The 83,086-nt window shown below is 65.7% G+C and carries 30 protein-coding genes and 2 pseudogenes (1 of these 32 cut by a window edge); 16 read left to right on the top strand and 16 right to left on the bottom strand.

Annotation, left to right across the window (positions count from 1 at the left end; all coding sequences use genetic code 11):
* Positions 1-164: 164 nt before the first annotated feature.
* Entirely contained in the window at positions 165-611 is a 447-nt protein-coding gene (locus AU185_RS21985; protein ID WP_059098192.1) for a hypothetical protein, read from the bottom strand.
* Positions 612-690: 79 nt separating this feature from the next.
* Between AU185_RS21985 and AU185_RS21980 the strand changes: the two genes are divergently transcribed.
* From AU185_RS21980 to AU185_RS21970, 3 genes are all read left to right on the top strand, one after another.
* Positions 691-1,824, top strand: a complete 1,134-nt coding sequence (locus AU185_RS21980) for an epoxide hydrolase family protein (RefSeq protein ID WP_059098193.1) — start codon at positions 691-693, stop codon at positions 1,822-1,824.
* Entirely contained in the window at positions 1,825-3,201 is a 1,377-nt protein-coding gene (locus AU185_RS21975) for an NAD(P)-binding protein (protein WP_059098194.1), read from the top strand.
* A 307-nt stretch (positions 3,202-3,508) separates the two neighbouring features.
* On the top strand, positions 3,509-3,847 hold the full coding sequence (locus tag AU185_RS21970) for a hemophore-related protein (RefSeq protein ID WP_172800258.1): 339 nt from the start codon (positions 3,509-3,511) through the stop codon (positions 3,845-3,847).
* 122 nt (positions 3,848-3,969) lie between these two features.
* On the opposite strand, the gene AU185_RS21965 is transcribed toward AU185_RS21970, so the two are convergent.
* The 6 genes from AU185_RS21965 to htpG all read right to left on the bottom strand — a co-directional run bounded on the left by AU185_RS21965 (position 3,970) and on the right by htpG (position 14,904).
* Complete coding sequence (locus AU185_RS21965) at positions 3,970-5,814, bottom strand: ABC transporter ATP-binding protein (RefSeq protein ID WP_059098195.1); 1,845 nt, start codon at positions 5,812-5,814, stop codon at positions 3,970-3,972.
* On the bottom strand, positions 5,811-7,787 hold the full coding sequence (locus AU185_RS21960; protein WP_059098196.1) for an ABC transporter ATP-binding protein: 1,977 nt from the start codon (positions 7,785-7,787) through the stop codon (positions 5,811-5,813). Before AU185_RS21960 ends, AU185_RS21965 begins: the two co-directional genes overlap by 4 nt.
* 103 nt (positions 7,788-7,890) lie before the next feature.
* On the bottom strand, positions 7,891-9,804 hold the full coding sequence (locus AU185_RS21955; protein ID WP_059098197.1) for an ABC transporter ATP-binding protein: 1,914 nt from the start codon (positions 9,802-9,804) through the stop codon (positions 7,891-7,893).
* A gap of 67 nt (positions 9,805-9,871) precedes the next feature.
* Positions 9,872-11,611 carry an AMP-binding protein gene (locus AU185_RS21950; RefSeq protein ID WP_059098198.1) on the bottom strand — a complete coding sequence of 580 codons (1,740 nt, stop codon included), beginning with the start codon at positions 11,609-11,611 and terminating at the stop codon, positions 9,872-9,874.
* A 6-nt stretch (positions 11,612-11,617) separates the two neighbouring features.
* On the bottom strand, positions 11,618-12,514 hold the full coding sequence (locus tag AU185_RS21945; RefSeq protein WP_231740234.1) for an SAM-dependent methyltransferase: 897 nt from the start codon (positions 12,512-12,514) through the stop codon (positions 11,618-11,620).
* 434 nt (positions 12,515-12,948) lie between these two features.
* Positions 12,949-14,904, bottom strand: a complete 1,956-nt coding sequence (htpG, locus tag AU185_RS21940; protein ID WP_059098199.1) for a molecular chaperone HtpG — start codon at positions 14,902-14,904, stop codon at positions 12,949-12,951.
* Positions 14,905-15,273: 369 nt separating this feature from the next.
* On the opposite strand from htpG, the gene pks2 reads away from it, so the two are divergent.
* Together pks2 and AU185_RS21930 are read left to right on the top strand one after the other, a co-directional pair.
* The gene (gene pks2, locus AU185_RS21935) at positions 15,274-21,603 is read left to right on the top strand and encodes a sulfolipid-1 biosynthesis phthioceranic/hydroxyphthioceranic acid synthase (RefSeq protein ID WP_059098200.1); all 6,330 of its coding nucleotides are present in this window, start codon (positions 15,274-15,276) and stop codon (positions 21,601-21,603) included.
* Between the two features lie 106 nt (positions 21,604-21,709).
* Positions 21,710-22,363 carry a methyltransferase family protein gene (locus AU185_RS21930; RefSeq protein WP_156425635.1) on the top strand — a complete coding sequence of 218 codons (654 nt, stop codon included), beginning with the start codon at positions 21,710-21,712 and terminating at the stop codon, positions 22,361-22,363.
* Positions 22,364-22,429: 66 nt separating this feature from the next.
* Here the strand turns inward: AU185_RS21930 and AU185_RS21925 are convergent.
* From AU185_RS21925 to AU185_RS21910, 4 genes and pseudogenes are all read right to left on the bottom strand, one after another.
* Positions 22,430-54,856, bottom strand: a pseudogene (locus tag AU185_RS21925) (non-ribosomal peptide synthase/polyketide synthase); the annotation flags it as partial.
* Positions 54,857-55,316: 460 nt separating this feature from the next.
* Entirely contained in the window at positions 55,317-56,585 is a 1,269-nt protein-coding gene (locus tag AU185_RS21920; protein ID WP_059098203.1) for a glycosyltransferase, read from the bottom strand.
* A gap of 68 nt (positions 56,586-56,653) precedes the next feature.
* Positions 56,654-57,922 (bottom strand): glycosyltransferase, encoded by a 1,269-nt coding sequence (locus AU185_RS21915; RefSeq protein WP_059098204.1) that lies wholly within the window; start codon positions 57,920-57,922, stop codon positions 56,654-56,656.
* A gap of 94 nt (positions 57,923-58,016) precedes the next feature.
* Positions 58,017-59,354: a wax ester/triacylglycerol synthase domain-containing protein gene (locus tag AU185_RS21910; protein WP_059098205.1), complete on the bottom strand. Its 1,338-nt coding sequence runs from the start codon at positions 59,352-59,354 to the stop codon at positions 58,017-58,019.
* A gap of 206 nt (positions 59,355-59,560) precedes the next feature.
* Here AU185_RS21910 and AU185_RS21905 point away from each other — a divergent pair, with 206 nt between their 5' ends.
* The 6 genes from AU185_RS21905 (at position 59,561) to AU185_RS21880 (ending at position 65,140) form a co-directional block, all read left to right on the top strand.
* Positions 59,561-60,283 (top strand): O-methyltransferase, encoded by a 723-nt coding sequence (locus AU185_RS21905; RefSeq protein WP_156425629.1) that lies wholly within the window; start codon positions 59,561-59,563, stop codon positions 60,281-60,283.
* A gap of 379 nt (positions 60,284-60,662) precedes the next feature.
* Entirely contained in the window at positions 60,663-61,526 is an 864-nt protein-coding gene (locus AU185_RS21900) for a hypothetical protein (RefSeq protein WP_156425628.1), read from the top strand.
* Positions 61,523-62,296, top strand: a complete 774-nt coding sequence (rfbF, locus tag AU185_RS21895; RefSeq protein ID WP_059098208.1) for a glucose-1-phosphate cytidylyltransferase — start codon at positions 61,523-61,525, stop codon at positions 62,294-62,296. Before AU185_RS21900 ends, rfbF begins: the two co-directional genes overlap by 4 nt.
* Positions 62,284-63,372 (top strand): CDP-glucose 4,6-dehydratase, encoded by a 1,089-nt coding sequence (rfbG, locus tag AU185_RS21890; RefSeq protein WP_231740235.1) that lies wholly within the window; start codon positions 62,284-62,286, stop codon positions 63,370-63,372. Before rfbF ends, rfbG begins: the two co-directional genes overlap by 13 nt.
* Positions 63,369-63,920 (top strand): dTDP-4-dehydrorhamnose 3,5-epimerase family protein, encoded by a 552-nt coding sequence (locus AU185_RS21885; protein ID WP_059098209.1) that lies wholly within the window; start codon positions 63,369-63,371, stop codon positions 63,918-63,920. Before rfbG ends, AU185_RS21885 begins: the two co-directional genes overlap by 4 nt.
* Complete coding sequence (locus tag AU185_RS21880) at positions 63,917-65,140, top strand: class I SAM-dependent methyltransferase (protein ID WP_172800173.1); 1,224 nt, start codon at positions 63,917-63,919, stop codon at positions 65,138-65,140. Before AU185_RS21885 ends, AU185_RS21880 begins: the two co-directional genes overlap by 4 nt.
* A 6-nt stretch (positions 65,141-65,146) precedes the next feature.
* On the opposite strand, the gene AU185_RS21875 is transcribed toward AU185_RS21880, so the two are convergent.
* Both AU185_RS21875 and AU185_RS21870 read right to left on the bottom strand, forming a co-directional pair.
* A complete protein-coding gene (locus AU185_RS21875; protein ID WP_059098211.1) occupies positions 65,147-65,917 on the bottom strand; it encodes a cephalosporin hydroxylase family protein in 771 nt (256 codons plus the stop codon).
* Between the two features lie 33 nt (positions 65,918-65,950).
* Positions 65,951-66,811: an NAD-dependent epimerase/dehydratase family protein gene (locus AU185_RS21870; RefSeq protein WP_059098449.1), complete on the bottom strand. Its 861-nt coding sequence runs from the start codon at positions 66,809-66,811 to the stop codon at positions 65,951-65,953.
* Positions 66,812-67,759: 948 nt separating this feature from the next.
* Between AU185_RS21870 and AU185_RS25915 the strand changes: the two are divergent.
* From AU185_RS25915 to AU185_RS21855, 4 genes and pseudogenes are all read left to right on the top strand, one after another.
* A pseudogene (locus AU185_RS25915) lies at positions 67,760-68,080 on the top strand (ATP-binding cassette domain-containing protein); the annotation flags it as partial.
* A 60-nt stretch (positions 68,081-68,140) separates the two neighbouring features.
* Positions 68,141-69,028, top strand: coding sequence for an ABC transporter ATP-binding protein (locus AU185_RS25910; protein ID WP_502687741.1), 888 nt, complete (start codon positions 68,141-68,143; stop codon positions 69,026-69,028).
* Positions 69,025-69,885 carry a CbiQ family ECF transporter T component gene (locus tag AU185_RS21860; RefSeq protein ID WP_059098212.1) on the top strand — a complete coding sequence of 287 codons (861 nt, stop codon included), beginning with the start codon at positions 69,025-69,027 and terminating at the stop codon, positions 69,883-69,885. Before AU185_RS25910 ends, AU185_RS21860 begins: the two co-directional genes overlap by 4 nt.
* 82 nt (positions 69,886-69,967) lie before the next feature.
* Positions 69,968-70,738, top strand: a complete 771-nt coding sequence (locus tag AU185_RS21855; protein WP_059098213.1) for a GAP family protein — start codon at positions 69,968-69,970, stop codon at positions 70,736-70,738.
* Between the two features lie 35 nt (positions 70,739-70,773).
* Here AU185_RS21855 and AU185_RS21850 read toward each other — a convergent pair whose 3' ends face one another.
* Both AU185_RS21850 and AU185_RS21845 read right to left on the bottom strand, forming a co-directional pair.
* Positions 70,774-71,682: a sulfotransferase family protein gene (locus tag AU185_RS21850; protein WP_059098214.1), complete on the bottom strand. Its 909-nt coding sequence runs from the start codon at positions 71,680-71,682 to the stop codon at positions 70,774-70,776.
* 331 nt (positions 71,683-72,013) lie between these two features.
* Positions 72,014-72,919, bottom strand: coding sequence for a class I SAM-dependent methyltransferase (locus AU185_RS21845; protein WP_059098215.1), 906 nt, complete (start codon positions 72,917-72,919; stop codon positions 72,014-72,016).
* Positions 72,920-73,411: 492 nt separating this feature from the next.
* Between AU185_RS21845 and AU185_RS21840 the strand changes: the two genes are divergently transcribed.
* Positions 73,412-74,770, top strand: coding sequence for a hypothetical protein (locus tag AU185_RS21840; RefSeq protein WP_156425626.1), 1,359 nt, complete (start codon positions 73,412-73,414; stop codon positions 74,768-74,770).
* Between the two features lie 33 nt (positions 74,771-74,803).
* Here AU185_RS21840 and AU185_RS21835 read toward each other — a convergent pair whose 3' ends face one another.
* Positions 74,804-83,086, bottom strand: partial view of a non-ribosomal peptide synthetase gene (locus tag AU185_RS21835; protein WP_082684022.1) — the 3' end only. It continues 8,745 nt past the right edge of the window; 8,283 of the gene's 17,028 nt are visible here — the last part of the coding sequence; its start codon lies beyond the right edge, outside the window — the gene reads right to left on this strand; its stop codon occupies positions 74,804-74,806.

The following is an 83,086-nucleotide window of genomic DNA, read 5'->3' as shown; positions in this document are numbered from 1 at the left end:
CCGACGCGAGCCGGCCGGCCCCGATCACCTCCACGCGGCCCTCGATGACGACGAGGACGGCGTCCTTCTCTTCGGACCGCAGCAATGCGCGCACATCCTCGGCCGAGATCATGTCTGGTTCCGTCGCTCACTCATTTCCTAGCTATGCCCGCTGACCGACCGATCTATGCGACCGCCAGCGCGGCGAGCATCGCCACGCACGTGACGAGGTCGAGCGGCAACCGCACGAGGCTGCGCCGCGTCCAACGCACCGCCGCCGTCTCGTCGACTTCCGCCGGATCGGTCCGTTCGAAGGCCATCGCCTTGGGCACGAAGTCGAGCAGCGACCACACCCGCATCACCGCGTGGCTGACCAGCGCAACCAGCAGCGCGGCTCGCACATCGGACGCGCTCCACGCCGCGACGAGCGCGACGATGAGCAGCACCTCGAACACCGTGTGCGCGGGAATCCAGAACCGGCGCCGCGAGATCCCGCCGTTGCGGGACTGGATGATCCCCGGCCGCTTGGGCCAGACCGGGTCGATGACGACGGTTTCGTAGAGTCCTCCTCCGAGCAGCACGGCGGCCATCAGCGTGGCGGCGGCGATCAGGACGAGCGTCGGGGTCCACATCACCGCCGATTATTACGGGGCGTCCAGAAGTGCGGCACCTTCTCGACGGCGCGAAGGATGGCGATGACACGATCGGCACATGGCTGTGATCGCTCCGTTCCGCATCGCCGTGCCGGACGAAGACCTCGAGGACCTGCAAACGCGGCTGCGACGCATCCGATGGCCGGACGCCGAATGCGTCGACGACTGGAGCCAGGGCATCCCGCTGGACTACACCCGCGAACTCGCGACGTACTGGGCCGACGGGTACGACTGGCGCGCCCGCGAGCGGGCGTTGAACCGGTTCGACCAGTACACCACCGAGATCGACGGCCTCGAGATTCATTTCATCCACCAGCGCTCACCGCACGCCGACGCGTTCCCGCTACTGATCACCCACGGCTGGCCGGGGTCGGTGGTCGAATTCCACAAGATCATCGAGCCGCTGACCGAACGCGGGTTCGACGTGGTGTGCCCGTCGCTGCCCGGTTACGGGTTCTCCGGTAAACCAACCCGTACCGGGTGGGGCGTCGAGCGGATCGCGACGGCGTGGGAGACGCTGATGGGCCGACTGGGATACGAGCGCTACGGCGCCCAGGGCGGCGACTGGGGGTCGGCGGTCACCACGCAGATCGGCCGCAACGCGGGCGACCGGAGCCGCGCCGGCGGCGACATCAGCAGATGCGTGGCCATTCACACGAACATGCCGATCGCCCGGCCGCCGAAGGATCTGACCGACCCCACCGACGAGGAGAAGGCCGCGCTGGCCGCGGGCGCCCACTACGGCAAGTGGGAATCGGGCTACATGAGGCAGCAGGCGACCCGGCCGCAGACGCTGGGGTACGGCTTGGTGGACTCCCCGGTCGGGCAGTTGGCGTGGATCGTTGAGAAGTTCTGGGCCTGGGCGGACTGCGACGGCCATCCCGAGAACGTGCTGAGCCGCGACGAGATGCTCGACAACGTCATGTTCTACTGGCTGACCGCGTCGGGCGCCTCCTCGGCGCGGCTGTACTGGGAGAGCTTCGCCAACTTCGGCGGCGGCCGCTACGTCGCGCTGCCCACCGGCGTCGCCTCGTTCCCGAAGGAGATCGGCCGCCCGCCGCGCAGCTGGTGCGAGCAGAACTACAACATCACGCACTGGACGACGATGCCGCGCGGCGGACACTTTGCGGCCTTCGAGCAACCGGAGCTCTTCGTCGACGACGTCGCCGCGTTCTTCGCTAGCGTGCGGTAGATGCGCACACTGGAAGCCGACTATCTGGTGATCGGCGCCGGCGCGATGGGGCTCGCGTTCACCGACACGCTGGTCGGCGAGTCCGATGCCACGGTCGTGATGGTGGATCGCAACGACCAGCCCGGCGGACACTGGACGACGGCGTACCCGTTCGTGCGGCTGCACCAGCCATCGGCCTACTACGGCGTGAACTCCCGCGGGCTGGGCAGCGACTCCATCGACCAATTCGGGCTCAACGCAGGCTATTACGAGTTGGCCAGCGGCGCTGAGGTGTGCGCGTATTTCGACGCGGTGATGCGCCAGCACCTGCTGCCGACCGGGCGGGTGACGTACCTGCCGATGAGCGAGTATCTGGGCGACGGGCGGGTGCGCACTCTCGGCGGTGAGGACGTCGAAGTCGTCGCGCGGCGGGTGGTGACCACCCATGTGGAGATCATCGTGCCGTCGATGCGACGCCCCTCGTATGCCGTTGCGCCAGGGGTGGATGTGGTGCCGCCCAACGAGTTGCCGCGGATCCGCGAGGCGCGCGACCGCTATGTCATCGTCGGCGCCGGCAAGACGGCGATGGACTCATGCCTGTGGCTGCTGCGGCACGGCGTCGCGCCCGAGCGCGTCACGTGGATCAAGCCCCGCGAGTCCTGGGTGCTGGATCGAGCGGCGATCCAACCCGGCAGGGAGTTCGCGCAGGTGGTTTTGCGCGATTTCGGCAACCAGCTCGCCGCCGTGCAGGAGGCCGACTCGCTTCCTGATCTGTTCGACCGCCTGGAGGACAAGGGTTGCCTGCAGCGCATCGACGGGTCCGTCGAGCCGACGATGTACCGGTGCGCGATCCTGTCGCAGGCGGAGCTCACCGAGTTGCGCCGCATCGGGGACGTCGTGCGGATGGGCCATGTTCGAGCGGTCGAGCCGGGTCGCATCACGCTCGACGACGGGGTCCGCGACGTCGAGCCCTCTGTGCTGTACATCGATTGCAGCGCAGACGGTTTGGGTAAGGAACCGGTGACGACGGTGTTCAGCGGCGACCGCATCGCCCTGCAGACGGTGCGCACCTGCCAGCCGGCCTTCAGCGCATCGGTGATCGCGCATGTCGAGGCGGCGTATCCGGACGATGACACGCGCAACTCGTTCTGCCGGCCGGTTCCGTATCCGCACATACCGGCCGACTGGCTTCGAATGATGCTGATTTTCAACGAGAATCAACTGAAGTGGTTCTCCGACCCGGACATGATGGCGTGGGTCGACGCGGCCCGCCTCAACGCCCTGCACCATGTGACCGCCAATGTCAGCGTGCGGGCGCGGGAGCGGATCATCTCGATGCTCACCTCGCAGCTGCCGGCGATCAACGAGAAGCTGGAAGAGCTGCTGGCGCAGGCCTGATTCGTCGAAACTGCACACAGATCGTGAAATCGCTCAAAATCTCGATCTCTGCGCAGTTTCGATGGTGGTGCGCCCCTAGGCCAGCGACTGCACGGGGCGGCATCCCCCACGAAGATCACCACCGTTCCAGTGAGGGGACTACTGTGTGAAAGCTGGCACCCGCCGACGTCGCTCGAGGTCACGAGCGCAATGTTGTCAATGACATCGGGTTGGGTACCCCGCAATGTAACGCCCGGCTTGAGCCGGGCGATTAAGCTCGATGTATCTGCGTTTCAGTAGCAATCTGTGCGAGGGAGAGAGTCCACACATGATCAAACTGTCGTTGAGCAAGATGGCTGTCGGGTTCGGGGGTTTGGCGTTGGCGTTGACCGCCGGGGCCGGGGTCGCGTCGGCGCAGCCCAATCTGGATTCAGCCGTGAACACAACCTGTAGCTACCAGCAGCTGGAGGCAGCGGCAAACGCGGCGGATCCATCGATGGCGTCGAAACTCAGCAGCGACCCGATGTTGCAGGCCGGCGTCCGTCAGTTCCTCGCGGCACCGCCCGCTCAGCGCCAGATGATGGCCCAGCAGATCGCGAGCATGCCGGCAAATCAGCCCTACCTCGGCTTGTATCAGCAGATTTTCGATACCTGCCAGAATTTCTGAGCCCACGTAGCGGTCGTCCGTAGCGGGTAACCAGCTGGCGGCCGGGAATGGCAGCACCGAGCGCTCAGCGGCGTCGCCGCTGAGCGCCGTGCTGCGTGGCCTGCGCAGCTACGGCGTCGGGCTTACGCCAGCGACTGCACCCACGCCCGGTGCAGCGCGGCGTAGCGGCCGTCGCTGCGGGCGATGAGATCGGCGGGCGTACCGTCCTCGACGACCCGGCCGTGCTCGAGCACCAGCACCCGGTCGGCGATCTGCACCGTCGAGAGTCGGTGCGCGATGACGAGCGCCGTGCGGTCGGCGAGCACCGTCTCCAGCGCCCGCTGAACCATGCGTTCGCTGGGAATGTCCAGCGACGACGTCGCCTCGTCGAGGATCAGCACCGCGGGGTCGGCGAGAAACGCCCGCGCGAACGCGACGAGTTGGCGCTGCCCCGCCGACAGCCGGCCACCCCGTTTGGCGACGTCGGTGGCGTATCCGTCGGGTAGCGCGGCGATGAACCGATCGGCTCCGACGGCTTCGGCGGCCGCAGCGACCTGCGCATCGGTGGCGTCGGGCCGGCCGAACCGGATGTTGTCGGCGATGGTCCCGTCGAACATGAAGTTCTCCTGGGTGACCATCACGACGTGGCGACGCAGTTCGATCTGCGACAGCTCGCGCAGGTCGACGCCGTCCAAGGTGACCGAACCCGACGTCGGATCGTAGAAGCGGGCGATCAGCTTGGCGATCGTCGTCTTACCCGCACCGGTGGTGCCGACCAGCGCGACGGTCTGTCCCGCGGGCACCTCGAGCGTCAACCCCGGCAGCACCGGACGGTCCGGAACGTACGCGAACCGCACGTCGCGGAACGCGATCTCGCCGCGCACGTCGGTCAGCGCGACGGCACGGGCGGGGTCCTTGATGCCCGGCCGCTCGGCGAGCACGCCGGCCAGTTTCTCCAGCGCCGACGACGCCGACTGGAACATGTTGAAGAACTGCGAGATCTCCTGCATGGGCTCGAAGAACATCCGCAGGTACAGCAGGAACGCGGTCAGCGTGCCGATCGTCATGTCGCCGTTGAGCACGCGATAGCCGCCGTAGAGCAGCACCACGCCGGTGGTGAGGTTGCCGACGAGCTTGACCCCCGGCATGAAGATCGCGAGCAGGCGGAAGGTGCGCTCGTTGTCGGCCTTGTAGCGGTCGGCGATGTCTTCGAAGATCTGCTGATTACGCGGTTCGCGCCGGTAGGCCTGCACGGCCTTGATGCCGGTCATGGTTTCGACGAACTGCACGATCACCAAAGCGGCGCTCTCCCGAACCCGGCGATACGTCCTGGCCGACTCGTTGCGGAACCACCACACCAGCACGATCAGCACCGGGAACGCGCCCAGGCACATCAACCCGAGCCGCCAGTCGAGTGTGACCAGCAGGATCGCAGTGCCGAAGAGTGTGAGCACCGCGGTGACCAGGCTGTCGAAGCCGGTTTCCAGCATGTCCTGGATGGCCTCGACGTCGTTGGTGGACCGGCTGACCACCCGACCCGAGGTGTATCGCTCGTGAAACGCGATGTCGAGCCGCTGGAAATGCCGAAACACCCGGCGGCGCAACTCCCGAAGCACCTTCTGCCCGATACGGCCCGAGCGCCGCAGGAAGAACATCCGGCTGGTGGCCTGAACCACCACCACGACGGCGAGAACACCGATGATCATCAGCAGCGTGTGAGCCGCACCGCCCTCGATGATCGGGGGAATCCCGTGGTCGATACCGCGCTGGACGAGAATCGGAACCGACAGGCGCGCAGCGTTCTCCACCACCACGACGAGCGCGAGCAGCGCGACCGTGAAGCGGTACGGGCGCAGCAGCGAGCCCAGCAGCGCTCGCGCTTCGCGGCGTCGGTCGATGCTCTCGTCGATCGGCAGGTCGTCCTGCTCCTCATCGAACTTGCCGCGCCACTCGGTGGTCGCGGTATCCGGGGTGTCGGTGGCAGTCATCGGCGCTCCGACTCCGAGGTGACGTTGGGCCCACGCGCAAGCAGGGGACGACGCGGTGGCTCCTCCTCGACCAGGTGATCGAGGCGTGTGCGGTCCTCCTCGTCCTCCCATGTGGGGATGCGTTCACAGCCGTCGTCGAGCTCGTCGTCCGCGGCCAGCAGGTAGCGGTACTGCGGCACCCCCGCCAGCAGCTCGGCATGGGTGCCGACGTGGGTGATGGTCCCGTTCTCCAGCAACGCGACCTTGTCGGCGAGCAGAACCGTCGACGCCCGATGGGCGACAACGATGCCGGTGACGGAGTGCAGCACGCGCCGCAGCGCCTCCTCGACGACCGCCTCGGTGTGCACGTCGAGCGCCGACAGCGTGTCGTCGAGCACGAGGATTTTCGGCGCCGCCAGGATCGCGCGCGCGAGCGACAGCCGTTGGCGCTGGCCGCCGGACAGGCTCATGCCCTGCTCACCGATGCGGGTGTCCAAGCCGAACGGCAGGTCGTAGACGAATTGCGCGGCGGCGACCTCGACGGCCTGACGCAACTCGGCGTCGGTGGCCGGGTTTTCCCGGGGGCGGCCCAGCGCCAGGTTCTCGGCCACCGACATGGAGAACAGTGTCGGGTCCTCGAACGCGGTGGCCACCGTCTGACGCAGCGCGGGCAGGCTCAGCTCGCGGATGTCGCGGCCGTCGATGCAGATCGCTCCCTCGGTGACGTCGTAGAGCCGCGACAGCAGCGCGGCCAGCACCGACTTGCCCGCGCCCGTCGACCCGACCAGCGCCAGCGTCTCCCCCGGCTCGACCGTGACGGTGACGTGGCGCAATGCCCAATTGTCCGGCTCGCCGGACGGCGCCACTTCGTCGGGGGCGGCGTCGGGAAATCGGAAGCCCACATCGATGAGCTCGAGGCGCCCGCCGCGTGGCGGCTGGTCGACGGTGCCGTCGACGATTTCACGTGGCGCGTCGAAGATCTCGGCGATCCGGTTGGCGGCGGTGAACGACTCCTGCGTCATCGACAACAAGAAGCCCAGCGACGCGATCGGCCACACCAGCGACAGCATCATCGTGATGAACGCGACCAGCGTGCCCATGGTGACGTGGCCGTGGCCGGCGGCGTAGGCGCCGAAGCCGAGCACGACGATCAACGTCAGGTTCGGGATGACCTCGAGCAGCGTCCAGAACTTCGCCGACACCGACACCCGATCCAGCTGCGTGTCATACAGATTCGTGAGCTGTTCGTCGAACCGGTCGTAGACGTAGTCCTCGCGGCCGAAGGACTTGACCACCCGCAGACCCAGCGCGGACTCCTCGACGTGGGTGGCGACGTGGCCGGCCTGGTCCTGAGCCAATCGCGACAGCCGGGTGTACTCCTGCTGAAAGTGCAGGATCGTCAACGTGATCGGCACGATCGACACCACCACGACCACGCCCAGCGGCCAGTACATCGCCAGCAGGATCACGGTCACCACGGTGATCTGCAGGCCGTTGAGCAGGAGAAAGAGCAGGCCGAAGGACATGAAGCGGCGAATCGTGCTGAGGTCGTTCATGATTCGCGACAGCAGCTGACCGGACTGCCAGCGGCCGTGGAAACTCATCGGCAAGATCTGCAGCCGGGCGTAGAGGTCCTTGCGGATGTCGGCCTCGACCCCCATGGTGGCGCGCGCCGCCAGCCAACGGCGGATGAACCACAGCACCGCCTCGCAGATGCCGACACCCATGGCGGCGGCGCCCAGCAGCCAGAGGCCCTGTGGGTTCTGATGCCGGACCGGACCGTCGATGACGGCCTTGGTCATCAGCGGGATCGCCACGGTGGCGGCCAGGCTGGCGATCGCGACGGTGACCATCGCGATCCAGCGCGCGCGGTACGGCATCAGGTACGGCAGCATCCGCCACAGGTCCGAGCTCGCGCGTCGGCGTTGCGGTGGCGGGGCGATGGCCGGCGCTGAGCGCAGGGCATGAACTACGGGGTCAACCACTGAGTCCATGTTCCCATGCGGGGCAACTTGATAACCGCCTCGCCGAAACCGACGAATTGGCGGAAATCGTCGTCGCGAATCGACCAAAACGTCGGTCTCGACGTGATGGTGGTCATGCCGCGACGCCTTCCTCCTGATCGCCGAACTGGGTTTCGTACAGGTCGGCGTAACGGCCCCGAGTCGCGAGCAGTTCGAAGTGGGTGCCCCGTTCAACGATGCGGCCGTCCTCGACGACGAGGATGAGGTCGGCCGCACGCACGGTCGACAGCCGGTGGGCGATGACGATCGAGGTGCGGCCCGCCAGCGCCTCGGTCAGCGCCTGTTGCACGGCGGCCTCGGATTCGGAGTCCAGCGACGCGGTGGCCTCGTCGAGCACGACCACGCGTGACCGGCCCAGCAGCAACCGCGCGATGGTCAGCCGCTGCCGCTGCCCGCCCGACAAGCGGTAGCCGCGCTCGCCGACGACGGTGTCGAGTCCGTCGGGCATGTCGGCGACCACGTCGGCGAGCCGGGCGCGGTCGAGCGCGTCCCACAGTTCCTCGTCCGTCGCTTCGGGCGCCGCGAGCGTGAGGTTGGCGCGGATCGACTCGTGGAACAGGTGGCCGTCCTGGGTGACCACTCCGATGGTGTTCTTCAGCGAATCGAACGTCAGGTCGCGGACGTCGACGCCGTTGAGCTTTATGGAACCGGAGCCTCCGTCTGATGTCGCCGCGTCCGCGGCTCCGATGTCGTAGAGACGGGCGATCAGCGACGCGATCGTCGACTTGCCCGCGCCCGACGAGCCGACCAGCGCGACCATCTGCCCCGGTCGCGCGGTGAACGAAATGCCGTGCAGCACTTCCTCACCGCCCCGATGGTCGAGGACCGCGACCTCTTCCAGCGAGGCCAGCGACACCTTGTCCGCCGCCGGGTAGGAGAATCGCACATCGTCGAACTTCACTTCGACGGGTCCGTCCGGGACCGCGACGGCGTTCGGCCTCTCCCGGATCAGCGGCTGCAGGTCGAGCACCTCGAAGACCCGCTCGAAAGACACCAGCGCGGTGGCGATCTCGACGTGGGCGTTGGCCAGCGCGGTCAGCGGCGCGTACAACCGGGTCAACAGCAGGGCCAGCGACACGATCGCCCCCGCCTGCAGGTGGCCACCGATGGCCAGCACGCCGCCGAGCCCGTACACCAATGCCAGCGCCAACGCCGACATCAGCGTCAGCGAGTTCATGAAGACCGACTGCAGCATCGCGGTCTTCACGCCGATGTCGCGTACGCGTCCCGCGCGCACCCCGAACTCCCGCGATTCGGTCGCCGGATTGCCGAACAGCTTCACCAGCGTGGCGCCCGGCGCCGAGAACCGTTCGGTCATCTGTGTGTTCATCGTCGCGTTGTGGGCGGCGGCCTCGCGGGACAGCCGCGCCATGGTGGCGCCGATCCGTCGGGCGGGCACGATGAACAGCGGCACCAGCACCAGCGACAGCAGCGTGATCTGCCACGAGATCGACAGCATCACCACCAACGTCAGCGTGAGCGTCACAAGGTTCGACACGACACCGGACAGCGTGTCGGAGAACGCCCGCTGCGCGCCCATCACGTCGTTGCCGAGCCGGCTGACCAGCGCGCCGGTGCGAGTGCGGGTGAAGAATGCGACCGGCATCCGCTGCACGTGGTCGAACACCGCAGTGCGCAGATCGAGGATGAGGCCCTCGCCGATGGTCGCCGACAGCCAGCGGGTCACCAGCGAGGCGGCCGTCTCGGCGAGCGCCACCGCCGCGATGACCGCCGCCAGCAACAGGACCGTGCGGAGCGAGTCCCCGGTGATCGCGTCGACGACCTTGCCCGCCAGTACCGGCGTGGCGACGCCCAGAAGCGCGCCGACGACGCTGACCGCGACGAACGCACGCAGCCGCGGGTGATGCCGACCGGCGAAACTCCAGATGCGGCGCAGCAGCGCGGGGTTGAGAAGCGACCGCAAATCGCCGCCCCGGGCGTGTGACTGCCGGTACAGCGTCTGGCGGGCGACCGTTTCGATGCTCATCGATTCACCGTAGAACCTCAACAATGGATGAGGTCAACGGCTTCCCGCACCGCCAGCGAATGGCGGCCTACGCGTCGATGCGGGCGAACTGACTGTGCCGGTACTGCTCGACACATGTCGCCCGCCGGACCTTGCCGCTCGTGGTGATGGGTATCGAACCGGGCGGTACCAGAACAAGATCGGCGACGTTGAGGCCGTGCGAGTTGGAGATCGCCGAGGTGACCTCGCGCTTGACCTCGGCGAGCTTCTCTGAGGCCTCCTGCTCGGAGTCGCCCCGCTTCTTGGCCTCGATGATGACGACGAGTTTCTCGGTCTGACGATCGGGAACCGCGATCGCCGCGCACCGGCCGCGCGTGATCTCCTGGACCGTCGCCTCGATGTCGTCGGGTGAGTGGTTGCGCCCGTACACGATCAACAGATCCTTGATGCGGCCGATGACGAAGACCTCGTCGTCGAAAACGAAACCCTGATCCCCGGTGCGCAGCCACGGCCCCTCGGGTGTGCCATCGGATGGCGCGACGATCTTCGCGCCGAACGTGGCCGCGGTTTCCTCGGGCTTCTGCCAATAGCCCAGCGCGACGTTCTCGCCGTGCACCCAGATCTCGCCCGTCACCCCCGCCGGGCATTCGGTCATCGTGTCGGGATCAACGATCCGAACGGTCGGCGACTGCGGCACACCGTAGCTGACCAACGGTGTACCACCGCCGTTCTCGCACCGCTCCGCCTTACCGGCGGTCAGCTTGTCGGAGTCGAACCGGACGACTTTCGGTGCCTGATTCGGCCGTCCGGTCACCACGTACACCGTCGCCTCCGCCAGGCCATACCCGGGCCGCAGCACCGTATCGCGAAGGTTGAAGCGGGCGAACCGCTCAGTGAAGCGCTTTATGGTGGCGGGGTTTATCCGCTCGCTACCGCTACCGATGCCACGCACTTCCCCGAGATCGAGCCCGGCCATGTCTTCGTCGGACGTCTTCTTCGCGGCTATCTCGAAAGCGAAATTCGGCGCCGACGAAAACGCGTATCTGTTGCTGGCCAGCAACTGCATCCACCGGGCCGGCCGCTGCAGGAAGGCCATCGGGCTCATGAGCACAGCGTGAAGTCCCGCCAGGACCGGCACAAAGATTCCGACCATCAGACCCATGTCGTGATAGAACGGCAGCCACGACACGACGGTGGTGTCCGGCGGGGGCACATTGCCGTCGTCGGCGAACAAGTCGGCCATCAGCTGCCCGAAATTGATCAGAAGATTCCTGTTCGACACCATGACACCCGCCGGCGCACGCGTCGACCCGGACGTGTACTGCAGATACGCGATGCCTGGGCCGCCCGCGCTCTCTACGTCGGATATCGGCGGCGCGTCCAGGTCCAGCAAGTCGACGGCGACCACTGCTGGAACGGATTGGCCGCTCTGCGACTGTACGGACGCCGTGACGCTGTCGACGACGGCCGACGTCGTGAGAACGACGGTCGGCGACGAATCGCGCAGCACCGAGTCGACGCGCTCATCGGTGACGCCACCCATCGGCACCGAAAGCGGAACCGCGATGAGTCCGGCCTGCAGCGCGCCGTAGAACGCGACGATGTAGTCAAGCCCCTGCGGTGCCGAAATCACCGCCCGGTCACCGGGCGACGCGGCACCTTTGAGCGCAATGGCGACGTTCGTCGTCCGCCGGTACAGCTGCGACCACGTCAGGCTTTCGGGTACACCGTTCCAGTCCTGGTCGTAGTCGATGAACGTGAACGCTGTGTCATCGGGCTGAAAACCGGCGCGCTCGCGGAGAATAGCAGCAGGGGAAGACTCGTTCACAGCGGTTCACACCTTCCGTAGGGAGATTCGATAGAGGTTCGTGTGCTCGAGCCGAAACTGCCTCACCGACGCTTCGAGGTACCTTTCGTAGACCGACACCTTCTCCGGGCCCACGATCGCTTCCGCCTCAACCCGATTGCTGCGTAGCCTTTCGAGCCACGCAGAACATGTGAGTGCGTAGTGTTCGCGATGGTTGAGCACCGACCTGATCTCGAAGAGCTTCTCGGCAGCATGCGCGATTTCGGCGAGCCTCGGGGGATCCGATTCCGGAAATATGTGCTCCGCTATGAACAGACAATCGCGCAGCCCTTGCTCGTCCATGACGACGTTCCCCTTGCCGATCGTCTGCAACGCCAGACCCGCGCCGGGATTGAGCCACTCGTAACACTTTTCGAAGAATCGTCGATACGCCGCGACTCTGTCCGACCGTTTCCAGCCGAACTTGACGAAGTGCTCCATGGCCCCGATCGAGATGGCAGCGTCATACCGTTCATCTGGCTGGAAATCCGCCCAGTCCCGGACAAGCACTTCCAATCGAGGATCGCCCAGGCCCTCCACGTGATGAGCCTGGGCTTCACTCAAAGTCAGACCCGTGGCATGTTGCACGCCGTGTTCGGCAACCAGCCGTTGCATGACCGAGCCCCACCCACACCCGATGTCCAACACACGTGCGCACCCCTTCGCGCCTGCCTCGGACACGAGATAATCGATCTTGCGTAGCTGAGCCGCCGCGAGATCATCGGCTTGCCCATCCCACAAGGCACACGAATACGTCATCGACTCGTCGAGCCAGAGTGAGTAGAACTTGTTGCTTATATCGTAGTGGTGCTGAATGGATTCGGGCGATGCGCCGCGCTGGCTTATCGTTGTCATTTCCTCCCCTTCAATCGAATTGTCCCCCACCTATGCGTCGATACGGGCGAATTGGCCGTGCCGGTACTGCTCGACACATGCCGCCCTGGGGTGCCAGTCGATCCGTGCGGTTCGAGCTCCGCGTCGAGTTCGACGTCCGCCGGTACGAGAGGTGACCACGTCATGCTCTCGGGGGCGCCGTTGCGGTCCCGCTCACTGGCGTGCTCGCACAGCACGTCCACAAGGGAGGTCTCGATCACCCGAATCACGTTACTGCGGCCGTCGCGGCCCCACTGCCGAACGCGAAACTTAGGTAGCCGACAAATTCCCCGTCCGGACCTCCGCGATTCCGACCAGCACCACGACCTGCGGTTTTATCTTCTCGACTCTCCCGCGCATCGTCGGGACTGGCCGTGGATGCGTTTGCCGACGGTGCTCTACATCGGACCGCCGAATCCGCATGTGACCCGCGGCGGGCGGGTCCTCTATACGGTGCGAGCCAGTCGCTCGGCGAGCAGCCCGGCGAACTTGGCTGGATCGTCGGGAATGTCGCCTTCGGCGAGAAGCGCTGTGCCGTACAGCAGTTCGGCGGTATCGACCAGCCGACTCAGTTGAGCGTCGTCGCTCTTGCCGTGCGCCTTTTGCAGCCCAGTGACGAGCGGGTGGTTCGGATTCAGCTCGAGAATCCGCTTCGAGACCGGAACCGATTGCCCGGAGGCGCGGTACATCCGCGCCAGCGCCGGCGTGATGCCGAACGTGGGGGTGATCAGGCACGCCGGCGACTCGGTGAGGCGCATCGACAGCCGCACATCGGAGACATGATCACTCAACGTCTCCTTCAGCCAGCCGAGCAGCCCCGCGAATTCCTTCTCCTGCTCCTCGCGCTCGGCCTCGCTTCTCTCCTCCTCCGAGTCGAGATCGACCTCGCCTCTTGCCACCGACTGCAGCGGCTTGCCGTCGAACTCGGGCACCGATCCCACCCAGATCTCGTCGACCGGGTCGGTGAGCAGCAGCACCTCGTAGCCCTTCGCCCGGAACGCCTCCAGGTGAGGGGATTTCAGCAGTTGTTCACGGGACTGTCCGGTGGCGAAGAAGATCTGCTCCTGACCCTCTTTCATGCGCTCGGCGTACTCGGCGAGTGTGGTGGGCTCCTCGTCGCTGTGCGTCGACGCGAACGACGAAATCCGCAGCAGCGTGTCGCGGTTGTCGAAGTCCGACATCAAGCCCTCTTTGAGGACCGGCCCGAATTGGGTCCAGAACGTGCGGTAGTCCTCGGGACGCTCGGACTGCAGATCCTGGATCGTCGACAGGACCTTCTTGGTCAGCCGGCGGCGGATCGCGGTGACCTGCCGGTCCTGCTGGAGGATTTCGCGGGAAACGTTGAGCGACATGTCCTGTGCGTCGACGACCCCCTTGACGAAACGCAGGTACCTGGGCATCAGCTCTTCGCAGTCGCCCATGATGAAGACGCGCTTGACGTACAGCTGCACCCCGATCTTGGCGTCGCGGGTGAACAGGTCGAACGGTGCTTGTGACGGGATGAAGAGCAGGGCCTGGTACTCGAAGGTGCCCTCGGCCTTCATCGCGATCACCTCGAGCGGGTCGTCCCAGGCGTGCGCGATGTGCTTGTAGAACTCCTTGTACTCCTCCTCGGAGACCTCGTCTTTCGACTTGGCCCACAGTGCCTTCATCGAGTTGAGGGTCTGCGTTTCGACGGTGGCGGTTTCCTGCCCGGTTTCGGGGCCGCCCTCCTCCGTCGGCGGGGTGCGCCGCTCGACCTGCATCCGGATCGGCCAGGAGATGAAATCCGAATACTTCTTGACCAGCTCGCGAATCTTCCACTCCGCGGTGTAGTCGTGCAGCTGGTCGTCGGCGTCTTCGGGTTTGAGGTGCAGCGTGACCGACGTGCCCTGCGGGGCCCCTGCATCCGAGGCGTCGACGGATTCGATGGTGTAGGTCGCCTCACCGCTCGACACCCACCGGGTGGCTTCGCTCTCGCCGGCCTTACGGGTGAGCAGCTCGACCTTGTCGGCCACCATGAACGTCGAATAGAAACCGATACCGAACTGACCGATCAGTTCCTCGGAGGCCGCCGCGTCCTTGGCTTCACGCAATTGCTGACGCAGCTGTCCTGTGCCCGACTTGGCCAGCGTGCCGATCAAGTCCACGACTTCGTCGTGTGTCATACCGATACCGTTGTCGCGAACGGTCAGCGTGCGCGCCTCAGTGTCCACCTCGATCTCGATGTGCAGATCCGAGGCGTCGACGTCGAGGTCCTTATTACGCAGGCTCTCCAGCCGCAATTTGTCCAATGCGTCGGAGGCGTTCGAGATCAACTCCCGCAGAAAGGAGTCCTTGTTCGAGTACACCGAGTGGATCAGCAAATCCAGCAGTTGGCGCGCCTCCGCCTGAAATTCCAACTGTTCGACGTGTGCAGTCATGTGCTTCCTCTGGTGACACAGGCTTTGGTTGCAGGTATCCGGAAGGATAATAGCGACTGCGTCGTCGTCGCGCGTTTGCAGCAACCTGGCGAACACAGGCGGATACACTCCATGAAGGGGCGGGGGACAAGGGGGACCCATCATCGTTGCTGATCCGGCAGCCCGGGATGGATTGTTCGGATTTCGAGACAATTCACCAGGCGCGAAATTACCGTCATTGCTTGTGAATGCCTGTCGACGCAAACCGATGCCGCCGCTGAGAAACACGCGCCGGGGCGCCGATATTCGCGCCGTGGCCACCGCACCCGCACACGGTGCTTACACGTATGTCGGCCCGGGCCACAGCAACCGTTGCTACGCGGAGGAGAAATGACGTTGCCCGAGACGGGGCAAGATTCGCAGTCGGGCTCAAGATCCGCGATCAACTCACCGGAAGTGGGCACCGAAACTGTCACCCCTATTGCGGTGATCGGCATGGCGTGCCGGCTGCCCGGCGGGATCGACTCCCCCGTGCAGCTGTGGGAGGCGCTGCTGCGCGGGGATGACCTGGTCACCGAGATCCCGCCCGACCGCTGGGACGCCGACGACTACTACGACCCCGAGCCGGGCGTGCCCGGGCGGTCGGTGTCGAAATGGGGCGCCTTCCTCGACGACGTCGACTGCTTCGACTCCGAGTTCTTCGGCATCAACGATCGCGAGGCCACCGCGACCGATCCGCAGCACCGACTGCTGTTGGAAACCTCCTGGGAGGCGATGGAGCATGCGGGTCTGAGCCGGGAGGCGCTGGCCGGTTCGCGGACCGGGGTGTTCGTGGGCTTGACACACGGGGACTATCAACTGCTGGCCGCCGATGCCAACGCGGTGGAGCAGCCGTACGGCTTCACCGGCAACAGTTACAGCATGGCGTCGGGGCGCATCGCCTACGCGCTCGGCGTTCACGGTCCCGCGCTCACGGTGGACACCGCTTGCTCGTCCGGCCTGACCGCGATCCATCTGGCCTGTCGCAACCTGCACGAGGGCGAAAGCGACCTCGTGCTGGCCGGCGGCGTGACGCTCGCGCTGGATCCGCGCAAGTGGTCGGCGGGTTCGGCCGAGGGCATGCTGTCCCCCACCGGTCGCTGCCACGCCTTCGACGTCGCCGCCGACGGGTTCGTGCCCGGTGAAGGCTGTGTGGTGTTGTTGCTCAAGCGGTTACCGGATGCGCAGCGCGATGGTGACCGGATTCTGGCGGTGATACGTGGCACGGCCGCGAACCAAGACGGCCGCACGGTGAACATCGCGACGCCGTCGCGAGCCGCGCAACTCGCGGCCTACCGGCAGGCGCTGGCCGCGGCCGGCGTCGATGCCGAAAGTGTGGCCATGGTCGAGGCACACGGGACCGGCACGCCCACCGGCGACCCGATCGAATACGCCAGCCTGGCAGAGATATACGGCGTCGACGGCCCCTGCGCGCTGGTGTCCTCGAAGACCAATTTCGGGCACATGCAGGCGGCCTCCGGGCCGTTGGGACTGCTGAAATCCGTTCTCGCCCTGCAGCACGGTGTCGTCCCGCAGCACCTGCACTTCAATCGGCTGCCGGACGAGATGGCGGCGATAGAGACAAATCTCTTCGTGCCGCAGGAGAATGCGCCGTGGCCGAGTAACGGTGACCGTCCGCGGCGGGCGGCGGTGTCGGCATATGGGATATCGGGAACCAATGTGCACGTGATCCTGGAGCAAGCTCCGGCGATACCCATCAACGAGCCGCGAGTCGAATCTCCCACGGCCTCACCGCTGGTGTTCCCGTTGTCGTCGACGTCGGCCGACGAACTGCGCCGCACCGCCGGCCGGCTGTGCGACTGGGTGCAGGCACACGACGACGTGGCGCTGGCGGACCTCGGCTATACCTTGGCGCGCCGGCGGGCGCACCGCCCGGTGCGCACCGCCGTCATCGCGAGTCGCCGCTCGGAGCTCACCGACGCGCTGCGTGAGGTTGCCGACGGCGACACTCCGTACCCCGCGGCGGTCGGCCGCGACGACCGCGGTCCGGTCTGGGTGTTCTCGGGCCAGGGTTCGCAGTGGGCGGGCATGGGCGCCGAACTGCTGGCGACCGAACCCGTGTTCGCCGCCACCGTCGCGCAAGCCGAGCCGCTGATCGCCCAAGAGTCCGGATTCTCGGTCACGCATGCGATCTCGGCGCCCGAGGTCGTCGCCGGCCAGGACCGCATCCAACCGACTCTTTTCACCATGCAGGTCGCCCTCGCCGCCACCCTGAAGGCCTACGGAGTCCGCCCGGCCGCGGTGATCGGGCACTCCCTCGGTGAGGCTGCTGCGGCGGTGGCCGCGGGTGCGTTGTCACTCGAGGACGGCGCGCGGGTGATCTGCCGGCGGTCGCGGTTGATGCGCCGCATCGCCGGCGCCGGCGCCACGGCAGCGGTGGAATTGCCTGCCAAGCAGGTGCTTTCGGAATTGACGGCGCGCGGCGTCAACGACGTCGTGTTGGCGGTGGTGGCGTCGCCGCAGTCCACCGTGGTTGCCGGCGCGGCGCAGACGGTTCGCGATCTCATCGCCACGTGGGAACAGCGTGACGTGATGGCCCGCGAAGTGCCCACCGACGTCGCCTTCCACTCACCACAGGTCGATCCGATCCTCGGCGAGCTGACCGACGCGCTGGCGGAACTGGACCCGATGACACCGGAAGTCCCGTTCTACTCCGCGACCCTGTTCAATCCGCGCGAGCCGGCGAAGTTCGACGCCAGGTACTGGGCGGACAACGTACGACGCATGGTTCGTTTCGCCGCGGCGGTGCAGGCGGCCCTGGAGGATGGTCACCGGGTCTTCGCCGAGCTGGCACCGCATCCTCTGCTCACCCGCGCGCTCGAACAGACCGCGGCCAGTCTCGACGTGCCGATGGCCACCGTGGCCGGTATGCGGCGCGGACAAGCGCTCCCATTCGGGCTGCGCGGGTTCGTCGCCGACCTTCACAACGCCGGCGCCGCAGTCGATTTCTCGGTGCTCTACCCGCACGGCCGGCTGGTGGACGCACCGCTACCGACGTGGACGCGCCACCGGCACTGGTTGAGCGGCGACGGTCAGGATTCTCCGATCCGCGGCGCCTGCACCATTTCCGTGCATCCGTTGCTGGGTGCGCATGTGCGACTGCAAGAGGAACCCGAACGCCATGTCTGGCAAGGGAACCTCGGCACGGCCGCACAGCCCTGGTTGGAAGATCACCAGATCCGCAATGTCGCTGTACTCCCGGGGGCAGCGTATTGCGAGATGGCGCTGGCCGCCGCCCGCACCGTGCTGGGCGAGGCTTCCGAGGTCCGCGACATCCGTTTCGAGCAGGCGCTGCTGCTCGATGAGCAGACGACAGTCGGCGCCTCGGCGTTGTCGTTGTCACCGGGCGTCGTCGACTTCACCGTGGAGACCAATCAGGAGGGCCAATCAGCCCGGCAGGCGTCGGCGGTCCTCCATACCGCCGACGATGTGCCGGCGCCGTCGCACGACATGTCCGCCTTGCTGGCCGCACATCCGGGCCAGGAGGACGGCGACGAGGTGCGCATGCGCATGGATCAGCGTGGCATGCAGTACGGCCCGGCTTTCAGCGGGCTTGGTGTGGTGCACACCGGGGAAGCCGGCACCGTGCTGGCCGAGGTCGCACTACCCCGCCAGATCCGCTCGCAACAAGATGCCTACGGAGTGCACCCCGCGCTGCTGGACGCCTGCTTCCAATCCGTGGAGGCCCATCCTGACGTTCGGGCGTTGGGAGAAGGCATGCTCGGGTTGCCGTTGGGGGTACGCCGACTCCGCGCCTACGCCGATGCCCGCAACGCGCATTACTGCCTCACGACGGTCACGAAGGCCGATGCGTCCGGCGTCGAGGCCGACATTGACGTACTCGATGAGAACGGCACCGTCATGCTCTCCGTGCAGGGCCTGCGATTGGGCGCCGGAGATTCCGAACAGGGCCGCCGGGACCGAGTGCTGGCCGAGCGACTGCTGACCATCGAATGGCAGCCCAAGGAGCTGCCCGAAACCGAGCACGTCGACGCCGGAGCGTGGCTGCTGATCAGCATCGCCAACGCCGACCAGATGGCCACGGAACTGGCCGACACCCTGAAATCACTTGGTGCGCAATGCAGCAGCATGTGCTGGCCGCAAAACGCCGACCACTCCTCGAACGCGGCCCAACTCGGCAATCATCTGCGCACCGGCGGATTCACCGGTGTGGTGATCCTGACGGCCCCCAGGAACGGCGCGGGCGAGGACCAGTCACCGATCCTCGGTCGGGAGTATGTGCGGCATCTGGTGCGCATCGCCCGCGAATTGCCGGAGATCGCCGGCGAGCCTCCGCGCCTCTACGTCGTCACCCACAACGCGCAGACCGTGGTGGCCGACGACTCGCCCAACCTCGAACAGGCGGGCCTGCGAGGTCTGATCCGGGTGATCGGCACCGAGCATCCGCATCTGCGCGCAACGCAGATCGATCTGGACAACGAAAGCGATACCGAGCAACTGGCACGGCAACTTCTGGGCGAGTCCAATGAGGACGAGACCGCCTGGCGCGGCGGCCAGTGGTACACCGCACGGTTGTACCCGACTCCGCTGCGGCCCGAAGAGCGCAAAACCACCGTCACCGACCACTCCTGCGACGGGATGCGTCTGCAGATCCGTACGCCCGGGGATCTGGAGTCGATGGAACTCGTTGCGTGCGACCGTGTTCCGCCGGGCCCGGGACAGATCGAGGTCGCGGTCACGGCATCCAGTGTCAACTTCGCGGACGTGCTGGTCGCGTTCGGCCGCTACCCCGCGTTCGACGGAAAGCTGCCAGAGCTCGGCATCGACTTCGCCGGCGTGGTGACCGCCGTCGGCCCCGACGTGACCGACCACAAGGTCGGCGACCGCGTGGGCGGTCTGTCCGCCAACGGCTGCTGGGCCAGGTTCATCACCTGCGATGCCAATTTGGCCGTCACGCTGCCGGAGGGTCTGACCGATGCGCATGCGGCGGCCCTGACCATCGCGACGGCCACCGCCTGGTGCGGCCTCAACGATCTGGCCCGCATCAAGGCCGGTGACAAGGTGCTCATCCACTCCGCAACCGGCGGTGTGGGTAAGGCGGCGGTGGCAATCGCGCGCGCTGCCGGCGCTGAGATTTTCGCCACCGCCGGCAGCGAGCAACGTCGACAGCTATTGCGCGACATGGGTATCGAGCACGTCTACGACTCGAGAGGCTTGGATTTCGCCGATGAGATCCGTGAGGATACGGACGGCGGCGGTGTTGATATCGTGCTGAACTCGGTCACCGGCGCCGCGCAGCGCGCCGGTCTCGAATTGCTCGCCTTCGGCGGGCGGTTCGTCGAGATCGGCAAGCGCGACATCTACGGCGACACCCGGTTGGGGCTCTTCCCATTCCGGCGCAACCTCTCGTTCTTCGCCGTCGACCTGGCGTTGATGTCGGTCAGCCACCCCGAGCAGGTTCGGAAACTGCTGGAAACGGTGTACCGCCTCACCGCCGAGGGTGCGCTGCCCATGCCGGAGTGCACCCATTACCCGCTTGCCGACGCCGCCACCCCGATTCGGATGATGAGCGGGGCGCGGCACACCGGAAAACTGATTCTCGATATGCCGCAGGCGGGGAACAGCAATGTGGTGGTGCCCCCCGAGCAGGTTCGGAGCTTCGCTCCCGACGGCGCGTACATCATCAGCGGTGGCCTGGGCGGGCTGGGGCTGTTCTTCGCAGAGAAGATGGCCGGCGCCGGTGCCGGACGCCTCGTGTTGTCTTCGCGCTCGCAGCCCACGCTCGAAGCACTGGAAACGATTCAGCTGATCCGGGCGCTCGGCGCCGACGTGGTGGTGGAGTGCGGAGATGTCGCCGAACCCGAGACGGCTCAACGGTTGGTGGCCGCGGCGACCGCCACCGGTCTGCCTGTGCGCGGTGTGCTGCACGCGGCCGGGGTGATCGACGATGCCACATTGACCAACATCACCGATGAGCTGATCGAACGCGACTGGGCGCCAAAGGTCCACGGCGCCTGGAACTTGCACGCTGCCAGTGCAGGCCAGCCGTTGGACTGGTTCTGCTCGTTCTCCTCCGCTGCCGCGTTGGTGGGTTCGCCCGGCCAGGGTGCGTATGCCGCGGCCAACAGTTGGCTGGACGCGTTCACCTTGTGGCGGCGGGCCCAGGGCCTTCCGGCGACCGCGATCGCATGGGGGGCGTGGGCCCAGATCGGGCGCGGCACAGCCCTGGCCGAGAGCGCCGGGGTCGCCATCACGCCCGAGGAGGGTGCGTACGCCCTCGAAGCGCTGCTCCGCCATGACCGCGCCTACACCGGCTATGCGCCGATCACCGGCACGCCGTGGCTGACCGCCTTCGCCGAGCAGATCCCGTTCGCCGAGGCGTTCCGTTCCAGCGTGCAGAACGCCGCGGGCACAAGCAGGCTGCGGGCCGAGCTCGACGAGCTGCCACCGGAGGAATGGCCCATCCGGCTGCGGCGCCTGCTCTCCGATCAGGTCAGCCTGATCCTGCGGCGCAGCGTTGACCCGGACCGTCCGCTCGCCGAGTACGGCCTGGATTCGCTGGGCGCACTGGAACTGCGTACCCGGATCGAAACCGAGACAGGGATCCGGGTCAATCCCGCCGACCTCTCCTCCATCGGCACGGTTCGCGGACTGGCGGACCTGCTCTGCGAGAAGTTGGCGCCCGCGCAAGCCACCTGACCGGGCTGCGCGAGAGTTCGCGGCGGTTTCGAGCCCACCCGGGCGCGCTGGTAGCGTGCGTCGGGCGGACTGGTAAGGAGAATGCGTGAAAGCCCTGCTGAGAACGATGATCGTCGGGCTTATCGAGCCTGTCCTGTTCGGCTTGATCCTGTTCGTGGTGGCAGGCACGTTCGACTACTGGCAGGCGTGGGTTTTCCTGGCGGTGTTCGCTCTGTCGTCGTGGATCCCCGGCGTGTATCTGCTGCGAACCAATCCCGATGCGCTCAAGCGCCGGATGCGCGCGGGGCCGACAGCCGAGACACGAACCAAGCAAAAGGCTTTGATCGCCGGCTGGTACCTATCGCTGGCCTCGGTGTTCGTTATCAGCGCGCTTGACCACCGCTTCGGCTGGTCGCAGGTACCCACCGCGATCTGCTTGGTCGGCGACGTCCTGGTCGCCATCGCACTCGGCGTGGTGATGATGGTGGTGATCCAGAACAGTTATGCGGCCGCGGTCGTACGGGTCGAGGCGGGCCAGAAGCTGGTCCGAACCGGGTTGTATGGACTGGTGCGGCATCCCATGTACACCGGCAATGTGATTTTGGTGGTTGGCATTTCCCTTGCCCTGGGCAGCTATTGGGGGTTGGTCGTCGTCGTACCGGCCGTGATCGTGCTCGGCCTGCGGATCCGGGACGAAGAGAAGCTGCTCCAGGAAGAGTTGGACGGCTACCGCGAGTACACGCAGGAGGTGCGCCACCGCCTGGTGCCCGGCGTGTGGTGAGACGCCGGATCGCTCACCAACTCATGGCGTGAACTTGTTTCCCTGAGCCGATTCGCTGCACACGTGCTCGCTCAAGCTTCTGACGGACGGCGCGTCGACCAGGATTGACACCCCGAGGTCGGCATCAAGGGCGGTGTTGATCGCCGTGATCGCCCGCATCGCCGAAATCGAATCCCCGCCCAGGTCGAAGAACGACTCGTCGACACCTACGCGATCTAACCCCAGCACCTGGGCGTAGATGCCCGCCAGGATCTGCTCCACCAGGGTCGTCGGGGCGAGATAGTCACCAGCGGTGTCGTCGCCTTCGGGCGCCGGGGGCGCCGCACTCCCCGGCTGGTTTGACACTGCCCGCTTGCCTATCTCATCCAACCGGGCGTGGTCGGTCCCATCGAGCACATCGATCGATGACAACGGCCGCGTCGGATGGGCGGTCATCTCCACCAACACCTGCTGGTACCGCTCGATCAGCGCTCGGACGCTGGCCACGTCGAAAACATCGGTGCGGTATTGGACGCGAAGTTCCAGTTCGCGGCCCGGTCCGGCTTGCACCGTCAGCGGATAGTGGTAGAAGTCGCGGCTGGTGAACCCGGTGATGGCCAACCCGTTCGCGCCCGGCGGCGTGCCGGTGTCGGTCGGGTAGTTCTCGTACACGAAGACGGTGTCGAACAGTCTTTCCTGACCGGTGATGCGATGGATCTCGCTGAGCGCCAGGTGCTGGTGGTCGAGGGTGTCGTTGTGGGTGCTTTGCAGCTGATCGAGCAGATCTGCGGTGGTCGTTGCCGGCGTGATGTGCGCCCGCACCGGCACCGTGTTGATCAACAACCCCACCATCGATTCCGCGCCGTCGACCTCAGCCGGCCGACCCGAGACCACGGTGCCGAAGGCCACGTCCCGCTCGCCGGTCAGCGAGGACAGAAGTAGCGCCCAGGCACCCTGCAGCACGGTGTTGACGGTGGTGTGGTGCGAGCGCGCCAGCTTGGTGAGGGCCCGCGTGGTCTTCGCAGGCACCCGGAACAATTCGACGCTTCGCCGCCCGAACCCGAGCTCCTGCGGCGGGCCGACGAGAATGGGGGTGTCGAAATCGGTGAACACCTCGCGCCACGCCGCTCGGGCGGCTGCGTGATCCCGTTCCGCGAGCCAGGTCATGAAGCTGCGATACGGCGAGGCCGCGGGCAGCCGGTGCCCGTGGTAGCCGGCGAAGATCTCCTGCAGCAGGATCGGCATCGACCAGCCGTCGAGCACGATGTGGTGGTTCGTCAGCACAAATCGGTACCGGTCGTCCGAGATGCGGATGAGAGCTGCTCGGAAGGCGGCCTGGTCGACGAGATCACAGACCGCGGCGCGTTCGGCGGCACAGAGCCGCTCGATTTGCTCATCGACGTCGAAACCGGCGCCGCCGGAGTCTAATTCGACATACCGCCAGGGCGCGACGGGGTCAGCGGGAATGATCTGTACCGGTTGCTCGAATTGTGGACAGAATCGGGCGGCCAGGTGTGGATGCCGGTCGACCACGGTCTGCACGGCATCGCGTAGCCGATGCGCGTCTACCGGGCCGCTCAACGCGATGTCCAGCTGCACCGCGTACGCATCGTCGCCGGAGCCTTTCGCGATGTCGGCGTGATAAAGCAGGCCCTGCTGCAAGGGGGTCAGCGGCAGCACGTCGACGATCGGGAACTGGGCGTGCAGCTCGTCGATCTGCTGCTGGCTCAGCCGCGCCGGGGCGATATCCGACGGGGTCAACCCGCCCCCGCCGCGCCTGACATGCGCGCAGATGCCGGCCAGGGCGTCGAACCACAACCGGCTGATGCGGGTGACCGCCATGCGATCCATCGCCGAGGGCGCCCACGACCAGGTGGCGCTCAGGTGCGGGCCGGAGTCGGTGTCGAGGGTGACCGCGTTGAGCTCGACGGTGTGCGTCAGGGCAATGGGCATGTCACTGGGCATCGCCTCGACGGCACCGGTCAACGACAAGCCCTCTTGGCTGAACCGCCACACATCACCGGACGCATAGGCCGCCGGCGAGCCCAACCTCCCGAAATAGTTGAAGCCGATCGCCGGGTCGCGCCCGGCCAACTCCACATCGGGATTCAGGTAGCGCAGTAGGCCGTAGGTCAGGCCGTCCGGCAGCGAACGCAGCTGCTCTTTGGCGTCTTTGAGCACTGCGCCCAGCGCCGCATCGCCGGTCACCACCTGGGTCCAGCTCAACCCACCCACAGCTAACGACACCGGGTACTTGGCGGTGAACCACCCCACCGTGCGCGACAGGTCCACATCGGCGCCCAGCTCCGCCAAGTCCTCCTGGCGACCGTGGCCCTCCACATCGATGGTGATCGGAGCGCCGCCGGTGCCCAGGAACTGCGCCCACGCCAACCCGAACGCGATCAACAAGATCTCGTGCACCCCGGCGTGGAACGCAGCCGGTACCTCACCGAGGAGCAGGTGGGTGGTCTCGGCGTCCAGCAGCTCCGTCAGGTATCCGGCCGTGGCAAGCGTGTCCACCGCGGGTTGCGGCGCCGGCAACGCGGCGGGGATCGCGGCCACCTGCCGCCACACATCCGCCTGGCCGACCACGTCCGGATGGCGCGCGTACTCATCCAGCAGCTCCGCCCACCGGGCAAACGACGTCCCCGTCGGCGGCAACAGCACGGGCTGTCCGCCGCGATGCTGGGTCAAAGCAATGTTGATGTCCTCCAACACAATCCGCCACGACACCCCGTCAACGGCCAGGTGATGAACGATCAACGCCAACTGGCCGGTGGAGGAAGCCCACACGGCGCTGAGCATCGCCCCGTTGGACGGTTTCAACCGCGACCGCGCCGCCACCAGCGTCTCATTCGTCAACACGTCCACCGTTTGCAGGCACCCGCGGGCGTCCACCAACCCCGGGTCGGGCACGGTCAAAGACCACCTCCCAGCGCCGTCGTCCGCGGCACGCAGCCGCAACATGGCATGGCGATCCAGCAGGGCCTGCAGCAGCACCACCACATCAGCCTCGGTCATCCCCGCAGGAGCCTGCAGCAGAACCGTCTGGTTGAACTCGTCGATCGGGCCGCCGGCACTTTCCACGCCTTTCAACCAGTGCATGATCGGGGTCGCGATCACCGGGCCGGTGCCCTCGTCGGTCTCGGCGCCGGGACCGTCGGCCAGCCTGACCACTCGGGCCAGGCGCGCCACGGTCTGCTGGACGAAGATGTCGCGCGGGCGACCGACCAGGCCCGCGGCGTTGGCCCGCATGATCACCTGGATGGCGGAAATGCTGTCGCCGCCGAGGTCGAAGAACGAGTCGTCGACCCCGACCCGCTCCAGCCCGAGAACCTCGGCGTAGATGCAGGCAAGGATCTCCTCGACGGCGTCGGCCGGGGCGCGGTAGTGATCGACGTCGGAGTACTCCGGCGCCGGCAACGCGCGAACGTCGAGCTTGCCGTTTACCGTCAGCGGAAGCGCGTCCAGCGTCACGATCGCGGCCGGCACCATGTACGCGGGCAGCCGCTCGGCCAGCTCGGCACGTAGCCCGGCCGAATCGTCGATGCCGGTGACATACCCCACCAGCCGCTTGTCGCCGGGCCGGTCCTCGCGGGCGATCACCACCGCTTGCTCCACTCCGGCCAAACCGGCCAGGGCAGCTTGGATTTCGCCGAGCTCGATGCGGTACCCGCGGATCTTGACCTGCTCGTCGGCGCGACCCAGGTACCTCAGCTCGCCGTCGGCACCCCAACACACCAGATCCCCGGTGCGATACATGCGGGTGCCGGGGCCACCGAAGGGACACGCCACGAACCGTGCCGCGCTCAGCCCGGACCGGCCCACATAGCCGGCGCCCACCCCGGCGCCGGCCACATACAGCTCCCCCACGACACCGACCGGCACCGGTCGCAACCAGGCGTCGAGCACGAAGAAGCCCAGGTGCGCCAGCGGCATCCCGATCGGGCTGACGGCGTTGTCGATGTCGTCGAGCAGGATCTCGCGGAACGAGGCGTGCACCGTCGTCTCGGTGATCCCGTACATGTTGATCAGTCGCGGTGCTTCCGGATGCTGCTTCAGCCAGCCCTTGAGCCGCGGCGGCTCCAGCGCCTCGCCGCCGAACACCACCACGTCAAGTGCCAACTCGGACGCCGAGTCGGGGGTCAGCTCATCGATGGATTGCAGCGCGTAGAACGCCGACGGCGTCTGGCTCAACACGTTGACCTGCTCATCGATCAGCAAGTCGTGGAACTCCTCCGGCGACCGAGCCACCGAATCCGAGACGATCACCAGCCGCCCACCATGCAAAAGCGCGCCGAAGATCTCCCAGACGGAGAAGTCGAAAGCCAACGAATGGCTCTGTGTCCACACCTGTTTCGGCGGCAGTTCCAGCCGGGTGTCGATAGCCTGCAGCAGCCGGGTGACGTTGTGGTGAGGGATCGCCACTCCCTTGGGCACACCGGTCGTGCCCGAGGTGTAGATGAGATAAGCGATGTCGTCTGGGCGCGGCCCCGGCGGGGCGCTGATGAGTTGGTTGTCGAGCGCGGAGTCATCGACGTCGATGACCGTCAGCCCGCGTCCGGCCAGCCGTTCGGCGAGCGCCGCCGTGGTGAGCGCGGCCACCGGCGCCGCATCACCGAGCACGAACTCCAACCGCGCGTCGGGCACTGACGGATCGATCGGCACATACGCCGCACCGGTCTTGAGCACCGCAAAAATCGCGACGACCGCTTCGACGGAGCGTCCGAACAGCAACGCCACCCGCTGCCCAGGCTCCACACCGCGGTCAATCAACATGTGCGCCAACCGGTTTGCAGCCTCGTCCAGGTCGCGGTATGTGATGGTGCGGCCGTCGAAGCTGACGGCCGGCGCGTCGGGAGCGTGGACGACCTGCGCCTCGAACAACGCCACAATCGAGTCCGTGGCGACCGGCTGGTTCAGCGCCGCCCGATTGCCGATCGCATCGACGCGGGCATGTTCGCCGGCATCGAGGACATCGATCACCGACAACGGCCGGGTGGAGTCGGCGGTCATTGCCTCGAGCACCCGTTGCAACCGCTCGATCAGGGCTTCGATGCTGGCTGTGTCGAACACATCGGTCCGGAACTCCACCGTGCCCGAAATGCCATCAGCCTCACCAGTTTCGGTCCAGCGTTCGGCCAGCGAGAACGACAGATCCATGCGCGCGGTGTGGGTGTCGAGCGGCAACGGGGTGGCCTCCAGATCACCCAACGTCAAGCCGGCCGCGGACTCACCGGCGAAGTTCTGCCACGCCAAGATGACCTGCACCAGCGGATGATGGGTCAAAGACCGCGCCGGATTGAGCCGTTCGACGAGCACTTCGAAGGGCACGTCTTGATGCTCGTACGCGGCCAGACTGCGTGCGCGCACCTGAGCCAGCACGTCGGCAACACTGGGATCTCCGGCCAGATCGACCCGCAGCACCAACGTGTTGACGAAGAACCCGACCAACTCGTCGAGTGCGGGATCGCGCCGCCCGGCGATCGGGAACCCCACCGCCACATCAGAACTCGCGCTGAGCTTCGAAAGCAACACCGACAACGCGGCCTGCATCACCATGAAACTGGTCGCGCCGTGCTCGCGAGCCACTGCCCGCACCCGCTCGTGCAATTCCGAAGGCCAATCCACCGCCACCGTGGCACCGCGCTGATCAGCCACCAACGGATAGGGCCGGTCGGTCGGCAGCATCAAGCGCTCGGGCATCCCGCTCAGCACGCCCTCCCAGAATGCGAGTTGCCTGGCGATACGGCTGTCGCTGTCCTCGAGATCACCAAGCTGCGCGCGCTGCCACAGCGTGTAGTCGGCGTACTGCACCGCCAACGGCGCCCACCCTGGGGCTTGCCCCGCACACCGACTGGCATAGGCCACTCCCAAATCGGCCACCAACGGCCTGATCGACCAGCCGTCAGCAGCGATGTGGTGCACCACCGCCACCAGCACGTGTTCGTCGTCGGCGAGGCGGAAAAGGCGTGCCCGAAGCGGAATCTCCTCGGCGAGAGTGAAACTGTGCCGCGCCGTTTCTTCGACGGCCTCCTCCAACCGGCGTAGCTGCCAGCCGGTCGCATCCACCGTCTCCCAACCGAATTCGGCCTGCTCTGTGGGCACGACCAGCTGCTGAGGTATCCCGTCGGCCGCCGGGAACACCGTGCGCAGGCTTTCATGGCGATCGAGTACATCGGCGAACGCCGCGCCCAGCGCGTCGACATCAATGCGCCCTTGAAGCCGCAGTCCCACCGCCAGGTTGTAAACCGGTGAGGGCCCCTGCAATTCGTCGATGAACCACAACCGGCTTTGAGCAAACGACAGCGGCATCACCGCCGGCCGCTCGCCGGCCACCAACGGCTCCAGCCGGCCCTCATCTGTTCCCATGCGCAGCGCCAACTGGGCGACCGCGGGAGCATCGAACACGGTCCTGACCGCAAGGCCGATATCCAATGACTTGTTGATCGCCGCGACCAGGCGCATCGCGGACAGGGAATCGCCGCCAAGCTCGAAGAACGAGTCGTCGACGCCGACGCGATCCAGTCCGAGGACTTGGGCGTAGATGCCGGTCAGGATCTCTTCGGTTGCGTTCGCCGGGGCGCGATACCGCTCGGCGTCTTGGTATTCCGGTGCCGGTAATGCCCGTTTGTCGAGCTTGCCGTTGACGGTCAACGGCACCGCGTCGATCGCCACCACCGCGGCCGGCACCATGTAAGCGGGCAGCTTCTCGATCAGCGCGGCACGCGCCACTGCGGGATCAGCGGTGCCGGTGATGTAGCCGACCAGCCGCTTGTCGCCGGGGCGGTCCTCGCGGGCGATGACCACCGACTGCTCGACCCCGTCCAAACCGGCCAGAACGGCCTGGATCTCGCCGAGCTCGATGCGGTACCCGCGGACCTTGACCTGCTCGTCGGCGCGGCCCACATAATCCAGTTGCCCATCGGCGCGCCAACACACCAGGTCCCCGCTGCGGTACATCTGTGTTCCTGGCTGTCCCGCACTACCGAACGGACATGCCACAAACCGCGTGGCGCTCAGGCCCGCCCGGCCCACATAGCCGTACCCGAGCCCGGCGCCGGCCACATACAACTCGCCCACCACACCCGGCGCCACGGGCCGCAGCCAGTCGTCGAGCACAAAGAAGGCAAGAGAGGGCAGCGGCACCCCGATCGGGCTGGCCGGGCTATCGACGTCGGTATCGACGATCTCGCGGAACGAGGCGTGCACCGTCGTCTCGGTGATGCCGTACATGTTGATCAACCGCGGTGATCCCGCATGATTGTCCAGCCACGGGCGAAGACGGGTGGGTTCCAGCGCCTCACCAGCGAACAACACCGCCTCGAGCTGCAACCCTTCACGCAATCCGCACTGTTGGGCATCGATGGATTGCAGCGCATAGAACGCCGACGGGGTCTGACTCAACACACTGACGCGCTGGCCGACCAGCAGGGCGTAAAAGTCCTCGGGCGACCGCACCACCGACTCGGGCACCACCTCCAGTCGCCCACCGCGCAGCAGCGCCCCCCACAGCTCGCACACCGAGACGTCGAAGGCCAGCGAGTGGCACTGCGTCCACACCTGATCGGGCGACAAGGGCAGGTGCGCATCGATGGCGTCGAGTAGCCGCGTGACATTCCGATGCGGAATAGCCACGCCCTTGGGCATTCCCGTCGTGCCCGAGGTGTAGATCAGATAAGCCACATCGTCAGGACTCGGCCCCGGCAGCGCAGTACTGGGTTGGCCCTCCACCGCCGGATCTTCGACGTCGATGACCACCAACCCGTGCCCGTCCAACTGATCGGCCAGATCGGCGGTGGTGATCGCCGCGACCGGCGCGGCATCCTCGAGCACAAACGCTATCCGCGCATCGGGCACCGCTGGATCGATCGGCACGTATGCCGCCCCGGTCTTGAGCACGGCCAGAATCGCCACAACAGCCTCGACAGACCGGTGCGACAGCAACGCCACCCGCTCGCCGGCACCGACGCTGCGGCCAATAAGCAAGTGCGCCAAGCGATTCGACGCTTCGTCCAGCTCCCGATACGTCATGCGACGGCCGTCGAAACTGACCGCCACCGCCTCGGGAGAACGAGCGACCTGCTCGGCGAACAATGCCGGGATCGCCAGCGGCGCCGCCGCGGGCCGCGTCAGCGCCGCCCGGTTGCCCCACTCATCCAGATTTGCGCGCTCATCGTCGTCGAGCAGATCCTTCGGCAGGAGCCGCTGGGTGGCGCTGACGACTGCTCGCTCGAACCGCGCGATGATCTTGCGAACGCGGTTGTCGTCGAACACGTCGGTGTCGAATTCGACACGGAGAACCAGTTCGGCGCCGGGCATGGCTTGCAGGGTCAGCGGATAGTGGTTGAACTCGCGATCGTTGAACTCGGTGATGGCCAACCCGTTGGCCATGGCCATCGCCGCGGTCTCCACCGGATAGTTCTGGTAGACGAACAGGGTGTCGAAGAGTTGATCGTGGCCCGCGGCGCGGTGGATCTCGTTGAGCGCAAGGTGTTGGTGGTCGAGCGTGTCGCTGTGTCGGCGTTGCAGGTCACCGAGCAGGTCGGCGACGGTGGTGGCCGGGGTGATGGTGGCCCGGACCGGCACGGTGTTGATCAGCAAGCCGACCATCGATTCCGCGCCTGCCACCTCAGCTGAGCGTCCCGAGACCGCGACGCCGAAAGCGACGTCGTGGTGGCCGGTCAGCCACATGAGTACTTGCGCCCAGGCGGCTTGCAGCACGGTGTTGGCGGTGGTGTGACAGCTGCGGGCCAGCTCGTTGACGGCCTGCGTGGTCTCGGCGGTCAACCGGAACGATTCGGTGCCTCGACGTCCCGGTCCGGACCGGGTCTTCGGAGCGACCAGCGTGGGGGTGTCGAAACCGGCCAGGACTTCGCGCCAGGCGGCGTGGGCGGCGTCGACGTCTTGATCGGCCAGCCACGTGACGAAGCTGCGGTAGGACCCGGCGGCCGGGAGACGCTGCCCGAAGTAGCTGGCGAAGATCTCCTGCAGCAGGATTGGCAGGGACCAGCCATCGAGCACGATGTGGTGATAGGTCATCACGAATCGGTGCTCGTTGTCGGCGGTGCGGATCAGCGTCGCGCGGAAAGCCGGCTCGTGGACCACGTCGCAGACCGCGGCGCGCTCGGCGGCGCACAACTGCTGAATCCGGTCCGCGACATCGGAATCGTCCGTGACCATCTCGAGGTATTGCCAGGGAACGCTGGGGTCGGCCGGGATGATCTGCACCGGTTCGTCGAATCGTTGGCTGAACCGGGCCACCAGGTGGGGGTGGCGGTTGACCACAGCGTGCACGGCCTCGCGCAGCCGGTCGGGATCCAATGGACCGGTGACGGTGACGTCGAGCTGCATCGCATAGAGGTCGTCGTGGTCGTCACCGATGGTGGCGTTGGCGTGGAACAGCAGGCCCTGCTGAAGGGGTGTCAAGGGCAGGACGTCCGCGATCCGGTGTTGCCGGCTCAGCTCATCGAGCTCTCGCTGGGTGAGTTGGGCGGGCGCGATGTCGGAGGGTGTGAGGCCGCCACCGCCGGCGGCGACGTGCGCGCAGATGCCGGTCAGGGCGTCGAACCACAGCTGGTTGAGTCGGCTTATCCGGGCGTCGTCGAGCGCTGAGGGAGCCCACGTCCATGCGGCGTGCAGCCGCGGGCCGGTGTCGCTGTCGACGGTGCTGGCGTTGAGTTCGACGGTGTGCCCCAGTGGCATCGGTATCGCCCCCGCGGCAGCGGTGTGCGACATGCCGTCCTGGCTGACCTGCCACATGTCGGCGAAGTCCGCGGCGTTGGCGGTCTCGACCAACCTGCCGAGGTAGTTGAACCCGGCGGTGGGGTCGGACCCGGACAGGTCGACGTTCGGGTTGAGGTAGCGCAACAGTCCGTAGGTCAGGCCGTCGGGGAGGGCGCGGAGTTCTTCCTTTGCGCTCTTGATCACGGAACCCAGCGCCGGCTCGCCCGCCACCACCTGGGACCAGCGCAGTCCGCCGACGTTCAGGGCGACCGGGTACTTGGTGGTGAACCAGCCGACGGTGCGGGACAGGTCAATTGGTGCGGAGAGGTCGCCCAGGTCCTCGATGCGGCCGTGGCCTTCGACATCGATCCCGACCGGAGTGGCGCCGGTATCGAGGAACTGCGTCAAGGCCATTCCAAAGGCGATCAGCAGGATGTCCTGGATGCCGGCGCGGAACGCCGCCGGAACGTCACCGAGCAGCGCCCGGGTCGTCTCGACGTCCAGTGATGCCGTCAGATGCCCAGCGGTTTCGTAGGTGTCCACTTCGGGTTGTACCGCGGGCAGCGCGGCCGGGGTCGCCAGGACTCGTCGCCAGCTGTCGGCCTCGTCAACCACTGCCGGGCTGAGAGCTTGTTCGCTGAGCAGCGACGCCCACCGGGCGAATGAGGTTCCGGTTGCGGGCAACGCGACGGGTTGGCCATGGCGGTGTTGGGACCAGGCGATGTTGAGATCTTCGAGCAGGATCCGCCAGGACACCGCGTCGACGGCCAAGTGATGAATGATCAACACCAACTGGCCGGTCGAGGGGACCCACAACGGGCTGACCATCGCTCCGGTGGCCGGGTCCAGCCGGGACCGGGCCGCCGCCAACGCCTCATCGGACAACACGTCCACCGACTCCAGGCGCGGATGCACCGACCCCTTCTCCGGTACCAGGAGTGACCATCCCCCGGCGCCATCGTCGGTGGCACGCAGCCGCAACATGGCATGCCGATCGAGCAGTGCCTGCAAGACGATTTCGACGTCGGCCTCGGTGACCCCCGCCGGGGCTTGGACCACCACCGTCTGGTTGAACTGGTCGACCGGGCCGCCTGTGCTCTGGACGTCATGCAACCAGCGAATGATCGGGGTCGCCGTGACGGATCCGGTGCCCTCGTCAGTCGAGTCGACGTCATCGCCGGCCACCCCGACCACTCGAGCCAGCCGGGCGACGGTCTGCTCGACGAAAATGTCGCGGGGCCGACACAGCACACCCGATGCCCGGGCCCGGGACACCACCTGCATGGACAGAATGCTGTCGCCACCCAGGTCGAAGAAGGAGTCGTCGACCCCGACGCGGTCCAGGCCAAGGACCTGGGCGTAGATACCGGCCAGGATTTCTTCGACCGCATCGGCCGGAGCGCGGTAGCGGTCCACCACACGGTAATCCGGGGCCGGCAGCGCACGCGTGTCGAGTTTGCCGTTGACCGTGACCGGCAACGCATCCAAGGCCACCACCGCCGCGGGCACCATATAACCAGGCAGCCGATCAGCCAACGCCGCACGCGCCTTACCCGCATCCACCGCACCGGTCACATAACCGACCAACCGCTTCACACCGGGCTGATCCTCACGCGCGATCACCACCGCGGACTCAACACCATCGAGCGCCGCCAACGCCGAACGGATCTCACCCAACTCAATGCGATACCCACGGATCTTGACCTGCTCATCCGCGCGACCCAAATAATCCAACTGCCCATCACCACGCCACCGCACCAAATCCCCAGTGCGATACATCCGCGCCCCCGCCACCCCAAACGGACACGCCATAAACCGCGACGCCGTCAACCCCGACCGGCCCAGATATCCGCATGCCACACCGGCGCCGGCGACGTAGAGCTCACCGATGACCCCGGCGGGCACCGGGCGCAACCATTCGTCGAGGACGAACAGCGCCGCGGTCGATACCGGCGCACCGATCGGCGCTGGCCCTGATCCCGGAGTCAGCGGCGCGCTCATCGAGGCGTACACCGTGATCTCGGTGGGGCCGTAGGCGTTGATCATCACCCGGCCGGGGGCCCACCGGTCCACCACATCAGCGGGGCAGGCTTCACCGCCGAGCAGCAACGCCACCGACTCCAACCCCTGCGGGGACAACGCCGCCACCGCCGAGGGAGTCTGGGTCAACACGTTGACCCGTTCGCGTACCAGCAGGGCATGCAAATCCTGCGGCGAGGTGGTCACCGACTCGGGCACCACCACCAGCCGTCCCCCACCCAACAGCGCGGCCCAGATCTCCCACACCGAGAAATCGAAGGCATACGAATGGCATTGGGTCCACACCTGTTTGGCCGGCAAGTGCGGCGGTGTCGACTGCGCCAAGTGCCCCAGATTGCGGTGAGTGACCGCCACCCCCTTGGGCACCCCGGTGGTGCCCGAGGTGTAGATGAGATAGGCGATATCGTCTGGCGCCGGGCCCGGCAACGCGGTGCCCGGCTGGGCGGCGATCGCGGGATCGTCGATATCGATGACCGGCAGGCGATAGCCCTCGAGCCGGTCGGCCAGAGCGGTCGTGGCGACCGCGACGACCGGCGCGGCATCGGCGAGCATGAACTCCACCCGCGCCGCCGGCACCGCCGGATCGATCGCCAGATACGCCGCCCCGGTCTTGAGCACCGCCAACATCGCCACGATCGCCTCGGCCGAACGCTCCAACAACAGCGCCACGCACTGTCCTGGACCTGCCCCGTGTCCGGCCAACACGTGCGCCAACCGGTTGGCGGCCTCATCGAGTTCGCGATAGGTCAGCGCCACCGCGGCTGCGCTGACCGCCACCGCATCCGGAGTGCGCGCGACCTGCGCGGCCAACAACTCCGGAACCGACACCGAAGCAGCGCTGGGCACAGATTCGTTCAATACCGCCCGATTACCCATCTCATCGAGGCGGGCACGCTCACCGGCACCCAGCACGTCGATCGAGGACAGCCGCCGACCCGGATCGGCGGTCATCGCCACCACCACCGTCTGCAACCGCTCGATCAACACCTCGATGCTGGCGGCATCAAACACATCGGTGCGGAACTCCACCGCCCCACCGATCCCGGCGAAATCCCCGGCCTCGCTGAACCGTTCAGCCAGCGAGAAACTCACATCCATGCGGGCGGTGTGGGTATCCACCGGCACCGCGCTGACCTCGACATCACCCAACGCCAACCCCGCCGCAGGATCACCGGCGAAGTTCTGCCACGCCAACGCCACCTGCACCAACGGATGATGCGCCAAACTACGAGCCGGGTTGAGCCGCTCCACCAACACCTCGAACGGCACATCCTGATGCTCATAAGCGGCCAGGCTGCGCGCCCGCACCTGAGCCAACACCTCGGCCACCGTGGGATCGCCGGCCAAATCCAGTCGCAACACCAACGTGTTGACGAAAAACCCGACCAACTCATCGAGCGCCGGATCACGCCGCCCAGCGATCGGGAACCCCACCGCCACATCAGAACTGGCGCTCAACTGCGACAGCAGCACCCCCAACGCCGCCTGCACCACCATGAAACTGGTCGCGTTGTAGCGCCCAGCAACCTCGCGCACCCGCTGCTGCACCTGCGCAGGCCAGTCCACCGCCACCACGGCCCCACGCTGATCAGCCACCAACGGATACGGCCGATCAGTGGGAAGCTGCACACGCTCGGGCATCCCGGCCAACACATCCTGCCAATACGCCAACTGCGCGGCGATACGACTCTGACCGTCCTCCAGATCACCCAACTGCGCGCGCTGCCACAACGTGTAATCGACATACTGCACCGGCAACGGCGCCCACCCCGGCGCGCGCCCCGCGCACCGGGCGGCATAGGCCACCCCCAGATCGGCCACCAACGGCGCGATCGACCAACCATCGGCGGCGATGTGATGCACCACCACCACCAACACATGCTCATCGACACCAACACGGAAAAGCCTTGCCCGCATCGGAATCTCAGTACTCAGATCGAACGTGTGCCCCGCCGCCGCACCAACAGCCTCACCCAACCGCCCCACCGACCAGCCCACCGCATCAACGACATCCCAATCAAGACAGGCACTCTCAGCAGCAACCACCACCTGCCGCGGAACCCCCTCAACCGCGGTGAACAACGTGCGCAGGCTCTCATGACGACCGACCACATCGCCCAACGCCGCACCCAACGCCTCCACATCCAACGCACCGCTGATCCGAAGCGCGCTCGGCATGTTGTAAACCGGTGACGGACCCTGCAACTGATCGATGAACCACAACCGGTTCTGAGCAAACGACAACGGCACCACCGCCGGCCGCTGCGCGACCACCAACGGCTCCAACCCACCGCCGCCCTCACCCACCCGCGGCGCCAACTGCGCAACCGTAGGCGCCTCGAACACCGCCCGCACCGCAAGATCAACACCCAAACCGGCATTGACCGCCGCGACCAACCGCATCGCCGAAATCGAATCCCCACCCAGGTCGAAGAAGGAGTCGTCGACCCCGACGCGGTCCAGGCCAAGGACCTGGGCGTAGATACCGGCCAGGATTTCTTCGACCGCATCGGCCGGAGCGCGGTAGCGGTCCACCACACGGTAATCCGGGGCCGGCAGCGCACGCGTGTCGAGTTTGCCGTTGACCGTGACCGGCAACGCATCCAAGGCCACCACCGCCGCGGGCACCATATAACCAGGCAGCCGATCAGCCAACGCCGCACGCGCCTTACCCGCATCCACCGCACCGGTCACATAACCGACCAACCGCTTCACACCGGGCTGATCCTCACGCGCGATCACCACCGCGGACTCAACACCATCGAGCGCCGCCAACGCCGAACGGATCTCACCCAACTCAATGCGATACCCACGGATCTTGACCTGCTCATCCGCGCGACCCAAATAATCCAACTGCCCATCACCACGCCACCGCACCAAATCCCCAGTGCGATACATCCGCGCCCCCGCCACCCCAAACGGACACGCCATAAACCGCGACGCCGTCAACCCCGACCGGCGCCAGTAACCAACGCCCACCCCGCGACCGGCCAGATACAGCTCGCCGACCACACCCGCAGGAACCGGGCGCAACCACCCGTCGAGCACAAAGAACGACGCCCACGCCGTCGGTGAGCCGATCGGCGGGGATCCCGATCCCGCGCCCAGTGGAGCGCTGGCACACAACCACATCGTGGTCTCGGTCGGCCCGTAAACGTTGACCATGACCCGGCCGGGGGCCCACCGATCCACCAACTCGGGCGGACAGGGCTCCGCGCCGATCACCAACGCCGCCGCATCCAAGCCCTCCACCGGCAGCACTCCGGCCGCCGACGGGGTCTGCGTCAACACCGTGACTTGTTCGCGCACCAGCAGCCGGTGGAACCGTTGCGGTGAACGTGCCACCGACTCGGGCACCACCACCAGCCGCCCGCCATGGAGCAGCGCGCCCCAGATCTCCCACACCGAGAAATCGAAGGCATACGAATGGAATTGGGTCCACACCTGCTCGGCTGAGAGTTTCACACCGATCTGCAGCGAGTCGAACAGCTGAGTCACATTGCGTTGAGTGACCGCCACGCCCTTCGGCGTTCCCGTGGTGCCCGAGGTGTAGATGATGTGGGCGAGGTCATCGGGTGCCGGGCCCGGCAACGCCGTGCCCGGTTGGGCGGCGATGGCGGGATCGTCGACGTCAATCACGGTCACGTCGAACCCGTCGAACCGCGTCGCCAGATCGGCAGAGGTGACCGCGGCGATCGGCGCGGCGTCGGTGAGCATGAACTCGATCCGCGCCGCAGGCACCGCCGGGTCGATGGGCAGGTACGCCGCCCCCGCCTTCATCACCGCCAGGATCGCGACGATCGCCTCCGCGGAACGGTTGAACAGCACCGCGACCCGCTCGCCCGGGCCGGCCCCGCGGTGGACCAGCAAGTGCGCCAACCGATTCGCCGCCTCATCGACCTCGCGGTAGGTCCACGAATGCTCCCCGCACACCAGCGCAACCGCATCCGGGGTGCGGGCCGCCTGTGCGGCGAACAACGCCGGAACCGACGTACCGGTCACCGGCTGCGTCAATACCGCTCGATTGCCCCACTCATCGAGGCGAGCGAGCTCGGCCTCTTCGAGCACATCTACCTGCGAGAGCCGTCGCGCCGGGTCGGCGGTCATCGCCACCAACACCGTCTCCAACCGCTCCCCGAGGGCTGCGATGCCGGCCGCGTCGAAGACACCGGCGTCGTATTCGATGCGGAAGCCGAGCTCCGGTCCCGGCACGGCTTGTACCGCCAGCGGGTAGTGGGTCGATTCGTGGAAGGAGACATCGGTGACCGCCAATTGGTGGTCGCCCAACGCGGTGGCGGCGTCGATCGGGTAGTTCTCGTACACGAAAAGCGTGTCGAACAGCTTGTCCTGACCGGTGATGCGGTGAATGTCGTTGAGCGCCAGGTGCTGGTGCTCGAGCGTGTCATTGTGGGCGCGCTGCAGTTGACCCAGCAGGTCTGCGGTGGTGGTGGCCGCCGTGAAGGTCGCCCGCACCGGCACCGTGTTGATCAGCAGGCCCACCATCGATTCCGCGTCGGCCACGTCGGCCGGCCTTCCCGAGACCACGGTGCCGAAGGCGACGTCATGCTGACCTGTCAGCCCACACAACAGCCGCGCGAACGCGGCCTGCAACACGATGTTGACCGTGGTGTGGTGCGAGCGCGCCAGCTCGCCGAGCGCTCGTGTGGTCTGGGCCGACACCGAAAACGATTCGGTGCCTCGCCGCCCCACCGCTAATTGATCCTGAGGACTGACCAGGACCGGGGTGTCGAAGCCGGCGAGCATGTTCCGCCAGGCCGTGTGGGCGGCATCGAGGTCTCGCTCGGCCAGCCAGGTGATGAACCTGCGATACGGCGCGGGCGTCGGTAGCCGCATCCCGTGATAGCCGGCGAAGATTTCCTGCAGCAGGATCGGCAGCGACCAGCCGTCGAGCACGATGTGGTGATTGGTCAGTATCAACCGGTGCTGATCTGCTTCGGTGCGGATCAACGCCACCCGAAATGGCGGCGCATGGACCAGGTCGCAGACTGCGGCGCGTTCGGCGGCACAGAGCCGCTCGATTTCCTCCTCGGGGGCTGCGCCGTCGAGATCCACTGCGCCGTCGAGATCCACATAGCGCCACTCGACTTCGGGGGCAGCCGGGATGATCTGTACCGGTTCGTCGAACTCTTGGCAGAAGCGGGCCACAAGATTCGGATGCCGGGTGATCACCGTGTGCACCGCGTCGCGCAGCCGGTCGGGGTCGAGCGGACCGGTCAGCGTGATATCCAGCTGCCCCGTGTACAGATCGTCGCTGACCAGCGCGGTGGTCGCGTGGAACAGCAGTCCCTGCTGCACCGGGCTCAGCGGCAGTACATCGGCGACTGCGAGTCGGTGCTGCAGTTCGTCGATCTGCTGCTGGCTCAACCGGGCAGGCGCGATGTCCGACGGGGTCAATCCGCCTCCGCCACTGCGCACGTGCGCGCACATGCCGATCAGGGCCTCGACCCACAATTGGCTCAGCCGGCTGATCTGCGCATGATCGAGCGCCGAGTGGGCCCACGTCCAGTCGGCGCGCAGGTGCGGGCCGGTGTCCGTGTCGACTGCGACGGCGTTGAGCTCCACGGTGTGCGCCAGTGGCATCGGCACTGCGGCACAGGCGGCGGTCAACGACGGACCCTCCGGGGAGATCCGCCACACATCAGCAGACCCGCCGGGCGCCGCTGCACCCATGCGGCCCAGATAGTTGAAGCCGATCGGCGGGTCCGCCACCGCCAGATCCGCCTCGGGGTTCAGGTAGCGCAGCAGACCATAGGTCAGGGCGTCGGGCAGTGCGCGAAGCTGTTCCTTGGCGTCCTTGATGACCGCGCTCAGCGCCGCGTCGCCGACCACCACCTGTGCCCACGACAGCCCGCCGGTGGGCCCCCCGAGTTTCAAGGACACCGGGTACTTGGCGGTGAACCACCCCACCGTGCGCGACAGGTCAACGTCGGAGGCGATTTCTCCCAGATCCTCGGAGCGGCCGTGGCTCTCCACATCGATGCCGATCGGCGCGCTGCCAGTGCCGAACGACTCAGCCACCGCCAACCCGAGTGCGATCAACAGAATGTCTTGTGTCCCAGCGTGAAACGCCGCGGGGACCTCATCGAGCAGCATGCGCGTCGTCTCGGCGTCCACCGAGACCGAGAGGCGCTTGGCCGTGGCGAAGGTGTCCACTGCGGGCTGCACCGCCGGCAGTACGGCGGGGGTCGCCGCCACCTGCCGCCATACGTTCGCCTGTTCGACCACGTCCGGGTGGCGGGCGTGCTCAGCCAGCACCTCCGCCCACCGTTGGAACGACGTCCCCGCCGGCGGCAGCACTGCCTGCTGCCCTGCTCGATGCTGGGCCCAGGCGATGTTGAGGTCATCCAACAGGATTCGCCACGACACCCCGTCGACGGCCAGGTGGTGAATGATCACGACGAGCTGACCTGTGGCGGAAACCCATAGCGCGCTGAGCATCAGCCCGGCGGCCGGGTTCAGCCGCTTCCGAGCCTCCAGCAGCGCCTCGTCGGACAGCGCGTCCACCGAGCGCAGGCATCCATGCGCGTCGACCGACCCCGGCTCGGGCACGTGTAGTGACCACGGCCCGGCGTCCGCGGAGTCGACACGCAGCCGCAGCATGGCGTGCCGATCCAGCAAGACCTGCAACATCGCCACCACGTCTGCCTCGGTCACTCCCGCGGGGGCTTGGACGACCATGGTCTGGTTGAACTCGTCGACGGGACCCTGCACGCCGGCCAGCCAACGGATGATCGGAGTCGCGACGACGGGCCCGACGCCCTCGTCGATGGGGTCGTTCGCACCGCCGGTCACCCCGGCGACCCGGGCCAGCCGGGCCACGGTCTGCTCGACGAAGACATCGCGCGGGCGACACGCCAGCCCGGCCGCCCGGGCCCGGGACACCACCTGCATCGACAGGATGCTGTCCCCACCCAGGTCGAAGAACGAGTCATCGACCCCGACTCGGTCCAGCCCCAGCACCTGGGCGTAGATGCCGGCCAGGATCTCCTCGACCGCGTCGGCCGGGGCGCGGTACCGATCGCCGTCGCGATAGTCGGGGGCGGGCAGGGCGCGGGTGTCGAGCTTGCCGTTGGATGTCAGCGGCAGCGCCTCGAGGACCACGATCGCCGTCGGCACCATGTATCCGGGCAACCGCTCGGCCAGCGTGGCACGCAGCCGGGCCGGATCGGCGGATCCGGTGACATAGCCGACCAGCCGCTTGTCGCCAGGGCGGTCCTCGCGCGCGATCACCGCCGCTTGGCCCACCCCGTCGAGGGCGGCCAGCGCGGCCTGGATCTCACCGAGCTCGATGCGATAGCCGCGGATCTTGACCTGCTCATCGGCGCGACCCAGATAGTCCAGCTGCCCGTCAGGGCGCCAACACACCAGATCGCCGGTGCGGTACATCCGCGCCCCGGGCGCGCCGAACGGACAGGCCACAAACCTCGTCCCGGTCAACCCGGCCCGGCCCACATACCCCGCGCCCACTCCGGCGCCGGCCACATACAACTCACCGACCACCCCGGCGGGCACCGGACGCAACCACTCGTCGAGCACAAACAACGCCGCGCCGGGCACCGGCGCACCGATCGGCACCCCCGACCCCGGGCTCAGTGGCGCACTGATCGCGACACACATCGTGGTCTCGGTCGGGCCGTAGGCGTTGATCATCACCCGACCCGGCGCCCAGCGCTCGACCACCTCGGCCGAGCAGGCCTCACCGACCACCACGACCGCCGCCGACTCCAGCCCCTCGCGTGGCAAAAGCCTTACCGCAGAAGGAGTCTGAGTCAACACATCGACGTTCTCAGTCACCAGCAAGGCGTGGAAGTCCTCGGGTGAGCCCGCTACCTCCTCGGGCACCACCACCACTCGCCCACCCCGCAACAGCGCCCCGAAGACCTCCCATACCGACACGTCGAAGGCCAACGAATGACACAACGGCCACACCCCCGCAGACGGCAGGCCGGCATCGAGCGACTCCAGCAACTGGGTCACGTTGCGGTGGGTGATCGCCACACCCTTGGGCACACCGGTGGTCCCTGAGGTGTAAATGAGGTAGGCGATGTCATCGGGCGACGGGTCCGGCAAGGCGGCGCTGGGTCGGATATCAGCGGGGCCCTCGATATCACCGACATCGATCACCGACACACCGCAGCCGTCCAAGCGCGCGGCCAACGCCGCGGTGGTGATCGCGGCGATCGGCGCGGCATCGGAGACCATGAATTTCATCCGCGCGTCCGGCACCGCCGCGTCGATCGGCATATACGCCGCCCCGGTCTTGAGCACCGCCAACATCGCGACGATCGCCTCGGCCGATCGCTCCAACAGCAGTGCCACGCACTCACCCGGGCCGACGCCGTGGCCGATCAGCAAGTGTGCCAACCGATTCGCGGCGTCATCGAGTTCGCGGTAGGTCCACGAGCGTTCCCCGCAGGTGATCGCTACCGCCTCGGGCGTGCGCCTCACATGCTGGGCGAACAACGCCGGAACCGACACCGCGCCCGGGAGGGGCCGGGTCAACGCCGCCCGGTTGCTCCACCCGTCCAGGCGGGCGTGTTCGAGCTCATCCAGCACATCGATCGACGACAACCTCGCCGCCGGATCGGCGGTCATCGCCTCGACCACCCGCTGGAGTCGCTCGATCAACCCTTCGACGCTCGCGGCGTCGAACACATCGGTGCGAAACTCCACGCTCCCGCCGATTCCGGCAGGCTCACCGGTCTCGGTGAACCGTTCGGCCAACGAAAGCGACAGATCCATACGCGCGGTGTGGGTGTCCACCGGCACTTGGGTGACCTGCAGATCACCCAAGGCCAGGTTCGCGGGATCGGTGTTCTGCCATGCCAACATCACCTGCACCAGCGGATGATGGGTCAGGCTTCGGGTCGGGTTGAGCCGCTCCACGAGCACCTCGAAAGGCACGTCCTGGTGTTCGTAGGCGGCCAGGCTGCGTGTTCGAACCTGGTCCAGCAGTTCGGCGGCGGTCGGATCGCCGGCCACATCGACGCGCAACACCAACGTGTTGACGAAGAAGCCGACCAGCTCGTCGAGCGCCGGGTCACGCCGCCCGGCGATCGGAAAGCCAATGGGCACCTCGGAACTCGCGCTGAGCTTGGCCAACAGCACTGCCAACGCGGCCTGCAGCAGCATGAAACTGGTCGCGCTGTGTTCGCGAGCCACTGCCTGCACCCGCTGCTGCAGCTCGGCGGGCCAGTCGACCGCGACCGTGGCGCCGCGCTGATCAGCCACCAAGGGATAGGGTCGATCGGTGGGCAGCGCCAACCGCTCGGGCAGCCCGGCCAGCGCCTGCTCCCAATAATTCAGCTGCGCGGCAATGCGGCTATCGCCGTCCTCGAGATCACCCAACTGCGCCCGCTGCCACAACGTGTAATCGACATACTGCACCGGCAACGGCGCCCAACCCGGCGCCGACCCGGCACATCGGCTGGCATACGCCACCCCGAGGTCACGCACCAACGGGGCGATCGACCAGCCGTCCGCGGCGATATGGTGCACCACCGCCACCAACACATGCTCATCATCGGCCAATCGGAAAAGCGTTGCCCGCAAAGGGATCTCAGTCGCCAAGTCGAAGGTGGCGCGGGCAGCCGCGCTGACGGCATCGCCGAGACGACCCGCCGACCAACCCGAGGCATCGATCACCCGACATCCGACATCGGCCCGCTCCGTCGGGACGACCACCTGCCGGGGCAGTCCGTCGACCTCGGCGAACAGCGTGCGCAGGCTCTCATGACGGTCCACCACGTCGGCGAATGCCGCGCCCAGCGCATCGACATCCAGGTGTCCCCCAAGCCGCAATGCCGCGGCCATGTTGTAAACCGGTGAGGCGCCCTGCAATTGGTCGATGAACCACAATCGGGTCTGGGCGAACGACAGTGGGACCACCGAAGGCCGTTCGACAGCCACCACCGGGTCGAGTGCACACGCCTCGCCACCGATACGGGGAGCCAACTGGGCAACCGTGGGCGCATCGAAGACGGTGCGCACGGCAAGGTTTGAATCCAGTGACTTGTTGATCGCGGCGACCAGACGCATTGCAGACAGCGAATCGCCGCCCAGGTCGAAGAAGGAGTCGTCGACGCCGACGCGGTCGACGCCGAGCACGTGCGCGTAGATACCGGCCAGGACTTCCTCGACCGCGCTTGCCGGGGCGCGGTGGTGATCACTCTCGTGATAGTCCGGTGCTGGCAGGGCGCGAGTGTCGAGTTTGCCGTTGACGGTCAGCGGTAGCGCGTCGATCGCCACCACCGCGGCCGGCACCATATACGGCGGGAGCTCCTCAGCCAGCGCGGGACGCAGCCCGGCCGGGTCGGCGGTGCCGGTGACGTAAGCAACCAGGCGTTTGTCACCGGGACGGTCCTCGCGGGCGACGACGACCGCTTGATCAACCCCATCCAGCGCGGCCAGGGCGGCCTGGATCTCCCCGGGCTCGACGCGGTATCCACGGATCTTGACTTGCTTGTCGGCGCGCCCGACGTACCGCAGCTGCCCGTCGGCGCCCCAGGACGCCAGATCGCCTGTGCGATACATCCGCTCGCCAGGACCACCGAACGGGCACGCCACAAACCGCGACCCGGTCAGGCCCGACCGGCCCACGTACCCGTATGCCTGTCCGGCACCGGCCACATACAACTCACCGACGACGCCGGCCGGAACTGGACGCAGCCATCTGTCCAATACGAAAAAGCCCAGATGCGCCAACGGCACCCCGATCGGGCTGGCATTGCCCTCGATGTCGCTGTCGACGATCTCCCGGAACGAGGCATGCACCGTCGTCTCGGTGGTGCCGTACATGTTGATCAGGCGCGGTGATCCGGGGTGGTGGTTCAGCCAGGTCCTGAGCCGCTGGGGTTCCAGCGCTTCCCCGGCGAACACCACCGCCTCGAGCTCGAGCCGCTGTCCCAGCTCAGGGGCCAGCGCATCGGCGGCTTGCAGCGCGTAGAACGCTGAGGGGGTTTGGCTGAGGACGGTGATGTGTTGGTTGATCAGTAGGGCGTGGAATTCTGTGGGTGATCCGACGATGGAGTCGGGCACGATCACCAGTTGTCCGCCGCGCAGCAGGGCGCCGAAGATTTCCCAGACCGAGACGTCGAAGGCGTAGGAATGCCACTGCGACCACACCCCGGCCGCGGGCAGGTGCGGATGCACCGAGGCCAACAACCGGGTCACGTTGTGGTGGCTGACGGCAACCCCTTTGGGCACCCCGGTGGTGCCCGAGGTGTAGATCAGATACGCGATGTCCTCGGCGGCCGGGGCCGGCAATACCGGGTCGGGTTGGGCGACTACCGCGGGGTCGTCGATATCAGCGACATCGACGACCACCAGATCGCAGCCATCCAGGCGTGAGCGCAGATCGGCGGTGGTGATCGCCGCGATCGGCGCGGCATCGGCCAGCACGAACTCGATCCGCGCATCGGGCACCGCCGGATCGATCGGCACATAGGCCGCCCCGGTCTTGAGCACCGCCAAAATCGCCACGATCGCCTCGACGGACCGCGACGACAGCAACGCCACCCGCTCACCGGGGCCGACACCGCGAGCAACCAGCAAGTGCGCCAACCGGTTCGACGCCTCATCGAGCTCGCCATAGCTCATCAAGCGGTCGCCGAAACGCAGCGCCACCGCCTGCGGGGCGCGCGCCACCTGCGCGGCGAACAACTGCGGAACCGACCCCGACACAGCGCTGGGCACCGGCTCGGTCAACACCGCCCGGTTGGCCCACCCATCCAGGCGCGCGCACTCGACCTCATCGACCACATCGATCGACGAAAGCCGCCGCCGCGAGTCAACGCTGATGGCCTCCAGCACCCGGCGCAACCGCCCCACCAGCGTTTCGATGCTCGCCGCATCGAACACATCGGTGCGAAACTCCACCGACCCGCCGATCCCGGCCGGCTCACCGGCAGCGGTCCAGCGTTCGGCCAGGGTGAACGTCAAATCCATTCGCGCGGTCTGGGTTTGCACCGGAACCGGGGTGACCTGCACATCCCCCAACACCAACTCCACGCCCGCGCCATCGTCGTGCCCGGCGAAGTTCTGCCAGGCCAACAACACCTGCACCAACGGATGATGGGCCAGACTGCGCGCCGGATTGAGCCGCTCCACCAACACCTCGAACGGCACATCCTGATGCTCATAAGCGGCCAAACTGCGCTGCTGAACCTGGGCCAACAACTCGGCCACCGTCAAATCCGCGCCCAAATCCACCCGCAACACCAACGTGTTGACGAAAAAGCCCACCAACTCATCGAGCGCCGGATCACAACGCCCCGCCACCGGAAACCCGAACGCCACATCACTGCTGGCGCTGACCCGAGACAACAACACCGCCAACGCCGCCTGCACCACCATGAAACTGGTCGCACCGTGCTCACGCGCCAACCCCGCAACCCGCTGCTGCAACTCCGCCGGCCAATCCACCACCACACTGGCGCCGCGGTGATCAGCCACCAACGGATACGGCCGATCAGTGGGCAACGCCAACCGCTCGGGCATCCCCGCCAGCGCCTGCTCCCAAAACCTCAGCTGCCCAGCAACCGCACTATCAGGATCGGCCAACTCCCCCAACTGCTCGCGCTGCCACAACGTGTAATCGACATACTGCACCGCCAACTCGGCCCACCCCGGTGCCCGCCCCGCACGCCGAGCCCCATAAGCCACCCCCACATCAGCGGCCAACACACCCAACGACCAACCATCAGCGGCGATATGGTGCACCACCACCACCAACACGAACTCATCGGCAGCCACCGCGAAAAGCCAAGCCCGCAACGGAATCTCAGCAGCCAAATCAAACCGATGACCCGCCGCCGCGGCCACCGCCTGCGTCAACCGCCCCGCCGGCCAACCCGCAGCATCAACAACCTCAAACCCCAACCCCACCCGCTCAACCGGCACCACCACCTGCTGAGGAACCCCATCAACAGCCGGGAACACCGTGCGCAAACTCTCATGACGACCCACCACATCGCCCAACGCCGCACCCAACGCCCCAACATCAAGCCGCCCACACAACCGCAACGCGGACGCCATGTTGTACACCGGCTGCTGACCCTCAGCACCACCAAACTGATCGACAAACCACAACCGACTCTGCGCAAACGACAACGGCACCACCGCAGGTCGCTGCCGCACCGTCAACGTGGCTGCGTTCCGGTCCCTGGCCCGGTCCTCGTCGTGTCGCCTGATCCACTCGGCCAGCCCGACGACGGTCGGCGCCTCGTACAGCACCCGGATCGGGACCTGCACACCGAGTTCGGTCCGGAGCCGCGCCACCAGCCGTGCCGCGGACAGCGAGCTCCCACCCAGGGCGAAGAACGAGTCGTCGATGCCGACCAAGGTGGCGCCGAGAATCTCGCCGAACAGCCCGGCCAACACCCGTTCGCAATGATCACGTGGCGCGCGATAGGCCAACTCACTGACGAACTCCGGCGCCGGCAACGCCCGGCGATCAAGTTTGCCGTTCACCGCCAACGGCAGCGCATCCAGCACCGTGATCGCCGCCGGCACCATGAACTGCGGCAACCGGCCGGCCACGAAACCGCGCAGCTCGGCTGCGCGTTCGGCGGCCGACGGGTCGTTGACGTACCCCGCCAAGGAACCGACCCGTGTCGCCGGCACGTAGAGATCCGACAGCGCCGCCGGCCCGTGATCATCTGAGGGTTGGTCGGCGCGGGTGTAGATGATGTCCACCAGGCCGGCGCTCGGCGACCAGGTCACGGCCGTGGCATATCCCAGTTCCCGGCCAAGCTGATCGCACTCGTGCGGCAACACCGCGCCGGGTTCGGTTGAGCGGGCCCGCAATTCGCTGACAGACAGCTGATCATCGGCCTCGGTCACCGCCCGCGCCAGCGCCACATCGGGCCATATCCCGCCGTGCGGTGCGCCGGTGACACGCAGCCCGGGCACCTGCTGCGACCGCAGATACTCGCCCAGCCTGGCCAGGCTCCCGAACCGCTGCCACGGTTGCGCGGGTAGGTCCGCCAGGGAACGCACCGGCACCGGTGCCTTACGCAGCACGACCTCATATCGGTAACCGCTGAGTTCGTTGACCGCCCGCATCTGCTTGAGCTGCACATCCACCGCGGCGATCTCGGGAAGGTGCTGCGGCAAGGCCGCGAAGAACTCCGGCGCCAACAGCAATTCGCGCTCGGCGAGCATTTCCCCGTGCACGCGCTCGCGAACGGCTGCGGTCGTGTCGTGTCCGCCGGCGGAATCGGCGCACGCCACGCCGGTGGTGAACGCTGAAAGCAACGACAGATTGCGCACGTCGCCGATGAACAATGCCCCGCCCGGGGCCAGCAGCCGCATCGCCGCTGCCAGCACATCAAGCAGGTAACCCGCGCTCGGAAAGTACTGCACCACCGAGTTGAGCACCACAACATCGAAATGCCCCTGCGGCAGCCCATCGGTGACATCGGCCGGCTGAACCCGCAACCGCACCTGGTCGCCCCACGGCCGGCCGGCCACGGCCACCTGCAGCGCCTGGATCGTCGACGCCGAGAAGTCCGTACCCCAGTACTCGTCGCATTCCGGGGCCACCTGCGCAAGCAGCAGCCCAGAACCCACGCCGATCTCCAGCACCCGCCGCGGGCCCAGTCCCCGGATCCGGTCCACCGCAGCCGTCCGCCACTCCCGCATTTCCTCCAGCGGGATCGGAGCCCCGGTATAGCTGCTGTTCCAGCCTCCGAAATCCTCCCCTAGCGCCGCCGGCGAGTTGGAGGACGACGTCGACTCCGAATACAGGCCCTCGTACACACCCTGCCACTGGTCAACGAGCTGCGTTTCTCGCTGCGGCTCCCGGACCAACTTCATCTGCTGATCCAGCACGACATAGCCGGCCAGCTGGGTGTCACCAACCCCCTCACCGGAGTTCACCGTTGACGCCGGGTGGGCGGTGACCGCGGCCTGCGCTACCCGAGGATGGGCTGCCAGCGCCGCCTCGATCTCCCCGGGCTCGACGGTGCTCCCGTGGATCTTGACCTGCTTGTCGGCGCGCCCGACGTACCGCAGCTGCCCGTCGGCGCCCCAGCGCGCCAGGTTCCCGGTGCGGTACATCCGGTCGCCGGGCCTCCCGAACGGACACGGCACAAACCGCGTCGCAGTCGAAGAACCCTGGCGCACATACCCATACGCCAACCCGGCACCGGCCACATACAGTTCGCCGACCACGCCCGCCGGCACTGGTCGCAACCATTCATCCAGAACGAACAACGCCGTTCCCGGCGTCGGCGAACCGATCGGCGCATCCGAACCCGCTGTCAGCGGCGCACTCGAGGCCGCAAAGGACGTTTCGGTCTCGCAGTAGGCGTTGATCATCACCCGACCGGGCGCCCAGCGGTCCACCAGCTCGGGCGGGCAGGGCTCGCCGGCGACCACCAATGCCACCGACTCCAAACCGTCCGTCGAGAGCGCGCTTGCAGCTGAGGGGGTTTGGCTGAGGACGGTGATGTGTTGGTTGATCAGTAGGGCGTGGAATTCTGTGGGTGATCCGACGATGGAGTCGGGCACGATCACCAGTTGTCCGCCGCGCAGCAGGGCGCCGAAGATTTCCCAGACCGAGACGTCGAAGGCGTAGGAATGCCACTGCGACCACACCCCGGCCGCGGGCAGGTGCGGATGCACCGAGGCCAACAACCGGGTCACGTTGTGGTGGCTGACGGCAACCCCTTTGGGCACCCCGGTGGTGCCCGAGGTGTAGATCAGATACGCGATGTCCTCGGCGGCCGGGGCCGGCAATACCGGGTCGGGTTGGGCGACTACCGCGGGGTCGTCGATATCAGCGACATCGACGACCACCAGATCGCAGCCATCCAGGCGTGAGCGCAGATCGGCGGTGGTGATCGCCGCGATCGGCGCGGCATCGGCCAGCACGAACTCGATCCGCGCATCGGGCACCGCCGGATCGATCGGCACATAGGCCGCCCCGGTCTTGAGCACCGCCAAAATCGCCACGATCGCCTCGACGGACCGCGACGACAGCAACGCCACCCGCTCACCGGGGCCGACACCGCGAGCAACCAGCAAGTGCGCCAACCGGTTCGACGCCTCATCGAGCTCGCCATAGCTCATCAAGCGGTCGCCGAAACGCAGCGCCACCGCCTGCGGGGCGCGCGCCACCTGCGCGGCGAACAACTGCGGAACCGACCCCGACACAGCGCTGGGCACCGGCTCGGTCAACACCGCCCGGTTGGCCCACCCATCCAGGCGCGCGCACTCGACCTCATCGACCACATCGATCGACGAAAGCCGCCGCCGCGAGTCAACGCTGATGGCCTCCAGCACCCGGCGCAACCGCCCCACCAGCGTTTCGATGCTCGCCGCATCGAACACATCGGTGCGAAACTCCACCGACCCGCCGATCCCGGCCGGCTCACCGGCAGCGGTCCAGCGTTCGGCCAGGGTGAACGTCAAATCCATTCGCGCGGTCTGGGTTTGCACCGGAACCGGGGTGACCTGCACATCCCCCAACACCAACTCCACGCCCGCGCCATCGTCGTGCCCGGCGAAGTTCTGCCAGGCCAACAACACCTGCACCAACGGATGATGGGCCAGACTGCGCGCCGGATTGAGCCGCTCCACCAACACCTCGAACGGCACATCCTGATGCTCATAAGCGGCCAAACTGCGCTGCTGAACCTGGGCCAACAACTCGGCCACCGTCAAATCCGCGCCCAAATCCACCCGCAACACCAACGTGTTGACGAAAAAGCCCACCAACTCATCGAGCGCCGGATCACAACGCCCCGCCACCGGAAACCCGAACGCCACATCACTGCTGGCGCTGACCCGAGACAACAACACCGCCAACGCCGCCTGCACCACCATGAAACTGGTCGCACCGTGCTCACGCGCCAACCCCGCAACCCGCTGCTGCAACTCCGCCGGCCAATCCACCACCACACTGGCGCCGCGGTGATCAGCCACCAACGGATACGGCCGATCAGTGGGCAACGCCAACCGCTCGGGCATCCCCGCCAGCGCCTGCTCCCAAAACCTCAGCTGCCCAGCAACCGCACTATCAGGATCGGCCAACTCCCCCAACTGCTCGCGCTGCCACAACGTGTAATCGACATACTGCACCGCCAACTCGGCCCACCCCGGGGCCCGCCCCGCACGCCGAGCCCCATAAGCCACCCCCACATCAGCGGCCAACACACCCAACGACCAACCATCAGCGGCGATATGGTGCACCACCACCACCAACACGAACTCATCGGCAGCCACCGCGAAAAGCCAAGCCCGCAACGGAATCTCAGCAGCCAAATCAAACCGATGACCCGCCGCCGCGGCCACCGCCTGCGTCAACCGCCCCGCCGGCCAACCCGCAGCATCAACAACCTCAAACCCCAACCCCACCCGCTCAACCGGCACCACCACCTGCTGAGGAACCCCATCAACAGCCGGGAACACCGTGCGCAAACTCTCATGACGACCCACCACATCGCCCAACGCCGCACCCAACGCCCCAACATCAAGCCGCCCACACAACCGCAACGCGGACGCCATGTTGTACACCGGCTGCTGACCCTCAGCACCACCAAACTGATCGACAAACCACAACCGACTCTGCGCAAACGACAACGGCACCACCGCAGGTCCGTCGCCGGCCACCAACGGCTCGAGGCCACCGGCATCCCGACCGATGCGCGACGCAAACTCGGCAACCGTGGGCGTCTCGAACACCGCGCGCACCGAGAAATCGGCGTCCAGGCTGGTGTTGATGGCGGCGACCACCCGCATCGCCAACAGTGAATCCCCACCGAACTCGAAGAACGAGTCATCCACACCGACACGCTCGACGCCCAGCACTCGGGCGAAGATGTCGGCCAGCATCTCCTCGACGTGGTTCGTCGGGGCGCGGTAACGGTCGACGCCGTGGTACTCCGGAGCCGGCAACGCCCGGCGATCAAGTTTGCCGTTCACCGTCAACGGCAGTGCATCCAATGCGATCACCGCGGCCGGGACCATGTAGGCCGGTAGCGCCTCGGACAGCACGCTCCGCACCCCGGACGGGTCGACGGCTCCCGTCACATAGCCCACCAACCGCTTGTCGCCGGGACGGTCCTCGCGGGCAAGCACCACCGCCTGCTCCACCCCGTCCACCGCGGCAAGCGCCGCTTGCACCTCACCCAACTCGATGCGATAGCCGCGGATCTTGACCTGCTCGTCGGCGCGCCCGAGGTACTGCAACTGCCCGTCGGCGCCCCAGCACACCAAGTCGCCGGTGCGATACATCCGGGCGCCCGCTTCCCCGAATGGGCAAGCCACGAACCGCGATGCCGTCAAGCCGCCGCGACGCACATATCCACAAGCCACGCCATGACCGGCCACGTACAACTCGCCGACCGAACCCGCCGGCACTGGCCGCAACCAGCCATCGAGCACAAACAACGCCGCCCTCGGCACCGGCGAACCGATCGGCGCCCCCGATCCGGCGCTCAGCGGCGCACTCATCGCCGCGTACACCGTCGCCTCGGTCGGGCCGTAGGCGTTGATCAACACCCGTCCGGGTGACGCCCAGCGATCGACCACCTCGGCCGGGCATGCCTCACCGGCCACCACCAAAGCCGTCGACTCCAAGCCCTGCGGCGAGAGCATGCCCACCGCCGAAGGCGTATGGCTCAAGACGCTGACGTCTTCAGCAACCAGCAACGCATGCAGGTCATCCGGCGAGCCGACCACCTCTTCGGGCACCACCACCAGCCGCCCACCGTGCAACAACGCCCCGAAGATCTCCCACACCGAGACGTCGAAAGACAAGGAATGCCACTGCGACCACACCGTCCCGGGGCCCGATGTCAGGTTGGCGTCCAACGCGTCGAACAACTGGGTCACGTTGCGGTGGGTGACCGCGACTCCCTTGGGCACCCCGGTGGTGCCGGAGGTGAAGATGAGGTAAGCGATATCGTCGGCGGTCGGCCCCGGCAATGTCACGCTGGGCTGGGTGTCAACAGCGGGGTCGTCAACTTCGATGACCAGCAGACCGGACCCGTCGAGCTGGTCGGCCAACCCGGTCGTGGTGACCGCGGCGATCGGCGCGGCATCGGCAACCATCAACCCGATCCGCACCGCTGGCAGCGCCGGGTCGATCGGCACATACGCCGCCCCGGTCTTCAGGACCGCCAACATCGCCACGATCGCCTCGGCCGAACGGGAGAACAGCAGTGCCACACACTCACCCGGGCCGGCGCCGTGAGCGGCCAGCACGTGCGCCAGTCGATTGGCGGACTCGTCGAGTTCGCGGTAGGTCCACGAGCGATCACCGAAACTGACCGCCACCGCCTCCGGCGTGCGGGCTACCTGAGCGGCGAACGCCTCGGGAATTGAAACCGGTGCAGTCTGATCGGCGGTCAACACCGCCCGGTTGCCCCACCCGTCCAGTTGGGCGTGTTCGCCGGGATCCAGCACGTCGAGCGACGACAACGACCGCGTCGGATCGGCGGCCATCGCCACCAACACACGCTCCAGCCGGCGTGCCAATTCGTTGACATCACCATTCGCAGAGAGTGGCCCAGCGCCCGCCGTGCTGAGAAACAGCTGATCGTCGATCCTTGTGAAGAGCAGCCCGAACTGATCGACGAGCCCGGAGTTGGTCAGGGTCGCCGATGCCGGAGAACCCGCGAGATCCGCCACATAGGCAGGCGGAATGAAGTTGACGACCACCCGGTTCGGTGTCCGGTATCGCGCCGTGTTCTCGATAGCCTGCACGGGAAACCGCTGATGCTGCAGCGCTGCCCGTAATTGCGCGTCGGCATGTTCACAAAAGCCGGCAACTGAAGTTTCCGGCGAAGTCTTGAACACCAGCGGGACGACCCCGGAAATCATTCCGGGCACCAGTTGCACCTCCGGACGCACACGCCTGCTTACCGGAAAGTCGAGCACGACATCCGTACCCTCGACGTCGCACTCACGGACCAGCAATGCACACGCCGCGGTAATCACCGACGAGCGACGCACCCCCAAAGCCCGAGACAATTCCTGAATCTTGGTCACCACGAGCGGGTCCAATTGAACTGGCTCAGAACACTCATCTGAATCACGCCCACCCGAGGCGGCGGGCGTCAACCGATCACGCAGTTCACTTTCCGGCGGCAGGTTATCGACCCAATAGGCATGATCATTCTCGAAATCGGCGGATGCCTCATATGCCGACTCGCACTCAATCAGGTCACGCAACGACCCGAAGAAGGCAGGGGAAATCGGCGCGCCGGAGGCAAGCGCATTGTAGATTTCGGCGATTCGATGGCAGAAAAGACCAAGGCCTATTCCATCAACCACAATATGGTGGCAGCACGCGAAAAAATACCATTCGTCGGCCCGCGTCCGCAGCAACGCAAATTTGAACAGCGGGCCACTGAATTGCATCGGCGCGCGTTGGATCGATGATGCCAGCCGATTCGCTTCCCCGACGGGATCCGGCGAGTCCACGAGATCGTATTGGGCGAGCTCGACGTCGGGATAGTCAACGACCTTCTGAAAAACCCGGCCATCAGCCGGGAAGATGGAAACTCGCAGCGGTTCGGCCTCGCGCACCGCTTGGCTGAGCGCCGACTTCCACAAGCCAAGATCGATTGGGCCCGCGATCCGCACAAGTGCGCCTAGCTGCCACTTCGCGCCGAACCGACCCGTTTCCTCCGCAAGCCATATATGCAGCTGGGCGCGCGTCAGCGGAAGTGCCCGGTCATCCCCCTCTGTCCAATTGCCCCCGAGCGCACGGTTCACTCGTCAGTCAGGCCCAGTGCCAGCCTCTCGCGCGAACTCCTCAGCGGCGTCTTGGTCGAGGTCTTTTCGTAGCTCAAATGCTTGGTGCTGTGTGCATTAGCGAAGGTCGGTCTCAAGCTGTACTGCTCCTCATCGTTAGCCACGACTACATGGTGGCTACTGCCTCGGGCTCGGTTCCCGCCAGCAGTTCGCCACCGCAATTAGTCGACGTAGGTAGGGGACGCTACTAAAGTCCTGCCAAGCCTATGCGCGCTTTCGCGGAAGTCAATTTTGATTAATTCTGACAGGATCTGCCATTTTTATGTGGCAGTATCTGCCATTTAATATGGCAGGCTCTGTCACGATGTGCGGCGGCAAAGGTTCGCTGGTAGGCCTGCGGTCCTGCGACCTGCAACGAAGGATTGCTGTTTGCGGAGATTCGCTGAGCGGACAGGCGTGGCCTCGAAGACGAGGACCGGCATCACTCATCGAGCCCGGGGCCGGCGAGCTTCTCGATGAGATCGGCGGCGGCCGCGACGCTTTCGGCGGTGTTGGTCATCTGGGTGGCGACTTCGCGGGCCCGGGTGACGGACTCCGCGGTGAGGACAGTGCGCAGATCCGCCACCAGCGATTCGCGCGTGGTACGCGACAAGCGACGGGCGGTGCCCACCTTCAGCCGCTTCACCCGAGATCCCCAGAGTGTCTGGTCGATGTCCGTTGAAAGGATCAGCGTCGGGACGCCAGCGCGCAGACCGATCGACGTGGTGCCGGTGCCACCGTGGTGCACCAACGCGCGGCAAGCCGGAAAAGCGGCCGCGTAATTCATCGTGTCCACCACCTTGACGTGCTCAGGAGGGGAGACGTCGGTGAAGTCGGATCCAGCGGAGCACACCAACGCCCGCTCGCCCAATTGCGCACAGACCGAGCTGATCATCTCGAGAGTGTCGGCCGGAGACTCCACCCCCACGCTGCCGAAGCCGAAGAAAATAGGTGGTGGTCCCGCCGAAATCCACGACGCCACATCCTCGTCGGCATCGCTCGGCAAGTCCAACACCAGCGCGCCGACAAATGGCCGTTGACCACCAAATTCGGCCCATTCGGCGGCCAGCCCGGGAAAGCACGCCTCGTCGTAGGCTTGGATTTCCAGCCATCCGTGTTCGGTGATCCGCTGCGGCAAGGGGCCGGTGGCCTTCGGTAGACGTAGTTCGCGGCGCTGTGTGTCGTCGAGCTTCTTGGCCGCGCGCCATCCCAGCCACTCGTACATTTTCATCGTTGAGCGGCCCAACGCCGCCGGCAGGAACGACAGGAAGTGGCTGTTGGCCCGCATCGGAAAGAGATGCACCGTGGCCAGCGGAATGCCGTAGCGCTCCGCGACATTGGCGGCGGGTTGCTCGAAGTTCACGCCGGTGACCAACGCGTCGGCCCAGTCCGCCAGTGAGGTCAGCGTGGCGCCGATCTCGTCCCAACGCTGGATCACGGGGTTCGCGATTTCGCGTCGCATCTGAATCAGCTGTCGCACTTTCCAGAAGTTGCGGAAGAAGTACGTCCAGAATTCGCGGTGCGCTCCCAGGATGGCCTGCACATCCGGTCCGTACGGGACCGCCGCCAGCCCAACCGATTCGACGAAGCGCACCAGATCAGGCGGCGCGGCTATGCGGACGTCGTGGCCCCGACGCTGCAACTCTCGGCCGATGGCGACGCAAGGCTCGACATCGCCACGACTTCCATAGGATGCCAACGCGAACTTCATCGCGGATCCTTGCCTCTCAGCTTCGGCCCCCGTTCAGCGGCCGAAGTTTAACCGATGGCCGCTGCCGATCAGCCGATACGGCGGGTGCGCGCAAAGTTCTCCATCAGATCAGCCGCCGCCGTGACGCTTTCGGCGGGTTTGCTCATTCGAGTCGCGAGTTCGCGGGCCCGGGCGAGGCATTCCGGGGCGAGGATGGTGCGCAGGTCTTCGACGAGTGACTCCCGGGTGGTTGCCGAAAAGCGCCGTGCGGTACCCACTTTGAGTTGTTTGATCCTCGTCCCCCAGATCGTTTGATCGCCCCACGTCGAAAGGACCAACGTGGGGACTCCACTGCGTAGTCCGACGGCCGTGGTCCCCGCGCCACCGTGGTGTACCACAGCGCGGCAGGCGGAAAAGGTGGCGGCGTACGAGACTGCGCCGACGACCTTGACATGGTCCGAATGTGCCACCTGGCTGAAGTCGGTGGCGCCGGAGCAAATCAATGCCCGCTCGCCCAACTCCGCGCAGGCCGCGCTGATCATGGCGACCGTATCGGCGGGAGACTTGACCAGCGTGCTGCCGAAGCCAAACAGAATCGGCGGTGTTCCCGCGGCAATCCACGAGGCGACCTCCTCGTCTGCATCCGTCGCCAACTCTGTCGCCAGCGCGCCGACGAAGGGGCGCTGGCCGCCGAATTTCGCCCATTCGGCAGCCAGCCCGGGGAAACACACCTCGTCATAGGCCTGGATTTCCAGCGATCCGCGCTCGGCAATCCGTCGCGACGCGGGACCCATCACCTTGGGTAATCCCAGTTCGCGCCGCTGTGCGTCCTCGAGCCTTTTCACGGCAGGCCAACCCAGCCACTCGGACACCGTCATTGCGGACCAGGCCAGCGGCGCCGGCAGGACCGGAATGAGCTGACCGTTGGCCCGCATCGGGACGGTGTGCAGCGTGGCCAGCGGAATGTCGTAGTACTCAGCGATGTTCGCGGCGACCTGCTCGGCGATCACCACGGTGAGCAGCAGATCGGCGCCGTCCGCCAGCGACATCAGCGTCGTGCGGGTGTCGTCCCAGCACTGGTCGAAGAGTTCTCGATCTTGGCGCACCAACCTGACCAGCTCCGGGACCTTCCAGAACTTGCGGGACATATGCGTCAACACGTCGCGGTGCAGGTCTTGCCACTTCCGCGCGTCCGGTCCATAAGTAACCGCCGGGAGCCCAGCCGATTCGGCGAAGCCAAGCAGGTCAGGCGCTACGGCCGTGCGCACGTCGTGCCCTCTGCGCAGCAGCTCACGGCCGACGGCGGCGCAGGGCTCGACATCGCCGCGAGTTCCATAACATGCCAGCACGAACTTCATCGCAGGTCTTGGCCTTTCACTACTCCGCGCGGTTTCTCGCCCGGGTCTTCGAACATACGGCAATATATTGACGACCTCGCTGGTTCGTCCCCTGTTACGCGGTTGGGGGCACGCCGATATACGTGCCAGTGAGCGAGAAGTCGTTCAGGGCGCTCGAAAGATCTTGTCGCAGAGATTCATTCGAGTTGGTACAGCCAGGCTCATAAGCGGTGACCGTGACGGAGACCTGCCGCTGCGTAGTTGCCGACAACACGTACAGCACTCCGCCCATGCTGTCCATCAACGCTTTGCTGACGGTCGGATAGGAAACCCTCGCGCCGAAGAGGTCGGCATCCGTGCCGTCTGGCCGGATGACAGCCGGTTCGACCGCCCCCATGCTGGATACGACGACGGTCTTGTCGAAGAGCCTGACAAGCCGCTTGGGCAACAGGCCCAACAAGGGAACGAAGGACATCACCGCCCGCTCGTCGCCGCGCAACTCCTGGTGGCTGGTCAGCGCTTTCTTGACTGCGGCCCGGGTCTCGCGCAGGTCTGTCGTCGCAGAAGCGGGGTCGACGGTGACCGTGAGACTGCTGATCGCGTTGGCGCGCGTATCACCGGCGACGCGCTCGTTGACCAGCAGCTTCATGAGAACTGAGCCGTCTGCGGTGACCCGACCCTTTCGCTGGGCCAGGTTGGCCGCCAATCCCGCAAGCAACGCGTTGCTGGTCCCGCCGAGCGCGTCGGCACGAGCATCCCACTTGTCGACGTTGACGAAAGCCGTTGCCACGGAGGGCGTGACGGGTTCGTCGGCGCCAGTGGGCAGCTTAAGCGGTCTGGTCGACGACGCGGCTCCGGCAGCCTCGCGGCTGGCACGCCGGGCCAGCCGCACCGCGGCAACGGCGCCGCGGCCGAGAGCGGGAATGTCGCGCACGGCCTGACCGGCGTCCTCGCGCAGAGCCTGCCACCGCCGGCGCGACCCAGCAGCAGGCCAGCTGATCGGGGCATCGCGGCCTTCCGCCGCATCCGCAATCGCCGTGAAAAGCCCGATTCCGTCGGTGATGCAGTGCGAGATGACCATACTCACCGCCGCGCCGCCGTCGGTGAAGGGCAGCACCGCAAGATGCCATCCCGGTCCATGCTCGGGATCGATTCGAGTGGTGGCCTGCTCCTCGAACCAGGCGTCGAGCTCTTCACGCGGGCGAGGCGTCGCGACAATCTCAATGTCAGATGGACCCTCAGCTGATACCCAGCGGTGGCGGCCGAACGGCAGTGGTGACGGTTGGATGCGGCGCGCTAGCAATCCCTTCCGAAGGTGATGCTGAAACTTCCGCAGACCGTCGATGTCGACCGGGCGGTTGTACACCCAGAAAGGGTGGGGGATCGACGCGACTCCCGTCGCTCGCTCAGCGTCAAACGTGAACTGGTCAAGCGGATCGAGTACGTTCTCCATTGTCGTACAGTACTTCCGACGACTTCTTCGAAGCGGTACACCGCTGCGAAACATGTGCCGATGAGCTACGGCACACATGGCGATGTAGAGCTGTTCGTTCTGAGCTTGCCAGATCTACCGTTACCATCAGGAACCCCCGCCCTACACTCCATCGCAGCGAGCCATACCACCGGCATCTGAACACTGCGAATGACAGGCTGCCTATTGTGAAGGTCATTCTGAAGTATTCGCCCATCGCGCGGCGCAGCCGCTACGGAGGCGTACGCAGAATGTTGAGAGCGCTGGGGCGAGATCTCGCTTCAGTGACCACTTGGTCGACTGTGGACACCGAGCTGCACAGTGAGATGGCCGAGGTAATCGACCGCGCTCCGAGAGTCCATAAGTTGTCGCACTACTTGCCGATCTACGAAGGTAGCGACATCCGAACCAGCCCGATCAGGATGTTGGAGATCGGCAGCTTCTACGGAGACTCGCTACAGATGTGGCAGGAATACCTTCACCCCGATTCGCTTATCGTTGGAATTGACATTGACTCAAAGTTGTTGAGAATCGCCGATTCAGGAAGCGTTCACGTCCGCATCGGCGGTGAGCATTATCTGTCTTTCCTGAGAGAAGTGGCCGCAGAATTCGGCCCGTTCGATGTCATCATCGATGCCGGAAGCCAAACGAGTTCACGTATGGTGGATTCTTTCCACTGCCTGTTCGAAAATGCGTTGAGCAGCAGTGGCGTTTACGTTTTGGGAGACGTTTATTGTGACTATTGGTCGTTGTACAACGGCTTATCGCTCACCGATTGCGTCAGCGCGTTGATCGATGCCGTGCGTGGCCACTACCAGGTCGCCACCAACATAGCCAACTTCCGAGGTGGTCACCTCGTCGTTGCGCGCCGCGCCGCTGGAGACTTGGCGCGAGGCACCGACCGGTCCTGAGTGGTCATCATCGTAATCTCTCCATTTCCAATATCTCCGATCCTCCGAGTCGATCGACGTGGTCAGTAACGTCAAGAGTGGAGGTCACAGCGACTTGATCTAAACAGATAGTTCATGAGTACAAATTGCGGAAAGCATTCGCTGAGCAATTGTGATCTCAACTGGTTCGGAGGGAAATGGGTCAGGCTAGTTCTCGGAGAATTGTCCTTGGTATACTGTGGTGCTCAAGTACCTAGAACGCGGAAAGATATCGCCCAGTGGCAGCCGTAGACTCTCGTAGTATCGCTGACCGAGAACTGCTGGGTTTCCGCGCGCGCATCGCAGGGAGCAGCGGGTGGGAAATCTCCGGAAGCCTATCCGCAGGGCCTGACTCACACCCATGATCGACAGATACTGCATTAGCCATAAGAGGCCTTTACTGCCTGAAGACTGGTATGACCATTGCATCGCACTTGGGGATTTCCGATCCGAATCTGTGGTTCATGTAAGCCAACTTGATCGGTTCTGGCACGAGGCAAGACCGATAGCGTATGGCGCCGCAGGAACATACGTCTTGCCGATCGCGATCCAGCGGTTCTCCAGCGACGCTGACTTCATTGAAATTTCCAATTACAGGAAGAGAATCCTGCCTTCTGCGGAAGGGCTGGAGTCTTATAAATTCCCAACTCTCAGGGAGCTGAACCTCGAGAACTTTGGAAGGGCAGCCGAGCTATCAGTATTCATCCCGAGAGCTGAGCATGAATTTCTGATCGCGCAGCCTCTGCACGTCAAGAATTCGATACTCGGTCATTACGCAGCGGTTCATCGCCGGCAAGATATTCTCGATTACACATCCCTCGCGGTTGAGATGGGCATACTTGATTCACAGTCCGCGTCGGAATTCTTGGCGGCAAAGCACTTCATTCCTGGCGGCATTGAACTCGGCATCTATCCCAAGGGGTGGTTAGTGCAAACGTTGTCGAGTATCGAACTTCTGGGCAGGGAGTTTCTCAATCGATATGGCAGTCGTGTGAAGAAATACAACGCTTTCCAGATAAGGGCGGTCGGATTTCTCTCGGAGAGACTGGGATCGTTCATTCTGATTCGGCACCTTGTCGAAAAATACTCGAACAACATTCCGGCAGATATTTTTGGGTATATGACGGTGATAGTCGAAGGGGACTCGAGGTACTCCGCCGGATTAACAGATCGGCCGAGGAACCGCTTGGATTCGTATAACCGCAAACATAGGCAAGTCCGGTGAAGGCAGTATTGCTGGCCGGCGGTATGGGGACTCGCCTCAGCGAAGAAACCGCCATCCGCCCCAAACCGATGGTGGAGATCGGCGGGCGGCCGATCCTATGGCATATCATGAAACTCTACTCGCACCACGGTATTCATGATTTCATCGTTTGCTGTGGTTATAAGGGCTACGTCATCAAGGAATATTTCGCGAACTATTTCCTGCACATGTCGGACGTGACTTTTGATATGTCCCTCAACAAGATGGAAGTGCATCGGCACGACGCGGAGCCCTGGCGGGTGACGCTGGTGGATACCGGTGACGACACGCTGACCGGGGGACGCCTCAAGCGCGTGGCCTCCTACATCCAGGACGACGAGGCTTTCTGCTTCACCTACGGTGACGGGCTCAGCGACGTGAACATCGGCGCGAGCATCGAATTCCATCGTCAGCACGGCCGCCACGCCACGGTCACGGCGGTGCTTCCGCCGGGGCGTTACGGGGCGGTCGAGTGCGAGGGCGACCGGGTCGCGCGCTTTGTCGAGAAGCCACGTGGCGATGGCGGCCTCATCAACGGAGGATTTTTCGTCCTGTCGCCCGCGGTACTCGATTACATTGAGGGCGACCAGACCTCTTGGGAGGGGCCGCCTTTGGCACGTCTCGCCGCCGATGGCGAAATGATGGCCTTCGTGCATTCGGGCTTCTGGCAACCGATGGACACGCTTCGAGACAAGAACATGCTCGAAGATCTGTGGAATCGCAGCGAAGCACCCTGGAAATGCTGGCGTTGAACGCTTTCGGAACTGCTTATCGCGGGCGCCGGGTCCTGGTCACTGGCCATACGGGCTTCAAGGGCAGTTGGTTGTGTCTGTGGCTGCACGCGCTCGGCGCTCGCGTCTCCGGGCTGGCTATGGACCCATCGTCCGAGCCCAGCCATTGGGAGCTGTTGAAGCTGGCCATCGACGATCATCGCATCGACATTCGCGACGAAGCAGCCGTCCGTAGGGTTTTCGCCGCGGAGCGGCCGGAGATTGTTTTCCACTTGGCTGCCCAGCCGCTGGTCCGTCGTTCCTACCGCGAGCCAGTCACCACTTGGGCCACCAATGTGATGGGCACGGTACATGTGCTCGAGGCCGCCCAGCACACGCCAGACGTGCGTGCCGTGGTAGTCGTCACGACCGACAAGTGCTACGAGAATCGCGAATGGCCTTGGGCCTACCGAGAACAAGACCGGCTCGGAGGTCAGGACCCCTACAGTGCGTCGAAGGCCGGCGCCGAGCTGGTGGCCGCGAGCTACCGAACCGCGCTGTCGCAACGCCCGTCGGCTCCGCTGGTCGCAACCGCTCGGGGCGGCAACGTGATTGGCGGCGGCGACTGGTCTGAGGACCGACTGATTCCCGACCTAGTACGTTCGGTACTCGCCAACGAACCACTGGTCATACGCTCGCCGCATGCCACGCGCCCCTGGCAACATGTGCTGGATTGCCTCAGCGGCTATCTACTACTTGGCCAGCGGCTCCTGGCCGGCGACAACACTTGTGCCGATGCTTGGAACTTCGGCCCCGACGGGGACGGAAATCGTACGGTCGAGCAGCTGCTCCGAGACCTTGCTCGCACGTGGCCACAGCTTCGGTGGCAAGTCTCATCCGATCCCCAACCACACGAGGCGGGCTTGCTACAACTCGACAGCGCCAAGGCGAAGAGGCATCTGGGATGGCGTCCCGTCTGGAATATCGAGACAGCGGTCCACCGCACGGCCAACTGGTATCACCGATTGCTGGAAGGCGGTGAAGTGTCGAGCGCTGACGAACTGGCCGCCTATGTCGCCGATGCCGCCAACGCAGGCCTGGACTGGGCGAGAGTATGAAGATCCTCGATACCCCACTGGCCGGTCTGAAGATCGTCCAGTCGTTGTGCCACCGGGACAACCGCGGCACCTTCGTCCGCCTGTTCTGCGCTGAGGAACTTCAGCCCCTGCTGGGCGACCGCCAGATCGCACAGATCAACCACTCCACAACCAGCCACGCCGGCGCCGTGCGCGGCCTGCACTTCCAAAGGCCACCACACGCGGAAATGAAGATGATCCGGTGCCTGCGCGGCCGAGTCTGGGATGTCGCGGTGGATCTGCGCGCCGGTTCGCCCACGTTCTTGCATTGGCACGCCGAGGAATTGGCGCAAGATGACGCGAAAATGCTGGTGATACCGGAGGGTTTCGCCCACGGCTTTCAGGCCTTGGAGCCCGCGAGCGAATTGCTGTACCTGCACACAGCCTTCTACCACCCACCATCCGAAGGCGGCCTTCGTCACGACGACCCAAGACTCGCCATCACCTGGCCGTTGCCGCCGCAGGATCTGTCACCTCGTGACCGGGCCCATCCAATGCTGAGCGCCGATTTCACCGCGATTGCGTTATGAAGTGCCGACATTGCGGCGTGCCCTTGGAGCACAGCCTCATCGATCTCGGCTTTGCGCCGCCCGCAAACGCCTACCTGCAAGCCGAGGACCTGTGTTCCCCGGAGATGTACTACCCGTTGCGCGTTCAGGTTTGCCACCGGTGCTGGCTGGTGCAAACCGAAGATTACGCACGCGCGGAGGAGCTGTTCAGCGCCGACTACGCCTACTTCTCCAGCACCTCGAGCAGTTGGCTCGATCACGCGGCCGGCTATGCGCGCACGATCATCGACCGGCTGCAGCTCGGTCCCGAGAGTTTTGTCGTCGAAGTTGCATCCAATGACGGCTACCTGCTGAAAAGTTTCGTGGCAGCGGAGATCCCCTGCCTGGGCATCGAGCCGACGGCAAGCACGGCGGCTGCCGCCGAGGCGCTGGGTATCCCGGTGGCGCGGGAATTCTTCGGCGAGGCGTTAGGACGTCGACTATCGAGCGAAGGACGGCGGGCGGATCTCATCGTCGGCAACAACGTGTACGCCCACGTTCCTGACATCAACGACTTCACCCGCGGGTTGGCCGCGGCGCTGAAGCCGGAAGGCGTTGTCACGCTGGAGTTTCCGCACCTGATGCCGTTGATCGAACGGACCCAGTTCGACACCATCTATCATGAGCACTTCTCCTACCTTTCGCTCACCACGGTGGCCCAGATCTTCGCCATGGCCGGGTTACGTGCGTGGGACGTGGAAGAGTTGCCGACCCACGGCGGAAGCCTGCGCGTCTATGGTTGTCACGCCGCGGCACCGATCTCGACCACAGACTCGGTCAGCTCGCTGCTGGCGCGCGAGGGCCAGTTCGGGTTGACGCGACTCGAGACCTACACGGCCTTCCAGTCGCGGGCCGACCGGGTCAAAGATGACCTCTTGGCTTTCCTCATCGATCAGAAGCGCACCGGTCGGCGCGTCGCGGCCTACGGTGCCGCGGCAAAAGGCAACACCTTGTTGAACTACGCAGGTGTGAGGGCCGACTTGCTGCCCTACGTTTGCGATGCCGCGGAGTCCAAGCAGGGAAAGTTCATGCCAGGCAGCCACATCCCCATCCGCTCCCCCGAGGCACTGCGCGAGAATCCGCCCGACGATGTGATCATCTTGCCCTGGAACATCGCCGATGAGGTGCGGACTCAAATGGCTGATCTTGCCCGCAGCGGCACACGTTTCGTGACGGCAGTCCCCCAGTTGAAGTTCCTGTGAAGAATCTCAGGCCACCCGTCTCAAATACCCGTCCGGCGCCACGGTTATCGCCAGCTTGTGCTGAATGCTCTTGTCGATCTCGAACTCCGAGTGGGTCTTGAGGTATTCCCGAACGGCGGTCTTCGGGTTGTCACCGGGACCCCATGGGCGATCGGGAAAGGTGTTGGCGGGCAAGTCATCAACGTAAGTGTCGAAGACGACGCAGTAGCTGCCCACTGAGGCCAGCGGCGCATAGGCCTCCAGCTCGGCCAGCACGTGCTCATGGGTGTGGTTGCTGTCCAGACACACCATGACGTGCTGGTGGCCGGCAGCTATCTCGCGCACCTGCGCCACCACCTCGGGCGCGATGCTCGAGCCCTCGATCATCTGGATGCGGGAGGCCATGGGGTGCGCGTCGATGGCTGCACGGTTGTGCGCCCGGATGTCGATATCGATGCCCAGCACTTTGCGATTGGACTTGGTCGGATCGAACGTGACACCGGCGTTTATGGCGTCGGTCATGTCCAGCAGCGCCAGCATGGACGCGCTGAATATGATCGATCCGCCGTGGGCGATGCCCGTCTCGATGATCAGGTCCGGACGGACACGCCAGATCAACTCCTGCATGGCGAAAACGTCTTGGGGATACTGGATGATCGGCCGCGACATCCAGAAAAAGTTGTACGAGTACTTGGAAAGCGCCGAGGTATGGATGAATTCGGCCGCCTGCGCTTGGAGGCGGTCGTTGCGTGACATGGCGTCGATCCGGTCTACGACTTCATCTTCAAAATCAGTCACGCCCGGCTCCGGTCGAATCGGATCGGTCTCTCGTCACGTCGCACTCTCCTCCGGACCGGTCGCCACGTCGTTGCGTACGCCGATGGCCCGCGGTGGGTCGAAAATGTTTTCGGGCCGAGCCCCAAAACGTAATAGGTCGCGCCGACCGTACTCGTCGGCGATGCGTTCGGCGAGTTGTCGAACGGTCACCGCTTCACCAGAGCAGATGTTCACCGCGCCCTGCTGGCACCCCAGCGCTACATCGGCGATCATCCCGGCGGCGGCCTTCACGTCGAGGTAGTCACGTTCCTGATCGCCGCGGGTGAGGAGCACTTCTTCGCCCGCCCCCAGTTGTCTGCGAATGTATGAAACCAGCCCCCGCTCATCTTCATCCAAACCTTCTCCATGCACGTTGAAGATCCGACACCAGGCGAAGCTGACGCTCGTGGTGTCAAAAAAACACCGGAGTACGTGGAAGGCGGACGCCTTGCATGCGCCATACAAAGTGTTCGGCACCAACGGGGTATCGGTCGCCATCAGGTCTGCGGAAGGGTCGTACTCCGCGAACGTTCCGACACCAACGAATCGCTTGCCCCCGACTGTGGCGAACGCGGACGCGAGGTCGAGTGTGCCGGTAAGGCAGGCCAGGTTCAACCGCGACGTGTAATGACCGGGCTCCCCATGCCAAGCCGCATGCACCAAGGTTTCCGACCCCTCGAGCAATTCTTCCAATCGGCCCGTTACTTCTGCGAACAGATCGGGCGTCTTCACCACCTCTAGCCGTCCACGTGCCGGGACGTCAGGGAGACGAGACGGATCGCGCACCAGCACCCGCACCGAGCAGCCCCGCTCGAGAAGGTTGCGCAGGATCCGCCTTCCGACGAATCCCGTCGCTCCGGTCAACGTGACAGTCATGGCAGCCTCAGCTTCTGCATTCCGGGTCGGATTCTGCTCGACGAGCGCGCGTGTTGCCTCCGCTTTGCGGCACGAAACCAGATCCCACACCTCACCCGAAAACAGGCGCAGAAAGGGTTTCGTGAATTCGTGGATTGCTGCCCTGGCACAATCGCCCAGGTGACCGCCCGTGATCGTCTTCGGAGCGTTCCGGGTGGACCGCTTCGACCCCACGAGTTGGCGCATGCCGCGGTCATCGGTGGACTCTCTGCGGTCATCGTGATCATTGCCGTGGTGATCCCGTTTGCTAAGTCCTTGGGCGTGCTGGGGATTCTGCTGCCGGGTCTGCTGGCCTACCGCTTCCGCCTTCGGGCCGTGGTCGCGGCAACGGTCACCGGTGGCGTGATTACCTTTCTGATCACCGGCCTGGGCGGCTTTTTTGCGGTTCTGAACTGCGCCAGTGTCGGCGGGTTGGCCGGGTTCGTCAAACGCACGGGTCGAGGCACGCCGACGTTGCTGGGCCTGTCTTTGGTCGTCGGGGTGATCAACGCCGCTTTCTGGGTCGGCGTCTTTGCCGTGTCGACTCAGCTGCGGCAGTTGATGTTCGTGGTGATCACCGCGACGGTGGACGGCATCGCTGCCTTCCTGTCGTGGGTGCACCTGCAGGGGCTCGGCGCGGCGATACAGCGGTACCTCGCCGAGGGGCTCGACCACTGGCCGTTGCTGCTCTTCGGCTATCTCGTCCTCGGTTCCGCGATCGCATGTTTGATCGCGTGGTCGGTGCTGTCCAGGGTGTTGGACCGGCTCCGCGACATCATGCCCGGGGGCTACGAACTGGACGCTGCGGAGCCCAGCGCGCACGCGTCCCAGGAAGTTCCGATCGCGCCGGTGCCGGTGCGGTTGGACAAGGTGCGGTTCCGCTATCCGGGCGCGGCGAAAGACGCGCTCTGCGACGTCAGCCTGGACGTGCATCCCGGCGAACACGTCGCCATTACCGGCGCGAACGGTTCCGGCAAGACCACGTTGATGCAGATTCTGGCCGGCCGGGAACCGACCTCGGGTTCGGTGGACCGGCCCGGCGCGGTGGGTCTGGGCCAGATGGGCGGCACCGCGCTTGTCCTGCAGCACGCGAAAAGCCAAGTCCTGGGCACAAGGGTCATCGACGATGTGATCTGGGGACTACCACCGGGTACCGATGTCGACGTCGCCCGGTTGCTCAGCGAGGTCGGGCTGGCGGGTTTCGCCGAACACGAGACCGGCAGCCTATCCGGAGGGGAACTGCAGCGCCTTGCGTTGGCAGCGGCGCTCGCCCGGGAACCGGCACTCCTGATCGCCGACGAGGTCACAGCAATGGTTGACCAACCGGGTCGCGACGCGCTGCTGCGTGTGCTGTCCGGTCTCACCACACGGCACCGGACGGCTCTGGTGCACATCACCCACGACGACAACGCGGCCGCGTGCGCCGACCGGACGGTCAACCTCAGCGATTCACTGGATGACACCGGCGAAGTCGAAACAGCCGTGCCAACCGCAGTGCCCACCATCGCGGTCAAGAACTGCTCGCACGTGCCGGTACTGGAACTCGTCGGTGTCGGACACGAATACGGCAGTGGCACACCGTGGGCCAAGACCGCCCTGCGCGATATCAACTTCGTGGTGGAGCAAGGAGACGGGGTCTTGATCCACGGTGGGAACGGCTCGGGTAAGTCGACGCTGGCATGGATCATGGCCGGGTTGACGGTTCCCACCTCCGGCGTCTGCCTGATTGATGGCGAACCCGCCTACGAGCACGTCGGCGCGGTGGCGTTGTCGTTCCAAGCGGCCCGGCTCCAGTTGATGCGCAGCTTCGTCGGCTTGGAAGTTGCGTCCGCAGCAGGCTTTTCGCACCACGACGAAGACCGCGTGGCGGCAGCGCTGGCGTCCGTCGGGTTGGGGCCCGCGTTCGCCGATCGGCGCATCGACCAGCTCAGCGGGGGCCAAATGCGCCGTGTGGTGCTTGCCGGGCTGTTGGCGCGATCCCCGAGAGCGTTGATTCTCGACGAGCCGCTGGCAGGCCTGGACACGACCGGCCAACGAGGCCTGCTGCAGCTGCTGGCCAGCCTGCGCCGTGAACAGGGTCTGACGGTGGTGGCCGTTTCGCATGACCCCGTCGGGCTGGAGGACATTTGTCCGCGGATCCTGCATTTACACAATGGCGTACTGGAAACGGCCTCGTCCGCGGCGGGGAGTGGGCTGTGACGGCAACCTCCTCTGGCCACAGCCCGACCAAGGGCCCGACCAGGCGATCTCCTCGTCGGGGTCTGTTACTGGTTCCGGTGCCCGGAAGATCGCCGATCCACAATTTGTGGGCAGGCACCAAACTGCTTGTTGTCCTTTGGTTTTCGGTGCTGCTGTGGTTTTATCCCGGCTGGGTGATGATCGGGATGGTGTGGATTCTGGTGCTGACCGCGGCCCGGGTCGCCCGCATTCCGCGTGGCGCTCTGCCGTCGCGGCCTCGTCGGCTGTGGATTCTGATCGCGTTGGCTGTCGTGTTTGCGACGCTGGCCGGCGGTAGTCCGGTGATCTCGGTGGGCGGAGTCGACATCGCACTCGGTGGTGCGTTGCACGCCCTGCGGGCCGCCCTGCTGGCGTTCGGCCTGATCGGGCTGGCGGCGATGGTGTCCTGGACCACCAACGTCTCCGAAATCGTTCCTGCAATAACGACATTGGCCCGCCCGTTCACCTATTTGCGAATCCCCGTACGCGAATGGGCGGTGGCCTTGGCGCTCGGGCTGCGCGCCTTCCCAATGCTGATCGACGAGTTCCAGACCCTCTACGCGGCCCATCGGTTACGGTCAAGGCAGCCGCAGCCAAATCGTAAGGCCCGTCGTCGACAGCAGGCGCGAGACGTGATCGACCTGATCGCTGCGGCCCTGGCCATGACTATGCGACGCGCCGACGAAATGGGCGACGCAATAACCGCTCGCGGCGGAACCGGGCAGTTCTCTGCCGCTCCGGCGCGGCCGAAACTGGCGGACTGGGTGACCCTCGCGATCGCTGCGGTCGCCGGTGGTAGCGCGGTCGCGGTCGAGACCATTCTCCACATCAGCCAGTAACTGGGCCTGGCTCGCCCCAGACCGGTGTCCTCGCGTGCCCTTCGTCTGAGATGGAGCGCTCGACAAGGTAGCGTTCCCCGCCGTGTGGAGTTCGCTGCTGGGACTGGCGTTTCTGGTGGCGATCAATCCGGTGCTTCTCGCGGTCATCCTTCTGATGGTCTCCCGGCCACGGCCCGTGCGAAACCTGCTGGCCTACTGGGTCGGCGGCATGATCATGTATCTCTCCTGCCTGCTGCTTCCGCTGATGGTGCTGCACCTGATACCGGCATTCGCGTCGTTTTCGCAAGAGATGACCGTGCCCGCCACGTCGGCAAGCGCCGCCGCCCGGCACATTCAGCTCGGCATGGGAACGCTCATGCTCCTGATCGCAGCGGTGATAACCGTGCGGTCCTTCGCGCGTCAGCGGGCGTCCGTGCCGGCCCCGGGCGGCAACACACCAACCGCAACGTCACCCCTGGGGCCGCTGGGTGCTGCCGCCGCTGAGGGCGGATCGGCGATCCGCCGGCTGCTCGGCCGCCTCCAAAATGCGTGGGACGACGGATCCTTGTGGGTCGCCTTCGTGTTCGGGCTCCTCGGGTTGCCGCCTCCGTTGCTGGTGCTATTCGTAGGTGCCACCATCGTTGGCTCAGGAGCCGGGATCGGCACGCAGGTCTTCGCGGTCATCGTGTTCGTCATCGCGGTGTTTTCAGTCGTCGAGATCGCTCTGCTCAGCTATCTGGTCGCGCCGACGAAAACCCAAGCGATACTGCAACCGCTGCATGACTGGGCGCTGGCTCACCGTCGGCATGTGCTGGTAGCCATCTTTACCCTGGTCGGGCTCTTCACGGTGGGCAAGGGCATCGGCATCTTCTGAGCTGTTGAATATGAGCGGCCTTCAGCTGGGGCAGCTCACGCCCAAGGCCCGCGGCGCCGGTGAGCTATAGCGAGGGCCTCGTAGGCGAGGCTCACGATGGACGGCCGGACAAGCCAGTTGAACTTGTGGAGGCGGTGGAAATTTTCCAACGCCATCCGGAATCCGTATTCGTTCTCCCGGTACTGCTCGAAAACGCGATCCAGCGCGGACTGATTCAAAGACTCGTCCCGCGCCGCCGCGCGCAGTGTGTCGTAGACCGTGGAAATCCAACCTGTGCCGAAGGGCGCAGTCACCGGGCCACTCTGTCGCTGGCGGTGGAGGTCAGGTTTGAGGAACTCGTCGATGGCGCGCTCGTTGTCGGTGTTGAGATCGATCGGCAGCGCCGCGGAAATCCGCTTTACTTCCCTGCGCCAATCGTCAAGGAGGTTGGGGTACTCGACGAATACCCTTGGCAGGTTTCGTGTGTTTCGCTCTGCCAGCAGATTGGCTTTCAGCCACAGGGCGGCCGCGAGCTCCGGTGAGGCCCCATTGAACCTCGCAAGCGACTTGGCAACCTCCTGCGGATGGCGCACCGTGATCACGGCCGCGACGTCGAATCCGGCATGACGCGCCGCCTCGAACCACATGTCCGACAGTGCCGTTATATGTAGGTCCTTGATGACAACCAGCGGCGCGGCCGGCAATGTGGTGAGGAACGCGCTGATCTTGGCGACGCTTGCGGCCTTCTCGTCGGTGTCGAACGCGCCTTCCTCCTGCAAGCGCAATGTCGGGTCGAACCATTCGCTTCCATGGCGGCGCAAGATACCGATGTTGATCCGGTGCGACGCGCGCGGCTCCCAATAGCCGAGTGGATTGGAAGCGTTGGCTCCCGCCAGGCCGGGCGGGAGCGCAGCGCCGCACAGTGAGAGCATCCGCGTGAGCGCCGACGTGCCCGAGCGGGTCACGCCCAGGACGAACAGAGCAACCGGGCGAGCCGCAGCACCCGCGGGCTGCTGCGCCGGGCTCACCGGCAAAACTCTGTGCTCGGAACCACGTGCGCCGCACCGGTCGTGGCAGTGTAGGGGCCGCTTGTCACGGCACCAGGATAACGGTGGATCGGGTCAAACTGGCCTCTTTAGCGTGAATACCCTTCTGCTATGGGCGATTTGGTCGCCGCTCACAGCATGAGACGAGTGCGCCGCTTAGGCCCATCAAACCGGTATTCAAGACAAGTTCCGCGTCGCACTTCGACTTCGGTTCTGGTCGGCGGCTCCGCTATCAGCGACTCGCCCTGCCTTATCGGGCCCGCATGACGAACCCTGCTTGGTCACCGCGGCCTAGCCGATTGAGCCGATCTGCGCTCTTTTCCCACTCCCAAATTTGCTTCGGACTAAACAGTCGAAGAATCTTCGTGTCGGTCACGGCAACCCCTCGCCTATATGCTTCGCTCCCCATGAACTGGCCTAAATTCGAATCGTCAAATGTCTGCTCCACGACCAGCCCGGCCTTCTCCGCCGCCAATGCCATTGCCCTTCGAGAAGGCACGACGAAATGCCGAGGAGCGTCGATCTGCACCCAATCCGCTAAATAAGTTTTCCACGCTTCGGATGAGGTCGTCGGCGTGCGAGCCAGACAGATGCCGTCAGCAGCGAGCTTTTCGGATGCCGTTTTGAGCGCCGCGATCGGGTTGGGGACGTGTTCGAGCGAATGATTGAACATTATGAGATCGAATTCGCCGGTCACTTCGCTCAAATGCCCCTTTTTCAGCCGCACCCCTTGAGGCGTCTCACGGTCGGCTGTGATGAACGGATCCGTACCAAGCAAGTTGGTGAACCCCACTCTGGCCAACCGGTCGAGGAGCGCACCGCCACCACATCCCACGTCCAGAATTCGCGCGTCCGACTTGAGCTGAAGCTGAGCGAGAATTCCGGCGACGTCTCCGCCGAGAAGTGCGCGAAGGATGCCGTCGGGCAGCCGCCTCGTCAGTAGCGCACCGGCGAACCCGCCGCCTACACCCAATTTTTTGCGGTCTTGCTGTGTGATGAGCCATCGAGACAGCCGCGCACCGCCGGGCTTGTATGAGTAGTAATCCGTCGCATAATGGCGCTGGAGCTCGTCACCCTCAAGCAAATTCACAATTTGTAATGTCTCGCATGCTTCGCAGAAGTAGTATTCAAAATGCTCCCGAGTTCCGAACATCATTTCGCGAACCCAGATAGTCTTATGAGGGCCAACCGATCCGCATATTCGGCAGTCTTTACTAATCTCGTTAACGGGGTCGATCCTCGAGCCAACCGATTGCTGCGCGCCCTGTGTATCGATGGGTGAAGCGGTCCATCCGATGAAAGGTCGCTCCGCCTCGCACATCGTGACCTACCTTCGCAGAATTCCGACCGCCCCGCGACGCGGGACGCTATAACGCGCCTGAACCGTGGCGTATTCTCCGCCAAGAGGACTGATCAGAGGTAGACACTAAGCGTTGCCACAGACGATGTCCAGGCCGACTTAAGCGACTGACGCATACCGACGCAGTATCGGCGGCCCGATCCCGAATCCGGCTAATCACATCGGATTCCGAGGCCGCTAACGATAAAGTGCCCTCGCTAAGACAGCGCGCGGCGGTTTCCGCCCCGGATAGTGCGACCAAATAGGCATTCACCGCGATAGCGCCGGGTCACCGTCTATCCTGCGGCCATGGATGAGCGGCTGGACAATCGTCTTGCGTTGGTGGACCAGGCCTTGTTCGCGGGGCATCGCGCCGCTGGACTGAACCTGGTGATCCAAGTCGTGTGGCTCTATGAGCGCGCGATCGACTTCGACGGACTAGAGCGTTTTCACCACCATCTCGGACAAGGGTTGGTGGGACGGCGTATCGAGCGTTCGCCGCTGCCGTTCGCCCGGCATCGGTGGGTAACAGATCGGGGTCCATCGGACATCGATGTCGCCGAACGCGCCCGTCCGCGCACCGAACTCAGCGACTGGGCTGATGAACGCTCGCAGCTTCCTGTTGATCCGGAATGCGGCCCCGGCTGGCATCTCGGCGTCCTTCCCCTTGCCGACGGTGCGACCGCGGTCAGCCTGGTGCTCTCTCACTACGTGGTCGACGGCATCGGGCTCCATCAGGTGGTAGCTGACGCGGTTCGGGGAAACCCTGCCAATCTTGGTTATCCACCGTCGCATTCACGCCCTCGGCGCCGCGCGGTGTTTCAGGACGCCCGCGAAACGGCACGGGAGGCGCCTGAGGTCGGGCGGGCGCTTGTCGCGGCGGCAAGGCTGGCCCGCCATGCACGGCGGGATGCTGCCCGATCAACGGCCTCGCCAGCACCCGTCGCCCTGCGCGCAGTCGACGGCGATGATGCGGTCGTCGTGCCGGCTGTCTCGATCCAAATCGACCTGGCCGAGTGGGATGCCCGCGCAACGGCTCTCGGTGCAACCGGTAAAACGCTGATCGCAGCCTTGGGTGCGAAACTCGCCGAGCGCATGGGGCGCCGTCGCGCCGGCGACGGCTTCGTCACCTTGCACCTCCCCATGAACGAACGCACGGAGGGTGATACGCGTGCCAATGCAATGTCGATTGCGAGCGTGAGCGTCGACCCGACACGCGTAACGACGGAACTCGATGACCTCCGCGCTGCCATCAAGCAGGCACTGAACACCCTGCGGGAGACGCCGGATGAGACGCTTCAGTTGCGGTCACTGGTCCCGTTCACGCCGAAACTCGCGTTGAAGCGGATGGTCGATGCGGGGCTCGCCGACCCCGATGCCCCCGCGCTTTGCTCGAACCTCGACGAGTTCGACCCGATTGTGTACCGTCCCGATGGCACCGACGGTGAGATCATTCTGACGCGAGCCACAGCGCAAGGCGTAACGCGACAGTGGCTCGAGTTGACGGGGGGTCAGATGGCTCTGCAGTCGTGGCGCGTCGCAGGCGGCTCCAAGATCTACTTCACCGTGAACGCCTACCAACCGGGCGTGGTTGACACCAAGCCCGCTTTGCACGAGCTGATTGCGAAGACGTTGGCCGAGTTCGAGCTGACCGGCCATATGTACTGAACCGGAACGCCTGCGCGAAACCGACTCCCGGCGCTACCGCGGTGTTTCAGGCAACCGCTGACGCAAGCTTCTCACCGACGGCGCGTCCACCAGGGCGCTCACCGGCAGGCGAACATCGAAGGCCGTGTTGATCGCGGCGATCGCCCGCATCGCGGCAAGTGAATCCCCGCCCAGGTCGAAGAACGAATCGTCGGCCCCTACCCGGTCTGCCTCGAGCACCTGCGCGAAGATGTCTGCCAGAAGCTGCTCGGCCAGATCGACCGGCGCGCGATAACCACCGGACGACGGGGTCGTCACAGCCCGGTTCTCCCATCCGCTGCGCTGCTGGTGATCTCCGGCGTCAAGCGAATCGATCGACGACAACGGTCGGGTCGGATCGGCGGTCATGTCCGCCAATATCCGGGTGAACCGGCTCATCAGCGTTTCGATGGTGGCCGGGTCGAACCGGTCGGTGCGGAACTGGACGCGCAGATCCAGCTCGTCGCCCGGCACCGCTTGCACCGTGAGCGGGTAGTGGTAGTAGTCGCGGACGGTGAACCCAGCGACACCCAGATCGTGGCCGCCCGACAATCCGGCGGCGTCGATCGGATAGTTCTCGAAGACGAAAACGGTGTCGAACAATCTGTTCTGCCCGGTGACACGGTGAATGTCGCTGAGCGCCAGGTGCTGATGCTCAAAGGTCTGCTCCAGCGCGCCTTGAAGCTGATCGAGCAACTCGACGGTGGTGGTTTCGGTCGCGATGCGGGCGCGCACCGGCACCGTGTTGATCGACAGGCCCACCATCGCCTCCGCACCGGCGACCTCTGCCGGCCTCCCTGAAACCACGGCGCCGAACGCGACATCGTGCTGGCCGGTCAGCCACATCAGCAGCTGCGCCCAGGCTGCCTGCAGCACAGTGTTCACGGTGATGTGCCGCGAACGCGCAAGCTCGGCCATCGCCCGGGTGGTGTCTTCCGGAACCCGGAAGGATCGGATGTCCCTGGGGCCCAAGCCCAGTCGGTCGGGTGGGCTGACCAGCGTGGGGGTATCGAAGCCGTCGAGCACCTCACGCCAGGCCGCCCGGGCGGCTTCGACGTCGCGTTCGGCCAGCCAGGAGACAAACCTGCGGTAGGGCACCGAGGCGGGCAGTCGCTGCCCGAAATAGGTGGCGAAGATCTCCCCGAGCAGGATCGGCATCGACCAGCCGTCGAGCACAATGTGGTGATTGGTCAGCACGAACCGGTGGCGCTCCTCGCCGGTGCGGGCCAGCGCCGCACGCAAGGCCGGCTGCTCTGCGAGATCGTAGACCTCGGCGCGCTCGGCGGCGCACATGCGCTGAATTCGCTCATCGACGTCGGCTTCACCACTGAGATCAAGGTATTGCCAAGAGATTTCAGGGTTGGCCGGGATGACTTGTACTGGTTCGTCGCCGAGGTGGTGGTGGAAACGAGCAGCCAGGTTCGGGTGCCGGTTGACGACGGTTTGCACCGCGTCATGTAGCCGCTCGGCGTCCAAGGGGCCGGTGACGGTGAAGTCCAGTTGCACGGCGTAGACGTCGTCCTCGTCGCCCGCCGCAGTCAAGGCGTGGAACAGCAAGCCCCGTTGCAGCGAGGTCAGCGGCAATACGTCAGCCACGTCGTAGCGTTGGGCCAGCGCTTCGATCTGGGCCTGGCTCAGCCGCGCCGGTGCGATGTCCGACGGTGTCAACCCGCCCCCGCCGTGTTGCACGTGGGCGCAGATGCCCGCCAGGGCTTCAAACCACAACCGGCTCAACCGATCGACCTGCCCATGATCAAGCGCTGAAGGCGCCCACGTCCAGGTCGCGTGCAACTGCGGACCGGTCGCGGTGTCGACCGTGGCAGCGTTCAGTTCCAAGGTGTGCATCAACGGCATCGCGATCGCCGCGGCCACACCGCTGACCGACGAACCGTCGGGCGCCAGGCGCCACAGATCCTCGGAAAGCTCGCCGGCGGCCGCACCGAGGCGCCCGAGATAGTTGAATCCGACCCGCGGATCCTCGTCGCGCAGTTGCACTTCCGGGTTCAGATACCGCAGCAGCCCATATGTGAGTCCGTCGGGCAGGGCCCGCAGCTGTTCTTTGGCGGCCTTGAGCACCGCCCCCAGGCCGGGATCACCGCCACGCACCTCGGCCCAGTCCAGTCCACCCACGTTGAGCGCGACCGGATATTTCGTGGTGAACCAGCCCACCGTGTGCGACAGGTCCACCTCGTCACCCAGCTCCTCGTGACGGCCGTGGCCTTCGACGTCGATGCCCACCGGAGCGGTATCGGCATCGACGAACTCGGCCAGCGCGAGTCCCAATGCGATCAACAAGATGTCGTTGATTCCGGCATGGAACGCCGCGGGCACCTCGCCGAGCAACAACCGGGTGGTCTCGGTGTCCAACGGCACCGTCAGGTTCCCCGCATTGGCGAAGGTATCCACCGAAGGCACGACCGCCGGCAACAACGCAGGCGCCGACGCCACCTGTCGCCACGCATCGGCGGTAGCGACGACCTGTTCGTCGCGGGCGTGTTCGGCCAGCAGCGCCGACCACCGCGCAAACGAAGTTCCGGACCCAGGCAATTCCACCGGCCGCCCAGCACGATGAGATGCCCAAGCGAAGTTGATGTCTTCCAACAGGATTCGCCAGGACACGCCATCGACCGCGAGGTGGTGCACGATCAACACCAACTGACTCGTGGAGGCGACCCACAGCGCGCTGAGCATCCTCCCCGCGGTCGGGTTCAGCCGCGACCGCGCGGCCACCAAGGCCGCGTCCGAGAACGCATCCACGGCGTGCACGCACTCATCCGCGCGCACCTCGACCGACTCGGGCACCTGCAACGACCAGCCGCCGGCCCCATCGTCGTCGACCCGCAGCCGCAGCATGGCATGGCGATCCAGCAACGCTTGCACCAGCACCACGACGTCGCCCCGGTCCGCCGTGTCGGGGGCCTGCAAGACCACCGTCTGGTTGAACTCTCCGGTCGGGCCGTCGACCTCCTGCAACCACCGCACGATCGGTGTGCCCACCACCGGCCCGACGCCCTCGTCGATCACACCGGCAGCAGCCCCGTCTGCCGTGCGCGCCACCCGGGCCAGCCTGGCCACGGTCTGCTCGACGAACACATCGCGCGGACGGCACAGCACCCCGGCGGCGCGGGCCCGCGAAACCACCTGCATCGACAGAATGCTGTCCCCGCCGAGTTCGAAGAACGACTCGTCGACCCCGACCCGCTCCAGCCCCAGCACCTGGGCGTAGATACCGGCCAAGACCTCTTCTACCGCAGTGGCGGGAGCGCGATAACGATCCGTATCGCTGTACTCCGGAGCCGGCAACGCCCTCGTGTCCAGCTTGCCGTTGACCGTCAACGGCAACGACTCGAGCACCACCACCGCCGCGGGCACCATGTAGCTGGGCAACCGCTGCGCCAACGCCGCACGCAGCTCCGCCGCATCCACCGTTCCGGTGGCATACCCCACCAGGCGCTTATCGCCGGGACGGTCCTCGCGCGCGATCACGACCGCCTGCTGCACGCCGTCCAGTCCGGCGAGAGTCGCCTGCACCTCGCCCAACTCGATGCGGTATCCGCGGATCTTGACCTGCTCGTCGATGCGGCCGACATACTGCAACTGCCCGTCGGCGCCCCAACGCACCAAATCGCCGGTGCGATACATCCGCGCTCCGGCCCCCGCGAACGGGCACGCCACAAACCGCGACGCGGTGAGCCCTGCCCGCCCGACATAGCCGTGAGCCAATCCGCCGCCGGCGACATACAACTCACCGACCACACCGGCGGGTACCGCACGTAACGAGCCGTCGAGAACGAAAAAGCCCAAATGCGTCAACGGCACACCGATCGGGCTGACCGCGCGCTCGATGTCAGCCTCGGTGATCTCCCTGAACGAGGCATGGACCGTCGTCTCGGTGATTCCGTACATATTGATCAACCGCGGTGAGCCCGCATGCGACTGCATCCACGGCCCCAGCCGCGCGGGCTCCAAGGCCTCTCCACCGAAAACCACCGTCTGCAGCTTCAACTGCTGGCCGAGCTCCGGCTGCAGACCGTTGGCAGCCTGCAGCGCATAGAAGGCCGACGGGGTCTGGCTCAACACGCCGACCTGCTCACTGACCAGCAACGCCAGCAGCTCTTCCGGGGAGCGCACCACCGTGTCGGGCACGATCACCACCCGACCGCCGCGCAGCAGCGCCCCCCAGATCTCCCACACCGAGAAGTCGAACGCCAACGAATGACACTGCGTCCACGCCTGACCCGCCAACTCCAGATCGGCATCCAGTGTGTCCAACAGCTGCACGACGTTGCGGTGGGGAACGGCAACGCCCTTGGGCACACCCGTAGTTCCCGACGTATAGATCACATACGCCAGATCTTCGGGGCTCGCCGCCGAGAAGGATTCTTCAGCAACGGAATTCGAATCCAACGGCGCATCGGCGATGTCGATGACCACTGCGCTACGGCCGTCCACCCGCGACCGCAGGTCCGCGGTCGTGACCACTGCCACCGGCGCGGCGTCACCCAGGACAAACTCGGTGCGCGCCTCAGGATGTGCCGGATCCATCGGCACATATCCCGCACCACACTTGAGTACCGCCAGCATCGCCAAGACCGCATCGACCGACCGCGGCAACAACAACCCCACCCGGTCACCGCGACCCACACCTGCGGCGGTCAACGCCCGTGCCAGGTTCGACGACGCCGCATCCAACTCGGCGTAGGTCAACGAGCGACCGTCACCCGACACCGCCACCGCCTCCGGTGACCGCGCGACTTGACCGGCGAAGAGTGCGGGAATCGACTCCGAAACCGACGGCTGCTCGGTCAACGCGGCCCGATTGCCCCACCCGAACAACTGGGCATGCTCCCCGGCATCGAGAACATCCACCGTCGACAAGCGGACGCTCTGGTCGGCCGTTATCGCTTCCAGTACCAGCCGTAGCCGCGCAACCAGCACCTCGATGCTGGCCGCGTCGAACACATCGGTGCGGAACTCCACGTCGCCGCCGATTCCGGCGGGTTCGCCCGACTCGGTCCAGCGTTCAGCCAGGCCGAATGTCAGGTCCATGCGGGCGGTGTTCGTGTCCGCCGGCAGCGAGTTGATCTGCAGATCGCCCAAGTCCAGTGAGGAGGTCGGACCGAACGACTGCCCGGCGAAGTGCCAGGACAACATCACCTGGATCAGCGGGGAGTGAGCGAGGCTTCGGACGGGGTTGAGTCGCTCCACCAGTACCTCGAAGGGCACATCCTGGTGTTCGTAGGCGGCCAGGCTTCGCGTTCGAACGTGCTCCAGCAGTTCGGCGACGGTGGGGTCGCCGGCCAGATCGACCCGCAGCACCAAGGTGTTGACGAAGAAGCCGACCAACTCATCGAGTGCGGGGTCGCGCCGCCCGGCGATTGGAAACCCGACGGCCACATCGGTGCTGGCACTGACTTTCGACAACAGCGCCGCAAGGGCGGCCTGGACCACCATGAAGCTCGTGGTGTGGTGCTCACGGGCCACCGCAGCGACCCGGTCCTGCAGTTCGGCGGGCCAATCCACGGCCACCCGGTCGCCGCGATGATCGGCGACAGCCGGGTAGGGCCGGTCGGTCGGCAACTGCAGGCGTTCGGGCAATCCCGCCAACGCGTCATCCCAGAACGCCAACTGGCCGGCGATGCGGCTGTCCGGATCGTCGAGGTCACCGAACTGGTCGCGTTGCCACAGCGTGTAGTCGACATACTGCACCGGCAACGGCGCCCAGTTGGGGTCGTGCCCCTCACTCCGGCTGGCATAGGCCACTCCGAGATCCCGCATCAGCGGCGCGATGGACCAACCGTCGGCGGCAATGTGGTGCACGACCGCCACCGCCACATGCTCGTCATCGGCGACCCGGAAAAGCTGTGCCCGCATGGGGATTTCGGAGGCCAGGTTGAAGGTGTAGGAAGCCGCGACGTTGACCGCCTCGCGCAACTCGTCCGTCGACCAGCCGGTGGCATCGATTACCTGCCAAGCCAAGTCGGCCTGCTCGGCCGGCAACACCAGCTGCTGGGGCGCCCCGTCGACCATCGCGAACAGGGTGCGCAGGCTCTCGTGACGGGCGACCACGTCGGTGAGCGCTTGGCGCAACGCCTCGACGTCAAGGCGACCGCGGAGCTGCAGTGCCACCGCCATGTTGTAAATCGCTGAGGGACCCTGCAATTGGTCGAGGAACCACAACCGCTTCTGAGCGAACGACAACGGAACTTCCGTCGGACGTTCCACTGGCTTCAAGGGTTCGAGCCGGGCGGAATCCGCACCGATGCGGGGGGCCAACTGAGCCACCGTCGGCGCCTCGAACACGGTCCGCACCGACAAGTCGCCATCGAGACTGCTGTTGACTGCGGCGATCAGGCGCATCGCCGATAGGGAATCGCCGCCGAGATCGAAGAAGGAGTCGTCGATGCCGACGCGTTCGACATCGAGGACCTGGGCGTAAATACCGGCCAGCAGTTCTTCGACCGCGGTGGTGGGGGCGCGGTACTGGTCGGTGTCGCTGTACGCCGGGGCGGGCAGCGCGCGGGTGTCGAGCTTGTTGTTGACCGTCAACGGCAACGCCTCGAGCATCACCACCGCCGCAGGCACCATATAGCCGGGCAGCCGCTCAGCAAGCGCAGCGCGCACCGTACTCGGATTGGCGGTGCCAGTTATGTAGGCCACCAGACGCTTGTCGCCGGGGCGGTCTTCCCGCGCGATCACCGCCGCCTCGGCTACCCCATCAAGCGAAGCCACCGCGGCCTGAATTTCGCCGAGTTCGATGCGGTAGCCGCGGATCTTGACCTGCTCATCGATGCGGCCCAGATACTGCAATTGCCCATCCGCGCCCCAGCGCACCAGATCCCCGGTCCGATACATCCGCTTCCCCGCACCGCCGAACGGGCAGGCCACAAACCGCGACGCCGTCAACCCGCCTCGGCGCACGTAACCCACACCGACTCCGGCGCCGGCCACATACAATTCCCCGGCCACCCCCGCCGGCACCTGGCGCAACAACCCGTCCAGCACAAACAACGCCGCACCCGACACCGGCGACCCGATCGGCACCACGCCCGATCCGGCCGCGAGCGGAGCGCTGATCGCCACACACATCGTGGTCTCGGTCGGACCGTAGGCGTTGAGCATCAGCCGCCCCGGCGCCCACCGATCCACCACCTCTGGCGGACAGGCCTCACCGGCCATCACCAACGCCGTGCCGGCCAACCGCTGCGCGGAGAGCATCTTGACCGCCGACGGGGTCTGGGTCAGCACACTGACCCCCTCGCCGACCAACATTTCTTGGAAGTCCTGCGGCGACGCGGTCACCTCTTCAGGCACCACCACCAAACGCCCACCGCGAAGCAACGCGCCAAAGATCTCCCACACAGAGACGTCAAAAGCCAACGAATGACACAGCGGCCACACCCCAGCCGCCGGCAATCCCGCATCCAAACTCGCCAACAACTGCGTCACATTGCGATGAGAGACCGCCACCCCTTTGGGCACACCCGTAGTCCCCGACGTGTAAATCACGTACGCCACATCATCGGCAGCCGGCGTCGGCAAACTGATCTCGGGCGCAGAACCAACAGCGAGAGCGTCGATATCGATGACCGCCACGTCGAACCCGTCGAGCTGTGAGCGCAGTCCGGCGGTGGTGATCACCGCCGCCGGCGCGGCATCGCCCACCACGAACTCGATGCGCGCCGGGGGCACCCCCGCATCAATCGGCACATAGGCGGCCCCGGCCTTGACCACCCCCAGCATCGCCACCACAGCCGACGCCGACCGCGGCAACAACAGCGCCACCGAGTCGCCCGGTCCCACCCCATGGCCGACCAACAGACGAGCCAACCGATCAGAGGCCACATCCACTTCGCGGTACGTCAACTCGACGCCACCGCCACTGATCGCCACCGCCTCAGGCGCCCGCGACACCTGGTCGCCGAACAGATCCGGAATCGACATCGGCGCGCTCACCGGACGGTTCATCACCGCGCGGTTCGCCCATCCATCGAGCAGGGCGCGCTCACCGCCATCGAGAAGGTCCACCGAAGAGAGCCGCCGGGTTGGGTCGGCGGTGATCGCCACCAGCACCCGCCGTAACCGCTCGACCAGCGCCTCGATGCTGGCCGCGTCGAAAACATCGGTGCGGAATTCCACCTCGCCGCCGATCCCGGCGAGTGACCCGTCCTCGCTCCACCGCTCGGCCAGCGTGAACGCCAGATCCATTCGTACGGTGCGCACGTCGACTGGAATCGGGGTCGCTTGCAGATCGCCGAGGGCCAGCGCCGCGGGTTGGTTGTTCTGCCAAGCCAACAT

Source organism: Mycobacterium sp. GA-0227b, from assembly GCF_001499855.1.
In the GTDB taxonomy this organism is placed as follows: Bacteria; Actinomycetota; Actinomycetes; order Mycobacteriales; family Mycobacteriaceae; genus Mycobacterium.
This window is presented reverse-complemented; position numbering and strand designations above follow the sequence as displayed.

What these genes read in the sequence shown, in the direction of transcription:
- AU185_RS21985 (WP_059098192.1), bottom strand. Translation starts at nt 611, where the DNA reads ATGTGGACCCCGACGCTCGTCCTGATCGCCGCCGCCACGCTGATGGCC.
- AU185_RS21980 (WP_059098193.1), top strand. Translation starts at nt 691, where the DNA reads ATGGCTGTGATCGCTCCGTTCCGCATCGCCGTGCCGGACGAAGACCTC.
- AU185_RS21975 (WP_059098194.1), top strand. Translation starts at nt 1,825, where the DNA reads ATGCGCACACTGGAAGCCGACTATCTGGTGATCGGCGCCGGCGCGATG.
- AU185_RS21970 (WP_172800258.1), top strand. Translation starts at nt 3,509, where the DNA reads ATGATCAAACTGTCGTTGAGCAAGATGGCTGTCGGGTTCGGGGGTTTG.
- AU185_RS21965 (WP_059098195.1), bottom strand. Translation starts at nt 5,814, where the DNA reads ATGACTGCCACCGACACCCCGGATACCGCGACCACCGAGTGGCGCGGC.
- AU185_RS21960 (WP_059098196.1), bottom strand. Translation starts at nt 7,787, where the DNA reads ATGGACTCAGTGGTTGACCCCGTAGTTCATGCCCTGCGCTCAGCGCCG.
- AU185_RS21955 (WP_059098197.1), bottom strand. Translation starts at nt 9,804, where the DNA reads ATGAGCATCGAAACGGTCGCCCGCCAGACGCTGTACCGGCAGTCACAC.
- htpG (WP_059098199.1), bottom strand. Translation starts at nt 14,904, where the DNA reads ATGACTGCACACGTCGAACAGTTGGAATTTCAGGCGGAGGCGCGCCAA.
- pks2 (WP_059098200.1), top strand. Translation starts at nt 15,274, where the DNA reads ATGACGTTGCCCGAGACGGGGCAAGATTCGCAGTCGGGCTCAAGATCC.
- AU185_RS21930 (WP_156425635.1), top strand. Translation starts at nt 21,710, where the DNA reads ATGATCGTCGGGCTTATCGAGCCTGTCCTGTTCGGCTTGATCCTGTTC.
- AU185_RS21920 (WP_059098203.1), bottom strand. Translation starts at nt 56,585, where the DNA reads ATGAAGTTCGCGTTGGCATCCTATGGAAGTCGTGGCGATGTCGAGCCT.
- AU185_RS21915 (WP_059098204.1), bottom strand. Translation starts at nt 57,922, where the DNA reads ATGAAGTTCGTGCTGGCATGTTATGGAACTCGCGGCGATGTCGAGCCC.
- AU185_RS21910 (WP_059098205.1), bottom strand. Translation starts at nt 59,354, where the DNA reads ATGGAGAACGTACTCGATCCGCTTGACCAGTTCACGTTTGACGCTGAG.
- AU185_RS21900 (WP_156425628.1), top strand. Translation starts at nt 60,663, where the DNA reads ATGATCGACAGATACTGCATTAGCCATAAGAGGCCTTTACTGCCTGAA.
- rfbG (WP_231740235.1), top strand. Translation starts at nt 62,284, where the DNA reads ATGCTGGCGTTGAACGCTTTCGGAACTGCTTATCGCGGGCGCCGGGTC.
- AU185_RS21885 (WP_059098209.1), top strand. Translation starts at nt 63,369, where the DNA reads ATGAAGATCCTCGATACCCCACTGGCCGGTCTGAAGATCGTCCAGTCG.
- AU185_RS21880 (WP_172800173.1), top strand. Translation starts at nt 63,917, where the DNA reads ATGAAGTGCCGACATTGCGGCGTGCCCTTGGAGCACAGCCTCATCGAT.
- AU185_RS21870 (WP_059098449.1), bottom strand. Translation starts at nt 66,811, where the DNA reads ATGACTGTCACGTTGACCGGAGCGACGGGATTCGTCGGAAGGCGGATC.
- AU185_RS25910 (WP_502687741.1), top strand. Translation starts at nt 68,141, where the DNA reads ATGGTTGACCAACCGGGTCGCGACGCGCTGCTGCGTGTGCTGTCCGGT.
- AU185_RS21845 (WP_059098215.1), bottom strand. Translation starts at nt 72,919, where the DNA reads ATGATGTTCGGAACTCGGGAGCATTTTGAATACTACTTCTGCGAAGCA.
- AU185_RS21840 (WP_156425626.1), top strand. Translation starts at nt 73,412, where the DNA reads ATGGATGAGCGGCTGGACAATCGTCTTGCGTTGGTGGACCAGGCCTTG.